The sequence below is a fragment of the Streptomyces sp. NPDC007264 genome, assembly GCF_042869095.1.
Taxonomy (GTDB): domain Bacteria; phylum Actinomycetota; class Actinomycetes; order Streptomycetales; family Streptomycetaceae; genus Streptomyces.
On sequence record NZ_JBIAFD010000017.1, the window covers coordinates 1 to 115,343 of the forward strand.

Below are 115,343 nucleotides of genomic sequence, written 5' to 3' on the forward strand. Positions count from 1 at the left end.
GGTCGGGTCATCGACCCGATGACGTATGTCGGCAAGGCCGCCGGCGCGGGCCTGTCCAAGATCGGCGATGTCACCAAGGCCCTCAAGGGCATCGGAAAGATCGACGTGCCCACCCTCCCCGACGGCTCGGTCCACCTGCCCGACGGCCGCCTGCTGGACACGAACGGCAACCTCATCGGTCACGACGGCACGATCGACACGACGCCCGTACCCCACGAGGTGGCTCCGGGACTCCCGGCGCACTGGACGATCCAGCAGCCGGCGCTGTCCGGGGTCCGCGCGGGCGACGGCGTCACGGACGCGGTGGCGGCAGGGGGCCACTACGACGTCCCACCGGGCGCCCACTACGACCCGCCGGGCCAGCACCTGCCCGGGACGCCGACGACGTACGACCACGCGCCGACGGCCTCGGCTCACGCCCCGACGACGTACGACCACGCGCCGACCACGACACCGCACACCGGCGGCGGCAGCCACCCTCCGGAGGCCACGCCCCACGGAACGGGCCACGACACGGCCCCGGGCGGCCACACCCACGACACCGCCCACAGCCCGGGACACGACGGCGCCGGGCACGACCACCACGGCGGGAGCCACGACGGCACCGGCCACACGGACGACGCCGCCCACGCCGGCGACCACGCGGGCGCCCCGCACGACGGGGTGGACACCACCGTCCACGACGGCACCGACACCCCGGGTGCCACGGGCCACCCGGACACGGACGTGCCGGGGCACGGCGGGGCGGATGAGCCGTTCGAGTACAAGCCGCACATGTCGAATGAGGAATTCGACGCGCTCTCGGTCGAGGACCAGCACGCGGTGGCCACGGCCGAACTGGCGCACGGCACGAACCCCGCGCCCAGCGTCAGCAACGAGGCGGGGCTGGCCTACGGCAACGAGTACTGGAACGACTTCTTGGACAACCTCGAGCCCGAGTCGAGGCGTGCCCTGGTCACCTACACCGGCTCTGCGTACGACAGCATCAACAGCCACTTGCGCTTCGGCGCGGACGCGTCCCCGTACACGCTGCATACGATCGAAGAGATGGACAAAGTCATGGGCGCCCGCCCCGTGCCCGAGGACGTTATGATCGTCCGCGGTACCGGAATCGATCACCTCAACCTGAATTCGCCGATGGATATGCAGGGTGGTGTCTTCGATGACAAGGCGTACACCTCCACGGCACTCGGCAAGACGCCGCCACCACCGTTCGATGGGAAGCCGGTGTGGATGCATCTGAGGGTGCCGGAGGGCACGCCCGCCCTGTGGCTGGATCACCTCTCCGAGTTCCCGGGTGAACGGGAATTGCTCCTCGCCCGCGGCACCCAGTACAAGGTGACGCGCGTGTTCGCGGACGAGGCAGGCAAGTGGCACGTGTACGGGGAGGTTCTGCCGAGGCCGTGACCTCGTTGCGGATCAGGCAGAGGTAATGGAATGTGGACATCATGAGCAACGAACGACCGATCAACCCGCGCTTCGATGACGACATGTGGTTCAACCAGGTGTCGCCGGGGCCGCCGCGTTATCAGACCCAAACCGAGAAGCCCGTGCGGTACTTCGCGGTGGCTGACAAGGACAACGGCGCAGTCCTTGGATACGTGTGGGTATGCGACGAGGACGACGCCGCCGCCTGGGAACCGCGGCAGGCCGCTGGCCCCCGGGCGTTGATGGAGGGCTCCGGCTGGTTCCATCGGCTGGAAAAGGCCAAGGGGCGGGGTGTCCCGCCGTCGCAGGCCCTCGCAGAACTGCTGGCCGAGCCTGCGGTGGGCAAGTTCGGACGTGCCCTGCCGGACTCCCTCAGCGATGCGCCAAACGCCGGTGCGGTCAAGGCGCTCGCCAAGGGTGAGTGAGCACTTCCTCACCCCCGCAGTTCAGACGCCCGCTCCACCCCGAGAACCCACTTCGCCCCACCCACCCAGGAGCCCCCTCCATGACCACGCCGCAGGGCAACCCCTATGCCCAGCAGCCGTACCCCAACCCGTATGCGCAGCAGTCGCAGCCCAACGCCTATGCCCAGCAGGGGGGTCACCCCCAGGCCGGTGGGTACCCGCAGGGGGCGGGGACGTTTCTGGTGTGCCGTTTCTGCGGGGGCGCCCCCGCCGTCGACGTCACCTTCCGGGCGCACCGCGGGCTCCTCGTGCTCATGACCTTCCGGAAGCTGGAGGGACCCATGTGCCGTTCGTGCGGGATGCGCGTCCACAAGCAGTTGACCACCGAGACGCTCTGGCAGGGCTGGTGGAGTCCCCTCTCCCTGGTGCTCTTCACGCCCCTCACTCTCCTCTGGAACGTCATCGCCAGTGCCAAGGTGAAGAAGTTGCAGGCCCCCGGCCCGGCCGGGTACTGACCTGCTCCCGGGCGGGGAGGGGCCGGCTCCGGGCCGGCTCCCGGGGTGTACTCCCCGCTCCTCCATGCCTTATGTTGCAGAGGCAAAGTTAGGGGGAGCCTGTCATGCCGCGCATGCCACAGGAACGGCGGACATCACCACGGATGAGCCTGGTCGAGGTCGAGGCCGTGGCGCGTGCCGCGCATGCCGAGCAGAAGGACAAGGCGGGGCGGCCGTACGCGGAGCATCTGCGGGCCGTCGCCGAGGGCGTGCGGGCACGCGGCGGCGGGGACGAACTCGTCGCCGCAGCCTGGCTGCACGATTCCTTGGAGGACGGCGTCCTCACCGAGGACTGGCTGGAGGCAGCCTCGCTGTCACAGGTGACGAAGGACGTCGTACGGGCCGTCACCAAGCACCCCGGCGAGCACCCGGAGGCGTACGCGCGGCGTGTACTCGCCACTCCCGGCGCCCGGCTCGTCAAGGCGGCCGACCTCGCGCACAACGCCGCCCCGGACCGGCTCGCCGCGCTCGACGCCCCCACCGCCGAGCGGCTCACCCGCAAGTACGCGGCCATGCGGCAGTACCTGGGCCTCGGCGCCGATGACTGACCACGGCCGCGGACCGACAGCGACGACGTACGACCACATCGACACAGGACGGCACGGAACGGCACGGGACGACTGATGGCACGGGACTACGACAGCCAGCTGCTCGAGTCGGTGGCGGTGCGCCGCAGGCGGATGCGCGACGCCCTGCTGTTCGGCGCCCAGCGCGGCCGGCGCACGGTGGACGAGCGCCTCGGCAAGGTGTTCGCGGGCATCGCCATCGCCGCCGTGCTGTGCGCCGGATGCATCGGCTGGTCCTTCCTCCAGGCCACGCTGGCCAAGCAGAAGGCCGAGCAGAAGAAGCAGCAACAGCAGCAGGAGCAGATGTACAACCCGTCGGGGGACAGCGCCTCGCCCACGCCCTCCGGCGGTGCCACGCAGCACGGTGCGGAGAAGAGGTGAACGGCGCGTGCGCGAAGGGCATGAGCACGCCATGGAGGCTTTGTGTGCGTCTACGGCACCGCCGTGCAGACGACCCGTTTCGGACAACATCGCGATGATAGGTTCCCGTAAGTGGTGAGCACAGCAACGACGTCCCGGGCCCAGCTGAGCCGGGTCACCCTCGTCGGCGAGCGACGGCGAGCCGACATCGTCCTGCCGTCGGACACACCGATCGGGCAACTGCTCCCGGACATCCTGCAGTTGCTCGACGACCGGACCGCCACGCGCCCCATGACGCGGCAGTTGATCACCTCCGACGGCTCGGTGCTGCCGCACGACGCCACCCTCGCTTCGGCCGAAGTGGCCGACGGCGCCGTGCTCCGGCTCGTCCGCGCGCACGCCGCGCCGCCCGCGCCGGTCGTGCACGACGTCACGGACCAGGTCGCCGACGACCTCGATCTGCGCGCCTGGCGCTGGCGGCCCGCCGCCCGGAGGATCAGCGCAGGCGTGGCCACCTTCGTCTTCGCGGTGACCGCGGCCGTGCTCGCCCGGCGCGAGTTCGCGCTGGAGTCCCTCACGACCGGTCTCGTGGCCGCCACCGTCGTCTTCCTGGCCGCCGGGGCGGTCGTCGCCAGGATCGGGGACGGCAACCGCGGTCTGGCCACCGCCCTGCTGCTCGCCTCCGGAGGGCTCGGGCTGCTCGCCGCCTGGACCGCCGCCGACGCCTACGACTGGCCGGGGCCGGCCCGGCTGGCCGGAGTGGTGGTCGCGCTGCTGGTCACGCTGCTGCTGCTCGCCTTCTTCTCGCCGCTCGGCCGCGGCGGTCTCATCGGGGCCGGGGCCACCGCCGTCGTCGCGGCGGTGTGGGAGGCCGTGGCCGCCGTACAGGACCAGCCCGCCCGGCTGGGCGCCGTGATGGCCGTCTTCTCCGTGGTGCTCCTCGGGCTGCTGCCGCGGCTCGCGCTGATGGCCTCCGGGCTGACCGGGCTCGACGACCGCAGGTCGTCGGGCGTCTCGGTCAGCCGCCACCAGGTCGGCAACGCGCTGGCGGCCACCCACCGCGGGCTCGCCCTGGCGACCGTCGTCACCGCCGCCTCGGCCGCCGCCGGCGGCTGGCTGCTGACCACCGCGCACCGGCCGACCGCGTGGACCGTGACCCTCGCGTCGCTGGTCGCCGTGGTGCTGCTGTCCCGGGCCCGGGCCTTCCCGCTGGTGGCCGAGGTGGTCGCGCTGTTCGCCGCCGCCGCACTGCTCGTCGTACGCCTGGTCGTGCTGTGGATGGACCACGCCGCCGGGGCCGGGCCGCTCGCCGTGCTGTGCGCGGCCGCGGTGCTGCCGCTGCTCGTCCTCGCCGTGCAGCCGCCGGAGCACGTGCAGGTACGACTGCGGCGCATCGCCGACCTGATCGAGTCCATCGGCGTGATCGGGCTGTTCCCGCTCGCCGTCGGCGTGTTCGGTATCTACGGGCAGCTCCTCAACAAGTTCTGACACACCGTGGGCCGCTCCGGGCGGGGCGCGCAGGAGAGAAGGGCGACATGCCGAACGGCGACAACTGGCAGAGCGACGTGCTGCGCGACCTGAGGGGTGCCTCCGGGCAGCCGGAGCAGCAGCCGCAGGGCAACCCCGCCGCCGGTGCCGGGCAGCCGCACGGCGTTCCGGCGCAGGGCCCGGCGTACGGTCAGGCGTACGGCCATCCGCAGCAGCCCGTGCCGCAGCCGGCCGCCGCCCCCCAGCAGGCGTACCCCGGTCAGCAGGGCGTCCCCGTGCAGCTCCAGCAGCCCGCCGCCGCGGCCCGGCCGCAGCCCCGCACCCCCGACTCCCGCCCGGTCGTGGACAAGCGGCTCGCCGGGGCCGGTCTCAAGCCCCGGCACGGCGAACCCTTCACCGCCCGCGCGCTGCGCGCCGTGCGCCGTACCGTCTCCTCCTCCGCCGCCCGCGAGGTCGCCGGGGCCACCGCGACCGCGGAGGTGCTGCAGCAGGCCGTGACCACCGGCCGGCAGATCGCCGTCACCTCCATCCGGGGCGGTGCCGGCAAGACGACCGTCGCCGCGCTGCTCGGCACCGCCTACGCCCACTACCGCCACGACCCGACCCTCATCATCGAGGCCGACCCCGCCCTCGGCTCGCTGCCGCTGCGGCTCGGCGCGGAGACCCTGCGCTGGACCACGGGCGATGTCGCGGGCATCGTCGAACCGCAGATGTCGCTGCTCGACGTCACCGGCTATCTCGTCCAACTCCCCGACAACGCCTGGCTCTTGCCCGGAAGCCAGGGCCAGATCGGCGCGATGCTGGACACCAAGGGCTACGAGAAGGTCATGGTGTCCCTGCGCCGCTACTTCGGCGTCACCGTCGTCGACTGCGAGACCCTGCCCGCCGAGGTCGCCCGGGTCGCGCTGTCCGCCGCCCAGGCCCGGGTGCTGACGGCGCCCGCCACCCTGGAGGGCGTCGCCAGCACGCACGCCGTCCTGGAGTGGATGCGCGGGCTGCCCCGGCACGTCATCGAGGGAACCGTCGTCGCGCTCACCGAGATGGTGCCGCACACGGGGCTCGACGCCGACCGGGCCGCCGAGACGCTGAAGGCGACCGGGGCCAAGGTCCGGGTCCTGCCCTACGACCGGCATCTGGCCGCGGGCGGCACCATCCGCACCGAACTCCTCGCGCACGCGACCCGGCAGGCCGCCACCAGCCTCGCCGCGGAGGTCTTCCAGCTCTCCCAGAAGCGCCGTTGAACCCGGGGGAGGAACACGGCACATGAGCACCCGACTGATCCACCGCCCGGCCCGCACCACCCGCCCGCCGGCCGCACCCGAGCCCCGCACCATCGAGGCGCCGCCCAACCTGCCCGAGGGCAAGGCGGGTTCCATCGCGACCTCGCTGCTGCCCGTGGCCGGCGTGATGTCGTCCGTCGTGATGATGACCGTCGTGCGCAACAGCCAGTTCGCGGGGCTCGGCGCGATCATCCTGGTCGTCACCATCGCCGGTTCCATGGCCCTGGTCTTCTCCCAGCGCGGCAAGGCCCAGCGCACCCGCCGCACCCAACGCGAGGCGTACCTCGCGTACTTGGAAGACCTGCGGGAGGAACTGTCCAAGGAGGAGCGGGCACGGCGCGAGACGGCCCAGGTGCTCAACCCGCCGCCGGACGCCCTGTACGACATAGTCCGCGACCCGGCCCGGCTGTGGGAGCGGCGCCGCCTCGACGGCGACTTCCTGCGCGTACGGGTCGGCACCGGCGAGATGCCCGTACGGGACCTGAAGGTCGCCCAGCAGGGGTCGTCCGTGCTCACCCCGCCCGACCGGTTCATGCTGAACGAGGCGTCCGCGCTGATGACCCGCTTCAGCACCGGCACCGAACTGCCGCTGACCGTACCGCTGGACCGGGTCGGCAACATCAGCGTCATCGGCTCCCGTGAGGACACCCTGCGCGTGGCCCGCGCCCTGATGGTCGAGACCGCCGCCACGCACGCCCCCGACGACGTCGCCATGGCGCTCGCCGTGCCCGGTGACCGGATGGCGGAGTGGGAATGGGCGAAGTGGCTGCCGCACCTGCTCGACGGCGAGCAGTTCGACGGCCCGGTCGCCGCCCGCCGCATCGCCCCCTCGCTGCCGCAGCTCGCCCGGCAGATCGGCCCGGAACTGCGCCGCCGGGCCTCCTTCGCCGCCGAGGTGCGCCGCGGCCTGTCCGGCAAGGACGCCCTCGCCATGTCCTCCCGGCTGCTGGTGGTCACCGACGGTCACGGCGAGGACGCGGTCGATCTGCCGCGGCCCGACGACGCGGTGGGCCTGCGCGAGATGGGCGTCACCGTGCTGCACCTGCTCGACCAGCGGGTGCAGGAGCCCGGCCACGTCGGCGTCCGCATCACCGTGGACGGGGCACGGATCGTCATCGAGGACCTGCGCGAGGCGGAGCCGATCAGCGCGCACGGCACGGTGGACGAGGTGAGCGTCCCGTTCGCCGAGGGCCTGGCCCGGATGCTCGCGCCGCTCAGACTGTCCGCCGAGTCGATGGTCGACGCGCCGCTGACCGGCCCGGTGGACTTCGCGGAACTGCTCGGCATCGACGACGTGGCCCGACTCGACCTGGACCGCCTGTGGGCGCCGCGCGGCGAACGCGCCTTCCTGCGGGTCCCCATCGGCATCAGCGACAGCCGCGAGCCCGTCCTGCTCGACCTGAAGGAGTCCTCCGAGCTGGGCATGGGCCCGCACGGCCTGTGTGTCGGCGCCACCGGTTCCGGCAAGTCCGAACTGCTGCGCACGCTGGTGCTCGCCCTGGTCGCCACGCACCCCCCGGAGGACCTCGCCCTGGTCCTCGTCGACTACAAGGGCGGCGCCACCTTCGCGCCCTTCGCGGACCTGCCGCACGTGGCCGGCGTCATCACCAACCTGGAGAACCAGGCGGGTCTGGTGGAACGCGTGCACGCCTCGCTGGCGGGCGAGGTCAAGCGCCGCCAGCAGGTCCTCAAGGACGCCGGGAACGTCGCCGACATCGGCCACTACGCAGCCCTGCGCGCCGAGAAGCGCCCCGACCTGGAGCCGCTGCCGCACCTGTTCGTCGTGATCGACGAGTTCGGTGAACTGCTCACCGCCAAACCGGACTTCATCGACCTGTTCCTGTCCATCGGCCGCATCGGCCGCTCCATCGGCGTGCATCTGCTGCTGTCCAGCCAGCGCATCGAGGGCGGCAAGCTCAAGGGCCTGGACACGTATCTGTCCTACCGGCTGGGTCTGCGCACCTTCTCCCCGGACGAGTCCCGCACGGTCCTGGACACCACGGACGCCTTCCACCTGCCTCCGCTGCCCGGCTTCGGCTATCTCAAGGTCGACACCAGCCACTACGAGCGGTTCAAGGCGAGCTACGTCTCCGGCGCCTACCGCGGCCCCGTGCAGCGCGAGGAGGAGGACACCGGCCCGCTCGCGCTCGAGTACGCGGCCTACAACACCCTCGGGCAGGACGAGGGTTCGGGCCCCGAGGAGCCGCAGGTGCGGCGCAGGGAGACCGGCCCGACCGAGATGGGCGTCATGGTCCAGCAGATCGAGCACGCCGGCACCCGGCCCGTGCGGCAGATCTGGCTGCCGCCGCTGCCCGACGCCATCGCCCTCGACAAGGTCGCCGGGCCCGTCGAGGTCGGTGCGCGCGGCATGCAGCTGGCGAAGCGCAGGGGCCCGCTCCAGGTGCCGATGGGCGTCCTCGACGACCCGACGAAGCAGTGGCAGGGCCAGTGGTACCTCGACCTCACGGTCGCGGGCGGCCACGCCGCGGTCATCGGCGGCCCGCAGTCCGGCAAGACGACGCTGCTGCGCACCCTCGCCCTCTCCCTGGCGCTCACCCACACCCCGCAGGAAGTCGGCGTCTACGGCCTCGACCTGGTCGGCGGCGGCCTCCAGGCGCTCGGCGGGCTGCCGCACGTCGGCGGGGTCGCGGGCCGCGCCGACCGTGAGCGCGCCGCCCGCACCATCGACTCCGTGCGCGGCATGCTCGACCAGCGCGAGGAACTGTTCCGCGTCCACAACATCGACTCGCTGGAGCAGTTGCGCGACCTGCGCGCGGCGGGCCGCGTCCCGGAGCTGGCCTCCACGGAGATCGTGCTGGTCATCGACGGCTTCGGCGCCCTGCGCGACGACTTCGAGGAACTGGACGACGCGGTCGTCGACATCCTCAAACGGGGCGGCGGCTACGGCATCCACGTCGTCGCGGGCATGCTCCGCTGGAACGACGTCCGCATCGCCACCCAGTCCCAGTTCGGCACCCGCGTCGAGCTGCGGCTGAACGACGCGAGCGAGTCCAGCATCGACCGCAAGCTCGCCGAGACCCTCGGGCCGGAGGAGAAGGGCCGGGTCCTCACCGACGGCAAGCTCTTCGCGCAGGTCGCGCTGGGGCGCACGGACGGCCTCGCCGACGCCGCGGACCTCGGCTCGGTCCTGGAGCGCACGGCCCGTACGATCCGCGCCACCTGGACCGGCGAGGTCGCCCAGCCGGTCCGTGTGCTGCCGCACGTCCTGGAACCCCAGCTGCTGCCGGGCCCGGTGGCGGAGCCGCGCCGGGTGCCGATCGGACTGGACCAGACCCAGCTGGCGCCCGTCCTGCTCGATCTGTTCCAACACGACCAGCACCTGCTGATCATGGGCGACAGCGAGTGCGGCAAGACCAACCTGCTGAAGGTCGTCGCGGACGGCCTCATCGAGCGCTACAGCGCGGACGAGCTGGTCTTCGGCATCATGGACCCGCGCCGGGGCCTGCGCGGCGCGATCCCCGAGGAGTACCGCGGCGGCTACGCCTACAACTCCAAGCTGGCCGGGGCCCTGGCGGCGGGCATCGCGGGCGAGCTGGAGAAGCGGCTGCCCGACGAGAGCGCGGACAGCGAGGACCTGGAGCCGGGCAGCTGGGGCTCCGGGCCGCGGATCGTGATCCTGGTCGACGACTACGACGTCCTGACCACGGCCGGGCAGCAGCCGCTGGCCCCCTTCGTCCCCTACATCCCCTCGGCCGTCGACATCGGCCTCCACTTCGTCGTCACCCGGCGTGTCGCGGGCGCCTCCCGCGGTCTGTACGAGCCGCTGCTGCAGGGCCTGCGGGAGTCGGGCGCCTCGGCGCTGGTGATGGCGGGCGACCGCAGCGAGGGCCAGCTCTTCCCCGGTGTGTACGCCACCCAGCAGCCGTCGGGGCGCGGGGTGCTGGTGCGCCGGGGCGAGCCCAACCGGCTGATCCAGACCGTGTACGCGGGCGCGCGGTGAACCGCGGGCGGCCCCCGGGGCGTCCGGGACAGCAGCGACGTACCCCACCCGAAGCGAGCAGCACGAAGGACCGGCCGAGCCCATGACCAAGGACGTCATCGCCCTCACGAAGAAGATGCCCGACCCGCTGAGCGTCATCGCGGGACTGCTCTCCGGCGGCCCGGACAAGCTGGTGGGCACGGAGGGCGACGGCGCGGTCGTGCAGCTCTGCGACGACCAGGGGCGCCCGCTCGTCTCCGTCGAGGCACCGCTGCTCGTCCAGGTCAGGGGCGAGGCCGAGCGGCTGCTCGGCGCGAGCGAGCCCGAGGTGCCGTACTGGTGGACGGAGGCCCGCGCCACCACCGGCGTCAAGGAGGCGGAACAGCTGGCCGGTACCTTCGCGGCCCGCCTGGCCACGCTCGTCGGCGGCAGCGCCTGGCCGCCGCAGGCCGCGACCTCCCTCGCCGTGGTGAAGACCGACGGGGTGAGCGTGGTGCCCACGCCCGCCGCGGCTCAGCCCGCGCTGGACGTGGTCACCGACAAGGTCGCCGTCGTCATCCAGGACCGCCCGGTGGTGGCGATGACGGCGTGGCTCTCCGACGCGCTGCGCGCGGCCGCGAACGCCGAACTCGGCCTGCAGATCGTCACGCCCGCGGGCACCCGGCTGTCCCCCGCCGTCCGGGGCAGCCTGCCCGGCTGGCCCTCGCGCTGGGTCGTGCAGGACGAGAAGGACGGGTACTACGACGGGCTGTCCGGGGCCGTGCTGGAGTGGCGCAGCGGCCTGTTCGTGACCGTGGAGTCGCCGGACGCCACACCGCAGGACCCGCACACGCCCGTGGCCGACGCCTTCGGCAAGGACCTCGCCGAGGACGCGGCCTCCGGAGAACGGCAACTCGCGATCTCCTACCGGGCGATCCACCCGGCGGACGACCGGCTGGTGCTCGGCGGCGCCCTGGAATCGGTGTGGCGCGAGATCACCGGTGAGCCGCCGGCCGGCTGGGGCACGGAGGAGCCCGCCAACCTCCCCTGGTCGCTGCGCCAGTTGACGGATGTGGCCTTCGAGCGGGCGCCCGAGCCGACCTGGCTGGTCGTGGTCGGCACCCCGGAGCGCCCCGGGCTCGCGACGGTCCGCATCAGCCGCACGAAGGGCGGTGTCGAGGAGGACATCACACTGGCGTTCGGCTACGGGCCGGGGGAGGAGGTGCCCACGGACGCCGTGCGCGCCGCCGCCGAGGCGCTCGCCACGCGGCACCACCTGCAGTCGATGCTGGTCCAGATCCGCAAGGCCCGCCGTGACCTGTCCGTGCCGCCGCGGTTCGAGGGCCCGGGCGTCCCGTTCGCGTTCGTGCTGGGCGCCGAGGAGGTCCGCGCGATGCCCGGCGACCGGGCGCGCCGCACCCCGCTGGCCGAGGCCCCCGTCCCCCTGGGTCCGAGGACCCGCCCGGCGCTGTACTACCCGCTGCCGGGCGACCCCGCGGACCTTTCGGGGTGGGCGGACTTCGAGAGGCTGATGAGGCACCTCAAGGGCGCCTCGTAGCGGGGCCGGGCCGCCCCGCCGGGGACGGCCCGGCCCCGGACGCGCGACGGTGGCCGCCGTACCGCCGTCAGCCGGCCGTCGCGGCGGCTGCCGTCACCCGGCCGCTGCTGTCACCCGGTCACCCGGCCGGTGCCGTCACCCGGCGGCTGCCGTGCCCCGGTCACCCGGCGGCTGCCGTCACTCGGCGGCTGCCGTCACCCGGCCGTCGCGGCGGACCGTCGGCCCGCCGCTTCCGTCGCGTCCCTCCTGAACGCCCACCGCATCTCCGGCTCCATCACCGGCCGCAGGGCCCTGCGCACCGGGAAGGTGCACAGGGCGGTCACCAGGACCCCCGCACCGACGGTCACCGCCACCGCACCCGGCGGCCCGTGCAGCCACGCCGGTTCGTACCAGCCCCGGTAGTCCGCGCCCTTGATGAAGAACCCGTGCAGCAGATAGCCGTACAGGGTGCCCGCGCCGAGCGAGGTGAACCACATCGGGCGGCGCGGCACCCAGGCGAAGAAGCAGACCGTGAGCAGCAGGGAGCAGCCCAGCAGCGCGAGCACCATCACCGGCCCGCACCACCACGGCACCCCCAGTTCCTGCGCGCTGTCGCGGTGGTAGAACCAGGCCGGGTTCATCCTCGGCACGGCCCACCACGCCACGGCGAGCGCGCCGGCGAACACCGGAACGGACAGGACGCGCACCGCGCGGCGGCGCACCAACGGGAAGTGCTCCGGCTTCAGGGACAGGCCGATGACGAAGAACGGCAGGAACTGCAGCACGCGCTGGAGGTCGAGGTCGTTGCCGATGTCCGGCGACACGGAGGCCAGCATGGCGATGAGGACGGCCAGCGGGACCGGCCGGCGCACCAGTTTCCACAGCGGGGCCGTCAGCCGCCAGACGAAGAGGGCGACGAGGAACCAGGTCAGGTACCACGGGTCGAGCAGGCTGATCGGGAGGCCCGGGTCGCCGCCGACCGTGCGCTTGAAGAGGACGTACGCGGTCTCGAACACGACGTACGGCACGACGACACCCGTCACCAGCCGTTTCAGCCGGTCGGGGCGCATGTCGAAACTGCGGGAGAAGTAGCCGGAGATGAGGATGAACGCCGGCATGTGGAAGGCGTAGACGAACATGTAGAGCGCTTGCAGGACGCGGCTGTCGCCCTTCATGGGATCCCAGGAATGGCCCATGGCCACCAGGACGATCGCCAGGTACTTGGCGTTGTCGAAGAAGGCGTCGCGCTGCGGGGCGCGCGGTTCGGGAGCTCGGGGAGCGGGAGGGGTTCCGGGGGTGTGGGACGGGCCTGTTGCTCTTGCGGAGGACGAGGCGGGGTGGAACATCTGAGGCACCCTAGCGTTGTCTGAGGGCGTGAGTAAAACCCTCGCTGTAAATGCTGGTTATCGGGCGCGCCTACCCCGGATTCATGGAAGCCAGCAATGTTCGTGTGTGGCCTTGCCCACATCGGGAGCGCCCCGCGGGCGGGTCGATTTTCCTATGTCATACGGCCGTTGTGTGGGTGTTGTGTCCCCATTCATCCCGACTGAAGCGGGCATAGCGCCTGCGGGTGACTCTGGCGGAATGTCCGGCCGACAGGGCTTTTTCTGGTGTATTTGAATGTGCTGCGAACGCGATGTGTGGGCATGGAAACGATCAGTGTCGAATTCGGGGACGCCGGCCCTCCGAATTAACCGTACGGAAATGGGTGTGCGCCGTCGCCGCCCCGGGGCGGTGCCCCGGGCGGGACCGGTGTGGCCGACGATGCCTCACCCGCCGCATACGGTGGGCGGGTTGGTGGCACGATGGTTCTGGCGGGGGTGCGCACGGGACGGCGCCCCGGACCGGGAGAGCGGACCGACCGAGGGTGTGATCAGTTGTGGCCATTTCGCTGTCAGTGGTACTGCTGTTGGCGATCATCCTGGTGGTGATGATCCGAGGGGGCTCGGTCAAGGCCGGCCCGGCGATCGTGGCGATCCTCTTCGGCTTCTTCCTCGCCTCGACCGGCATGGCTCCGTCCATCAACCGGTTCCTCAACTCGATAGCGGAGACCATCAACTCGATCCGCTTCTGAACGCCGCGGCCGGCCGCGGCAGAGGCGCATCGGGTTCCAGGGGAAGACGAAACGGGGGCGTACGGGTGTCGCTGCGCGACTCGGACCCGGCGGAGGTGGGCGGTTACCGCATCGAGGACCGCCTCGGCTCCGGTGGTATGGGCGTGGTCTATCTCGCGCGGTCGGCCTCCGGCCGTCGTCTGGCGGTCAAGGTCGTCCACGGCCAGTACGCCGACGACGACGAGTTCCGCATCCGCTTCCGCCGCGAGGTGGCCGCCGCCCGCCGGGTGAGCGGGGCCTTCACCGCGCCCGTCGTGGACGCCGACGCCGATGCGTCGCGCCCGTGGATGGCCACGCTCTACATACCGGGTGAGAACCTCGGCACCCATGTGAGACGCCACGGCCCGCTGCCCCTGCCGAGACTCCGGGAACTCGCCGCCGGCCTCGCCGAGGCCCTCCGCGACATCCACCGCGCCGGAGTCGTCCACCGCGATCTCAAGCCCGCCAACGTGATGCTCGCCGACGACGGGCCCCGCGTCATCGACTTCGGCATCTCCCGCGCCGCCGAGTTCGCGTCCGCGGACGTCCTCACCCAGACCGGCCGGGTGATGGGGACCCCGCCCTTCATGTCCCCCGAGCAGTTCTCGGCGCCGCAAGAGGTGGGCCCGGCCGCCGACATCTTCTCCCTGGGGGCGGTCGTGGCCTACGCGGCCACCGGACGCGGGCCCTTCGACAGCCCCAGCCCCTACGAGACGGCCACCAGGGTCGTCGAGGGCAGTCCTCAACTCGACGGGATCCCGGACGAGTTGCGCACCTTCGTGGAACTCTGCCTGGAGAAGCACCCCAAGGTCCGGCCGACCCCCGACGAACTCCTCGCGTTCCTGCGGGACGGCACCCGGCCCGACCCGCGCCGCGCCGCGGAGCAGCAGGGGATGCCGACGATGCCGGCGCTGCCGGAAGGCGGGGAGCGGCCGGAGGACCCGGACCCGGCCGAGCGCCCCCGGCGCGGACGCCGCCGGATCGTGATCGGCGCAGTGGCAACGGTCCTGGCCCTGGCCGCCACGGCGGTGGTGGCGCTGACGCAGACGTCCGAACACCCCGGCGACCGCACCGGACTGCCCGCGGGCTGGCGGCCCTGGCACGCGACCGCGAAGGGTGCCCAGGGTGCGGACGCCCCGTTCAACCGGTGCGCACTGGTCGGCACCTCGCTGGTGTGCGCGGGCGACGACCTGGAAGCCGTGAGTTTCTCGCAGGCCACCGGTCGCCAGATGTGGTCCCGGCCCGTCGACTCCACCAAGGACGACACGGCCGGCTCCGACGGGTCGATCCTCGGCGTCCGCGGGGGCGCCGTCTACGTGTACGCGAACGACGCCGAGGAGCGGGACACCGGCTCGACACAGCACTACTCGATACGACTGCTGGACGCGACGACGGCCCGGGTGCTGTGGACGACCCGCACCGGCGACGGCGACGCCCCCTCCGCGCCCGACCCCGACCAAGGCGGCTCCGCGGTCGTCCCGGAGGGCGTCCTCACCCTCATGGGTACCGAGGGCAACGAGTACGGCCTCCTGGACGCAGGCAACGGGGCCGTCCGCTGGCGGCACCGCCTTCCCGTGGACCACAGCTGCACCGTGGCGGCGGCCGGCGGCCGGCCCTACCTCCGGTGCGAGAGCTCCGGGGGGACCACCCGGGTCTCCCAGATCGACCCAGCCACGGGGACCACGCGCTGGTCGGTCAAGGCCGGGGGCTCCCTGTCGCTGCTGGGGCAGGCCCACGGCCGCCTCGTGCTGGCCGGACCCGACTCCGACACCGCCTACCGCACGATCACCACCGTGGACACGGTCACCCACCGCCTGATCCGCGTCCCGCTCACCCGCCCGCAGCCCGCGTCCGCCGTCGTCCGCCTCACCGGCGGCACCCTCTACTTCGCGCTCACCAACGGCAGCATCCGCTCGATCGACCCGCGCACCGGCCGCCAGAACTGGGCGGGCGACTCCGGAGTGGAGCTTCCGGGACCGCCCGTGGCCTCCGCCGCCCGCGTCTACGTCGCCTCCCCGACCGGCCGCCTCGCCGCCCTGGACCGCCGCACCGGCAAGGTCGAGGGCAGCCGTGCCGGCCGCAGCGACGGCGGCGACTCCTACACGGCCACGCAGGGCGCGGCGGTGCTGCTGACCGGCAACGCCCTGTACGTCCCCTACGGAGCCCGCTCGGTGTACTCGGTGGACGCCCGCCACCTGTGACCGGACCGCGGGCGGCGTGGACACGGCGGGGCCGGGCCGGTACCCGAGGCGTTCGAGCCGGTCGGCGCCGCACGGGCCCATCAGCACACGAGATCGAATACCGAACGGGCACCCGGCGGGCACGGCGGACCGATCGCAGCCCCGGGAAACACTCAGGGCCAGGCGGAGGAATGCTCCTCCGACCTGGCCCCGAGCCGTGCAGAGCGGGCGACGGGAATCGAACCCGCGTAGCTAGTTTGGAAGACTAGGGCTCTACCATTGAGCTACGCCCGCAACATGACGCGCCGCAGGTCACCGACCGCGGCACAGGAGGCATGGTAGCGGGTCGCCCGCCCCGTAGGCCAACGCGTTGATCCGCACGCACGCCCGTGCGGAAACCGGCCGACGCGCGCTGTCCGGGCATGTACCCTACGTGTCGCACCAGACGGGGTGTGGCGCAGCTTGGTAGCGCGTCCGCTTTGGGAGCGGAAGGCCGTGGGTTCAAATCCCGCCACCCCGACCACCGGCCGGCACCGCCCGGACGCCGACGCACTTGATCGCCTTTTGGGGCCCCGAGTGGCTGCGGTTACTATGCAAGCTGCGCGCCCGTGTGTCTGCACTGCCACGTCTCTCAGGCAGGGGCCGCGAATCCGCCGAAGGCCCGGCCGACCCGGGCGGAGCAGTTCGGCAGAACCCCAAGAAGTCAGCCACAAGGAGACCGAACCGTGAAGAGCGCCGTGGAGACCCTGAACCCGACCCGGGTTCGGCTCACTGTTGAGGTGCCCTTCGAGGAGCTCAAGGACAGCCTCGACGCGGCGTACAAGAAGATCAACCAGCAGGTCACGGTGAAGGGCTTCCGCAAGGGCAAGATCCCCGCCCGGGTCATCGACCAGCGGTTCGGCCGTGGCGCGGTGCTGGAGGAGGCAGTCAACGACGCGCTGCCGAAGTTCTACACCGACGCGGTCAACGAGGCCGAGCTGAACCCGCTGGGCCAGCCCGAGGTGGACATCAAGGAGCTGAAGGACAACGAGGTGCTGTCCTTCACCGCCGAGGTCGACATCCGCCCGACCATCGAGATCCCGGACTACTCCGGCATCGAGGTCGAGGTCGACGCCGTCGAGGTCACGGACGAGGACGTCGCGAAGTCGGTGGAGCAGCTGCGCGAGCGCTTCGCGTCGACGACCCCGGTCGAGCGCGCCGCCGAGGACGGCGACGTCGTGACCGTGGACCTGGAGGCCAAGGTCGACGGCGAGGTCCTGGAGGACGGTGTCGCCAGCGGTGTCTCCTACACCATCGGCTCCGGCGAGCTGCTGGACGGCATCGACGACGCCGTGAAGGGCCTGTCGGCCGGTGAGGAGGCCACCTTCACCTCCGAGCTCAAGGGCGGCTCGGCGGCCGGCAAGGAGGCCGAGGTGACGGTCAAGGTCACCCAGGTCGCCTCCCGTGAACTGCCCGAGCTGGACGACGAGTTCGCGCAGCTCGCCTCCGAGTTCGACACGCTGGAGGAGCTGCGGGCGGACAGCCTCAAGCGTCTCGAGAGCATGAAGCAGTACGACCAGGCCACGCAGGCCCAGGAGCGCGTGCTGGACAAGCTGCTGGAGCTGATCGAGGTCCCGATCCCCGAGAAGCTCCTCGAGGACGAGATCAACACCCGTAAGCACAACCTCGAGCACCACCAGCTCGGGCAGATGGGGCTGACCCTCGAGAAGTACCTGGAGATCCAGGGCAAGACGGCCGAGGAGTTCGACACCGAGACCCGCGAGGCGTCGGTCAAGGGCATCAAGACGCAGTTCGTCCTCGACGAGCTGGTCAACAAGGAGAAGCTCAACGTCAACCAGGAGGAGCTCACCGAGCACCTCATGCGGCGTGCGGCCTCCTCCGGCATGTCCCCGGACCAGTTCGCCCAGGCGGTCGTCGAGGGCGGCCAGGTCCCGATGCTGGTCGGCGAGGTCGCCCGCGGCAAGGCTCTGGCGGTCGTCGTCGAGGCCGTCACGGTCAAGGACACCAACGGCGAGATCGTCGACCTCGGCGACGAGGACGAGACCGAGGCGGCGGCCGAGGCCGAGGACGAGACCGAGGCGGTCGAGGAGACCCCGGAGGCCTGACCTCCGCGCACGATCCGGAAACGACGGGCCCCAGGGACACACCACCCCTGGGGCCCGTCGCCGTATCGGCGGCTCCCGGTCCCGCCGCGGCCGTACGCGGCGAGCCGCGCCCTGGCCCCGGCGGACCCGCGCCCGGCCCCGGCGCCCGCTGCGCCGCGGCACTCCTCTCCGGGGACCGGGAGGGCTCGGCGCGCGACGCCGGCCCCGGCGGCACCCCTGACGAGGGGGCCGGACCCCCCTCCCCGCCGCCCCGACGGCCTACCGCGCCTCACCCCTGCGAGGGGTCCGGGCCCGCCTCCCGTCCCGCCAGCAGGGAGCCCCACGGCACCGCCCGGCCACGGCCCCTGCCACCCCCCGCCCCGCCCCGTGGAGCACATGCGCTGACAGCGAACAGTCGCGGAACCGGGATGGCACCCGCCTGCCTGCGCGTTAGGGTCCATGAATACGAGGGCAGGGGAGTCCCCGAAGCCGCCCCGACGGGGCCGGCGCGGGGTCCCACGCCCCAGCAGAACACGTGAGACGGCCCCGTGCCGTCGTAAGACGAGCAGGTGGATACGTGACGAATCTGATGCCCTCCGCCGCCGGCGAGCCTTCCATCGGTGGCGGCCTCGGTGACCAGGTCTACAGCCGGCTGCTCAACGAGCGGATCATCTTCCTCGGCCAGCCGGTGGACGACGACATCGCCAACCGGATCACCGCACAGCTCCTGCTCCTTGCCGCGGACCCCGACAAGGACATTTACCTGTACATCAACAGCCCCGGCGGTTCCATCACCGCGGGCATGGCGATCTACGACACCATGCAGTACATCAAGAACGACGTGGTGACGATCGCCATGGGCATGGCGGCGTCCATGGGGCAGTTCCTGCTCAGCGCGGGCACCCCGGGCAAGCGTTTCGCCCTGCCCAACGCCGAGATCCTGATCCACCAGCCCTCGGCCGGCCTCGCCGGCTCCGCCTCGGACATCAAGATCCACGCGGAGCGGCTGCTGCACACCAAGAAGCGCATGGCCGAGCTCACCTCCTTCCACACCGGCCAGTCGGTCGAGCAGATCACCCGCGACTCGGACCGCGACCGCTGGTTCGACGCCCAGGAGGCCAAGGAGTACGGCCTCATCGACGAGGTCATCACCACCGCTGTCGGCATGCCGGGCGGCGGAGGCACCGGGGCGGGCTCGTAAGGGCCCGCACCGGCCCGTGAGGCCCGCCGGGCCCGCACCGGCCCGCACAGGGCCGCACGGGCTCGTACGAGCCCCCGGGGCGCCCACGGCCCCGGCACCCCCTCCCGCCCCCAGCCACCGCCCCAGCCCCCTTCAGGAGACATCGTGAACGACTTCCCCGGCAGCGGCCTCCACGACCGTGTGCGCGCCGAGTACTCCGGCCCCAGGGCCGAGTCCCGCTACGTCATCCCGCGCTTCGTGGAGCGCACCTCGCAGGGCATCCGCGAGTACGACCCGTACGCGAAGCTCTTCGAGGAGCGCGTGATCTTCCTGGGCGTCCAGATCGACGACGCCTCCGCCAACGACGTCATGGCGCAGCTGCTGTGCCTGGAGTCGATGGACCCCGACCGTGACATCTCCATCTACATCAACAGCCCGGGCGGCTCCTTCACCGCGCTCACGGCCATCTACGACACGATGCAGTTCGTGAAGCCGGACATCCAGACGGTCTGCATGGGCCAGGCGGCCTCCGCCGCCGCCGTCCTGCTGGCCGCGGGCACCCCGGGCAAGCGCATGGCGCTGCCGAACGCCCGTGTGCTGATCCACCAGCCCTACAGCGAGACGGGCCGGGGCCAGGTCTCCGACCTGGAGATCGCCGCCAACGAAATCCTCCGGATGCGCTCGCAGCTGGAGGAGATGCTGGCCAAGCACTCGAGCACGCCGATCGAGAAGATCCGCGAGGACATCGAGCGCGACAAGATCCTCACGGCCGAGGACGCACTGGCATACGGACTGATCGACCAGATCATCTCCACGCGCAAGATGAACAACGCCTCGGTCCGCTGAGGCGAATCCACCCGATTCGTGATCGGATCTGTATCGTCTGCCGCCCCTTGGCCCGGTGTGACACGTTGCACGTCGAAGTGAACCGTGCCAAGGGGGGCCCGAACGAGGGGCCCGGCAAGGTACCGTCGGACATAAGGCAGCACCAGGAGCCGCTGGACGTAAGGCGTCTCCCAGGCGAAGGGGAAGCACACCGTGGCACGCATCGGTGACGGCGGCGATCTGCTCAAGTGCTCGTTCTGCGGCAAGAGCCAGAAGCAGGTCAAGAAGCTCATCGCAGGCCCCGGTGTGTACATCTGCGACGAATGCATCGATCTCTGCAACGAGATCATCGAGGAAGAGCTCGCGGAGACGAGCGAGGTGCGCTGGGAGGAACTGCCCAAGCCGCGCGAGATCTACGAGTTCCTCGAGGGGTACGTCGTCGGCCAGGAGGCCGCGAAGAAGGCCCTGTCCGTCGCGGTGTACAACCATTACAAACGGGTCCAGGCGGGTGAGAACGGCGGCGCACAAGGCCGTGACGACGCCATCGAGTTGGCGAAGTCGAACATCCTGCTGCTGGGCCCCACCGGCTCCGGCAAGACGCTCCTCGCCCAGACCCTGGCCCGCATGCTGAACGTCCCCTTCGCCATCGCCGACGCGACCGCGCTCACAGAGGCGGGGTATGTGGGTGAGGACGTCGAGAACATCCTGCTGAAGCTGATCCAGGCGGCGGACTACGACGTCAAGAAGGCCGAGACGGGCATCATCTACATCGACGAGATCGACAAGGTGGCCCGCAAGAGCGAGAACCCGTCGATCACGCGGGACGTCTCGGGCGAAGGCGTCCAGCAGGCCCTGCTGAAGATCCTGGAGGGCACAACGGCCTCGGTCCCGCCCCAGGGCGGCCGCAAGCACCCGCACCAGGAGTTCATCCAGATCGACACCACGAACGTGCTGTTCATCGTGGGCGGTGCCTTCGCCGGCCTGGAGAAGATCATCGAGTCCCGGGCCGGTGCCAAGGGCATCGGCTTCGGCGCGACGATCCGCTCGAAGCGCGAGCTGGAGTCCAAGGACCAGTTCGAGGACGTGATGCCCGAGGACCTGGTGAAGTTCGGGATGATCCCGGAGTTCATCGGCCGCCTCCCGGTCATCACCTCGGTCCACAACCTGGACCGCAAGGCGCTCCTGCAGATCCTGGTCGAGCCGCGCAACGCACTGGTGAAGCAGTACCAGCGTCTGTTCGAACTCGACGGCGTGGAGCTCGACTTCGAGCGTGAGGCCCTGGAGGCGATCGCGGACCAGGCGATCCTCCGCCAGACGGGAGCCCGCGGCCTGCGCGCCATCATGGAGGAGGTCCTCCAGGCGGTGATGTACGAGGTGCCGTCCCGCAAGGACGTGGCCCGCGTCGTCATCACCGCGGACGTGGTCCTCTCCAACGTCAACCCGACCCTGATCCCCCGCGACGCACGGGGCCGCGGCCCGGGTGAGCAGAAGTCGGCGTAACCGCCCGCAGCAGACGGGAAGCGCCCGGCACGGTCGACGTGCCGGGCGCTTTCGTCCTTTCCCGCGGGAGTCCGCGCGCGGTCGGCGCGGTCGGCGAGAGGCGCGTACGAAAGGGGCCCGGCCCCGGGCCGAGCCCCTGCTCGTCTGCTCGTCCGCTCCCCGGAAGTCCACCCGATCGGGGGCCCGGTGCCGGTGTCAGGCCTTGACGCGCACGTCGTTGCGCAGCTTGGCGGCCAGGTCGGCGGTCTCGTCGATCGACCCTCCGGTGCCGGCGGCCAGGGCGGCGAAGTTGAACGCCGTCACGTCCGCGACGGTGCTGTGGTCACCCCAGATGCAGATCGGCATCTTCACGGTCTTCGCCGCGCCGGCGGCCGCGCCGGACGTCTTGTCGTTCTCGAACTGTGCCACCTGGCACTTCATGATGCCGTTGGAGAAGCCCGACGGGTGGACCGTCTCCGGGCTGCCGAGGAGCTGGCCCTTGGCGGTCTTGTCCTTCTCGGACTCCGACTTGATCTTGGCGAACATGGCGTCCACCACGGCCTCGGGGTCGTCGATGGTGCCGTAGACGCCGCCGAACGTCAGGTTCTTGGCCGCCAGGCCCGTGCCGTTCTGGTACCCCGCGCTGACGTCCTTGGGGTTCTTCACGCCCCACTTCTGGAAGTCCGCCAGGTCTTTGTCGCTCATGGAGTCCGGGGACTCGCTGCTGTCCGACTTCTTGTACGTGCCGTCGATGACCTTGTCCGGGGCCGTCAGCTTGTGCGGTCCGTCGTCCGCCACCGCACCGCTGCCGCTGCCGCTCCCGCTGGCCAGGAAGTACGCCCCGACGGCGATCGCCGCCACCACCGCCACCGCGCCGATGATCAGTCCCGTCTTCTTCTTGCCGCCCTCCGGCGGCTGCGGCGGGGCGCCGTAGGGCGCCTGGCCGTACGGCTGCTGGCCGTAGGGCTGCTGACCGTAGGGCGGGGTGGGCTGGCCGCCGTACGGGTTCGGCTGCGGAGGGACACCCTGGGGAGCCTGCTGGGGATAGCCGTAGCCGGGGGCCGGCTGACCCTGCTGGGGGTAGCCGTAGCCGGGCTGGGGGGCCTGCGGCGGCTGGCCGTAGGGGCCCGGCTGTCCGTGCGGTCCGGGCTGCTGGGGCTGCCCGCCGTACGGGCCCGGCTGGTTGTAGCTCATTTCTGGGTTCCCCTCCAGATACTCGTGTCGTCACGACATCCTGGCGCAAGCGGACCGGCACCGGGACGCCGGGGGGCTCACCGTTACCAAAGAATCGCGTTTCGGGACGGGGTCGTGACACCTCTAAACTGACCCCGTGACCGAGAACGCTCAGCAGCAGCCAACAGCGCCCCACACCGAACTGCCGACCCAGTACGCGCCGGCCGATGTAGAGGGGCCGCTGTACGAGCGCTGGGTAGAGCGCGGTTACTTCGAGGCCGACGAGAAGAGCGACAAGCCGGCCTACACGATCGTCATCCCCCCGCCGAACGTCACCGGCAGCCTGCACCTCGGGCACGCCTTCGAGCACACCCTCATCGACGCCCTCACCCGCCGCAAGCGCATGCAGGGGTACGAGACGCTGTGGCAGCCCGGCATGGACCACGCCGGCATCGCCACGCAGAACGTCGTCGAGCGGGAGCTCGCCAAGGAGGGCAAGTCCCGGCACGACCTCGGGCGGGAGGCCTTCGTCGAGCGCGTGTGGCGGTGGAAGGCCGAGTCCGGCGGCCAGATCTCCGGGCAGATGCGCCGCCTCGGCGACGGTGTCGCCTGGTCCCGCGAGCGCTTCACCATGGACGAGGGACTCTCCCGGGCCGTCCAGACCATCTTCAAGCGGCTCCACGACGACGAGTTGATCTACCGCGCCGAGCGCATCATCAACTGGTGTCCGCGCTGCCTCACCGCCATCTCGGACATCGAGGTCAATTACCAGGACGACGACGGTGAACTCGTCTCCATGAAGTACGGCGACGGGGACGACGTCATCGTCGTCGCCACCACCCGTGCCGAGACCATGCTCGGCGACACCGCCGTCGCGGTGCACCCCGACGACGAGCGCTACCAGCACCTGGTCGGCAGGACCGTCAAACTGCCGCTCACCGACCGTTCCATCCCGGTCGTCGCCGACACGCACGTCGACCCCGCGTTCGGCACCGGCGCCGTCAAGGTCACCCCGGCCCACGACCCGAACGACTTCGAGATCGGCCAGCGGCACGACCTGCCGTCCGTCACGGTCATGGACGAGCACGCCGTCATCACCGCCCACGGCCCCTTCCAGGGCCTGGACCGTCTTGAGGCCCGTTCCGCCATCGTCGCCGCCCTGCGCGCCGAGGGCCGGATCGTCGCCGAGAAGCGGCCCTACGTCCACTCGGTCGGCCACTGCTCGCGCTGCCGGACCACCATCGAGCCGCGGCTGTCCATGCAGTGGTGGGTCAAGGTCGGCCCGCTCGCCAAGGCCGCCGGTGACGCGGTCCGCGAGGGCAAGGTCACGATCCATCCCCAGGAGATGGAGAAGCGGTACTTCGACTGGGTCGACAACCTCCACGACTGGTGCATCTCGCGCCAGTTGTGGTGGGGCCACCGGATTCCCGTCTGGTACGGCCCGCAGGGCGAGGTCGTCTGCGTCGGCCCGGACGAGGAGCCGCCGAGCGGTGAGGGCTGGCGTCAGGACAGCGACGTCCTCGACACCTGGTTCTCCTCCGGCCTGTGGCCGTTCTCCACGCTGGGCTGGCCCGAGCAGACCGGGAGCCTGGCGAAGTTCTATCCCAACTCCGTCCTCGTCACCGGCTACGACATCCTCTTCTTCTGGGTCGCCCGGATGATGATGTTCGGTCTGTACGCGATGGACGGCACCCCGCCGTTCCACACCATCGCCCTGCACGGCATGGTCCGCGACCAGTTCGGCAAGAAGATGTCGAAGTCCTTCGGGAACGCGGTCAATCCGCTGGACTGGATGGACAAGTACGGCTCCGACGCCCTGCGCTTCACCCTGGCGCGCGGCGCCAACCCGGGCGTCGACGTGCCGATCGGCGAGGACTGGGTCCAGGGCTCCCGCAACTTCGCCAACAAGATCTGGAACGCCACGCGGTTCGCGCTGATGAACGGCGCGACGGTCGAGGGCCCGCTGCCCGCGCCCGAGCGGATGTCGGCCACCGACCGCTGGATCCTGTCCCGCCTCAACGCGGTCGTCACGGAGGTCGACGCCCTCTACGACGACTTCCAGTTCGCCAAGCTGTCCGACGCCCTCTTCCACTTCGCCTGGGACGAGGTCTTCGACTGGTACGTGGAGCTGTCCAAGACGACGTTCCAGGCCGGCGGCGAGGCGGCAGAGGTCTCGCAGCGCGTCCTGGGCGAGGTCCTGGACGTGACCCTGCGGCTGCTCCACCCGGTCGTCCCGTTCGTCACGGAGACGCTGTGGACCACCCTTACGGGTGGTGAGTCGGTCGTCGTCGCGGAGTGGCCCAAGGACAGTGGATTCCGTGACACGGCCGCCGAGAAGGAGATCGGGACCCTCCAGTCGGTGATCACCGAGGTCCGCCGCTTCCGCGCCGACCAGGGACTGCAGCCCGGCCAGCGGGTCCCGGCCCGGCTGACGCTCGACGGCACGGCGCTCGCCCCGCACGAGACGGCCATCCGGCAGCTGCTGCGCCTGCAGCCGGAGGGCGAGGGCTTCACGGCGACGGCGACGCTGCCGGTCGCGGGCGCCACCGTCGCCCTGGACCTGTCCGGCACGATCGACGTGGCCGCGGAGCGCAAGCGCCTGGCGAAGGACCTCGCCGCCGCGGAGAAGGAGAAGTCCCAGGCCACCGCCAAGCTCGGCAACGAGGCGTTCCTGGCGAAGGCCCCGGACCACGTGGTGGACAAGATCCGCACCCGGCTCGCCAAGGCGGACGAGGACATCGCCCGCATCCAGGCCCAGCTGGAGCGCCTGCCGCAGGCGTAGCGTCCGTGCCCGGCCGGGCTCCGGGAGCCGACGCTCCCGGGGCCCGGCGGGGCGGCCCCGTGCCCGCGGCCACGGCTGTCACCCGTGCTCCGTAGACTGGCCCCGTGAGTGACCTGCCCCCGAGCGACCCCAACGAGAGCGATCCCTTCGAAGAGATCGTCGCGGCCGAGACCGACTACGACCCCGATCTCGCGGTGATCGAGGCCGGCAGCCGTACCCTGCGCACGCAGGGCGGGCCGCCGCAGGCCGAGGTGCCCGCCCGGCCCGCCGACCCCGAGGTCGACCGGGCACTGAGAGAGGTCGAGGCCGAGCTCGCCACCCGCTGGGGCGAGACCAAGCTGGAGCCGTCCGTCAGCCGCATCTCGGCGCTGATGGACGTGCTGGGAGAGCCGCAGCGGTCGTATCCGTCCATCCACATCACGGGGACCAACGGCAAGACGTCCACCGCCCGCATGATCGAGTCCCTCCTCGGCGCCTTCGAGCTGCGCACCGGGCGGTACACCAGCCCGCACGTCCAGTCGATCACCGAGCGGATCAGCCTGGACGGCGCCCCGGTCTCCGCCGAGCGCTTCGTCGAGACCTACCAGGACATCAAGCCGTACGTCGAGATGGTCGACGCGAGCCAGGAGTACCGGCTGTCCTTCTTCGAGGTGCTCACGGGCATGGCGTACGCGGCCTTCGCGGACGCGCCCGTCGACGTCGCGGTCGTCGAGGTCGGCATGGGCGGCAGCTGGGACGCCACGAACGTCATCGACGCGGACGTCGCCGTGGTCACCCCGATCGACCTGGACCACACCGACCGGCTGGGCACCACGCCCGGGGAGATCGCCCGGGAGAAGGCCGGCATCATCAAGCAGGACGCCACCGTGATCATGGCCCAGCAGCCCGTGGACGCGGCCCAGGTGCTGCTGAAGAAGGCCGTGGAGGTCGACGCGACGGTGGCCCGGGAGGGCCTGGAGTTCGGGGTGGTCTCCCGGCAGGTGGCGGTCGGCGGCCAGCTCCTCACGCTCCGCGGTCTCGGCGGCGAGTACGCCGAGGTGTACCTGCCGCTGCACGGCCCCTACCAGGCCCACAACGCCGCCGTGGCGCTCGCCGCGGTCGAGGCGTTCTTCGGCGTCGGCTCCCAGCGGCCGGGGCCCCTGGACACCGACACGGTCCGCAGGGCGTTCGCGTCGGTGTCGTCCCCCGGCCGCATGGAGGTCGTGCGGCGCTCCCCGACCGTCGTCCTGGACGCCGCCCACAATCCGGCGGGGGCCCGCGCCACCGCGGACGCGCTGGGCGAGGCGTTCGACTTCAGCCGTCTGATCGGGGTGGTCGGCGTCAGCGGCGACAAGAACGTACGGGGCCTGCTGGAGGCGTTCGAGCCGATCCTCGCCGAGGTCGTGATCACGCAGAACTCCAGCCACCGCGCGATGGACGCCGACGCGCTGGCCGCGATCGCCGTGGACGTCTTCGGCGAGGAGCGCGTCCAGGTGGAGCCGCGGCTGCCCGACGCCCTGGAGGCCGCGATCACCCTGGCCGAGGAGCAGCAGGAGTACGCGGGCGCGGGCGTCCTCGTCACCGGCTCCGTCATCACCGTCGGCGAGGCCCGACTGCTTCTGGGGAAGGGCTGACGTTCCGTGCGTACGCTGTGTGCTTCGACCTTGATCGGCGAGTTCTTCGTCATCGGCTTCGCCGGTCTGGTCGCCATGAAGGACCCGGGGCTGTCCACGGGCACGGTCTGGACGGTCAGCGGCATCGCCATGGTCCTCAGCCTGCTGCTGTGCGGCCTGATCACCCGTCCCGGTGGTGTCCAGTTGGGCTGGGTGCTGCAGATCGCGCTGATCGCGTCCGGGTTCGTCGTGCCGACGATGTTCTTCCTGGGCGTGGTCTTCGCGGCGCTGTGGTGGGCGTCGGTGCACTTCGGGCGGAAGATCGACCAGGCCAAGGCCCGCTTCGCGGCGGAGAGTGAGGGGAGCGGCCCCGCCGAGGCGCACGGAAGCCCCTCCGCCGGCTGAGGCGGGGGCGGCACGGCGGGGCCGGCACGGCCGGGCGGCGTCCCCAGGGGCGGAGCCACGGCGGGCGGCACCCGCCCGAGGGCACCTGACGCTGCGTGACGCCCACCCCGACCGGCCCTGTAACCTCTACGCACCGCACCACCGTGACCCGTAAGGAGCCACCCCCGTGAGCCAGCGCACCCTCGTCCTCCTCAAGCCCGACGCCGTCCGGCGCGGGCTGATCGGCGAGATCATCAGCCGCATCGAGCGCAAGGCCGGCTGGACCATCGGAGCGCTGGAGCTGCGCACCCTGGACCAGGACACGCTGGAGCAGCACTACGGCGAGCACAAGGGCAAGCCCTTCTACGAGCCGCTGGTGGAGTTCATGGCCTCCGGCCCGGTGGTCGCGCTGGTCGTGGAGGGGGAGCGGGTCATCGAGGGGCTCAGGGCGCTGGCCGGTCCGACCGACCCGATCGCCGCCGCCCCCGGCTCCATCCGCGGCGACTACGGCGTGATCGTGCGCGAGAACCTCGTCCATGCCTCCGACTCCGAGGAATCCGCCGAACGCGAGTTGAAGATCTTCTTTCCGGGTCGCTTCTGAGCGTGACCCGAGGGTGAATTCCCGGCCTCGGTGCGCACACGGCCGATTGATGGGGCGTCATGTCACCCGGATGCCTGATCGGGAGGCTGTCGTACCGTCCGCTGAGAAAACCCGGCCATGGTCTGGCATATGCGTGCCGTTCGGGGGAACGGCTACCCCCGAACGCCCGTCTCCAGAAGCGAGGCGGCACGCCATCTGCTGACAATGGCGAAGACCCTCGCGCAGTGTTCGTGCAGGCGAGACTACGATGGAAGCCTTCACGTCACAGCAGCCACTTCGCCACCCCAACAAAAGCCATCAAACGCTCCACTTGGGAAGGCCAGACGAATCCTGATGGGGAACTCAATGTCGTTCATCGGCCGTGACATGGCTGTCGACCTCGGGACCGCCAACACGCTGGTGTACGTCAGGGGTCGCGGGATCGTACTCAACGAGCCGTCCGTCGTCGCGATCAACACCAACACCGGTGGCATCCTCGCGGTCGGTGCGGAAGCGAAGAAGATGATCGGCCGGACGCCGGGCAACATCGTCGCGGTGCGCCCCTTGAAGGACGGCGTGATCGCCGACTTCGAAATCACCGAGCGGATGCTCCGCTACTTCATCCTGAAGATCCACAAGCGGCGGTATCTGGCTCGCCCGCGGGTCGTCGTCTGTGTGCCGTCGGGGATCACGGGTGTCGAGCGCCGTGCCGTCATCGAGGCGTCGTCCCAGGCGGGCGCCCGCCAGGTGCACATCATCGAGGAGCCCATGGCCGCCGCCATCGGCTCCGGCCTGCCGGTCCACGAGGCCACGGGCAACATGGTGGTGGACATCGGCGGCGGCACCACGGAGGTCGCGGTCATCTCGCTCGGCGGCATCGTCACCGCCCAGTCCATCCGTGTCGCGGGCGACGAACTGGACAACGCGATCATCCAGTACGTCAAGAAGGAGTACTCACTCCTCCTCGGCGAGCGGACGGCCGAGCAGATCAAGATCACGATCGGTTCGGCGTACGACCTCGACACCGACGAGCACACCGAGATCCGTGGCCGGGACCTGGTCTCCGGGCTGCCCAAGACCGTGGTCATCTCGGCGGCCGAGGTGCGCAAGGCCATCGAGGAACCGGTCAACGCGATCGTGGACGCGGTCAAGACGACCCTGGACAAGTGCCCTCCGGAGCTGTCCGGCGACGTCATGGACCGCGGGATCGTGCTCACCGGCGGCGGTGCCCTGCTGCGCGGGCTCGACGAGCGGCTGCGGCGGGAGACCGGCATGCCGATCCACATCGCCGAGGACCCGCTGGACAGCGTGGCGCTGGGCTCCGGCAAGTGCGTCGAGGAGTTCGAGGCACTCCAGCAGGTGCTGGACGCCCAGCCCCGCAGATGACGCGACGCGCCGATTCCGCCGTACGAGACGATCGTCTCTCGTGCGGCGGATCGTTGATATAGAGGCATAAGCTCCCCCGAAAACCCCGGGGTTGCGCCCCCCGGTCCGTGCCCGCCAAGTACGACCCGTCGGGTTCGTGCCCACCTCGGCACCGCACACCCGGGTTTCCGCCCGCCCTACACATTCCGACGAGGAAGGCACGGCCGCCGCACGTGAGGGACACACGAGAGAGCCGGCTGCTCCTGGTGCTGCTGATCGCCATCGCGTTCGCTCTGATCACGGTGGACATCCGCGGCGGCCAGGACTCACCGGTCGAAGGTGCCCGCCAGGCCGCTGCCACGGTCTTCGGCCCGATCGAGAACGGGGTGTCGTCCGCTGTCAACCCCGTCGGCAACGCGATCGCGGCCGTACGCGACTCCGGCAGCCGGCATGACCGCATCGCCCAACTGGAGCGCGACAACGCCGCATTGAAGGCGAAGCTGGGCAGCGACGACCGCAACCGCAGCCGGCTCAAGCAGCTCGACAAGATGATCCGGGTGGCGGGCGAGGGCCAGTACGGCATCAAGGGTGCCGAGGTCATCGCCATAGGAGCGGCCCAGGGCTTCTCCTGGACCGTCACCATCGACGTGGGCGCCAACGACGGCATCAGGCGCGACATGACCGTCCTCAACGGCGACGGTCTGGTCGGCCGCGTCACCACCGTCGGCCCCGACACCTCGACCGTGCTGCTGGCCAGCGATCCCGACTTCACCGTCGGCACCCGGATGGAGAACAGCGACGAACTCGGCTTCGCCTCCGGGCAGGGCGACCGTCCGCTGCGTGTCCAGCTCCTCAACGGCAAGGCCGACGTGAAGAAGGGCGACCGCCTGGTCACCTTCGGCTCGCAGGCGGACAGGCCGTTCGTGCCCGGCGTCCCCGTGGGAGTGGTCCTGCGCGTCGACCCGTCCGGCGGCGGTCTGACCCGCACGGTCTATGTGCAGCCGTTCGTGTCCTTCAGCAGGCTCGACATCGTCGGCGTCGTGGTCACGGCGCCGAAGAAGGACCCGCGGGACACCGTCCTGCCCCCGAAGCCCGTCCCCAAGCCCACACCGACCGTGACCGTCACCGTCACGCCGTCGGACTCCGCGACGGATCCCTCGACGGACTCCGCCGACGGCCAGCAGCAGACGCCCTAGGAGCTGAACCAGATGCGCTTCAACCGGATGCTGCTCTCCGCCGCCCTGGTGATCGCCGCCCTGGTGATCCAGGTGAGCGCCCTCGCCCGCCTCCATCTGCCCGGCGCCGTCCCCGACCTGGTGCTGCTGACCGTCGTCGCCTTCGCCCTGGTCTACGGACACGTCGGCGGCTGCCTCATCGGCTTCGGCGCCGGCCTGCTCTCCGACCTCACCCCGCCCGCCGACCACGCCGCCGGCCGCTACGCCCTCGTCCTGTGCGTCATCGGCTATGTCGCCGGGCTCTTCAGACCGGACCACGGCCGCCTGAAGTCCGCGACCGGCACGATGGCCGCGGTGGTCGCCGCCGCGATCGGCTCGACCCTGCTGTACGCGGGTGTGGGCGCGCTCGTCGGCGACACGGCGGCCCGTCATGTCGGCCTGCCGGGGCTGCTGTTCACGGCCGCCGTGTACGACCTGCTGCTCGCGCCGTTCGTCGTGCCCGGGATCATGGCGCTGGCCCGTCGCGCCGAGAACGACCCGCTCGCCGAGACCAACTCCGCCAAGGCCGCGGACGTCTCCTCCGGCTGGCTCTCCGCCGGGACCGGACTGCGCATCGGCGGCCAGCGCGGCGTACTGCGCGTCAGGGCGGCCAAGGCGCGGGTGGCCCGCGCCGGGCGCATCAAGGGGGTCAAGCGGCTGTGAGCGTCCGACAGACGGCCGCCCGCCCACCCGGGCCGGCCGTGTGCGCGTACGACCCGTACGCGCACCCGTCTCCCACCACCACCCTCAGCGGAACGGGCTCCGCCCATGACTAACATTCCGGAGACCGGACGGACCCCACGCGTCCAGATCCGGCTCGTCGTCATCCAGATCCTCGTCCTGTCCCTCCTCGGCACGCTCGGCGGCCGGCTGTGGTACCTCCAGATCCGCAACGGCGCGGAGTACGCCAAGGAGGCGTCCGGCAACCACGTCCAGCAGGTCGTCCAGCCCGCCGTGCGCGGCGAGATCCTGGACGCGCGCGGGGTTCCGCTCGCGGACAACGAGACCCGGCTCGTGGTCTCCGCGTCCCGCACCGACCTGCTCAAGATGGACGACGACGGCAAGGCGGTCCTCACCAAGCTGGCCGGCGTCCTGGGCATGAAACCCAAGGACGTCATGGACAAGGTCCGCCTCTGTGACGCCAAGACGCCGCAGCCCTGCTGGAACGGCTCCCCGTACCAGCCCATCCCCATCACCGACGAGGCCACCCCCAAGCAGGCCCTGCAGATCCGCGAGCGCTCCGAGGACTTCCCCGGCATCACCGCGGAGCCCGAGGCCGTCCGCCGGTACCCGGCGCCCGGCGAGTCCAACACCGCCCAGGTCCTGGGGTACCTCTCGCCCGTCACCGACGACGAGATCCAGCAGGCCAAGGACACCACCTCCCCGTATCTGCGCTCCGACCAGGTGGGCCGTTCCGGCCTGGAGCGCCAGTACGACAAGGCGCTGCGCGGCAAGGCCGGTGTCACCCGCTACGAGGTCGACAACCTCGGCCGCGTCATCGGCAAGGCCGAGAGCGATGCCGCCGAGCCCGGCTCCAACCTCGTCACCAGCATCGACGCCCGCGTGCAGCGGGTCGCCGAGTACGAGTTGGACGCGGCGATGAAGGCCGCCCGCGCCCAGTTCGACGACATCACCGGCGAGAACTACAAGGCGGACTCCGGCGCCGTCGTCGTCATGGAAGCCAAGACGGGCCGTGTCGTCGCCATGGCGTCCGCCCCGACGTACGACCCGAACGTCTGGGTCGGCGGCATCTCCGCCAAGGACTACCAGCAACTCACCGGCAAGAACTCCGACTACCCGCTGCTCAACCGGGCCATCCAGGGGCAGTCGGCGCCCGGCTCCACCTTCAAGGTGGTCTCCACGGCCGCCGCGATCGAGGCCGGCTACGACTTCGACGGCAAGTACCCGTGCACCAGTTCGTACTCGGTGGGCGGCCAGGTCTTCAAGAACTTCGAGGGCGAGAACTTCGGTCCGATCTCACTCGGCCGCGCCCTGGAGGTCTCCTGCGACACCGTGTTCTACGGCCTCGCCCACAAGGAGTGGCTGAGGGACGGCGGGATCAAGCCCAAGAAGAAGCCCGGGGACTACTTCTTCAAGGCCGCCCACCAGTTCGGCCTCGGCAAGCCCACCGGCATCGACCTGCCCAACGAGGTCTCCGGCCGCGTCCCCGACCGCGAGTGGAAGCAGAAGTACTGGGAGGCCAACAAGGACTCCTGGTGCAGGACCGGCAAGAAGGACGGCGACTACGTCCAGAAGATCGCCTACGAGAACTGCCTCGAGGGCAACCGGATGCGTGCCGGTGACGAGATCAACTACTCCATCGGCCAGGGAGACACGCTCCTGACGCCGGTCCAGGAGGCCGTCATCTACTCGGCGATCTCCAACGGCGGCACCATGTGGAACCCGACCCTCGGCAAAGCGATCATCAGCCCGGACGGCAAGAAGATCACCGAGATCGCACCCAAGTCGCACGGCAGGCTCCCGATCAGCAAGAAGACCCGGGACGGCATGAACGCGGCCCTCGAGGGCGTCGTCACCCGCGGTACCGCCGCCTGGAAGTTCGGCGGCTGGCCACAGGACAAGATCACGCTGCACGCCAAGACCGGTACCGCCGAGGTCTACGGCAAGCAGACCACGTCGTGGCTGGCCACCTACAGCAAGGACTACGCGGTCGTCATGACCATCGCCCAGGCCGGTACGGGTTCGGGCGCCTCCGGTGAGGCCGTGCGCCACATCTACAACGCCCTGTACGGCGTCCAGGACGACGGCTCGATCGACGCCAAGAAGGCGCTGCTCCCCACCCCGCAGAAGGCCCTCCCCAAGATCAAGTCGGACGGCTCGATCGCCGCCCCGAAGATCGGGAAGTACGACCCGAACGCGGACCGGGCCACCGAGCAGGACCAGCAGGGCACGCCCACCGACAGCCCGTCGGCCACCGCGCCCTCGCCCACGGACGGCAACCGCACCACCCGCCGCGCGCAGGGTAGGGGACGGAAGAGGCGGAGGACCCTGACGTGACCGGAGCGAACAACTTCTCCGTCTCCGGGTACGGCCCCGAGCGGGCCCGCTGGACGCGGGTCTTCGCCCGCGACGGCCTGGCCCGGCGCCTCGACTGGCCGATACTGCTGTCGGCCGCCGCCCTGTCCCTGATCGGCACGGCGCTCGTCTACTCGGCGACCCGCAACCGCACCGAGATCAACCAGGGCGACCCGTACTACTTCCTGATCCGGCACCTGATGAACACCGGCATCGGGTTCGCCCTGATGATCGGCACGATCTGGCTCGGCCACCGCACCCTGCGCACCGCCGTGCCGATCCTCTACGGCATCTCGGTCTTCCTGGTCCTGCTGGTGCTCACCCCGCTCGGCGCGACCGTCAACGGCGCGCACGCCTGGATCGTGTTCGGCGGCGGTTTCTCCCTCCAGCCCTCCGAGTTCGTCAAGATCACGATCATCCTGGGCATGGCGATGCTGCTCGCCGCCCGCGTCGACGCGGGCGACAAGCCGTTCCCCGACCACCGCACGGTGGCGCAGGCCCTGGGGCTGGCCGCCGTCCCCATACTGATCGTGCTGCTCATGCCCGACCTCGGTTCGGTCATGGTCATGGTGATCATCGTGCTGGGCGTGCTGCTCGCCTCCGGCGCCTCCAACCGCTGGGTGTTCGGCCTGATCGGTGCGGGGGCCCTGGGCGCGGTCGCCGTGTGGCAGCTGCACATCCTGGACGAGTACCAGATCAACCGGTTCGCCGCCTTCGCCAACCCCGACCTGGACCCCGCGGGCGTCGGCTACAACACCAACCAGGCGCGCATCGCGATCGGCTCCGGGGGACTGGCCGGTGCCGGGCTCTTCCACGGTTCGCAGACCACCGGCCAGTTCGTGCCCGAGCAGCAGACCGACTTCGTGTTCACGGTGGCGGGCGAGGAACTGGGCTTCATCGGCGCCGGACTGATAATCGTTCTGCTCGGGATCTTCCTGTGGCGCGCCTGCCGTATCGCCCGGGAGACGACCGAGCTGTACGGCACGATCGTCGCCGCCGGGATCATCGCCTGGTTCGCCTTCCAGTCCTTCGAGAACATCGGGATGACCCTCGGCATCATGCCGGTCGCGGGCCTGCCCCTGCCCTTCGTCAGCTACGGCGGATCGTCGATGTTCGCGGTCTGGGTGGCCGTGGGACTGCTCCAGTCGATCAGGGTGCAGCGTCCGATCTCGGCATGAGCCACGCCCGCGCCCGAAGGCCGGCCCGACGGCCTTCGACGCCCCGGCCGGCCCCGGCCCCACCGGCTGCGCTCTCCCCGGTCGGCCCGGCTGCGCCCTCCCCGGCCGGCCTCCGTCCCGTCCGGCCGGGGAGCGGCCCACCGGCTCCCCGCCACCGCCCCCGGCAAGCGGAGCGCACCGGGGGCGGCCGGGTCCGGGCCCGAGCCGCCGACCTGCCACGGGCCGCGTGACGCACACATCCACGCCGGCCCCTGCCCTCCCCGCCGCCGTGCCACTAGATTCGGTGCATGGTGGACACGAAGCGCGAGATCGAGCGGAAGTACGATGCCGCGGCCGGGGAAGGTCTTCCCGACCTGACCGCCGTCCGCGGGGTCTCGGCCGTCCTCGACAGGGGCGTCGCCGAACTCGACGCCACCTACTACGACACCCCCGACGAGCGGCTGGCCCGCGCCCACCTGACCCTGCGCCGCCGCACCGGCGGCGGCGATGCCGGCTGGCACCTCAAACTGCCCGTGGCCGACGGCGTACGCGACGAGATCCGCGCCCCGCTCTCCGACACCGTCCCCCGGACCCTGTCCGCCCTCGTCCGCTCCCGCGTGCGCGACGCCGAGCTCGTCCCCGTCGTACGCCTGCGCTCCGCACGCGACGTCCGCCACCTCGTCGACGCCGACGGCGCCCTGCTCGCCGAGGTCAGCCTCGACCAGGTCCACGCCGAGCGGCTCAGCGGCGGCACGGGCACCGCCGAGTGGGCCGAGATCGAGGTCGAGCTCGCCGACGACGGCGACCCCGCCTTCCTCGACCGCGTCGACAAGAAGCTCCGCAAGGCGGGCCTGAGCCGCTCCTCGGCCCCCTCCAAGCTGGCCAGGGCCCTCCAGGAGACGGGAGCGCACACCCCGACCGCCCCTGCCGTCACCCGGACCCCGCCCGCCACCGCGGGCGACCACGTCCTCGCCTACGTCCGCGCCCAGCGGGACGCGATCGTCGAACTGGACCCCGCGGTGCGCCGCGACCTCTACGACTCCGTGCACGCCATGCGCGTGGCCACCCGCCGGCTGCGCAGCACCCTGCGCTCCTACGGCAAGGTCCTGGACCGCGGGGTCACCGACCCCGTCGCCGGCGAACTGAAGTGGCTCGCCGGGGAGCTGGGCGTCGACCGCGACCAGGAAGTCCTCACCGAGCGACTGGCCGCCGCCCTGTCCGGCCTGCCTGCCCCGCTGGTCTCCGGCCCCGTGCCCGACCGCCTGCACGGCTGGTCGACGGCACGCCGCGGCGGCTCCCGGCGCGCACTGATCGCCGTCCTGGACAGCAGGCGCCACCTGGAACTGCTCGACGCGCTGGACGCCCTCGTCGCCGACCCGCCCCTGCGGAGGGCAGCCGCAGGCGATCCCGCGAAGGTGATCTCCGAGGCCGTGCGCGACGACTGCCGGAAGGTCGCCGCACTGGTCGGCCGGGCTCTGGACCTGCCGTCCGGCCACGACCGGGACGTCGCGATGCACGAGGCCCGCAAGAAGGCCAAGCGCACCCGGTACGCGGCCGAGGCCGCCGTGCCCGCCCTGGGCGGCCCGGCCGAGACGCTGGTCAGGTCCATGAAGTCCCTGCAGACCCTGCTCGGTGACCACCAGGACAGCGTGATGGCCCGCGCCACACTGTGCGAACTGGCGGCCCAGGCGCATGCGGCGGGCGAGAACGCCTTCACGTACGGCGTCCTGTACGGGCGGGAGGAACGGCGCGCCGCGGCCGCCGAGGCGGCGCTGCCCGGGGTCTGGCAGGCGGTGGAGGCGACCACGCACCTCTGAGCGACCGCCGACCTCGACCTCGACCGTCGACCGCGGCCACCGACCGCGGCCACCGACCACCGACCACCGACCGCCGTCCGCGACCGCTCCCGGCTGCGACCGTTGGCCGCCGGGCCGCGCCTGCCGCCCGCCGCCCGCCGGTCCGCACCCGCCGGGCCGCACCCGCCGGTCCGCCAGTCCGCGCCCGCCGGCCGCCGGCCGCCGGCCGTTCGGGCGTCCGAGCGGCACCCGCGATCGCGTTAGGCTTGATGGTCCTCCCTTTCAGTCCCCCGTCCAGCTCACGAAAGTCGCGAGATGCCTGCCGAAGCCGCCGAGTCGGTGTTCCCGCAGCTCGAAGCCCTGCTGCCGCATGTGCAGAAGCCGATCCAGTACGTCGGCGGAGAGCTCAACTCCACGGCCAAGCCGTGGGACGCCTGTGACGTCCGCTGGGCGCTCATGTATCCCGACGCCTACGAGGTCGGGCTGCCGAACCAGGGCGTCATGATCCTCTACGAGGTCCTCAACGAGCAGGAGGGCGTCCTGGCCGAGCGCACCTACAGCGTGTGGCCGGACCTGGAGGCGCTGATGCGGCGGCACGGCGTCCCGCAGTTCACCGTGGACAGCCACCGCCCGGTGCGGGCCTTCGACGTCTTGGGCCTGAGCTTCTCCACCGAGCTCGGCTACACGAACATGCTGACCGCGCTGGACCTCGCCGGGATCCCCCTGGAGGCCAGGGACCGCGGGCCGGACGACCCGATCGTGATGGCCGGCGGGCACGCGGCCTTCAACCCCGAGCCGATCGCCGACTTCATCGACTGCGCGATCATCGGCGACGGCGAGCAGGCGGTACTGGAGGTCACCGGGATCATCCGCGCGTGGAAGACGGAGGGACGCCCGGGCGGCCGCGACGAACTGCTGTTCCGCCTGGCCCGCACCGGCGGGGTGTACGTCCCGGCGTTCTACGACGTGGAGTACCTCCCGGACGGCCGCATCGGCCGCGTCGTCCCCAACAGGTCGGGCGTGCCCTGGCGCGTGTCCAAGCACACCGTGATGGACCTGGACGAGTGGCCCTACCCCAAGCAGCCGCTGGTCCCCCTGGCCGAGACGGTCCACGAGCGCATGTCCGTCGAGATCTTCCGCGGCTGCACGCGGGGCTGCCGCTTCTGCCAGGCCGGCATGATCACGCGCCCCGTGCGCGAGCGCTCGATCACCGGCATCGGAGAGATGGTGGACAAGGGCCTGCGGGCGACCGGCTTCGAGGAAGTGGGCCTGCTGTCGCTGTCCTCCGCGGACCACTCGGAGATCACCGATGTCGCCAAGGGCCTGGCGGACCGCTACGAGGACGACAAGATCGGCCTATCGCTCCCGTCCACCCGCGTGGACGCCTTCAACATCGACCTGGCCAACGAGCTGACCCGCAACGGCCGGCGCTCGGGTCTCACCTTCGCCCCCGAGGGCGGCTCCGAACGCATCCGCAGGGTCATCAACAAGATGGTCTCGGAGGACGACCTGATCAGGACCGTGGCGACGGCCTACGGCAACGGCTGGCGCCAGGTGAAGCTGTACTTCATGTGCGGCCTGCCGACGGAGACGGACGAGGACGTGCTGCAGATCGCCGACATGGCGACGCGCGTCATCCAGAAGGGCCGCGAGGTGTCCGGCTCCAACGACATCCGCTGCACGGTGTCGATCGGCGGCTTCGTCCCCAAGCCCCACACCCCCTTCCAGTGGGCGCCCCAGCTCTCCGCGGAGGAGACGGACGCCCGCCTGGAGAAGCTCCGTGACAAGATCCGCGGCGACAAGAAGTACGGCCGCTCGATCGGCTTCCGCTACCACGACGGCAAGCCGGGCATCGTCGAGGGCCTGCTGTCGCGCGGCGACCGCCGCATCGGCGCGGTCATCCGCGCGGTCTACGACGACGGCGGCCGCTTCGACGGCTGGCGCGAGCACTTCTCCTACGACCGCTGGATGACCTGCGCGCAGAAGGCGCTGGCCCCGCAGGGCGTGGACGTCGACTGGTACACGACCCGCGAGCGCGCCTACGAGGAGGTCCTCCCCTGGGACCACCTCGACTCCGGTCTCGACAAGGACTGGCTGTGGGAGGACTGGCAGGACGCCCTCGACGAGACGGAGGTCGAGGACTGCCGGTGGACGCCGTGCTTCGATTGTGGCGTGTGCCCGCAGATGGATACTTGGGTACAAGTAGGCCCGACCGGCCAGAAGTTGCTGCCGCTGACGGTCAAGAACGCTGGTCAGGCGCCCGCTGTGAGTGGTCACGAGCACTGACGTGACCGAGCCACTCGATCGGCTGATGGAGGCGCTGGCGGGGGCGAGAGAGGAGGAGGTGGCGGTCGTGCTTTCTGAGATCGCCGCTCCTCGGTCGCGCCCGCCGGCGCCGGCAGCCTTGCCTCGCACGCCGCTGCCGCGCCCGCGGGGCGGCTCGCAGATCATCTCCGAGGTGGAGTGGGTTTGATGGCGTACGCCCGGCTGGGTCCGCTGGGTGACCAGTTGAGCGAGCCTTGAGAAGTGAGCACCCTCACGGCCGGTTCCGCCGCAAAGGCATGCAGCTCTTCACCGCTCCCTGCACCATGAACACCAAGCTCGAGGTCAGGGGGCAGGGTGCGCTTCAACGAAATGATCTACTTTTCTCGTCGACGGCTCGATGCTTTTTTTCCGGAGCAAAGCCCCAGTACATCGCCCTCGTGGAACCTGGAAGTGGATCTACAAGTGGCTGCGGTGGCCATCGGTCCAGGCGCGCCGCTCACCCCGACTGAGTCCGAGTTACGAAGACTACGCAAGGTACAGCAGCACCTGGCAGAGAGGGGACCGGCTCACCTTCGAGGCCCACATCATCAAAACCGGTACCCAGTCCTTCCGCCTCGCCAGCACCACCGCCAAGCGCAAGGCCGCCGCGGCCTAGGAGGGAACTCGGCTCGAACCCAACGGACGGCACGTGGGAGACGATCCTGCGGGCCGTCCAGGCCTATACCGAAGGCCCTGGGCAGCTTAGACCCAGTTTGCCCAGCCGAAGGTGAAGAGATAGGCCCGGCGACCTGCGTCCATCCCTCTGATGCCCCGAAGGAGCATGCCCGCCAGCGCGGCAAGGAACAGAGCGGCGAAGAATCCAGCCACGAGGGCTCCAGCAGTCGCCCCCGCGAACAGGCCCACGACCACACTTGCCACGATGACGATTCCAAGGCCGAAGTGCGCGGCAGGCAGGTCGGCCCTGATCACTTCTCGCAGAGCCCTGCGTGACGCCCGCATAGCAGAGGCATAGCGCTCCCGGGCCGCCTCCGGGTCAGCGGCAGGCCCCTCAGGCCACTGTTCCATCATCCCCCAGTTTCGTTCGAACAGACCCTAACCCGACCATCGCCGGACGGGGGCAACAAGGCGCCCGCCCGTCCGCATTCCTGTCAGGGGAAGCAGTCGGGCGGGCTCCGTAGGCCACACGCTACCCGCCGCCGTGGACCACGGTCCGCACCTGAGGTTCCCCCGGCGTGCGGGAGGCGCTGATCAACTGGTGAGGGTGGGTTGACGGGGTTTCAGGTCCGTTCGTTCGGCCGTTGCCTGGTCTGCGTAGTGCTTCTTCTCGGACTCGATCGGGCTGAGGTAGCCGAGCCGCTTCTGGATGCGCCCGGAGTTGTAGAAGCCGTCGATGTACTCGAACAGGGCGAGATTCGCCTCTGCCCGGGTGGCAAAGGCGCGGCCACGGATGCACTCCGTCTTGATGATCACCCACAGGTTCTCCACGAGGGCGCTGTCGTAACTGTCCCCGACCGAGCCCATGGACGCTTCAACACCCCGGCCACACTCCCGGCGCGGCCCTTACCACAGCCGGAGTCGCCGAAGACCTCGCGGAGTGCCGACGGCTCAGCGCTGATGCCCGGCGGTGGGGAGGCGGAGGCCGAGATCGTGATCGTGGATGAGGGCGGCACGGAAGGACCGTTCGACGCCACTACATCGTTCGAGTGAGACGTGAAGCCGCTTCCCCGTGTGAAGGGAAGGCGGCTTCGTTCTTGTACGGCCTGGGATCAGAAGGCTTGCTCGAAGTCGTCTTCCCGGATCACGAGCCGTTCGCGTACGTCCTTCGGGATCAGCAAGCGAAGGTGCACTTTCGGGGCCCGGACCCTCGGCACCTTCGTGCGGGTGACCTCGCAGCGGATTCCGACCCGGTACAGGTCTGCGGACATGGCCTCCATGCCGCCTTCCTGCCAGTGCTCAAGGAACGTCTTCCCGCCGTGGACGTTGACCCATCGGTCCTTCGCCGTCTCGGGGTCGATCGCTTCCAGCTCACCGATGAGCTTGTCCAGCGTCGTCTCTGCCTGCTCCTTCGTGAACCGCGTCTTCGTGTACCGGCCCCCGGGTTCCAGTTCCTTCATGTAGAGCGCGATGGACTCCTGGAGGCGCTTGATCTCCCTCCGCGCCTCGGCGCCCTCAGCGTACTGGCGAACCTGGACGGGGAAGTCTCCGAGAACCTTGAGAACGTCCTCCACCAGGCGCTCGTAGACCTGCTCGGGGTGGGGCGCCCCAAGTCCGCCGCTCTTGCAGTTGCGGCACCGCAGGTACCGGTAGCTCCCATAGGTGTTGTTCGTGATCTGCACGGTCATGTTCGTCTTGCAGTCGGCGCACAGGAGAACGCCGAGGAATTGGGTCACTCCGCCGACACGGCGCGGGGGCTGGTTCTTCTTGCGTGTGTCGAGAGCGGCGCCGAGGGTTTCGAACTCCTCTTCCGTGAAGATGGCGGGCGCGACCTTGATCGGTCGGCCGTCCTTGCCAAGGACCGGCTTCGAGCGCCGTTGTCCTCCGTTCTTGTCCTCTTCCACGCGGTAGCCGAGGAGCGCGGGGTTGCGGAGCCGGCGGAGCAGCGTCACCACGGTGAGGCCCTGGCTCATGAGGCCGGACCGCTTCAGGCAGCGCACCATGAAACTGGCTGAGAGTCCTCGAAGCGCCATGTCCCGAGCCCAGTACAGTGCCTTGTACGCCTCGGGATCGATGGCGAGAACGACCTTCCCCGTATCGTCCTCGTCCGTGACGTAGCCGTACGTCGGCTTCCCGATGATCCAGTCTTCCTGGGACTTCGCGTAGTCCCACAGACTCGTGACGCGGGTGGAGGTGTTCGCCGCTTCGATCTCGGCGATACCGCCGATGATCGTGACCATGGTCTTCCCGGCGGTCGTCGTGAGGTCAAGACTGTCGTTCTTCGAGATCAGGTTCTTCCCCCGCTTCAGACTCCAGTCGATCATCGTCGAGAGGTCGGAGAGACGACGTACGAAGCGATCGAGCTTCCAGAACAGGAGCTCGTCGAACTCGGGGGAGCGGTTGTTCAGCCAGTCGCCGAGTTCCTTCCGCTTCCACGGCGGAACCTTCGTCGCCGACACGTTCAGGTCGGAAGCGACGCCGATGACTCGGCTGCCTCGTTCCCTGGCCAGGATGCGGAGATCGAGCTCCTGCCGTACCGGCGACGTCGTGTCGTCCGTCAGTACGGATAAGCGGATCGACAGGAGCGCCCGGGGAGCGTCCTCGGGAAGCAGGGCCTCGGCCCGCTTCAGCTCCTCCAGCAGGGCAAGGTCGGTTTCCGTCCACTCGGCTTCCACGTTGTAGGCCGCCCGCTCTGCCGCGGGCCGCCGCTGTCCTCGTTTCCTCATGTCGGCCAGCGTGGCAAAGTTTTGGGCGTTTTTCTGTATGTCTGCGATGGACAGTAACATTCAAGTGAGGCCGACCGGCAAGAAGTTGCTGCCGCTGACGGTCAAGGAGTCGGCTTCGGCCAGTTGAAACGGGTGCCGGCTTGAATAAGGCACTGCTCGGATGATCGATGCCTTGGCGGGGGGCAACGAGGCGGAGGGCAGTTGCGTTGGCCCCTGCCGGGGCCTCCGCATCGGGTCTGGGGTCCACGGCCTCGCACAGGGGAGCCCCCTTCGGAAGGGAAGGGGGCTCACGACCCCGGGCAGCCAACTGCTGCCAGAACTGTCTGGGGAGGGCCACAGGAAGTGGTTCGGCTGAAGTTCGTCTGAGGGGCAGATGCTCCTGGTGCTGCGCCTATCGAGTGCGGACGGCGGCGTCGAGCGCCTTCGACTGGGCGTTGACGAGATCGGAGGGCACCGTTGCGGACGTGCCGGGCTCTGAGTCCCTCTTGAAGAGCGCCACCGTGGAACCGCAGCGGATGATGACGACGCTCATGGGAACCTCGAGAGGGTTCTTGCCGGCCTCCATGACCATCGTGAGCCGGAAGGACATGCTCTCCTCGCCCAGGGAAGGATCACCTGCGACCTCCAGGTTCTTGTACGTGGCCTGCGTCCATCCCGCCCTGAACGCCGTGCAGGCTTTCAGTGCAGTGCGCAGGTCGTCGATGACTCGTGTGGCGTCTGCCGCCTGGTAGGACACCAGGGTGAGGACGGAGCTGCCACCCTTCCTGCCGGCGATGCGTTGCACGCTGCCGACCGGCTCGTAGCGGCTGGCCCCGGCCAGGGCGGCACTGATCGGCGCGCATGCGGCCGGATGCGTGTCGGTGCCGTTCCGGGCGTGGACACCACCCTCACCCATGCTGCCCGCGCCTCCTCCGACTTTTTCGACGCTGAGCCCAGGCAGGTCGTGGGCGTCCACAACAGCCCCGTCCAGTTCGTCCTGTGTAAGCACTCGCGCGGCCTGCTCAACGCCGGGAGCGGCCGGGGCATCGACCTTCTCCGTGCTCTTGTCCTCCCCGCCCCCGCAGGCGGTCAGTCCGATGGTCAGCGCCACAACAGCCGCACCGGCTGCGCATCTTCGCGGTATTTTCTTGCTCAACTTCCCTCCCCTTGAGCGCGTGCAGAAGGGAACGGTACGGCAGAGGCGCTGATCTTGGTCAATGCGAGGCGGTTGGAGGTGATCAACGGCGAGACCGCCGAGTGGCAGGCGACAAGAGGCCGACGATGCGCGAGCGGCCTGCTCAGTCCCTTTGTCTCGTCGACAGGTGTTCGGCCCTGCCGTGGACAGCCGTATCCAGGTGGGACGGACCGGACCGGTGGGAAGTTGCTGCCGGTGCCCTCGGTGGGCGCCGCGGCGGCGCCGGGTGGGGCGGCAGGCGCCGGAGCGTGCCTCCCGAGCGCCACGACGGTCAGGCGGCCGTCAGACGCTCCGCGATCAGCCGGCCGCAGACCGGCACCAGTGACGGATCCGCGAAGCCCCGTTTGGGCAGGGAGCAGACCGGCTCACCCGAGGGATCCCACAGGATGAACTGGCGCTCCGTCTCCACGAACCCGCCGAACGCCTCCCAGTCGTAGGAGCACGCCTTCTTGTCCACGCGCACGGTCAGTCCGTCCCCGGCGACCGTCGCCTTGTGCACCTGGTGCGCCTTCCCCACCTTCTCCGCCGCGCGGCGCATACCCCACTGGGTGGAGAGCAGCACCACGGTTCGGATGTACCTCACCAGCAGTCCCGCGGACAGGACCAGGACCAGGACGGCGACGGGCGCCTTTCCCGGGGCGGCGATCTCGATCGCTCCGAACAGCGCCATGACCAGCAGGCTCGAAACCGCGTTGCGTACGGCCCGGTTCCGTGACCGCCGTAGGTGGGGCGACCTGGCACAGGCTTCCACCAGATCTCCGGGCTCCGGAACGTACGTGAGTGTGAACGCCTGCAACGGTCTCTCCCGGCCGGTCTGGATGTCTGCGCATCATAGGGGCGGACCTGCGCGGCGCGGTCGGCGCGGCGCAGGATCAGACGCCGGCCCGGTCGAGGGCGCTCTGCAGGGACTGCTTGTAGCCCTGGCTGGTGTAGCTGGCGCCGGAGACGGAGTCGATGTTCGCGCTCTGCGCCGCCAGGGTCTCCTGGTTCAGCTTGGGGACCGCCATGGAGGAGATCTCCTGGCTGCGTGCCGGCGACGAGGGGGACTGGACGGCTGTTGCCCCGGTGATCCTGCCGCCGGTGAGGGTGATGCGTACCTGGACCGGCCCGTACTTCGTCTGGACCGTGCTGCCGGTGACGCTGCGGGTCGTGGGCGCGGCCGAGGTGGTCTTCGGGGCGGACGGGGTGCTGCTGGTCCTCGCCGGTGCGGCCGTCGTCGAGTGCGGCGCCGACGGCGTGGGGGAGGACGTCGTGTGCTTCGCGGCCGCCTTCGACGGCGAGGTGGACGGGGACGGAGAAGAGGACAAGGACGAGGACGTCGACGGGGCGGCGGCGACCGTGACCTGGTCCGTGGGCGTGGCGCCGCTCTGTGCGAGCGCCGGATCCGTGTGGGGCTTGAGCGTCAGCAGCAGCACGACGGTGGAGACGGTGATGGCGCCGGCCAGCACCATCTGCCGCAGCGGATGGCTCTTTCTCATGGTTCTCACAGCGTTCTCTCGGCCGCTCGCGTCACAGCGACATCGGTCACGGGGGACTTCCGGGGCTCAGAACTCGAAGGACTCGTGGTGGATGCGGCGGTCCGGGACGCCCGCGTCGCGCAGCGCCGCGTACGACTCGTCGGCCAGGCCGGGCGGCCCGCAGACGTACACGTCGTGCTGGGCGATGTCCGGCAGGATCCTGCGCAGCAGCTTCGCGGTGATGGCGGGGCGCCTGCCGTCCTCCCTGTTGACCGCGTACAGCAGTCGGGCGCCGCGGGCGTCCGCGATCTCTTCCAACTCGGCCCGCAGCGCGAGGTCTTCCGCCGTGCGCGCCCGGTAGAGCAGCGTCAGGTCGCCGGGCCTTCCGGGCAGGGTCTCGAACAGGGCCCGCAGCGGGGTGATGCCCGCGCCGCCGGCCAGCAGCAGCACCTTGCCGCGGCTGCGGCGCGCGGCCGTCATCGCCCCGTAGGGGCCCTCCGCCCACACCCGTGTCCCGGGCCGCAGCCTCGCGAGCGCCCGGCTGTGCCCGCCGGCCGCCTTCACGGTGATGCGCAGCAGGTCCGGGCGGGGCGGCGCCGACAGCGAGTACGGGTTCGCGGTCCAGCGCAGGCCCTTCGTCAGGAACCGCCAGCGGAAGAACTGCCCTGCCTCCGCGCCCATCCGGTGCAGCCGTCTGCCCCGGATCAGTACGGAGACCACGTCCGGCGCCTCCTGCGTCACCGCCTCGACCCGCAGCCGGTGACGCAGGTTGAGCCGTACCGGGACCAGCACCCGGTACCAGAGGGCCAGGGCGCCGACCGTGAGGTACAGGGCGTACCAGGCCGTGCGGGCGGTGGCGTTGTCCACGAAGTCGCCGCCGGTGGCCAGTTGGTGCCAGAAGGCGAGGTAGACCGCGCCGTAGGTGAGCAGGTGCAGGTAGTACCAGGTCTCGTAGCGCATGCGGCGCCGTACGGCGCCGACGGAGACGAAGCCGACGAGCAGGAGGAGCAGGGTGCCGGCCGTCGCCTTGACCATCTCCGGGTAGCCGGTCACGACGGAGACCGTCTGCGGCACGATGCCCGTGTGGCCCTGGAGCGCGTACCCGTACAGCGTCAGTACGACGTGGGCGAGGGTCAGGAGGAGCGCGTAGCGGCCGCTCATCGCGTGCCAGCGGGCCACCCGGTCGGAGCCCACCCGGCGCTCCAGGGCGGGGACGCGTGCCATCTGCGCGACGGTCAGGGCGATGACGTAGCCGGCGAGGAGTCCGGTCATCCGGCCCGCGTGGGTGAGCCGGTCGGCGGTGGTCGCGGCGACGGCAGGGGTGTCACGCCACCACAGCCACAGGACGCCGGCCGCGCCGGCCCAGGCGAGCAGGAGCAGGGGTATCGCGGGGGAACGCCGCGGTCGGATGCGGCGCATGGCCTGCCGTCGTCCTGCCCGGCTGTGCTGGATCGTGGTCAAGGCGGTCTTCCTTCCCCTTGCCTGGTGCGCAGGCACCCTATACGGATCAGCCACCTCCGCATCAGTGGCCGAAAACAGACACCGCGTCGGGAGCAGGGAGCAGGGAGCAGGGAGCAGGGAGCGGGGAGCAGGGAGCGGGGAGCGGGGCGACGGACGCCGTGGCACCGCATCCGTACGGGGCGCTGAGGCGTCTGTGCCGGTATGGAGCCCGAGAAGCCGCCGCCGCGGCACGCCGAGGGGTGTCTCACCGTCGCCGTCCGCCTGCCGGTGCGGATGGTCGTGCTCGTCCTGGTCGTGCCGGTGCGCATGGTGTGGGACGTGCTGGCCGTCGGCGGGCGGTTCCTGCGGGACACCGTGCTGCGGCCGGCGGGCCGCGCCCTGCTGTGGGTGGCGTGGGCGGTGCTCGTGTGGCCGTGGGTGACGCTGTGGCGCCACGCCCTCGTTCCGCTCGGCAGGGGCCTCGCCCGGCTCGGCCGGGTCCTCGTCGTCGTCCCGGGCCGGTGGCTGTACCGCCGTGCGCTGACGCCCCTGGGGCACGGCATCGCCTGGCTGTACGCGCGCGTGCTGACGCCCCTGGGTCATGCCCTGACGTGGCTGCTCACGGGAATCGGTCACGCCCTGGCCGCGGCGGGGGCCGGGGCCCGGGCGGTGGGGGCCTGGCTCGCGCGGTACCTGGCCGTCCTTCCGGCGGTGTGGTTGTACCGCCATGTGCTGACCCCTCTGGGACACGGCATCGGCCGGCTCGCCGGCGCTCTCCTGTGGCTCGGGCGCGCGCTCCTCACCGGCATAGGGACCGGTCTCGGACGGCTGGTGCGCGTCCTGCTCGTGCTGCCCGCGCTCGCCCTCTGGCGGTGGGTCCTCACCCCGGTGGGACGTGTCCTCGCGGTCGTCGGACGCGAGATCGGCGCCGCGCTCGGCCACGCGTGGCGCGTCGCCGGGCACCTCTCGCTCGCCGTGGGCCGTTTCCTCGGCACCCTCTTCCGGTGGATCTTCGTGGAACCGGTGCGGTGGGTGTACCGGACGGTCCTGACGCCTGTCGGGCACGTCGTCCGCGACCTGGTGCTGCGGCCCGCCGCGGAGGCCGCGCGCAGCGCCGGCCGGGCCGCGCGGCAGGCGCTGGCCACCGCGCGCGAGACCGTGCGGCAGGCCCGGGCCGAGACCCGCCGCCTGCTCTTCGGTACCGACCCTGAGCCGCAGCCGGTCTCCCGGCGGGAACCGAAGGCCGCCGGGACACGTACTCTTGGTAGCAGTACGACCGCTCTCACGAAGGACTGAACGACACTGGGCAAGCGACAGCCCGAAGGCCCGCCGCCCGCACCCGCGGTGCAGCGCATCCGACTGCGCTACACCAAGCGCGGCCGCCTCCGGTTCACCAGCCACCGTGACTTCCAGCGCGCCTTCGAACGTGCGCTGCGCCGGGCCGAGGTGCCGATGGCGTACTCGGCCGGGTTCACGCCGCATCCGAAGGTGTCGTACGCCAATGCCGCACCCACCGGCACGGGCAGTGAGGCGGAGTACCTGGAGATCGCGCTCACCGAGGCGCGTGACCCGGACATGCTGCGCGAGCTCCTCGACGAGTCGCTGCCCGCCGGGCTCGACGTCGTCGAGGCGGTCGAGACCCGCACCTCCGGGCTCGCCGACCGGCTCGAGGCGTCGGTGTGGGAGCTGCGCCTGAACGGCGTGGTGCCCGCGGACGCCGAGCGCGCGGTGGCGGCCTTCAACGCGGCCGGGACCGTCGACGTGCAGCGACTGACCAAGAACGGCATGCGCACGTTCGACGCCCGCGCCGCGGTCGTCAGCCTGGTAGCGCACCATGATGGGCCGACCGACCAGCCCTGTGCGATACTGCGGCTGGTTGTTCGGCACGTGACGCCTGCCGTACGACCCGACGACGTCCTGTCCGGTCTCCGCGCCGTGGCCGACCTGGCGCCGCCGGTCCCCGCAGCGGTGACCAGGCTGGCGCAGGGGCTGCTCGATGAAGAGACCGGCACGGTGACCGACCCGCTCGCGCCCGACCGCGAGGCAGCGGCGACCGAGCCACCCGTGGCCGCCGCATCCGCCGCCGCGACGGCGCCGGAGTAAGGCGGTCCCGCGTAGGGACGGACGTCGTAGCGCCGCCCTCGTACTCGGGAGCCACCTGGGTCGGGCAGCGCACCCACCACAAGACTTTCGCCAGGCCGTGCGTACATGGCGTACGGAACCGGCGAGACAGGACACAGAGAGCTCCCGTGCGGCGCCCGCGCCCCGGACGGCGGCACCGCGCGACGCGCGAGCCGCGGACGTCACCGGCGATGCCGGACCGGGCGCGGCGCCCGGGAGCCTGACGGGAGAAACGCCCGCATGCTCGAACCGACCGAACCCATCGAGGGTTCCGAAAACCACACCCCCAGTGACACCCTGCCCCCGCGCCGCCGGCGTCGCGCCGCGTCGCGCCCGGCGGGCCCGCCGTCGGCCGACACCGCGGCGGGCGAGGTGGTGACCCCGGCCGCGCCGGCCATACCGGCCGCGGAGGCCGTCGAGGACGCCGAGATCACCGGGACCGAAGAGATTCAGGAGACGGAGGCGGAGGCCGAGGCCGCCGTTTCCGAGGCTGCCGAGGCGCCTGCCGCTGCTGAGGTGGCTGAGCCGGTTGCCGAGGAGGAGGCGGTTGCGCCTCGTGCGCGTCGTCGTGCGACGCGGCGTGCGTCTGCGCCTGCCGGTGCGCCGGTGGCTGCGGAGGCCGTGGAGGTCGTGGTGCCGGCGGGTGGCGAGGCTGCCGAGGCGCCCGCCGCCGAGGCTGCGGAGACGGCCGAGCCGGTCGCCGAGGAGGAGGCCCCGCGGCGCACACGTCGTCGGACCACGCGCCGTGCCGCCTCGCCCGCCGGAGCCCCGACGACTGCCGAGGCCACCGAGCCCCCCGGGGCCGTCGAGACCCAGCCCGTCGCCGCGGAGGCCGAGGAGGCGCCGGTGAGCGAGGCCGCCGAGTCGGCGCCCGCCGCCGTGGAAGCCCCCGCCGCCGTGGAAGCCCCCGCCGCCGTGGAAGCCGCCGCCGAGGAGGAGGCCCCCCGCCGCACCCGTCGCCGGGCCGCCCGCCGGGTGCCCGCGCCCGCCGCGGAGGAGACCGGGGCCGAGGAGGCCGCCGTCGCCGAGGCTCCTGCCGCCGAGGCCGAGACTCCCGTCACCGAGGCCGTCCCCCCGGCCGGTGCCGAGGCCCCCGCCGCCGAGGCGGAGCCGGCGGCCGAGGAGGCCGCCCCGCGTCGCACCCGCCGTCGCGCCGTCCGCAAGGCCGCCGGCGGCTTCGCGGAGCCCGCGCAGCCCGCCGCCGAGGAGACGGCCGAGGCCGCGCAGCGGCCCGCACGGCCCACCGTCGCCGTGTTCCAGGCGCCGGTGTTCGCCGAGCCCATGTTCCAGACCCCGGAGCGGGCCGCCGCTGCCGCCGCCGCAGAGGCCGCGACGCCCGAGGAGCCCGAGGAGCCGGAGGCGGCCGAGGAGGCCGAGGAGGCCGCCGCCCCGCGCCGCCGTCGTCGCCGCCGGGGCGAGGAGGAGGCCGCGGCGCCCGCGCCCGAGACCACCGAAGAGGTGGAGGAGGCCGAAGAGCCCGAGGAGGCCGCCGAGGGCGAGGAAGGCGAGGAGTCCGGCGCGCGGCGCCGCCGTCGCCGCGGCGGCCGTCGCCGCCGTCGTGGTGAGGCCGCCGAGGGCGCGGAGGGCGAGGAACTCGCCGCCGAACAGGCCGCCCAGGACGCCGAGGACACCGCCGAGCAGGTGGAGGAGGACATCGAGGAGGCCGAGGAGGAGCGCGGCGAGGAGCCGGGTTCCTACGCCACCACGGCCGGCAGCCGTCGCCGCCGGCGGCGCCGCCGCCGGGCCGGTGAGGAGGCCGGCGGCGAGCTGGCCGCCGACGAGCCCGAGCGCACGGTCGTCAAGATCCGCGAGCCCCGCAAGAAGGAGGAGCACCCCAGCGACGAGGTGCAGTCCATCAAGGGTTCGACGCGCCTGGAGGCCAAGAAGCAGCGCCGCCGCGAGGGTCGCGAGCAGGGCCGCCGCCGGGTGCCGATCATCACGGAGGCCGAGTTCCTCGCCCGCCGCGAGGCCGTCGAGCGCGTCATGGTGGTCCGGCAGAACGGCGACCGTACGCAGATCGGCGTGCTCGAGGACGGTGTGCTCGTGGAGCACTACGTCAACAAGGAGCAGTCGACCTCGTACGTCGGCAACGTCTACTTGGGCAAGGTGCAGAACGTCCTGCCGTCGATGGAGGCCGCCTTCATCGACATCGGCAAGGGCCGCAACGCCGTCCTGTACGCGGGTGAGGTCAACTTCGAGGCGCTGGGCTTCGGGGGCGGACCGCGGCGCATCGAGTCCGCGCTGAAGTCCGGGCAGTCGGTCCTCGTCCAGGTCACCAAGGACCCGATCGGACACAAGGGCGCCCGGCTGACCAGCCAGGTCTCCCTGCCCGGCCGCTACCTGGTGTACGTGCCCGAGGGCTCGATGACCGGCATCAGCCGCAAGCTGCCCGACACCGAGCGGGCCCGGCTGAAGACCATCCTCAAGAAGATCGTCCCCGAGGACGCGGGCGTCATCGTGCGCACCGCCGCCGAGGGCGCGAGCGAGGAGGAGCTGCGCCGGGACGTCGAGCGGCTGCAGGCCCAGTGGGAGGAGATCCAGAAGAAGTCGAAGAACGGCGGCGCGCCGACGCTGCTGTACGGCGAGCCGGACATGACCGTCCGGGTCGTGCGCGACATCTTCAACGAGGACTTCTCCAAGGTCATCGTCAGCGGCGACGAGGCGTGGGGAACCATCCACGGCTATGTCTCGCACGTCGCGCCCGATCTCGCCGAACGCCTGCAGAGGTGGACCAGCGAGGTCGACGTCTTCGCCACCCACCGGATCGACGAGCAGCTCGCCAAGGCGCTGGACCGCAAGGTCTGGCTGCCCAGCGGGGGTTCGCTGGTGATCGACCGGACCGAGGCGATGGTCGTCATCGACGTCAACACCGGCAAGTTCACCGGCCAGGGCGGCAACCTCGAGGAGACCGTCACCAGGAACAACCTGGAGGCGGCCGAGGAGATCGTGCGTCAGCTGCGGCTGCGCGACCTCGGCGGCATCATCGTCATCGACTTCATCGACATGGTGCTGGAGTCCAACCGGGACCTGGTGCTGCGGCGCCTGCTGGAGTGCCTGGGCCGGGACCGCACCAAGCACCAGGTCGCCGAGGTGACCTCGCTGGGGCTCGTGCAGATGACGCGCAAGCGCGTCGGACAGGGCCTGCTGGAGTCCTTCTCCGAGACCTGCGTCCACTGCAACGGCCGCGGCCTGATCGTGCACATGGACCAGGCCGCCCCGCCGGCCGCCGGCGGCAAGCGCAAGAAGCGCGGCCGGGGTGGTGCCGAGCAGGAGCCCGAGACGCGTGAGGCGGCGGTCACGGAGGCCGAGGTGCCCGCCGAGGAGGCCGAGGCGGTTCCCGCGGCCGCGGCGGCCGTCGCACTGCCCGAGCCAGCCGCGGCGGAGGCGTTCGCGCCGGACGAGGAGCTGTACAGCAGCGTCGCCGAGGCGGAGGCCGCCGCCTCCCGCGGCCGTGCGCGCCGCCGGACGAGCCGGCGGGCGTCGGCTCCGGCGGGCGCGCCTCGGACCGAGGAGCGGGCCCCGAAGTCCCGTACCGACGAGCGTGCGCCGAAGCCGGCGCCGGCCGCGGAACCGGAGCCGGTGGCGGCCGCAGAGCCGGAGCCGGTGGCGGCCGAGGAGCCGGTCCTCGAGAAGCCCGTCGCCGAGGAGCCGGTCGCCGAGGCGCCCGCTCCGGCCGAGGAGGAAGCCGCTCCCAAGGGCCGTACGCGCCGCCGCGCCACCCGCAAGGTGTCGGCTCCGGCCGGTTCGCCGAGCACGGCCGAGGAGGTCGTGGTGACCGTCACCGAGCCCGAGCCCGAGCCCGAGCCCGAGCCGCGGGCCGAGGCGGAACCCGCCGAGGCCGCGCCGCGGGCCGGTGCCGAGGAGGCCGCCGAACCGGCCGAGGCGCCCGCCGAGAGCGCCGCTCCGGCCCGTCCGCGTCGCCGTGCCGTGCGCAAGGCCACCGCGCCCACCTCGTCCGAGGAGGCGGCCGTCGTGGTCGTCCCGTCGGCGGGAGAGACGGAGGCCCCCGCCGGAGCCGAGGCTGAGGCCGTGACCGAGGCCGCGACCGAGGCCGAGGCCGAGCCGGAGGTGCCGGCGCCCGCCAAGAAGGCGGCGCGCAAGACGGCCAAGAAGGCCACGGCGAAGAAGGCCGCGGCCAAGAAGACCGTCGCCAAGAAGGCCGTCGCCAAGAAGACCGCGGCCAAGAAGACGGCCGCGAAGAAGACGACCGTCAAGAAGGCGGCGAAGGCGGCCTCGAAGAAGACGGCGGCGGCGCAGCAGACGGCGCCGTCCGTCTCGGCCTCCGCCGGCGAGGGCTGACCCGATCGCGGACGCCGAGTGGTCCTGCCCGAAGCGGGCAGGACCACTCGGCGTCCGACGGGATCGCGGCACCGTGCGACGGGCCGCGCCCGACTGACAGCTGTGACGCCGGGGTGCCCTTCCCCGCAGCCTCGGCGGAATGCGGAAGGTAAGGAGAGAACCGCGATGATAGGCCTCGTGTTGGCGGCCGGCGCCGGACGGCGTCTGCGTCCCTACACCGACACCCTGCCCAAGGCGCTGGTGCCGGTGGGCCCGGAGGACGGGCCGGACGCCGTGACCGTGCTCGACCTCACGCTCGGCAACTTCGCCGAGGTGGGTCTGACCGAGGCCGCGGTCATCGTCGGCTACCGCAAGGAGGCCGTGTACGAGCGCAAGGCGGCCCTCGAACGGAAGTACGGCCTCAAGCTCACCCTCATCGACAACGACAAGGCCGAGGAGTGGAACAACGCCTACTCCCTGTGGTGCGGCCGTGACGTGCTCGAGGAGGGCGTGATCCTGGCCAACGGGGACACGGTGCACCCGGTCTCCGTGGAGAAGACGCTGCTGGCCGCCCGCGGCGACGGCAGGAGGATCATCCTCGCCCTCGACACGGTGAAGGATCTCGCCGACGAGGAGATGAAGGTCGTCGTGGACCCCGGCAAGGGTGTCCGGAGGATCACCAAGCTGATGGAGCCGTCCGAGGCGACCGGCGAGTACATCGGCGTCACCCTCATCGAGGGCGACGCCGCCGCCGACCTCGCCGACGCCCTGCGGGCCACCTTCGAGCGGGACCCCCAGCTCTACTACGAGGACGGCTACCAGGAGCTGGTCGACCGCGGCTTCACGATCGACGTGGCGCCGATCGGCGACATTCCGTGGGTCGAGATCGACAACCACGACGACCTGGCCCGGGGTCGGGAGATCGCATGCCGGTACTGACGCGGCTGATCCCCTCGCCGGTCGTCGTCGACATCCGCCCCGGTGCCCTGGAGGACCTGGCCTCCGTGCTCGCCGACCAGCGCATCTCGCACTCCGGCCGGCTCGCCGTCGCGGTCAGCGGCGGCTCCGGGGCCCGGCTGCGCGAGCGGCTCGCCCCCTCGCTGCCCGGCGCCACCTGGTACGAGGTCGGCGGCGGCACCCTCGACGACGCGGTCCGGCTGGCCGACGAGATGAAGTCCGGCCGGTACGACGCGGTGGTGGGCCTGGGCGGCGGCAAGGTCATCGACTGCGCGAAGTACTCCGCGGCGCGCATCGGCCTGCCCATGGTCGCCGTGGCCACCAACCTCTCCCACGACGGTATCTGCTCGCCGGTGTCCATCCTGGACAACGACGCGGGTCGCGGGTCCTACGGTGTGCCGACACCCATCGCGCTGCTCGTCGACCTCGCGGTGATACGGGAGGCGCCGATCCGCTTCGTGCGCTCGGGTGTCGGCGACGCCGTGTCCAACATCTCCGCGGTCGCGGACTGGGAGCTGTCCCACCGCGTCAACGGTGAGAAGGTCGACGGGCTCGCCGCGGCGATGGCCCGCCAGGCGGGCGAGGCCGTGCTGCGGCACCCGGGCGGCTGCGGTGACGACGGATTCCTGACCGTGCTCTCCGAGGGCCTGGTGCTGTCGGGCATCGCCATGTCGATCGCCGGGCACACCCGTCCCTCGTCCGGCGCCTGTCACGAGATCAGCCACGCGCTCGACCTGCTGTATCCCAAGCGGGCGGCCAGCCACGGGGAGCAGGTCGGGCTCGGCGCGGCGTTCGCCATGCACCTGCGTGGTGATCACGACGGTTCCCGGCTGACGGCCGAGACGCTGCACCGGCACGGTCTGCCGGTGGTGGCGCAGGAGATCGGGTTCACCGACGACGAGTTCGTCCGGGCCGTGGAGTTCGCGCCGGAGACCCGGCCCGGCCGTTACACGATCCTGGAGCACCTCGCGCTGTCGCCCACGGGGATCAAGGAGGCGTACACGGACTACGTCGCCGCGGTCGCCCCGGTCACCGGATGAGCAGGGGCCCGGTTTGACCCCTGCGGGGCGGGCCCCGTAATCTTGACCGTCGGCGTGTTCCATGTACGCCAACCCCTGAGCACCTCACCTCCCGCCCCGGTGGCCGTCACGGCCGGTCGGGACGGGGGAGGCCGCTCGTCCTCGTGGATGCATCGGGTCCTGCGGGCCCGTGTGAGCGGCTGGCGTCAGGGGCTTCGTTCCGAGCGAGAGATGGAGAGATCCGCGTGTACGCCATCGTGCGCAGCGGTGGTCGCCAGCACAAGGTTGCTGTCGGCGACATCGTTGAGGTTGACAAGATTTCCACCGCCAAGGTTGGCGACACGGTCGAGCTCTCGACCCTGCTCGTTGTCGACGGCGACGCCGTGACCAGCGACCCGTGGGTGCTGGCCGGTATCAAGGTCCAGGCCGAGGTCGTGGACCACCACAAGGGCCAGAAGATCGACATTCTGCGCTACAAGAACAAGACCGGCTACCGCCGTCGTCAGGGCCACCGCCAGCAGTACACGGCGATCAAGGTCACGGCGATCCCCACGGCTGCGAAGTAAGGGACTGAGAACAGATGGCACACAAGAAGGGCGCATCGTCCACCCGGAACGGCCGCGACTCCAACGCCCAGCGGCTGGGCGTGAAGCGCTTCGGCGGTCAGGTCGTCAACGCGGGTGAGATCCTGGTCCGTCAGCGCGGCACCCACTTCCACCCGGGGGCGGGCGTGGGCCGTGGCGGCGACGACACGCTGTTCGCTCTGCAGGCCGGTGCGGTGGAGTTCGGTACCCACCGCGGCCGCAAGGTCGTGAACGTCGTTCCGGTCGCCTGACCGAATCCTCGCGAGGCGGACCTCACTTCCCGGCTGGGAAGGCGGGTCCGCCTTTCGCGTGTTACGCAGACAAGCGTCCGACGCGGCGGACAGAGCCGCACGGACTTCGAGCGCTGGAGGCACCTCACCATGACCACCTTCGTGGACCGCGTCGAACTGCATGTCGCCGCGGGTAACGGAGGCCACGGCTGTGCCTCCGTGCATCGCGAGAAGTTCAAGCCGCTGGGCGGCCCGGACGGCGGCAACGGCGGGCACGGCGGTGATGTGATCCTCACCGTCGACCAGTCCGTCACCACGCTGCTCGACTACCACCACTCACCGCACCGCAAGGCCACCAACGGCAAGCCCGGAGAGGGCGGCCACCGCTCCGGCAAGGACGGCGAGGACCTGGTCCTGACGGTGCCGGACGGCACCGTCGTTCTGGACAGGGCCGGCCGTGTGCTCGCCGACCTCGTCGGCCACGGCACGTCGTACGTCGCCGCCCAGGGCGGCCGGGGCGGGCTCGGCAACGCGGCGCTGGCCTCCGCACGGCGCAAGGCACCCGGGTTCGCGCTCCTCGGCGAGCCGGGGGACGTGCAGGACATCGTCCTGGAGCTGAAGACCGTCGCCGATGTGGCGCTGGTCGGGTACCCGAGCGCCGGCAAGTCGTCGCTGATCTCCGTACTGAGCGCGGCGAAGCCGAAGATCGCGGACTACCCGTTCACGACCCTCGTACCGAACCTGGGCGTGGTGACGGCCGGCTCGGTGGTGTACACCATCGCCGACGTGCCCGGGCTGATCCCGGGCGCCAGCCAGGGCAAGGGCCTGGGCCTGGAGTTCCTGCGGCACGTGGAGCGGTGCAGCGTCCTCGTGCACGTCCTGGACACCGCCACCCTGGAATCCGACCGGGACCCGGTGTCCGACCTCGACGTCATCGAGGAGGAGCTGCGGCAGTACGGCGGGCTCGACAGCCGTCCGCGGATCGTCGTCCTGAACAAGGTCGACGTGCCGGACGGCAAGGACCTGGCCGAGATGGTCCGGCCCGACCTGGAGGCACGCGGCTACCGCGTCTTCGAGGTGTCCGCGGTGGCCCACATCGGACTCAAGGAACTGTCGTACGCGGTCGCCGAGCTGGTCGCGAAGGCACGCGCCGCCAGGCCGAAGGAGGAGGCCACGCGGATCGTCATCCGGCCCAAGGCCGTCGACGACGCCGGCTTCACGGTGACGCGCGAGGACGACGGGCTGTTCAGGGTACGCGGCGAGAAGCCCGAACGCTGGGTCCGCCAGACGGACTTCAACAACGACGAGGCGGTGGGCTACCTCGCCGACCGCCTCAACCGCCTCGGTGTCGAGGAGGAGTTGATGAAGGCGGGCGCCCATGCGGGTGACGGCGTCGCCATCGGTCCCGAGGAGAACGCGGTCGTCTTCGACTGGGAGCCCTCGATCATGGCGGGCGCCGAGATGCTCGGCCGCCGCGGTGAGGACCACCGCCTCGAAGCACCCCGCCCGGCCGCGCAACGCCGCCGGGACCGGCAGGCGGAACGGGACGAGACCCAGCACGAATCCGACGGGTTCGACTGGGACTAGGGCGTGTTGCGAAAGTCCCGTCTGCCCCGCGACGCCTGGCACGGCGCCTCGCCGCGTTGTCGGGATCGCCCGCGTACGCCCAGTACGCGGACGACCCTCCGCCTTGCGATGCACCGCACCAGACGCCGCGGGCCCCGCCCTTCGGGCGGACGACGCCACTTTCGCAACACGCCCTAGTACCCCGGCAGGGGCATCCGGCTGTTACAGCACTTTGCGGTGACTGTCGCGCGGGCGCAACGGAACGGTCTCACGAGCCGCATAGCATGGTCCCAACAACAAGGTGCGGAGCGACGGGTCGTCGCTCTTCACCTTTCTTGTGAAGGCTGTTCCATGGGGGGAAACACATGGGCCCCGCGCCCTCGGCATGTCCCACGGTCTCGGTGATCATCCCGGTCCACAACGCGGTCTTGTACCTGGAGGAGTGTCTCCGATCCGTCGCCGGCCAGACGCTCGGGTTCGACCGCATCGAGGTCATCGCGGTGGACGACGGCTCCACCGACGGCAGCGCCGCGCTGCTGGACGAGTGGGCGGAGCGTCACCCCGACCGGGTCCGGGTGGTGCACCAGGAGAACTCCGGGGCGCCGGGCGGCCCCCGCAACCTGGCCATCGACCGGGCCGGGGGAGAGTTCCTGTTCTTCGCGGATCCCGATGACCACCTCGGTGCCGAGGCACTGGAACGCATGGTGGCCGCCGCCGAGCGCAACGGCTCGGACGTGGTGCTCGGCAAGATCAAGGGCGTCGGGCGCAAGGCCCCGGTCACGCCCTTCCGGCAGAACGTGGAAGGCGGCGACGTCTTCACCTCCAAGGCCGTCTGGTCGCTCACCGCGCACAAGCTGTTCCGGCGCTCGATGGTCATGGAACACGGGCTGCGGTTCGCGGAAGGCCTCCGGCTGGCGGAGGAGCAGGTCTTCGTCGTGCCCGCCTACCTGCTAGCCCGGTCGATCTCCGTCGTGGCCGACTACGACTGCTACTACCTGGTACGGCGCGACGACTTCCCGCACCTGACCCATCAGGTCCCGGACCCGGCCCCCTTCTACGACAACCTGCGCGAGGTACTGGACGTCGTGGCGGCGCACGTCCCGCCGGGCGGCAAGCGCAACAAACTGCTGTACCGCTGGCTCACCCTGGAGCTCCTCGGCCGCTTCGACGGGCGGTTCGCCGAGCTGCCCGAGGAGGTCCGCGGCCTGCATGTGAAGCTGGCCGGGAGCCTGCTGCGCGAGTACTTCCCGCAGGAACTCGTCGCGCAGCTGCCGCCGCTCTCCCGGCTGCGCTGTCTGCTGATCTCGCAGGCGCTCGTCGAGGAGCTCACCGCCCTGACCACGCTGGTCCCCCGGCCCGACCCGAAACCGAAGGCGCAGTCGGCGACCCGACCGTATACGAGGCGCAGCCGCTACACGCCCTCAAGGGTGCTGGCCGCCGTCGGACGGCGGCTGCGGAGCAGGCGTTAGGGCGCGTTTCGCAACACGCCCTGGACGCCCCGACGGCGCCTCGCACGTTCAGGGTGTCCACCTGGTGTGAGACCGCCCACCCGGACGAAGCCGATTGTTCACGCAGACCCCATCCATGTGTTCAAATCGTGACCATCTGATGAACAACTCTTTGCTGCCCACCGCCGTCTAACGCCCAGGGTCCCTTCCGCGAGCGGCGCACTGCCCGCCGAGCGGGCGGACCACGTCCGAGGACGGCGTCGGCACGCGGCGCCCTGAGTGGGGATTTCACATTGAAGATCGCATTTCTGGTGCGTGACCTCTGCCACATGGGGGGCGTGGTGAGCGCGACCCAGAATCTCGCCGGAGCGCTGGCCGAACGGCACCAGGTGGAGATCGTGGCGCTCCGCAAGGTGCGCGACGAGTCCTACTTCCCGCTCGACCCCAAGGTGTCGGTGAGGGTGCTGACCGATCTGCGCCCGCACTCGCCGGTGTCCGACGTGGACGACCCGCTCGTGGACAAGTTCCCGCTGTTCTACCCGCTCAACGCCGGCGCGAAGAAGCCGGTCGTCAGCCGGCTCGCCGAACTCCGGCTGCTGCAGTACCTCGCCGACACGGACGCCGACGTCGTGGTCAGCTCCAGCCCGCGCAACACCATCATGCTCGCGCAGGCGCCGGGGACCTACCTCAAGGTCACCCAGGAGCACTCGATGCCGTCCATCTACGCCACGGACATCAAGGAGCGGCTCTTCCCGGCCTATCTGGCCCTGGACGCGCTGACGGCACTCACGCCCGAGGAGGTCGAGAGCATCGGCCGGCAGGTGCCCGGGGTGCGGGACCGGCTCGCGGTGATGCCCAACTGCGTGCCCGCCGCACCCATCCGTTCCAAGGGCACCAACAAGGTCGTGATCTCCGCCGGCCACCTCACCGACAACAAGAACCACGCGCTCCTCGTCGACGCGTTCGCCCAGGTCCACGCCCAGGCGCCCGACTGGACCCTGCGCATCTACGGGAACGGCGCCGAGAAGTCCAAGCTGCGCGCTCGCATCGAGGAACTGGGGCTGTCCAACAGCATCCTGCTGATGGGCCTCGCCGCCCCGGTCACGCCCGAGTTCGGCAAGGGCTCGGTCTTCGTGCTGCCCTCCAAGCGGGAGGCGTTCGGCAACGTCGTCGTGGAGGCGATGGCGGCCGGGCTGCCCGTCGTCAGCACGGACGCCGACCACGGCCCGCGCAACATCCTCACCCACGGGGAGGACGGCCTGATCGTCCCGCGCGGCGACGTGGACGAGATGGCCCGGGCGATCCTGCGGCTGGTCCAGGACGACGAACTGCGGCGCACGATGTCCGGGAACGCGGTGCGCAACGCCGAGCGCTTCCAGGAGACGGCCAGCCGCGAACGCTTCGAGGCCGTCCTCGGGCAGGCGTTCGCCCGCAGGGCGCTGCCCCGGCAGGCCACCGCCCGGGTCGACGACAAGGGCAGCGTGCACATCGGTGTCGGCCCGCTGCCCGAGGCGGCCGGGGGCGCCGAGCTGGTGCTGCGCAAGGACGGCAAGGACGTCGAGGAACACCGTTTCGCCCTGTCCGCCGCCGGCGAGGCCCTCATCCCCTGGGACTTCGGCCTCTCCCACGGCACCTGGCACACGCTCCTGGCCGCCCCTTCGGGCGCGGAGGTGCCGCTGAGCACCGACGGCTACGGCTGTGACACCCGTGACCTGCTCACCGTGGACCTGCCCCGGCCGTACCGCCACTCGCTGGCGCTGCTGCTGCCCTACCGGCACGACGACGGCCGGCTGCGGGTGCGCAGCGCGCTGCGCGAGGTGCACGCCGAGGTGGGCCCCGTCCGGGTGGACGAGCGGGCCATCACGCTGCGGGCGGAACTGTGGGGGGCGGTGCTGGGCGCGGGCGCGGTCGTGGAGGCCGTACACCGGCGCGACAAGAAGCGCCTGCTCACCTTCCCCGTGCAGGACGCCGGGGACGGCACGATCGCGGCGGTGATCGACTGCGAGACCCTGGCGCGCGAGCACACCGGCCAGGAGGACAAGGAGGTCATCTGGGACCTCTGGGTCCGCCCTGAGGCCGGGGCGCCCCGGGTGGCCCTGGCGAAGCTGGCCTCCGACGTGCTCAAGCCGATCGATGTGTTCACCTTCCCGCGGCCCGTCCTCACCACCGGCTCCGCCGCCGCGGGCGGTCCTGCCGGCCGGCCGTCCCTGGTGGGCCGGGCCGTGCGCAAGGCCCGCCGGAACCTGGGTGCGACCACGCCGCCGCACGCGCCGAAGGCCCGTGCCGAGCGGACCGAACTGCGGCCCTACTTCACGGCGCTGTGCCAGTTCGCGGTGAAGACCGTGCGGTTGTGACCGCACCGCCGCCCGCGGCGCGCGGCGGTGGCGCCCCACGGAACGGGCCGGGCCCGCAGGACACGTCCTGCGGGCCCGGCCCGTTCCGTCACCGCCGTCGCGTCACAGTTCCCGGCTCTGCTCCAGCATCCGGTCCACGACCCGCGCGGAGGCGTGGCCGTCGTCCAGGTCGCAGAACAGGTGGTGGAAGCGGTCGAAGCGCTCCTGGTACTCGGCCGACACCTGGTCGATGTCGCGGATCGCGTCCACCAGCTCCTTGGAGGTGAAGAGCAGCGGGCCGGGCGAGTCCTTCTCGAAGTCGAAGTAGAAGCCGCGCAGCGTGTCCCGGTAGTGCTCCAGGTCGTAGGTGAAGAACAGCATGGGCCGCCGCAGGTGGGCGTAGTCGAACATGACCGACGAGTAGTCCGTGATCATGATGTCGGCCGCGACGTAGAGGTCGGCGATGTCCGGGTACTCGGACGCGTCCCAGACGAACCCGTTGCCGGCGCCGGGCACCGCGTCCACCACGTTGGAGTGGCGGCGGATGAGCAGCACGTGGTCGTCGCCCAGCCGCTGCTGCGCGTCCTCCAGGTCGATCCGCAGGTCGAACAGGTACTGGCCGGCGCTGTGCGACTGGTCGTCACGCCAGGTCGGCGCGTACAGCACGACCTTCTTCCCGTCGGGCAGACCGAGCCGTCTCCTGACGCGTTCGGCGATCTGGTCCTTCTCCGGCGAGTAGAGGTAGTCGTTGCGCGGGTAGCCCGCCTCCAGGATCTCGCCGTCGTAGGAGAAGGCGCGCTCGAGGATCGGCGTGCTGAAGCGGTTGGAGGACACCAGCAGGCTCCACTGCTTGGCCTCCAGGGCCAGTTTCTCCTGGTAGCGGCGGTCGAAGTGCAGGGTGTCGATGTCGTGGCCGATCTTCTTCAGCATGGTGCCGTGCCAGGTCTGCACGATGACCTGGCCGGTCCGCCGCTCGATCCAGTCCGGCAGGTGGCCGTTGGTGACGATGTAGCGGCTGGAGGCCAGTGCCTCGTACCACTCGCGACCCCACATCCGTATCCGCTCGACATTGTCGGGCAGGATGACCTGTCCGTCGCGCACGGCCCACAGGTGCCTGAGATCCGCTCCACGGCCGACCAGTTCCTCGTACATGGCCCGCGGGCTGTCGGAGAACTGCTTGCCGTTGTAGCTGAGGTAGAAGACCTGCTCCTTCAGCGGCTGCTGCCGCAGCGGCTGGTACAGCTCGCGGCGGAGCTGCTTCTGGCGGTACGGACCGCGCTCCAGGTCGCTCAGCTCGGAGCGGCAGTTCAGCTGGGGGAAGTCGGCCCAGCGGTTCTCCAGCACGTAGAGACGGCCGCCCAGTTCGGCGCGCAGGGGGAACTGGGCGGCGGCAAGCCGGTCGGTGACGAACGGCACGTCGGGCGACGTTCCATCCGCCGGACGCAGGAAGAGGTTCCAGCGGCCCGCGCGCAGGGGTACGTTGCCGTTGCCACCGAGCGTGGAGGGGTCGAAGGCGACCTCGAAGCGGCCGTCCTCGAACCAGCGTGCCTCCACGAAGCGCTCCTCGAAGCGGCTGCGGGGCTTGAGCAGGAACCGGGCCCCGGCGAGCCGGGGGTCGGCGTGCGCCGCAAGGGTGATGCGGCCGTCCTGCACGCGGACCCGGTCGATCACGGCGCGCTGGGTGCGCCCGGCGAACTTGAGGTAGCCGTTGTGGCCGCCGACAACGGCCAGTTCGCACAGGGCGGCCTGCTCGCCCAGCGACGCGGGCAGCGCGAACCGCACGTCGGCCAGGCCCTCCTGGAGCACGGTGCTGAACTCGCGCTCGGTGCCCCGCGGGTCCGTGGCGACCAGCGCGGTGGACCAGGTACGGCTCTCCGGCTGGGCCTTGGCGTCGACGCCCTCGTGGAACACCAGCGCGATGTCGGCCACCGGAACCTCGACCGAGAACCGGTGGGTGCCGCTCTTCTCGCTCACGGTCACCGGGTACTTGTGCACCTCGGCGCCCTTCTGGTTCTTCACGCGCAGCGCCACCTGCTCGTCCGCGGCGAGCGGCACCCGGATCTCACCGGTGACCTTGATCCGGTCGCCCTCCAGCGTCCGGCCGGTGACCACTGCCCGAACCTTCTCCACCCGCAGCTTGAGCGCGCCGCGTTCGATGGACGGCAGCAGCCGGAAGTCGGGGCTCAGCCACCTGTAGGGCGGGAAGTTGCAGGCGCTGCCGCCACTGGAGTGCACGGCGAGGCGGCGCACCAGGCCGGAGGCGTAGAGACCGAGCCCCACGTGCCACAGGCCCTCCTGCCACTCGCCGCCCTTGCGCAGCCGCGCCGGGTCGACGGTGGCCTCCCAGCCCGCCCAGTCGTAGTTGTAGCGGTCCTGGCCGGACTCGGTGGTGCACTCCGGGCGCTCCACGTTCCGGGCGGGCAGCACGAGGCGGCGCCGGGAGCGGTCCTTGCGCAACTGCAGGATCTTCACGGAGGAGCGCTTCGACGACAGGTCGATCTTGTCGATCCAGGCGTTGCCGGACAGCACCAGCTTGCCCTCCGACCAGCTCACCTCCTGCAACGGAGCGTGCATCTCCAGGTCCTGGTCGATGCGCAGCGCCTTGCGGGGGAGGTCGAGACGGGCGTCGGCCAGGGACGGGAAGGAGGCGTACTTGCGCACCAGGCCGCTGACCTCGACGGCCTCTCTGCGCCGTTGCCCGGCCAGCAGGGTGATCAGCTCGTCGAGCTGGTGCTTGCGCACCAGGAGCCACTGCACCCGCAGATCGGCCGGCAGCGCCATGACGACCTTGGGGTCGATGCGGTCCAGGAAGCGGTTGGCCGACCGCAGGAACTCGGCGCGGTACTCCTCGTCTCCGTCGGGCACCACGTTGAGGAACAGCCGCAGGTCGTCCAGGAGCACCCGGGTGTCGTACTCCTGCTTGAGCCGGGCGAAGGTCTCGCCGGGCTGCTCGGCCAGGAAGGCACTGATCTCCAGCACGGAGGTGACGCGGTCGCGCACGCCGGCCGGATCGGTGCGGCGCTGCGTGATGGAGGGCGCGGACTCGCCCTCGCGCAGCCGCCAGTAGTAGCACGGCTCGGAGATGACGTCGACGGTCTCGGCGAGATAGTGGGCCCGCATGGTGACGGGCGTGTCCTCGTACAGGCGGCCCTCGGGGAAGGCGAAGCCGTTCTTCTCCCAGAACGTCCGGCGGAACACCTTGTTGCAGGCGATCCGGTCGGCGACGAGCTTGCCGTAGCGGGAGATGTGGGTGCGCTGGCGGGCCTCGCCCGCGAGCATCCGCATCAGCGGCACCTGCCACGACTTCTCGCCCTTGAGGTGGAAAACGTTGCCGGTGGCGAAGTCGGAGCCGGTGTCGTCCAGGCTGCCTGTCATCAGGCGGTAGGCGTCGGGCGGTATGAGGTCGTCGCTGTCGACGAACGTCAGGAACTCCGACTCGGCGGCCATGTGGGCCATGCCGGTGTTGCGGGCCGCCCCCAGACCTCCGTTCTCCTTGCGTATCAGGCGGAAGCGGGGGTCGCGTGCCGCATACGTCTCGGCGATGGCCGCCGAGCCGTCGGGCGAACCGTCGTCCACCATCAGGACCTCGAAGTCCTGGAAGGTCTGGGCCGCCAGCGAGTCGAGACAGGCCGGCAGATAGCGCTCGACGTCGTAGATGGGAACGATGACACTGAGCCGAGGGGCCATGGCCAGGGGATGTCCTTTCATGGGTCAGGCCCGCTGGGCCAGGTCGAGCGCCTGGGCGGGGGTCGGAGCATGGGAGCGTTCGGAGAACGGGACGACCGGCAGGATCTCCTCGCCGAGGAACACCCGGCGCACCACGCGTTCCGCCGCATGCCCGTCGTCGAATTCGCAGAAGCGGCGGCGGAAGGCGTCGCGGCGCTTCGCCGCGTCATGGCCGGCGTACTCGTTCGACACGAGCAGCCTGATCAGCTCGGCCTGTGAGGTGGCCACCGCGCCGGGCGGCTCCTCCAGCAGGTTGAAGTAGGTGCCGCGGACCGCGGAGTAGATGTCCCAGTCGGGAGCGTAGATGACGACCGGCCGGTCCAGGACGGCGTAGTCGAACATCGCCGAGGAGTAGTCCGTGATCAACGCGTCGGCGGCGAGGTACAGCTCCTCCACCCGGGCGTGCCCCGAGACGTCGACGATCCGGCCGCTGCGACGCAGATCGGTGATGTGCGCGGAGTTGCCGTAGAAGTAGTGGCCCCGCACCAGCAGGGTCACGCCGGGCCCCAGGTCGTCGGCGAGGCGGGCGAGGTCGAGGCTGGGGGTGAACCCGGGCTGGTACTCGCGGTGGGTGGGCATGTACAGGAACGCCTTGGTGCCATTGGCCAGCCCGATCGCGCTGCGCGCCCGGCGCACGTCGTCGGACGTGGCGTTCACGAGGATGTCGTTGCGCGGGTAGCCGCTCTCCAGGGAGACGTACGAACTGGGGTACACCCGCTCCCACACCGCCGTCGAGAACCGGTTGGAGCTGATGCTGAAGTCCCAGCGGTCGCAGCGCTCGAGGAGCTTGTCGAAGTCCATGTTCGTCGAGGCCGGGTACCGGCGCTGGTCGAGCCCCATGGTCTTCAGCGGCGTGCCGTGATGCGTCTGCAGATGGATCTGGCCCTCGCGCTTGACCACGGCGTCGGCGAAGTTGACGTTGTTGACGAGGTACTTGGCCCGCGCGAGGGCCGCCCAGTACTCGCGTGAGCCCACCCGGACGTGCTCCACGCCCTCGGGTACCTGGCCCGCCGCGTCCGGCCGGATGACCCACACACGGCGGATGTGCGGGGCGAGACGGGCGAGTTCGGCGTCGATGGCCGCCGGGTTGCACGAGACGCTACGGCTCCAGTAGGCGGAGAACACCGCCAGGTTCTCGTCCAGCGGCAACCTCAGCTGCGACTGGTAGAAGACGCCCATCGCGCTGCGCTTGGACTTGTTGAGCGCGCTGCGCGTACGGCTCTTGACGGCCTTGCGGAACTTCAGTGCCGCCGTGGCGCCGGCCATGGTGGTGTAGGCGTTCCGCTCCAGCATCGCGTACTTGTGGCCGCGGCCGCCCCCGGGCCGCCGGAAGTCCTGGGGGAGACGGGCACGGTAGTCGGCCGAGGCCCGGTGGAAGAACTCGGCGCGGGCGTTCTGCGGCAGCCGGTCGGGCCGCTCCAGGATGGTCAGGTAGTGGTCGGCCATCTTGCGGAACAACAGCGCGCGCCACCGGCCGAGTTCGGCGTGGGCGTCGACGAAGTCGAAGACGCGGCGGTACTGGTCGAACACGTCGAAGTGCTTGCGGCTGACCGTCTTGAGGATGTTGCCGCCCTCGCGCCGCTGCCGGTACATCACACAGACCCGGTCCAGCACGGCGATGCGCTCCGCGCTGATCATGGAGCAGAACGTCCAGGGCGCGTCCTCGTAGTACCCGGGCGGGAAGGTGAGGCCGAGGCGGGTGATGAAGTCCCGGCGGTATGCCTTGTTCCAGACGATCTGCAGCAGCTCGAGCAGTTGCGGCCGGTCGGAGAGCGGGAAGACGTCCGGTCCGTCGCCCTTGAGCAGGTCCGCCCGCTGGTTGGGGCGGACACGGCCGTCCCAGTAGCTGCGGGCGTAGTCGTAGACGAGTATCTCCGGGTCTCCGGTGGCTTCGAGCCGGTCGGATATCGCTCGGAGCGCCCCCTCGGACAGGGTGTCGTCGCTGTCCAGGAACAGCACGTAGTCGCCCCGGGCCTGCTCCAGCCCGGCGTTGCGCGCGCGCCCGAGGCCCACGTTCTCCGTGAGGTGAATCACATGAATGCGCGCGTCCCGATCCGCGTACTCGTCGAGGATGGCGCCCGACCCGTCCGGTGAGCAATCATCGACCGCGATGACCTCGAAGTCCGTGTAGTCCTGCCCCAGCACCGAGTCAAGGCACTCGGCCAGGTAGCCCTGCACCTTGAAGGCAGGGACGACGAGAGAGAGTCTGGGCATCCTTACAACCTGTTCCGAGAACCGACCACGAGAGCGTGAGCTGGGACCAGAGGGCGCTCCGCCCGCCGACGGCCCCGAAGTGCGCTGCCGCATCAGCGTAAGGGATTCACTTGAAGTTTCCGTGGGCAAGGTAGCGAGACGGTTCAAGGGCTTACCACAGTCCCGGAGCCCTGTTAGGGGGCGCCCGGTGCCGCTCTCCGGAGAGCTGGTGAAATTGTCCGCACCCACCCGTTTTGCGGTATGCCCAAAATGCCGGACTCGATTTTCCGGGTCTTATGGACGAGTCTGCTGTCCAGTGACGAAGACCCGGGAGGCATGAGGATGAGCTGGCTGGTCACGGGAGGCGCCGGATACATCGGTGCACATGTGGTGCGGGCCATGGCCGCAGGCGGGGAGCGGGTGGTCGTGTACGACGACCTCTCGACCGGCAGCGCCGAGCGGGTGCCCGCCGCCGTGCCGCTGGTGGTGGGCAGCGTGCTGGACGGGTCGCTCCTGGAGCGGACGATTCGTGATCATGCTGTGACGGGCGTGGTGCACATCGCGGCCAAGAAGCAGGTCGGGGAGTCGGTCGAGCGGCCGCTCCACTACTACCGGGAGAACGTCACCGGTCTGCAGACCCTCCTGGAGGCGATGACGGTCGGCGGCGTCGACAGCCTCGTCTTCTCCTCCTCCGCCGCCGTCTACGGGATGCTGGACGTGGACCTCGTCACGGAGGACAGCCCCTGCGTGCCGATGAGCCCCTACGGCGAGACCAAGCTGGTCGGCGAGTGGCTGATCAAGGCCGCCGTGCGCGCCCACGGCCTGCGTGCCGCCTCCCTGCGCTACTTCAACGTGGCGGGCGCGGCGGCCCCGGAGCTGGCCGACACGGGTGTCTTCAACCTCGTCCCCATGGTGTTCGAGCGGCTCGAGGCCAGCGGGGCTCCGCGGATCTTCGGCGACGACTACGCCACGCCGGACGGCACCTGCGTGCGCGACTACATTCACGTCCAGGACATCGCCTCCGCCCACGTGGCCGCTGCACTGCGCCTCCGCGATGCCCCGGAGGGCACGTCCCTCACCCTCAACATCGGGCGTGGCGAGGGGAGTTCCGTCCGGGAGATGGTGGACCGCATCCTGAAGGTCACCGGGAACGAGCACCTGACGCCCGAGGTGGCCGACCGTCGTCCCGGCGATCCGGCGCGTGTGGTCGCGGCGGCGGACCGCATCCACGAGGAACTCGGCTGGACGGCCCGCCACGGCCTGGACGACATGATCGAGTCCGCCTGGCAGGGATGGCGCCACCGGCACCCTGAGGCGTGATCCCCGTCCGGGTGCCGTTCCCCTGTCGGACCGTCAGGCGTTCAGCTCCGCCTTGTCTCCCATCACCACGACCGGGTGCTGTCCGGGGTCCAGGGTGCGGAGCAGGTACTCCATCGCGCTCTTGGGCAGGCTGACGCACGCCGACGTCCCGCTGCCGTGGTCCATGTGCAGCCAGATGCTGCCGCCCTTGGACTGGCCCAGCGGCCGGGTCGGGTCGTTGGGCGGAGTGCCTTCGACCCGGTTGTAGTCGATGGCGATGACGTAGTCGAAGTCGTGCCAGTACCGCTTGTTCCAGTAGTGGGGGGCCTGGAACGACACGGACTTGGTGTACGGCAGCTTGGCCGCCGGGGCGTCCAGCACCCCTCCCGCGTCGCTCAGCGTGAAGACGCCCACCGGGCTGCGCTGGTCGCCCTCGTGATGGTCCGTCGTCCAGCCCCTCCGTCCGTTGTGGGCCGCCCAGGACAAGGTCCGCTGCCAGGTGGAGCCGTGTTTGACGAAGAGCACGACGGTCGAGGCGGGGGAGTTGCGGTCCGCGCCGTAGACGGCGACCACCTGGCGGGAGCCGGCCGGTACGCGGTGCCACAACGTGTCGCCGATGCCCGGTATTCGCTTCAGGTTCGTGTTCCGCAGCGGTGCGCGGTCCCCCTGGCCGCCGGCCGCCGCGGCGGACCCGTGGCCCGAACTGCCGCACGCCGCCAGGGACATCGTCAACAAGGCGCCGCAGACCGCCACCACACCCGCCCGTACCCCACCGCCCGTTCGCATGGCCTCATGGTCGCAGACGTCCCGGACGAACGAGCACCGCCCCGACGCGGCGAATGCCGGAAGCCGCGCAGTGCCGGCACCGCGAGAGACCCTGCGGAGCCCTTCCGCAGGGGCACGGGCGCGCGGACGGGCCGGCTCCCGGACGCCTCCCCGTCCCGGACGCTGCCCGATGCCGTCCGCGGAGTGGACCAATGGGTACCTCTCCCGCTTCTTGGCATAGATTGCGAGGGGAACGGTCATCGCCGTGCAGCAGGGGCGAGACACACGTGAAGGGGACGGACCGCAGGTGGCAGGGGCAAGGCAGGCCGTGGCACAGGCCCACAGGATCGTCGTCAAGGTGGGCTCCTCCTCGCTGACCACGGCCGCGGGCGGGCTCGACGCCGACCGTGTCGACGCCCTGGTGGACGTTCTCGCCAAGTACCGCAGCGGCGGGGAGAAGGAGATCGTCCTCGTCTCCTCCGGCGCCATCGCCGCCGGCCTCGCCCCCCTCGGACTGCGCCGCCGCCCCCGGGACCTGGCCCGGCAGCAGGCCGCCGCCAGCGTCGGACAGGGCCTCCTGGTGGCCCGGTACACCGCGTCCTGCGCCCGCCACGGCGTCCGGGTCGGCCAGGTGCTGCTCACCTCCGACGACACCAGCCGCCGCGCCCACCACCGCAACGCCGCGCGGACCCTGGACAAGCTCCTCGCGATGGGCGCGCTGCCCCTCGTCAACGAGAACGACACCGTTGCCACGGACGAGATCCGCTTCGGCGACAACGACCGCCTCGCCGCGCTCGTCGCCCATCTCGTACGGGCCGACCTGCTGGTCCTGCTGTCGGACGTGGACGGCGTGTACGACGGCGACCCCAGCAGGCCCGGCACCTCGCGGATAGCGGAGGTGCGGGGACCGCAGGACCTGGCGCACGTGGAGATCGGCACCGCGGGCAAGGCCGGCGTCGGCACCGGCGGCATGGTCACCAAGGTCGAGGCGGCCCGGATCGCGGCCGCCGCCGGCATCCCCGTGGTGCTCACGTCCACCGTGCACGCCGCCGACGCCCTCGCGGGCCGGGACACCGGCACGTACTTCCACCCCACGGGCAAACGCTCCGCGGACCGGCTGCTGTGGCTGCAGCATGCCTCCACCCCGCAGGGCGCGCTCGTCCTCGACGACGGGGCCGTGCACGCGGTCGTCGAACGCCGCAAGTCGCTGCTGCCCGCCGGCATCGCGGAGGTCGAGGGCGACTTCTCCGCGGGCGACCCGGTGGAACTGCGCGACAGCGGGGGGCGGGCGGTGGCGCGCGGGCTCGTGAACTTCGACGCCAAGGAGATCCCCCGGCTGATCGGCCGCTCGACCAGGGAACTGGCACGAGAACTGGGCCCCGCCTATGAACGCGAGGTCATTCACCGGGACGATCTGGTCGTCCTGCACCCGCTCCACCCGTAAGGATTCGTCCCGTATTCGCAAGGATTCGTCCCGCACCCGCAATGAACCGAAACGTCCGCCCCCTGCGGCGGTCCGGTGGGGGACGTTCCGTAAAACCGCCCCACAGCGCCCTGCGGCCTGCTCAACTTTGTCTCGGGGACACATTTCAGCACGAGCACTGCGTAAGGAGGCCGTCGTGAGACGAGTGCGCCCTGGGGTCGTGTCCCGCGGTGGCGGTGCCTCCGGTGCCGTCCGTGACGGCGGTGCGCCCCGCGCGGCCGGCAAGGAGCGCGCCCTCTCCAGCGTCGCGGCCGACGCGGCGTACGAGGAGCCCGGCGACACTCCCCGTCTGTGGCACGTCACGCTCAGCGTCTCCGGTGGCGAGGCCCCGCTGAAGGAGGTGCGGCGGGCCCTCGAACAGCTGGCCCACGACCACCCCTTCCTGCTGACCAGCCGCTATGCCAACGACCACGCGGAGATCCGCTACTGGGAGGAGGCCCGCGACCTGCACGACGCCGCCGCGGTCGCGCTGCGGCTGTGGGGCGAGCACCGACAGACCGCCGGCCTCCCGCCCTGGGAGATCGTCGGCCTGGAGGTCATCGACCGCGAGACCTATCAGCAGCGCGTCGCCGAGGGGTACGGTCCGGCGCCGGCCACCCCGGTGGGCGTCCATCCTTATTGAGCGTCCCCGAGCGCTCCTGGTGCCCGTCTCGCGGTGTGGGATGAACGAGGGACCGCCCGCCCGGCGCACTACCCTTCCTGCATGACCACGCTCTCGCCGTACGACTCCATGTCCCCGGTCACCCAGGCCGCCTACCGCGCCAAGGGCGCCGCCGCCGACCTCGCGCCGCTGCCGCGGGCCGAGAAGGACGACGCGCTGCTCGCCATCGCGGACGCGCTGGAGGTCCGGACGAGTGAGGTCGTCGAGGCGAACGCCAGGGACATCGCCAAGGCCCGGGAGTCCGGCACCAGTGAGGCGATCATCGACCGGCTCACGCTCACGCCCGAGCGCATCCGGGCCATCGCCTCCGACGTACGGGACGTCGCCGCGCTGCCCGACCCGGTCGGCGAGGTCGTCCGCGGCTCCACCCTCCCCAACGGCATCGACCTGCGCCAGGTCCGCGTCCCGCTCGGCGTCGTGGGGATCGTCTACGAGGCCCGGCCGAACGTGACCGTCGACGCCGCCGCCCTGTGCCTGAAGTCCGGGAACGCCGTGCTGCTGCGCGGCTCGTCCTCCGCGTACGAGTCGAACACCGCCCTGGTCCGGGTGCTGCGCGACGCCGTGGGCGGCGCCGGGCTGCCCGCCGACGCCATCCAGCTCGTGCCCGGCGAGGGCCGCGAGTCGGTGCGCGAGCTGATGCGCGCCCGAGGGCTGGTCGACGTGCTCATCCCGCGCGGCGGGGCCTCCCTGATCCGCACCGTCGTGGAGGAGTCCACGGTCCCGGTGATCGAGACCGGCACGGGCAACTGCCACGTCTACGTCGACGCCCAGGCCGACATCGACATGGCGGTCGAGATCCTGATCAACTCCAAGGCGCAGCGCGTGAGCGTGTGCAACGCGGCCGAGACGCTTCTCGTCCACCAGGACATCGCCCCCCGCTTCCTGCCGCGGGCGCTGGACGCCCTCGCGGATGCCGGGGTCACCGTGCACGCCGACGAGCGGGTGACGGCGTACGCCAAGGACTCCCGGGCGACGGTGGTGGAGGCGACGCCGGAGGACTGGGACACCGAGTACCTGTCCTACGACATCGCCGCCGCCGTCGTGGACTCCCTGGACAAGGCCGTCCAGCACATCCGGCTGTGGAGCTCCGGCCACACCGAGGCGATCGTCACCACCTCCCAGCAGGCCGCCCGCCGCTTCACCCAGCTCGTCGACTCCACGACGGTCACCGTGAACGCGTCGACCCGCTTCACGGACGGCGGCCAGTTCGGCTTCGGCGCGGAGATCGGCATCTCCACGCAGAAGCTGCACGCCCGGGGGCCGATGGGGCTGCCGGAGCTGACGAGCACGAAGTACATCGTGACCGGCGACGGGCACGTACGGCGCTGAGCCGACGGGCCCTGGCCGGGGACGGCACCGAGCCGGTGGCCTGGCCGGGGGCGGCGCGGGCGCCCGCCCGGTGCCGCCCGGAACGCGATGTCCGGGCACCGGCCGTGAACCGTCTCGCCAGGTGGATGAATTTCCTTACCGTCTGCCCAAATTGACCCCCCAGGTCTACTCTGGATCCGTGCCGGAGGACGTGGGGGGCACGCCGTTCGACGACGGCTGGGAGCCCGACGACGACCGCGACCGCGGAGGCAGCGACGAAGAGTTCGCCTCCGTGGTGTTCGACGAGGCCTTCGTACGGGCCGCCGTGGTGCACGAGCCGACGGCCGTGGAGAGACTTCTCGCCGCCGCCCAGGCCCGCGCCGAGGCCCAGGAGAGCGAGGCGCGCCGGGCGCACGCCAGGGGCGCGGGGGGCGACGACGAGCGCTTCGAGGAGGGATTCGGACCCGAGGAGGCGTTCGGATTCGGCCACGCCCGGGATCTGGACGACCTGGACGACGCAGAGATCCTTCAGGGCCGGCACGGCGCCTCGGGCACCTACGGCAGGGCCTACCGCAAGGTGTCCCGCTGGCACCGCCCGGTCGCCTGGATGCTCGCCCTCGTGATGGGCATCGGCATGGTCGCCCTCGCCTTCACCGCGGTGTACCGGGGCGCTTCCTCGGGCCGCCAGGAGCAGGTCCCGCCCCCCAGGACCGGACTGGAGCAGGGCCAGGGGGCCGGCACCGGCACGGGCCCCTCGACCTCCGCGGAATACTCGCCCCCGGCGCTCTCGGCGGTACCGCGGACCCCCTGACACCGCTCATGAGGGCCGCTGCCGCCCCGGGCCCGGGGTCCGCGCGAAATCCTGGTGAGAACCTGTCAGAACTTGTCGTGCACCAGGGCGTTTACCTGAGCTCCAGGAGACCTACCCTGAAGGTATGGGCGGGCCTGGAGACCCACCTGAGGGGACACCCGAGGGCGCTCCCGGTGGTGGCGAGGACGAATACCGATCCGTCGTGTTCGACGAGTCGTTCGTCCGTGCTGCCCGTTTGCAGGAGTACTCCGCGCGGGAGCGGATGTCGGACCACGCCCCGGCCGTGCGCCGCCGCCCGGCGCTGCACGGCGGGCTGCCCCGGCAGGCCCTGATCCTCCTGGTGCTGATCGCGGTCGCCTTCGCCACCGCGATCTACATGGGCGTACGCCATCCGTACCCGACGCCCAAGGCGCAGCCCCTGGAGCCGCTGCGGACCACGGTCATACCCCTGGCCCCGCAGTCCGCCGTCCCCGGCGCCCAGGACCCCGAGACCCTCTACGCCCACAGCCCCGCCGCCCAGTACCGGGTCGGCGCCGAGGGCATCACGCTCCCCGCCGCGCGGCGCACCGCGAACTTCTCCGAGAGCCAGGTCGTCGCCGCGCTGACCACCGCCAAGGACTACCTCGTCCGGTCCTCGCTCGACCCGGCCGTCCTCACCGGCGGCGCCGTGCGGTCCGTGCGGCTCCTGCTGAACCCGCAGCAGCTCGACCAGTTCGACCAGGGCTTCGTGCATCCGGCCGCGGACGGCCGGCACGAGCCCACCGGCTGGCTGGTCCGTTTCGACCCCTCCCGCGCACAGCTGGCCGACCGCAAGGTCCGCGTCCAGGGCAGGCTGGAGGCGGCGGAGACCGACTCCGACACCCTCGAGATCACCGCGGACCACACCCTGGTGTACGCGCTGAAGCCGGTCGGCTCCGGTGCGAAGGCCAAGGCGTCACTGTTCACCGTGCGGCGCGAGCTGACCTTCCGCTTCGACCGCGACGACCTGCGCATGCACCAGGTGCAGCTCATCTCCTCGTACGTCCAGGCCGGCCCGCTGGCCTGCGCAGACGACGCCGCGAACGAGCTGCGCCCGCTGCTGGCGGGCCAGACGGCCAAGGCGGGCGGCCCGGCCGGCACCGATCCCTACGCGACAGGCGACGCCACCGCGACGGCCTTGTGCGGCTCCCTGGCGAAGAGCGCTCAGCCGAGGGTCTGAGGTCCGCGGACGAGCGCCGGGCCGCCGGAGGGACGCGCTCCTCGCCCTCTGGCGGCGGTCAGGCGTCGCCCGGGGTCTCGTCCGCGCCGTCCCCGTCCCCGCCGTCGCCCGGCCGGCCGCCTCCCGCGCGCTCCTCGCGCGACTCACGCGGCGCGTCCTTGGGCGCGCCGCCCGCGAACCCGGCGAAGCCGCGCCGCACCCGCCCGCCGAGGTCGCCGGCACCGCCCGCGAGGTCGCTGACCAGCTTCATCAGGGGATCCTTCGACTGCTTCACGTCGTTGGCGTAGCCGGCCGCCGACTGCCGGAAGGAGTCCGTCACCGAGGTGTCCCCGTCCTCGGTCCGCCGCGCATAGTGACCGTCCATGATCCGCTGGTAGTCACGCGTGGCCGCCCACTTCTTGAGCTCCGCGGCGCGGACCGCGGCGAAGGGGTGGGTGCGCGGCAGCACGTTGAGGATCTTGAGCACGGAGTCGCGCAGATCGCCCCCGGCCTCGTACTCCTCGGCCTGCTCCAGGAACGCGTCCACGTTCATCTCGTGCAGGTGGTTGCCGCCCGCCATCTTCATCAGGCCGCGCATCGAGGACTGCAGGTCCTGCCCGACCAGGAGCCCGGCCCGGTCGGCCGACAGCTCCGACTTGCGGAACCACTCCCGCAGCGCGGTCACGATCGCCATGATCGCGAGGTTTCCCAGCGGAATCCACGCGACCCGGACCGCGAGGCTGGTCAGGAACAGCAGGATTGTCCGGTACACGGCGTGGCCGGACAGCGCGTGCCCCACCTCGTGGCCGACGACGGCCCGCATCTCCTCCTCGTTCAGCAGCTCCACGAGGCCCGTCGTCACGACGACGATCGGCTCGTCGAGGCCGATGCACATCGCGTTCGGCTGCGGGTCCTGCGTGACGTACATCGGTGGCACCTTCTCCAGGTCCAGGATGTGACAGGCGTCCCGCAGCATGTCGTTGAGATGCGTGAACTGCGCTTCCGAGACCCGCACCGAGTCGGAGAGGAAGAGCAGCCGCAGGCTGCGCTCGGGCAGCAGGCCGCTGAGTGCCTTGAAGACCGTGTCGAAGCCGCTGAGCTTGCGCAGGGCCACCAGAGCCGAGCGGTCGGCCGGGTGCTCGTACGCGCGGGAGGAGATCCCCGGAAAACGCCTGCGCCGCCTGCTCGGCACGCTCTCGTGCCCGTTCTGCTCATGGCCGTCGTCGGACATGTGTTCCCCCATGTGTCTGATGGCTCACTGTGCGATTGATCATCGGGCGACCACCCGGTGGAGTGACCGTGCGCGCCGTGCGGCGCCCCGATGTGCCCCCGAAGCGGGATCCAGCCTAGGCGGAGATACGGTGACGGGGCAGCACACGGTTAGGAGCGATCCCATGGAGCACATCCCCGCCGCCTGGCTCACCGAGGCGGCGACGGCCGCGCAACGGCAGGGGCCGGGCAACCTGCTCCGCGTCGTGCTGATCGTGATGGTCCTCGGCTGCGTCATGACCGGGTGGTTCCTGCTGCGGGGCTACCGGCGCAAGGACGAGTGACGGGCGGGCGGCGGCACGCGGCGAACCGCGCGGACCTCCGACGGGCCCTTCCCCGCCAATGGCGGAGTCGGCGTGATCGGCGCGGAGGCGCCCGCTTACGATGAGCCGACGTCTTTGTTCCGCCCACACCGGATAGGTCTGCCGAGATGAGCTTCCACAGCACCGCCGCCCAGTTGGCCACCCTCGCCGAGGGCGAAGGCGGCAACCACGAGAGCCTCAGTCCCTACCTGACGGGCGGCGCCGCCCTCGTCATCCTCCTCGCGCTGCTGTGGGTCACCACCCGCTTCAACCGCGATCGCTGAGTCCGGCACAGGGCCCGGTCCCGGCCGCCCGCCGGGGCCTGTCTGCCGGTGCCCGGCGACCGGGCCGGTAGGGTCTGCACGCATGGGAGAGCAGCACACGCCCACCGGTCCGGCGAAGGGCACGGTTCCCGGTCCCGGAAGCGGGCCGTCGAACCCGGGCAAACGCCGCCTCGGCGTCATGGGCGGAACGTTTGACCCGATCCACCACGGGCACCTCGTCGCGGCGAGCGAGGTCGCCGCGCAGTTCCACCTGGACGAGGTGGTGTTCGTGCCCACCGGCCAGCCGTGGCAGAAGACCGAGCGCAAGGTCAGCCCGGCCGAGGACCGCTATCTGATGACCGTCATCGCGACCGCCGAGAACCCCCAGTTCTCGGTCAGTCGCATCGACATCGACCGCGGTGGCCCCACCTACACCACGGACACCCTGCGCGACCTGAAGGCCCTCAACCCCGACACCGACCTGTTCTTCATCACGGGTGCCGACGCCCTCGGCCAGATCCTGACCTGGCGCTACACGGAGGAGCTGTTCTCCCTCGCGCACTTCATCGGCGTCACCCGCCCCGGTCACACCCTGGCCGATCCCGGTCTTCCCGAGGGCGGGGTCTCGCTCGTGGAAGTTCCCGCGCTGGCCATCTCGTCCACAGACTGCCGTGCGAGGGTCGCCAAGGGCGAACCCGTCTGGTATCTGGTGCCGGACGGCGTGGTGCGCTACATCGACAAGCGGCAGCTGTACCGCGGCGAGTGAGCCGAGAGGGGCCACCGGTGAACGACCGATACGACGGATACGCGGGCGGCGACCAGTACGAACTCGTCGGCTACGACGAGTTCGGGCAGCCTGTGTACCGGCAGGTGCCCGTGCAGCAGACCCCGCAGGGCTACGACCCCTACGGCACGCAGCAGCAGCCCCAGGGCTACGGCTACGACCCGTACGCGACCGGCCCGCACCAGCCGGCGGCGCCGTATCACACCGGTCAGCAGCAACCGGCGTCCTCCCCCGACACGGGCCGGCAGCCGCCCGTCCCGCCGTACGACCCCTACGACCCCTACGGCAACGGCGGCCACGACCCGTACGGGCAGGCCGCGACCGGCGGTCCGCAGCCGCGCATCACCGAGCAGACCGCGTACATCCCGCAGCAGGCGGGACCGGCCGGCAGCCGCCCGGGCCGCGCGGACGGCTTCCCCGGCGGCTTGCCCGACGGCGGCCCGGCCGGACCGGCGGGGACCGCCGCCGACCGGGAGCCGTCCGGCGACCGCGACTACCGCACCGAGCAGTTCGCCTTCGTCGAGGAACCCGACGGCGACTCCGAAGACGTCATCGACTGGCTGAAGTTCACCGAGAACCGCACCGAGCGCCGTGAGGAGGCCAAGCGCCGTGCCCGCAGCCGGATCACCGCCCTCGTCGTGGTCCTCGCGCTGGTGGGCCTCGGCGGAGTCGGCTACCTCTGGTACGCGGGCAAGCTGCCCGGCGCCTCCTCCGGCGGCTCGTCCGGCGGGACGACGACCGCCGCGGGCGCCCAGAACCGCGACGTGATCGTCGTCCACCTGCACAACACCAAGGGCGGCGGCACCTCCACCGCACTGCTCGTCGACAACACCACCACCAAGCAGGGCGCGACGGTCCTGCTGCCCAACTCCCTCGCGCTGACCTCCGACGAGGGCACCACGACCACCCTCGCCAAGTCGGTCGCCGACGACGGGTCCGCCGGCACGGGTGACGCCATCGACGCCGTCCTGGGCACCAGTGTCGAGGGCACCTGGCGCCTCGACACCCCCTACCTGAACAATCTCGTCGAGCTCGTCGGCAACATCGAGGTCACCACCGACACCGACGTCCCCGATCCCGGCGCCAAGAAGAAGGGCGGTGCTCCCCTCGTGCACAAGGGGGAGGACCAGACCCTCAGCGGCAAGATGGCCGTCGCGTACGCCACCTACCGGGCCCCCGGTGAGCCCCAGGACGCCCAGCTGGAGCGGTTCGGCCAGGTCATGCAGGGTGTGCTGCGCAAGTTGTCCTCGGACCCGCAGGCCGCGACGACCACGGTGCAGACGCTCGCCCAGATCCTCGACCCGTCCCTGAGCGACAAGGACCTCGGCACCTTCCTCGCCAAGCTCGCCGACCTCGCCAAGCAGGGCGACTACAAGACGGAGCTGCTGCCGGTCCGGTCCGACGGAACAGTCGGCCAGGAAGCCACCGACACCGTCGTCAGGAACCTGCTCGGCGGCACCGTGAAGAGCCCCCAGGCCAGCGACGCCGTACGGGTCGGCGTCAAGAACGCCGCCGGCTCCAAGTCCTCCGCGGCGCAGGCCCGCGTCGTCCTGGTCAACGGCGGCTACACCGTCATCGACGCCGGCACCGGCACCGCCCAGGCCGAGACCCGGATCACCTACGCCGCCGACGGCGACAAGGAGAACGCGATCGAGGTGGCCAAGACCCTGGGGGTGCCCACCAGCGCCGTCAGGAAGGGCACGGCGGCATCGAACGCCACCGTCTCGGTCGTCCTCGGCCAGGACTACAAGCCGTCGTCGTGACCTGGATCACATCCTGTGCCGCCGGGGCGTGATCCGTTAATCACTTGGGGAGCCGTCGGCGGTCCGTGAGACCCTTGAGGTACCACCGACCGCCGACGGAAAGCCCTGTAGTGACCGCAACGGACCGTTCTCTCGAGCTCATCAACACCGCCGCCCAGGCGGCCGCCGACAAGCTTGCGCACGACATCATCGCCTACGACGTCAGCGACGTGCTGTCGATCACGGACGCCTTCCTGCTGGCCTCGGCGCCCAGCGACCGCCAGGTCAAGGCCATCGTCGACGAGATCGAGGAGCGGCTGAACAAGGAACTCGGCGCCAAGCCGGTGCGCCGCGAGGGCGACCGCGAGGCCCGCTGGGTGCTGCTGGACTACGTCGACATCGTGGTGCACGTCCAGCACAGCGAGGAGCGCGTCTTCTACGCCCTGGAGCGGCTGTGGAAGGACTGCCCCGAGCTGGAGCTGCCCGCCGACGCCAAGGCCACCCGCGGCAAGGCCCAGGAGCACGCCAGGCTTCAGGCCGCCGAGGACGCCGCCGAACTGGGCGGGGAGGTGCGGTGACGGCCGCGGGCACCGAGGACGGGAAGAGGGGCCGCCGCCTCGTCCTGTGGCGCCACGGCCAGACGATGTGGAACGTGGAGCGCCGCTTCCAGGGCTCCACGGACGTGGAGCTCACGGACACCGGCCTCGCCCAGGCCCGCCGCTCCGCCCGTCTGCTCGCCTCCCTGAACCCGGACGCCATCGTCGCCTCCGACCTCAGGCGCGCCGCCGCCACGGCGGCCGAGCTGGCCGCGCTCACGGGTCTCGACGTCGCCCTCGACGAGGGCCTGCGCGAGACGTACGCGGGCGTCTGGCAGGGGCTGACCCACGAGGAGATCATCGCCCGGTACGGCGAGGAGTACGCAGCCTGGAAGCGCGGCGAGCCCGTCCGCCGCGGCGGCGGCGAACTGGAGACCGAGGTCGCCGAGCGCGCCGCCCCCGTGGTGCTGCGGCACGCCGAGAAGCTGCCCGACGGCGGCACCCTCGTGGTGGTCAGTCACGGCGGCACGATCCGCACCACCATCGGCCGCCTGCTCGGCCTGGAGGTCCGCCACTGGGAGAGCCTCGGCGGCCTCTCCAACTGCAGCTGGTCCGTCCTCGGCGAGGGCGTACGCGGGTGGCGCCTCCTGGAGCACAACGCGGGCACCCTCCCGGAGCCGGTCCTCGGCGACGACGACTGACACCGCCTCATCGGGCCGGGCCCGGATTTCACTTTCTGGCAGGTCGCAGGCTAGAGTTCTTCTTGTTCGCCCCGCCGAGCGGGGCGAAACACCATGCGACTCCGTCGCGTGGCGCGAGGGGCTATAGCTCAGTTGGTAGAGCGCCTGCATGGCATGCAGGAGGTCAGGAGTTCAATTCTCCTTAGCTCCACAGATCGACACTCGACAGTCATCACTCTTGAGTTGTCAAAGATCGATACCGGAGGATCCCGTCCCGCAGGGGGCGGGATTTTTCATCGGGCGGGGTGACTCATGTCACGTCGGCCGGCTCCCTGTCCGACGGCGGCCACAGCCGCTGCCTGCGCTCCCGCAGCAACGCCACCTTCTCCCAGGCATCAGCGTCGTCCGGCGTGTACACCACGATCCGGCACTCGGGCATCCCGTTGATCGACAGCGACACCGAGTTCATCCGCAGCTCGCCCACCGCGTCGTGGCGGAAGGTCTTCACCCGCGGTCCGGGCGGGATCACCTCACTGCTCGCCCACAGCTCCGCGAAGTGGGGGCTGGCCGCCGACAGCGAGCGTATGAAGTCCTCCCAGGCCGGCTCGCCCACGTGTCTGCCGTACGCGGAGCGCAGGGTCGCCACCATCACCGGCAGCTCCCTCTCCCGCCACCGCACCGGACAGGCGTCCTCGGACACCGTGAACAGCATCCACAGCGTGTTGGGCGTATCGGTGTCCCCTCTCGGCGGGAGCTGGAACAGGTCGCTGTAGGCGGGGTTGGTGGCGAGCACGTCGTACCGCGCGTTGTAGACGACCGCCGGGTGGGGGTCGAGGGCGTCGATGACCGTCTGGATCTCCGGGCCGACCCGCCGGGGCAGTCCCTCGGGACCGTGCTCGTAGGGCACCTCCGCCAGGTGGTACAGGTGCTCGCGCTCCGGCTGGTCCAGGCGCAGGGTGCGGGCCACCGCGTCCAGGACCTGGCCCGAGGCGTTGATGGGGCGGCCCTGCTCCAGCCACGTGTACCAGGTGACGCCCACGCCGGACAGTTGCGCCACCTCCTCGCGGCGCAGCCCCGGCGTCCGGCGCCGCAGCCCCGGCGGCATGCCCACGTCGGCCGGCGTCACCCGGGCCCGCCTGCTGCGCAGGAAGGCCGCCAGCTCCGGCCTGCGGCGCTGCGTCGACGCCATCGTCCTCACATCCCCCCGTCGTCCATGGTCAGGACCGGAGCCGGCCGCTGCCAGGTGCTGTCGGTACCAGCATCGGCGGGCTCTCGTCACCCGTATCCAGCCGTCGCCAGGCTCTGAGACATGACGACGACAACCCCCGCGGGCGCCGGGTCCACTCCCGCGATCCGTTCTGCGACCAGTAAACCCCCGGCCACTGACAATCGCCCCGGCCGGCTGCTCGCGGTCCTGCTCACCGCGCAGTTCATGGCGCTGCTCGACGTCTTCATCGTGAACGTCGCCGTGCCCACGATCGGCTCCGGGCTCCATGCGAGCGGGGCCGGGCTGCAGTTGGTGGTCGCCGGGTACTCCGTCTCGTACGCGGTCCTGCTGATCACCGGCGCGCGCCTCGGCGACCTGCTCGGCCACCGGCGGGTCCATCTCGCCGGGCTCGCGGTGTTCACGGCCGCCTCGCTGGCCTGCGGACTGGCGGGGAGCACGGGCCAGCTGATCGCCTTCCGGCTGGTGCAGGGCGCTGGATCGGCCGTCATGATCCCGCAGGTGCTCAGCCTGATCCAGCGTCACTTCACCGGCGAGGCGCGCGCGAAGGCGCTCGGCGTGTACTCGGCCGTCCTGGCCACCGGTGCCGCCGCCGGCCAGGTGCTGGGCGGCGTGCTGGTGAGCGCCGACCTGTTCGGCACCGGCTGGCGGCCGGTGTTCCTCGTGAACGTGCCCGTCGGCGCCCTGCTCCTGGCGGTGGGCGGCCGGGTCCTGCCGCGCGACGACGCACGGGCCCTGGAGCGGTCGCGCGGCCTCGACCTGCCCGGTCTGGTGCTGCTCGGCGCCGCCGTCTCGCTCCTGACCGTGCCGCTCGTCCTCGGCCAGGACGAGGACTGGCCGCTGTGGTCCTGGCTGTGCCTGGCCGCGGCCGTGGTGGTGTTCGCGCTGTTCTGCGGGTACGAGTCCCGCTTCGCCCGGCGCGGCGGGGCGCCGCTGATCGCCCCGAGGGTGCTGCGCCACCCGGGCATCGGCCTCGCGGTCTTCCGGCTGCTGGCCGTGATGGCCGTGAACGGGGGCTTCCTGTTCTCCCTCACCCTGCATGTCCAGGGCGGCCTCGGCCACAGCGCGCTGCGGGCCGGCCTCACCTTCGCGCCCACCGCCGTGGTGTTCGGGCTCGTCGGTCTGACCTGGCGGACCTGGCCCGCCTCCGTGCAGCGCGCCCTGATCCCCGGCGGATTCCTCCTCGCCGCCCTCTCGGTGGCCGGTGCGGGCTGGGCCCTGCGCGGCGGAGGCGACGGCGGGCCGTGGCCGTACGCGGCCTTCGTGGGCGTGGGTGCGGGCCTGGCGCTGAGCGTCAGCCCCACACTCACCAGGGCCCTCGCCACGGTGCGGCCCGAGGACGCGGCGGACGCCGGCGGACTGCTCGCGACGGTCACCCAGCTCGGTCAGCTGATCGGTGTCGCGCTCTTCGGCACACTGTTCTTCAACCGGCTTGAGTCACTTGGGGCTCCCGGGGCGTATACCTCTTCGGAAGCGCTCCTCGCATGCATGTACGCGCTGGCCGCGACGGCCGTGCTGGGGGCCGTGTCCGGACTGGTACGAAGGCGTCGCTGACCGTATTGGCCCGGCCGTGGCAGAATCAAACGGCCGGAAGGGGGCGCGGCCCGACGGGAGGGAGTAGCGATGCCTTGGAGCATCCGCGAGGGGACCGGCGACCCCCTCGCAGTGGCGGTGACACGTCAAAATGGCACCCTCCTCGACTGCCCTTCCTGCGGCTCGTCCCATGTCGCCCAGGTCCTCGGCGACAACGGCGGCATTTCCTACGTGTGCACGGCCTGCGGCCACAGCTGGAGCTGATCGATGGGTGCACACAGGCGGAAGTGCGACTGGTGCGGCAGCGGCACACCGATCGTCCGCGACATGGAGCCGGTCAACCCCGACTACCAGTACTGGTGCGAGGAGTGCGCGCGGGCGCTGATCATAAAGGGCGACCCGATCGAGACCTACCGTGAGCTGGAGGGCGAGCCGATCTACGGCCGTCTCCTGGACGAGCACTGCACCCTCAAACGCTTCTACTCGTTCGCCACCGCCTGACCCGGGCGAACGCGGACACCGGGGCGCGCTCCGGCGAAGCGGCTCCCAACCCCCACCCGACGGAAACGATTTGGTGGTGCCCCGGGAGGAGCGTGTAATGTTGGCGTCGCCGCCGGGGAAACCCGGCGGAGCACCGCACGGGGCTATAGCTCAGTTGGTAGAGCGCCTGCATGGCATGCAGGAGGTCAGGAGTTCAATTCTCCTTAGCTCCACAGGACTTGAGGGCGGTCCATCCGATCGGATGGACCGCCTTCGTCGTGTGCGGGCGTGCCGGCCACGACGGCAGGAGAGCCGAGAGCCGGGGCGAAAGAGGGCAGGTGGGGGGAGAGGGCCACCCGCGAGGGGGCGGCCCTCGGCCCGGGTGCTCAGCGGCCGAGCGCGCGACGCCCCCGGCCCTGCGACAGCACGGGCAGGTTGCTGCGGGAGGGCGCGCCCGACCGGGTGTCCTCCTCGACCCGCAGCGCGAGCGCCGGGCAGCGGCGTACGGCCCGCAGCGCCTTCGCCTCCGCGTACCGCGGCACCGGCGCCTGGGCGACCGTCGGGAAGCCGTCGGCGCCCAGTTCGAAGACCTCCGGGAGGATGTCCGCGCACAGGCCGTGGCCGCGGCACAGCGTCCAGTCGACGTAGATCTTCTGCCGGCTGGCACCCGCCTCCGGCTCCGCCTGGCCGCCGCCGGGGATGCCCGTGGGCGCCCTGCCGCCCTCGAAGAGCGGCAGCACGCCCTCCACGGGCCTGCCGCAGCCGTTGCCGAGGACATGGGCGGCCAGGTCGTCCGTGAACGCCTTGACGGTCGATTCCAGGAACATCGCCGAACCGTCCGGATGCGAGCACGCACCGCGCCGTTTGACGTTCTTGGCGACCTGCTTGAGGGCCTCGAGGGCGGCGGGTCCGCCGCCGTTGATGATGTCCTCCATGCCGCGTGCCGCGGCCGGCAGGCCCAGGTAGCAGGGACCGCACTGGCCCGCGCTCTCCTCGGCCAGCCACTTGGCCACCTGGAGGGACTCGCCCAGCGGGCAGGTCTCCTGGCTGATGGGCAGGATGGCGCCGGCGCCCAGCGAGCCGCCGACGGCATCCAGGGAGTTGCGCGAGACGATCGCCTCGTTGACGGTGGCCGCGTCGATCCACTTGCCGTGGTAGCCGCCGGTCAGCACGCCCTGCGGCACCGGCGGGGCGCCGGCCAGCTGGAGCACGTACCGCAGCGGCACACCCGTCGGGACCTCGATCACCATCGGCCGGTTGACCGCGCCGGAGACGGTGAGCATCACGGTCCCGGGCTCGTCGTACAGACCCGTGTTGCAGTAGCGCTCGGCCCCGATGCGTGCGGCGATCGCCAGCTGGGCGAACGTCTCGGCGTTCGACAGCAGCGTGGGCGCGCCGCCGACGCCGGTCTGCGAGGCGCTGACCTTGCGGCCGGGCGGGATCGCCGGACCGCCGTCGATGGAGCGGATCAGCGAGGCGGCCGCGCCGGTGACCATGCGCACCGGGTTGCGCTGCACGCGCGCGCGTATCGGCGCTCCGCGGCGGTTGCTCAGCCCGCGCTCGCTGAGCGCCTGCTCCATGGATCTCTCCGTGGACGCGCGGGTCACGCCGACGACGAGGGTGCGGGCGCCCAGGGCCTCGGCGACCAGCAGGGCGCCGTCCAGGATGAGGTGCGGTGCCCGGTTGATCAGCACCGTGTCCTTGCGGCAGGCGGGCTCGTCCTCGCTTCCGTTGACGACCACCACCGGCCGGATGCCGCGGCGGATCGCCGACTCGGCGACCGACCGCAGCTTCTTGTGGAAGGGGAAGCCCGCGCCGCCGCGGCCCTTCAGGGAGATCTGCTCGGCGAGCTGGGCGAGCTGCTCGCCGGCCATCGGCTCGAGCGGGCCGTGCACCTTGAGGTGCATGGGCAGGTCGAGCCGTTCGACAAGGTCGAAGCCCGACGTGAGCTGCGGAAGCCCGACCACACGGACCTCTGGGACGTCGGGCAGGGCCTCGTTCACTTAAAGCCTCCGGAAGGGGCGTTCCAGGCTTCGCCCGCGCCCGGCGTGTCGTAGGCGCCGGGCCGTGTTTCCGCCGTGGGACCGCTGTTGTACTGGTCGTTCGGGTTGTACGTACCGTAGGGGACGTTCGTCTCACCTGTGTCGTACATGTCACCCGTGCCGTACCCGTTGTAGCCCGCGGTGCCGTAGGCCGGGATGGTGTATCCGGTGTCGTTGAGCGGGTCGTAGGCGGAACGGGGCGCCTCGCCGACGGGGGGCGGCGAGGGAATCGGCCAGCTGCCCGAGGTGCCGGCGGCTCCGTCGACACGGGGCATGGCCTCCGTGGCCTGCATGTCCAGTGGCATGTTCATGCGCTGGGTCGGGTCGGGCCCCATCGGGGTCTGCCCGCGCGGGGTGGGCGAGACCGCCCGGTAGGCGGCGGCGAAGCCGTCGCCGGACTCCGGGGTCATGGTGCGGGCCGCGGGCGCCTCGAAGAGGGGGGCGGAGGGCTGCGGGGGGATCACGCCCCCGCCGGCGGCCGAGCGGCCCGTCGTGGAGCGCGATCCGAAGCCCGCCAGCGCGGCCGCCTCCGCGTTACGGGCGCGGCTCTCCTCCAGGCCGTCGCGGCCCGGCCCCTCCTCGCTCCCGAAGATCGCGAGGAGCCGGTCGGCGATCTTGCGCTTGTACGGGCGGGGCGCGGCGCGCAGCGCGAGGGCCGCCATGACCGCGAGCAGGGACAGCTCGTACAGGTACGTGAAGAGCGGGCTCTTCACGGCACGGCCCGCGTACAGGCCGTGGACGATGGCCGCGCACCAGGCCGGGTAGGCCAGCATGTGCATCGCCCGCCAGCGCGCCGCGACCGGCGCCGGGGAGGCGAACTGGTTGCGCAGCGCGCCGGTGACGCCCACGAAGATCATGAGCAGGCCGGCCAGGGTGCCCAGTCCGATGAGTCCGCCGATGCCGGTGAAGCCGAGCCCGAAGGGGATCACCGCGGCGATCCACACGGTGTGCTTGATCGCGAGCTTGATGCCGATGTGCACCACGAGGAACGCGATGGAGCCGACCGCCGTCACCCGGTGCACGGCCTGGGCCACGATCCGCTGGCGGATGTTGAGGAGGAGCCGGTCCTGGGCGACGAGGCCCCAGATGACCGAACAGCTGAGGAGGACGAGCGCCACGACGCCCGCGCCGAAGTTGAGGAACTCCTGAAGCCAGTTGCCTCCGTACAGCACGACCACGGGTATCAGCAGCAGCACCACAGCCGTCGCCACGCCGTAGGCCGAGCGACCCGGCTTGGGGAGCGAGCTGTTACTACGTTGAGGGTTCATGGGGGTCACTCCGAAAGGTTTCGGGAAGGCGGTCCCGCTGCCGCACTTTAGGTGGCTCCAAACCGAGCAGTACGAGGTTTGAGTTATTGCGTTGTTATCAAAGGGCAACGGGGTGGTGGCGTTGTCCGATTAGCTGCTGTTACGCGAAGTAACGCTTGAACGTTGTTCAGCTCCTCCAGACCTTCACAACCTGACCGTCCGGGTCTCAGTACGGCTCCGCCCCGCGTTGGGTTCACTTCCACCCCCTCCGGCGCGGGCCGGCGTAAGCCCGTCGCGATGCGCTCGGGCGCTGCGGTACTCTGGCGCCATGCGTGCCGTACGCCTTCTGCTTAGCGAGCCGCGCTGATCAGTCCCGACCACCCGGTCCCTCGGATGGCCGGAATCGGCGCGGCGTCCCCTCCTGTGCGAGGGGCTTTTTCATTTCCGCTGGCAGAGACGATCGATGGAGCTTTGAGGATCATGAGCGAGACGAACCCCGCTGCCGCCGCTGCCGTGTCGGCGGAGGCCGCGCCGCACCGCTACACGGCCGCCATGGCGGCCGAGATCGAGGCACGCTGGCAGGACTTCTGGGACGCCGAGGGCACCTACGCGGCGCCGAACCCGAGCGGAGACCTGGCCGGAGACCCGGAGCAGGTCGCCAGGCCCAAGAAGTTCATCATGGACATGTTCCCGTACCCCTCGGGTGCGGGCCTGCACGTCGGCCACCCCCTGGGCTACATCGCCACCGACGTCGTCGCCCGGTTCCAGCGCATGACCGGCCACAACGTCCTGCACACCCTGGGCTTCGACGCCTTCGGCCTGCCCGCCGAGCAGTACGCCGTGCAGACGGGCACCCACCCGCGCGTGTCCACCGAGGCCAACATCGAGAACATGAAGTACCAGCTGCGCCGGCTGGGCCTGGGCCACGACAAGCGGCGGTCGTTCGCCACGATCGACCCCGACTACTACAAGTGGACCCAGTGGATCTTCCTGCAGATCTTCAACTCCTGGTACGACGAGGAGGCGCGCAAGGCCCGCCCGATCTCCGCGCTGATCGCCCAGTTCGAATCCGGTGAGCGAGCGATTCGGGGCACCACGCGCGCGTGGAACCAGCTGAGCGCCGTGGAGCGTGCCGACGTCCTGGGCGAGTACCGCCTGGCGTACGCCTCGGACGCGCCGGTCAACTGGTGCCCCGGCCTGGGCACGGTCCTGGCCAACGAGGAGGTCACCGCCGACGGCCGCTCGGAGCGCGGCAACTTCCCCGTCTTCAAGGCCAAGCTGCGCCAGTGGAACATGCGCATCACGGCCTACGCCGACCGGCTGCTGGACGACCTGGAGGAGCTGGACTGGCCCGAGGCCATCAAGCTGCAGCAGCGCAACTGGATCGGCCGCTCCGAGGGTGCCCGCGTCGACTTCCCCATCGACGGCGAAGCGATCACGATCTTCACCACGCGCCAGGACACCCTGTTCGGCGCCACCTACATGGTGCTGGCGCCGGAGCACCCGCTGGTCGAGAAGTTCACCCCCGACGTCTGGCCCGAGGGCACGCCGGAGGTGTGGACCGGCGGTCACGCCACGCCCGCCGAGGCCGTCGCCGCCTACCGCGCCCAGGCCGCCTCGAAGTCCGACGTCGAACGGCAGGCCGAGGCCAAGGACAAGACGGGCGTCTTCACGGGGGCGTACGCCACCAATCCGGTCAGCGGCGAGCGGATCCCCGTCTTCATCGCCGACTACGTGCTGATGGGCTACGGCACCGGCGCCATCATGGCCGTCCCGGCACACGACAGCCGGGACTTCGCCTTCGCGCGCGCCTTCGAGCTGCCCATGCGCTGCGTCGTCGAGCCGGCCGACGGCCGCGGCACCGACCCGTCCACGTGGGACGACGCCTTCGACTCGTACGACGCGAAGATCCTGAACTCCGCCGGCGAGACCGTGTCCCTGGACGGCCTGGGCGTCGTCGACGCCAAGGCGCGCATCACCGAGTGGCTGGAGCGCAAGGGCATCGGCGAGGGCACCGTCAACTTCCGCCTGCGCGACTGGCTGTTCAGCCGCCAGCGCTACTGGGGCGAGCCCTTCCCGATCGTCTACGACGAGGACGGCGTCGCCCACGGCCTGCCGGAGTCGATGCTGCCGCTGGAGCTGCCGGAGGTCGAGGACTACTCGCCGCGCACCTTCGACCCGGACGACGCGGACACCCGGCCCGAGACCCCGCTGTCCCGCAACGAGGAGTGGGTCCACGTCACCCTGGACCTGGGCGACGGGCCGAAGAAGTACCGCCGCGAAACCAACACCATGCCGAACTGGGCGGGCTCGTGCTGGTACGAACTGCGCTACCTGGACCCGCACAACGACCAGAAGCTGGTCGACCCGCAGATCGAGCGCTACTGGATGGGCCCGCGCGAGGGCATGCCGCACGGCGGTGTCGACCTCTACGTCGGCGGCGCCGAGCACGCCGTGCTGCACCTGCTGTACGCGCGCTTCTGGTCCAAGGTCCTGTACGACCTGGGGTACGTCTCCTCGGCGGAGCCGTTCCACAAGCTGTTCAACCAGGGCATGATCCAGGCGTACGTCTACCGCGACAGCCGCGGCATCGCGGTGCCCGCCGCCGAGGTGGAGGAGCGCGACGGCGCCTACTACCACCAGGGCGAGCAGGTCACCCGTCTGCTGGGCAAGATGGGCAAGTCCCTGAAGAACGCGGTCACTCCGGACGAGATCTGCGCCGAGTACGGGGCGGACACGCTGCGCCTGTACGAGATGGCGATGGGTCCGCTGGACGTGTCACGGCCGTGGGACACGCGCGCGGTGGTCGGCCAGTACCGGCTGCTGCAGCGCCTGTGGCGCAATGTCGTGGACGAGGCGACCGGCGCCGTCACCGTCGTCGACGCCGAGCCCGACGAGGACACCCTGCGCGCCCTGCACAAGGCCATCGACGGTGTGCGCCAGGACCTGGAGGGGCTGCGGTTCAACACGGCCATCGCCAAGATCACCGAGCTGAACAACCACCTGACCAAGGCGGGCCGGCCGGTGCCGCGCCGGGTCGCCGAGGACCTGGTGCTGCTGACGGCGCCGCTGGCGCCGCACATCGCCGAGGAGCTGTGGCACAAGCTGGGCCGCACCGGCTCGGTCGTCCACCAGGACTTCCCGGTCGCCGACCCGGCGTACGTCGTCGACGAGACGGTGACCTGCGTCGTCCAGGTGAAGGGCAAGGTCAAGGCGCGCCTGGAGGTCTCCCCCTCGATCTCCGAGGAGGAACTGGAAAAGGTGGCCCTGGCCGACGAGAAGGTGGTCGCCGCGCTGGGCGGCGCGGGCATCCGCAAGGTGATCGTGCGCGCGCCCAAGCTGGTGAACATCGTCACGGCGTAGCCGGCCGCCGGGCGTCCCGCCGGCCCGCGCGCCGGGAGCGCCGGAGGCCGGGCGGCCCACGTCCGGGTAGTCCCCTACGGGCAGGTTCGGGGTTCTTGCGGAACCCCGGGCCTGCCCGTTGCGTTTACCGTGGAGGAGCGGTGCATCAGCCGCTCCGGCAGGCCCGAGGAGGAGCGTCGTAGTGGAAGCCTTCTTGACCGTCGTCGTGCTCCTGTTCGTGCTGTGCGTCGCGCTCGGGGCGTACGCGACGGTGAAGGTGATCGGCGCCGCGAAACGCGGCGTGGACCGGACGATCGCGCAGGCCCGCCGCACGGTCGAGGACACCACCCTGCGCGCCAGAACCCTCGCCCGGCCCGGCCCGGCCGGTGAGCTCGCCCAGCTCCGGCTGAAGCTGCGCACGTCGATGCGCGCCACGCAGGACGCCTTGAACGCCGGCGCCGCCGAGGACGAGTCCCTGAAGGAGTCGCTCGGCCTCTTCGGGCGGCTCCGCGCCCACGGACACGAGCTCGACGCCGAGCTCAGGCGGATGGAAGCCGAGCCGGACCGCCGCCTCCTGGCCTCCCGCCTGCCCGAACTGCGCGAGCGCGTCGAGCGGATCACACGGTCGGCGGACTCGCTGCGCTGGGCGGCACTCGACCGGGCCCGCCGGTTCGCCGACGACGATCTGGACGTGCTGAGCGCACAGATCGACATGGAGGCGGGCGCGCTGCGCCACTGGACCAAGGAGGAGCCGACGTCCTCGCCCCCGCCGTGGCCGGAGGCACCGGCCCCCGAGGACTCGGCGGTCCCCGGCCGGAGTCGGCCCGGGACACCCGAGTCCCGCGCGCCCCAGGAGCCGGCCCGCCCGGCCATCACCCAGCCGGGACAGCGGGCCGCGTACCCCTGGCAGAAGAAGCCCCGCCCCGAGAGCACCACATGATTGCGTCAAGGTGCGCCCAGGTCGGAGGGGCCGGGCTGCCACCCGAGCGTTGCGGCGGGTAACCTCCAGCTCATGTCCCGCCATGTCGCGATCGTCACTGATTCCACGGCCTACCTGCCGCAGCGGGCGATGGAGCGTCACGGCATCACCGCGGTGCCGCTGACCGTGGTGCTGGGCGACCGGGCGCTCGAAGAGGGCACCGAGATCTCAGCACGTTCGCTGGCCCAGGCATTGCAGAAGCGACGGCCCGTCACGACGTCCCGGCCCAGCCCCGAGCTCTTCGCCGAGACCTACCGCAAGGTCGCCGAGTCGGGCGCGAGCGGCATCGTCTCGCTGCACCTCTCCTCGGAGTTCTCGGGCACGTACGACGCCGCGGTGCTCGCCGGCCGCCGGTCCCCCGTCCCCGTGCGCGTCGTCGACACCGGCATGGTCGCGATGGCCCTCGGCTTCTGCGCCCTCGCCGCCGCGGAGGCCGCGGAGGCGGGCGGCACGCTCGACGAGGCGGTCACCGCCGCCGAGAAACGGGCCGCCGGCACCTCCGCGTACTTCTACGTCGACACCCTCGACTATCTGCGGCGGGGCGGCCGGATCGGCGCCGCTCAGGCGTTGCTGGGCTCGGCGCTCGCCGTGAAGCCCCTGCTGCAGTTGGACGGCGGCCGTATCGAGTTGCTGGAGAAGGTGCGTACGGCGTCCAAGGCGATCGCCCGGCTGGAGGAGATCGTGGTCGAGCGGGCGGGAAGCGCGCAGGTCGACATCGCGGTCCACCATCTCGCGGCCCCGGAACGGGCATCGGCCCTGGCCGACCGCCTGCGCGGAAGGGTGCCCGGGCTGGCCGAGCTGCATGTGAGCGAGGTCGGCGCGGTGATCGGGGCGCACACCGGGCCCGGGCTGCTGGGGGCTGTGGTCTCGCCCCGGTGACGGAGCGGTGATCGCCGGCTCGCGAGGGCGGCCGGGGGCGTGACCATTGCCCGAACGGGTGGCGGAGTTATCCACAACTGGGTGGTGGTCCCCGGGAATCGACCAAGATCATCGCGAGTCCGGCGATGTGCCCGATCGTGGGCGCATGGCACTTCGATCACGTTCGCGTACAGCGACTCCCACGAGCGGCCCGGGACGCGGCCCGGGCTCCGACGGCCGCACACGCCACCTCCCGCACCACGCCCCGGGACACGCCCCGCACCACGCCCCGGGACGCACCCGGCCGCACGCCCGGCCGCACGCCCGGCGGCATCACCGGACGCCTGCCGCCGATGCACTGCGCCTGCGCGCGGAGGCGCTCTTCGCGGAAGGGGCCGGCGAACGGCGGGAGTCCGGCAACGATCCGCCGGGACCCGACCGGCACGGGGCACGGCCCCGGGCGAGCACGGCGACGGGGAGGGGAACCAGCGGCTTCCGGGCGATCGGCTCGGGCGAACCGGGCGGGTCGGGCGGGTCGGGCGGGTCGGGCGACTCCGCCGAGCCCGTGGTGCGTGAGGCGGCCGATCCGGCCTCACCGGCCGCCCCTGCGGCCGGGGGCAGCATCGGTGCAACGGCACGCGGCACGAGGGGCGGCCTGCGCGGGGGGCGGGAGCGGTGGGGGCCGGCGATCCGCGAGCGGATGCCCCTGTGGCTGCAGTCGAGGTGCGGACTGGAGCGCAAGAGCGTCGCCGCGCTGAGCGTGCTGCTCGTCGTGGCCGCGGTCCTCGCCGCACAGCACTTCTGGGCCGGTCGGACACGGCAGGTGCGGGCGCCCGAGGTGGTGCGCGCGGCGGCGCCGTACGGGGCGCCGGGCGCGAACCGGGCCGAGAGTTCGGCGGAACCGGGTGCGCAGGCCGGAGCACAGCCGGGGGACGGGACGGGGACCGGTGGTCAGGGATCCGGGCCGGGTTCCGGACCGGGGACGGGTCCCCAGGTCGTCGTGGACGTCAGCGGCAGGGTGCGCAGGCCCGGGCTGCTCAGGCTTCCCGCCGGGGCACGGGTCGCCGACGCCCTGCGTGCGGCGGGTGGAGTGCGCCCGGGCACGGCCACCGACGGCCTCAACCGAGCCCGCCTGCTGATGGACGGCGAGCAGATCGTGGTCGGTGCTCCCGCACCTGCGGCGGGCGGGAACGGCATGGGCCCGGCGGCCGGCGGAGCCGCCGCCGACGCGGTTCCCGCGGCCCCGGTCTCGCTGAGCACGGCGACGGTGGACCAGCTCGACGCGCTGCCGGGGGTGGGCCCCGTCCTGGCCCGGCACATCGTCGACTACCGCTCCAGGCACGGGGGCTTCCGCTCGGTCGACGAACTCCGTGACATCGACGGCATCGGTGAACGCCGCTTCGCCGATCTGCGCAATCGAGTGCGGCCGTGAGGGCGCCGGACGCACCCGCGACGGACGGGTCGCGGACGCCGGCGGCACGCGTCGACGACAGCGTCGGCGGACCGGCGGGCCAGGGCGTACGGCCGCAGGGGCCGGCGGACCTGCGGCTGGTCGCACCCGCGCTTGCGGCCTGGGCGACCGCCGCCTGGGCCCTGGAAGCGTCGCCCGCGTGGGTGACGGGTGTGGTGGCCGTCTGCCTGTCGGCGGCGGGCGCACTGCTGATCGCGCGGCGAGCGGGGGCGCGAGGCGGTGCCGGGGGCCGTCGCCGGTCGCCGGGCTCCTGGCCGGCGGTGTCCGTCGCCGCCGCGCTGCTCTGTGCCGCCGCCGCCGGGCTGTCGGCCGGGCTGCACGGTGCGGACCTGCGACGGGGTCCCGTCCCCGCCCTGGCACGCGCGTACGCCCAGGTGACCGCAGACCTCGAGGTCTCCTCCGATCCACGGCTCAGCCGGCCCGGGATCAAGGGCGACCATGTGTCGCCCACCGCCGTGCTGTTCGACGCCGAGGTCCGGCGCCTGACGCGGACGGACGGGACAGTGACGGCCACCCGGGCACCGGTGCTGGTGATCGTCGACACGGCGTCCCGGGCGGTGACGACCGGCTCGCCCGCCGTCGGGGACGGACCCCGGCGCTCGCCCTGGCAGGCCCTGCTGCCCTCCACCCGGGTACGGGTCGCCGCACGGCTTGCGCCCCCTCTGACCGCGGGGCATCACGCCGCCGTGCTGCGCGTACGGGCCGGGCAACCACCGGACGTGGTGGGGGAGCCGTCCCCCGTGCAGCGATGGGCGGGACGGTTGCGCGCGGGGCTGCGGGAGGCCACCGACGGGCTGGATCCGGATGCGCGGGCACTGCTGCCGGGGCTGGTCGTGGGGGACACCTCGCGGGTCCCCCCGGATCTGGACGACGCCTTCAGGAAGACGGACCTCGCCCATCTGCTGGCCGTCAGCGGCGGCAACTTCACCCTCCTGCTGGCCCTGTTCATCGGTCCGGTCGGACTGGCCCAGCGCGCGGAGCGGCGGGGGCCGGCGCCCTGGCTCGGCATCCCGCTGAGGGGGACCGCGCTGCTCGGCGGCACGCTCACCCTCGGGTTCGTGATCGTGTGCCGGCCCGATCCGAGCGTGCTGCGGGCCGCGGCCTGCGGAGCGATCGCCCTGCTGGCACTCGCGACCGGACGCCGCAGAACCCTGATCCCCGCCCTGGCCACGGCGGTGCTGCTGCTGGTGCTCTACGATCCCTGGCTCGCCCGCAGCTACGGCTTTCTGCTCTCCGTCCTGGCGACCGGCGCGCTGCTCACCCTTGCTCCCCGCTGGAGCGCGGCGCTGCGACGGCGCGGGGTGCCGTCGCGCGCGGCCGAGGCGCTGGCCGCCGCGGCCTCCGCACAGGCGCTGTGCGCACCGGTCGTCGTGCTGCTGTCGGCGCGGGTGAGCCTGGTCGCGGTGCCGTGCAACCTGCTCGCGGAGTTGGCGGTGGCGCCGGCGACGGTGCTGGGGTTCGCCGCGCTGGCGGCGGCGCCGATGGCCATGCCCGTCGCCGAGGTGTGCGCGTGGGGTGCGGGCCGGCCCGCCGGGTGGATCGCCGGTATCGCGCGCACCGGTGCGGCGCTGCCGGGCGGGGGAGTGGACTGGCCGGGCAGTTGGGCGGGGGCGCTGCTGCTCGCGGCGGTGACGGTGATCGTCGTGCTCGTGGGCCGGCGGCTGCTGAGACGTCCCTGGCAGGCCTGCGTCTGTGCCGCGGTGATGCTGCTCGTGGTGGTGCGGCCACCGCCCCTGACCCGGGTGATCACGGGGTGGCCGCCGCCGGGCTGGCGGTTCGCGATGTGCGACGTGGGGCAGGGGGACGCCACCGTGCTCGCCGCCGGACCCGGCACCGGCGTGGTCGTCGACGCGGGACCGGATCCCGCACTGGTGGACCGGTGTCTGGCGGTGCTCGGCATCACCCGTGTCCCGCTGGTCGTGCTCACCCACTTCCACGCCGACCATGTCATGGGGCTGCCCGGAGTGCTGCGCGGACGCTCGGTGGGGGCGATCGAGACCACCTGGTTCGAGGAGCCACGGGAGGAGGCCGCGTTCGTGCGCGCTCAGGCGGCGGCCCGGCGCATCCCCGTGACGCGCGCCGTGGCCGGGGAGCACCGGCGCACCGGAGCACTCGACTGGCGGGTGGTGTGGCCTCCCCCAGGCCCTCAGCCCCTCCCCGGCTCTCGACTCGGCCCGAGTCGGGTCGGCCCCATGAGCGGTGAGGTGCCCCCATCGGGTCCACCCCTGTTCCCGGACGGTCCGAACGACGCGAGCGTGGCCCTGCTCGCGCGGTCGGCGGGCCTGACCCTGCTGCTGCTCGGTGATCTCGAACCCCCGTCCCAGCAGGCGTTGCTGCGCTCCCCGGCCGGTGCCGCGCTGGGACCGGTGGATGTGCTCAAGGTCGCCCACCACGGGTCGGCGTTCCAGGATCCGGAGCTCCTGCGGAGGGTGGCCCCGCGGCTCGCGCTCATCTCGTGCGGCAGGCACAACCTGTACGGCCACCCCGCGCCGGGCACCGTGGCGCGGTTGCGCAGCGGGGGTGCCCTCGTGCTGCGCACGGACGAGGACGGGGCGGTCGCCGTGGCCGGGGAGGGGCGGGAGCTGCGTGTGGCGAGAGACTAGAAGCATGAATGCCGCCGAGGTCGACGCCTACCTTCGCAGGATCGGGGTCGATCACCCCGCCTGGCCCACCACCGATGTACTGCGCGAGCTGCATCTGCGGCATCTGAGAGCGGTCCCGTTCGAGAACCTGTCGATCCACCTCGGCGAGGAGATCGTGCTGGACGAGAAGCGGCTGGTCGACAAGGTCGTGGGGACGCGCAGGGGCGGCTTCTGCTACGAACTCAACGGCGCCTTCGGCGCGTTGCTGCGGGCGCTCGGCTTCGACGTCACGCTGCTCGCCGCGCGGGTGTACGGGGAGGAGGGCCGGATCGGGGTGCCGTACGACCATCTGGCGCTGCGCGTGCGGAGCGTGGACGGCGGCGACTGGCTGGCCGATGTCGGCTTCGGGGCGCACAGCCACCTTCCGCTGGCGTTCGGGGACCGGGGCGAGCAGCAGGACCCCGGCGGAACGTTCCGGGTGGTCGAGGCCGGGCCGGACGCGGCGGGCGTGCGAGGAGGCGGCGACACAGTGGAGTTCGAGGATCTCGACGTGTTGCGCGACGGCAGCCCGCAGTACCGGCTGGAGGTACGCCCGCGGGTGCTCGGGGACTTCGTGACCGGGGTCTGGTGGAACAGCACGTCCCCGGCATCGCACTTCGTGCGGTCGCTGGTGTGTTCACGGGTGACGGAGGACGGAGGGCGGATCACGCTCAGCGGCCGACGGCTCACGCTGACGGACCCGGACGGGCGGAAGGAGACGTCGGAACTGGGGGGCGACGAGGAGGTGCTGAGGGCGTACCGGGAGCGGTTCGGGATCGAGCTGGACCGGGTGCCGACCGTGCGTGCGGGAGGCCGGTGAGAGGGCCCGTCGGTGAGAGGGCCCGCCGGCGATGAGGAGCGTGCGCGGCCCGGCGCACCCCCTCTTGGCCCGGGGCCCCGGGAGTCCCCGGGGACCGGCGACGGGGCGCGCGGCGGGAAGATGGTCCCGTGAGCGATGTGAGACACGTACTGGTGCTGCCCGGCCGCGACGCCGCGGAAGAGGCGGCGGAGGCGCTCGGGGAGCGGTTCGGGCTGGACGAGGAGCCGCGGATCGCACGGGACGCGCTGGCCGGGGAGGACGACGCGGAGGACGCGCAGTGGCTCGTGGTGCTGCGCGACGAGGAGGAGCGCCTCGACCCGGAGCGCCTCGACACGTTCGCCGGGGAGTGGGACGGCTGGCGGGAGGAGCCGTAGCCGAGGTGGGGGCGGCAGGGGCCGACGGCGGCGTCCGCACGCTGCGCTCCTTCCGCGCGGGCCGGGGCGTCCGGCGCCGGGCGCCGCGTTGTCAGCGGCGCGTGGGATGCTGTCCGTGATGGCCAAGAAGACCGCGAACGACGACGCTCTCGCCCCCGTCACCCTTGCCGTGGGCCAGGAGGATCTCCTGCTGGACCGTGCCGTGCAGGAGGTGGTGGCCGCCGCCCGGGCCGCCGACGCCGACACGGACGTACGCGACCTGACCTCGGACCAGTTGCAGCCCGGCACGCTGGCCGAGCTGACGAGTCCGTCGCTCTTCGCCGAGCGCAAGGTCGTGGTCGTACGCAATGCGCAGGACCTGTCGGCCGACACCGTCAAGGAACTGAAGGGGTACTTCGCCTCGCCCGCCGAGGAGATCACCCTCGTGCTGCTGCACGCGGGCGGCGCCAAGGGCAAGGGCCTGCTCGACGCGGCGCGCAAGGCGGGGGCGCGGGAGGTCGCGTGCCCCAGGATGACGAAGCCGGCGGACCGGCTGGCGTTCGTCCGCGGGGAGTTCCGGACGCGGGGCCGCTCGGCCACCCCGGAGGCGTGCCAGGCGCTGGTCGACGCGCTCGGGAGCGACCTGCGGGAGCTGGCGTCCGCGGTGTCGCAGCTGGTCGCGGACATCGAGGGGACCATCGACGAGGCGCTGGTCGGGCGGTACTACACCGGTCGGGCGGAGGCGTCGAGCTTCACGGTCGCGGACCGGGCGGTCGAGGGACGGGCGGCGGAGGCCCTGGAAGCGCTGCGGTGGTCGCTGGCGACGGGAGTGGCGCCGGTGATGATCACGAGCGCGCTCGCGCAGGGGGTGCGCGCGATCGGGAAGCTGTCGTCGGCCAGGGGCGGACGCCCCGCCGACCTCGCCCGGGAGCTGGGGATGCCGCCCTGGAAGATCGACCGGGTGCGGCAGCAGATGCGGGGGTGGACGCCGGAGGGGGTGTCGGTCGCGCTGCGGGCCGTGGCCGAGGCCGACGCGGGCGTGAAGGGCGGCGGGGACGACCCGGAGTACGCGCTGGAGAAGGCGGTGGTGACGATCGCGCGAGCGGCGCGCTCCCGCGGGCGCGGGTGACGCGGGGGCGCGAGGGCGCGAGGGCGCGGGTGGGGGGATGCCTCCCGCCGACGGCGCGCGGCGGATGTCTCCCGTGCGCGCGCAGCGAGGCCCGTGGCCGGCTCGGCGCGCCGGTGGCGTGGTGTGGGCCGGGCCGGGCCGGTGACGAGGTGGCCCCGGGGGCCGGGCGGAGGAGAATCGGACGTACAGCCGTACATCGCCGAGGCGACGGAGAGGTGGCGATTGCCATGGCTGAACATCCGCAGGCGATGCTGATCCGCAAGGGGTACGACGCCTTCTCGCGCGGTGACCTGGACATCCTGCGTGGGGCGATGGCCGCGGACGCCACGTACCACGTTCCCGGCAGCCACCCGCTCTCGGGCGACTTCAAGGGCCGGGACGCGGTCATCGACATGTACCGGCGGCTCCTGGAGGAGACGAACGGGACGCTGCGTCTGGAGCCGCGTCAGATACTCGCCGACGGCCGGGGGCATGTGGTGGCCCTGCACCACCTCACGGCCGAGCGCCGGGGCAAGCGCCTGGAGGAGGACGGATGCGTCGTCTTCCGGATCGTCGGAGACAAGATCACCGATCTCGACGAGTGCGTCGTGGACATCGATGAGGACAACGACTTCTGGTCGTGACAACGACTTCTGGTCATGAGGTCGGGTCGTGTCCGCGCAGGCCGAAGGCCCCGCCGTTCGTCCTGGGGAAGGACGGGGGACGGGGCCTTCGGTTCAAGCTCGTGGGCTCGTACCCGCGTGGCGAACGCAGGCCGCGTACGAACCCGGGTGCCGGGTGGGAGCGGATGAGAGAGGGCCCGCTCGGTTCCCCCGGCGTCGAATCAAGTGTCAGCCCTTGAGAGCCGTGACCTTGGTGGCCAGCGCCGACTTCTTGTTGGCGGCCTGGTTCTTGTGGATGACGCCCTTCGAGACGGCCTTGTCGAGCTGGCGCGCGGCGGCGCGCTGGAGCTCGGTGGCCTTCTCGACGTCACCCGCGGCGACGGCCTCGCGAGCCTTGCGGACCGCGGTCTTGAGCGAGGACTTGACGGCCTTGTTGCGCAGGCGCGCCTTCTCGTTCGTCTTGTTCCGCTTGATCTGGGACTTGATGTTCGCCACGAATGAGCCTTTACAGGTTCAGGCACGCGAGGCTGACCGCCTCACGCGCCGATGATTTCTCGAAGACGTGCCTCGCGCTGAGAGGGCAGGAGACACAGCCACTCAGGCTACCAGCCGCCTTCCGGCCCACCCAAACCGACGGAAGGCGCCCCGCACCCGCCCCCGTCCCGCACCCGCCCCGCCCCGTCCCGCCCCCGCCCCGCCCCCGTCCCGCACTCGCCCCGCCCCCTTCACGGCCCGAACCGGTCGCAGGCTCCCGCGCGTGGGACCATGGAGGCTACGTATCGATCCGACCCGAGACCGCAGACACTGCGGACGCCTCAAGAATCAGGACCCTGCGTGCCCGCGATTCCTACCCATGTGCCCGAGCCGAGCCGTACCGACCCGGCTCTGATCCGCAACTTCTGCATCATCGCGCACATCGACCACGGCAAGTCCACGCTCGCCGACCGGATGCTCCAGCTGACCGGTGTGGTCGAGCAGCGGCAGATGCGCGCTCAGTACCTCGACCGCATGGACATCGAGCGCGAGCGCGGCATCACGATCAAGTCCCAGGCGGTGCGTCTGCCGTGGGCCCCGACCGCGGGCCCCGGGCAGGGGACGACGCACATCCTCAACATGATCGACACCCCGGGACACGTCGACTTCACGTACGAGGTCTCGCGGTCGCTCGCCGCCTGCGAGGGGACCGTCCTCCTCGTCGACGCCGCCCAGGGCATCGAGGCCCAGACCCTCGCCAACCTCTACCTGGCGATGGAGAACGACCTCACCATCATCCCCGTCCTCAACAAGATCGACCTGCCGGCCGCGCAGCCCGAGAAGTTCGCCGAGGAGCTCGCCAACCTCATCGGGTGCGAGCCCGACGACGTGCTCCGGGTGTCCGCCAAGACCGGGGTCGGCGTCGACGTGCTGCTCGACAGGGCCGTGGAGAAGATCCCGGCGCCGGTCGGTGTCGCCGACGCGCCCGCCCGCGCGATGATCTTCGACTCCGTCTACGACTCCTACCGGGGCGTGGTGACGTACGTCCGTGTCGTCGACGGGCAGCTCAACAAGCGCGAGCGCATCCGGATGATGTCGACCGGTGCCACGCACGAGCTGCTGGAGATCGGCGTCAGCTCGCCCGAGATGAGCGGGGCCGACGGGCTCGGCGTCGGTGAGGTGGGCTACCTCATCACCGGTGTGAAGGACGTCCGCCAGTCCAAGGTCGGTGACACCATCACCAGCCAGGCCAAGGGTGCCGAGGAGCCCCTGGGCGGTTACAAGGACCCGAAGCCCATGGTCTTCTCCGGGCTGTATCCGCTCGACGGTTCCGACTACCCCGACCTGCGCGAGGCCCTCGACAAGCTCCAGCTCAACGACGCCGCGCTCGTCTACGAGCCGGAGACGTCCGCCGCCCTCGGCTTCGGCTTCCGCGTCGGCTTCCTGGGGCTCCTGCACCTGGATGTGATCCGCGAGCGGCTGGAGCGCGAGTTCGGGCTCGACCTGATCGCCACCGCGCCCAACGTCGTCTACCGCGTGATCATGGAGGACGGCACCGAGTACACGGTCACCAACCCGAGCGAGTTCCCCGAGGGGAAGCTCGCCGAGGTGTACGAGCCGGTCGTGCGCGCCACGATCCTCGCGCCCACCGAGTTCATCGGCGCGATCATGGAGCTGTGCCAGACCCGCCGCGGCACGCTTCTCGGCATGGACTACCTGTCGGAGGACCGCGTCGAGATCCGCTACACCCTCCCGCTCGCCGAGATCGTCTTCGACTTCTTCGACCAGCTGAAGTCCAAGACCCGTGGGTACGCGTCGCTGGACTACGAGCCCACCGGCGAGCAGTCCTCCAGCCTGGTCAAGGTGGACATCCTGCTGCACGGCGACAAGGTCGACGCGTTCTCGGCGATCACCCACAAGGACCAGGCGTACGCGTACGGCGTGCGGCTCGTCGCCAAGCTGAAGGCACTCATCCCGCGGCAGAACTTCGAGGTGCCGGTGCAGGCCGCCGTCGGTGCCCGGGTGATCGCCCGTGAGACCATCCGCGCCATCCGCAAGGACGTCCTCGCCAAGTGCTACGGCGGTGACATCTCCCGCAAGCGGAAACTGCTGGAGAAGCAGAAGGAGGGCAAGAAGCGGATGAAGATGGTGGGTTCCGTGGAGGTTCCCCAGGAGGCGTTCATCGCCGTGCTGTCCAGCGACGACAGCGCGGGCTCGGTCAAGGGCAAGAAGTAACCGCGGGCCACCCCGACAAATCGGGCGGAACAGGGGTCCGTCGCGCGAAAGCGCGGCGGGCCCCTGTTCGTGCGCCGGGTCGCTCTCTGTAGGAAGCGACAGGCCGTCGCCCCTTACGAACCGGCCGGTCGGGCTCTACCCTGATCCCTGCTCGATAGTTACTCGCGAGTTAAACAAGGGCTCGCGGGTGGAATACAAGCCGCAATGAGCCAGCCGTACCGAGCCGGCCGCACCGTCGCGGGCCCCGGAGGATGTCGTGAGCGACACACAGACTTTGATCGAGAACCGGCCGCCGTCCGTGGCGGGCCTCTTCCTGGAGCGCGTGGCGGCCACGCCGGACGCCGAGGCGTACCGCTACCCGGTGCCCCCGGCTTCCGGTGAGGGCCCCGACGACTGGAAGTCGCTGAGCTGGGCACAGGCCGCCGAGCGGGTCTACGCCATCGCGGCCGGCCTGATCGAGCTGGGCGTGCAGCCGGAGCAGCGCGTGGCGCTCGCCTCCTCGACCCGGGTCGAGTGGATCCTCGCCGACCTGGGCATCCTGTGCGCGGGCGCGGCCACGACGACGATCTACCCGCAGACCAACGCCGAGGAGTCCGCGTTCATCCTCGCCGACTCCGGCAGCAAGGTGCTGATCGCCGAGAACGCCGCCCAGCTCGCCAAGGCGCGGGAGAAGCGCGCGGAGCTGCCGGAGCTGACCCGCGTCGTGGTGATCGACCCGGAGGGCGTCGAGAGCGGCGACTGGGTGATGACCCTCGCGGAGCTGGAGACCAACGGCGCCGCCTACCTGGAGAAGCACCCCGAGCTGATCAAGGAGCGGGTCGGTGCGATCACCAGGGACCAGCTCGCGACCCTGATCTACACCTCCGGCACCACCGGCCGCCCCAAGGGCGTGCGCCTGCCGCACGACAACTGGGCGTACATGGCGAAGGCGATCGCCGCGACGGGACTGATCAGCGGCGAGGACGTGCAGTACCTGTGGCTGCCGCTCGCGCACGTCTTCGGCAAGGTGCTGACCTCCGGTCAGATCGAGGTCGGGCACGTCACCGCCGTCGACGGCCGCGTCGACAAGATCATCGAGAATCTGCCGGTGGTGCAGCCGACCTACATGGCCGCCGTGCCCCGCATCTTCGAGAAGGTCTACAACGGGGTCGCGGCCAAGGCGCGGGCCGGCGGCGCGGCCAAGTACAAGATCTTCCAGTGGGCGGCGGGGGTGGCGCGCGAGTACGGCAAGGTCACCCAGGACAACTTCCGCCGCACCGGCACCCACTCCGCGCCCCTCGGCCTGGCAGCCAAGCACAAGGTCGCGGACGCGCTGGTGTACGCGAAGATCCGTGAGGCGTTCGGCGGGAGGCTGCGCGCCTGCGTCTCCGGCTCCGCCGCCCTCGCGCCCGAGATCGGCTACTTCTTCGCCGGCGCGGGCATCCACATCCTGGAGGGCTACGGCCTCACCGAGTCCTCCGCGGCCTCCTTCGTGAACCCCGGCGAGGCGTACCGCACGGGCACGGTCGGCAAGCCGCTGCCCGGCACCGAGGTGCGGATCGCGGACGACGGCGAGATCCTGCTGCGCGGCCCGGGCATCATGGAGGGCTACCACGGACTGCCGGAGAAGACCGCCGAGGTGCTCGAGCCGGACGGCTGGTTCCACACCGGGGACATCGGCGAGCTGTCGCCCGACGGCTATCTGCGGATCACCGACCGCAAGAAGGACCTCATCAAGACCTCCGGCGGCAAGTACATCGCACCGGCCGAGGTCGAGGGCCAGTTCAAGGCGGTGTGCCCGTACGTCTCCAACATCCTCGTGCACGGCGCCGACCGGAACTTCTGCACCGCGCTCATCGCCCTGGACGAGCCGTCCATCCTGGAGTGGGCGAAGGAGAACGGCCTGGCCGGCGCGTCGTACGCCGAGGTCGTCGCCGCGCCCGCCACGGTCGAGCTGATCGACGGCTACGTCAAGCAGCTCAACCAGGGCCTCCAGCGCTGGCAGACCATCAAGAAGTTCCGCCTCCTGCCGCGCGACCTCGACGTGGAGCACGGCGAGATCACGCCCAGCCTCAAGCTGAAGCGGCCCGTCGTGGAGCGCGAGTACAGGCACCTCATCGACGAGATGTACGACGGCACCCGCGAGGCCTGACGGCACAGGACACGGAGACGGGCGGCGCGTGGTCGGACGCGCCGCCCGTCTCGCTGTGCCCGTGAGGGAAGGGGGAGGGACCGCGGTGCTCGAATCTGTCGCGGTGCTCGAATCTGTCCGTTGTCGAGCACTTGTGGAGCACTGTTCCCTTTCGAGGCGGGCCACTTCGGTAACTCGGCGCTTATGGACGCGGTCGGTCTGTCACCCTGTCCGCATCGCCAGAGGCGCATTCGTCCGACCACACCGGGGGGTTGTCCATGAGGGCCGTTCCGACGCAGCGCGAGACCGTGTCCCGTGCCCCCGACGCGTCGGCGCACGACGGCGCGGGGCTGTGGGCGTCGGCCCGCACCACGCTGCCCGGAGGCCCGCTCGCGCCCGGCGCCGCCCGCCGGTTCCTGCGCGCCGCCCTCACCGAATGGGAGGGGCTCGCCGAGCCCGGCACCGTCACCGCGCGGCTGGGCGACGAGGCGCTGGTCGTCGTCAGCGAACTCGTCACCAACGCCGTCGTGCACGCGGGCACGGACATCGACCTGGTCTGCCGGCTGGAGGACCCCCGGGACGAGCCGGCCGGACTCGTCGTCGAGGTCTCCGACCGTCACCCCTCGCGCGTCGTGGGGGACGACAGCGCCGGACACCCCTACGGAGTCCCCGAGTACGGGCGCGGCCTGCGGCTCGTCTCCACGCTCGCCACGGCCTGGGGGATCACCTACCGCACCGGTGCCAAGACCGTCTGGGCACGCCTGCCCCTGGACGGCACCCTGGACGCCGAGGAGGAGATCGAGGCGTACGCCGGCGAGGGCGCCCTGGAGTGGGAGCCGGGCACGGCCGACGGCGTCGGGCCCGACCTCCTCGCGTACCCCGACCCGGGGCGCGGCGCCCCCGACCGGGACTGGCGGGGCCGCGGCGCCCTGTCCTTCCTCGCCGAGGCGTCCGACCTGCTCGCCGGGCAGCTCGACGAGGACCTGGTGGCGGCGCTCACCGGGCAGCTGCTCGTGCCGCGGCTGGCCGACTGGTGCGCGGTGTGGCTGGAGGACGAGGCGACCGGCTGGCGCGGACCCGAGGCGGCAGTCGCCCCCGGGTCGCGGCTCGCCCGCGTCTGGCACGGCAGCGAGAACCGGATCGAGGAACTGCGCCGGGCCCTCGAGAAGGATCCGCCCCGGCTGCCCGAAGCGGTGCGCTCCCGCGCGGTGCCGGTGCCCTGGCCCGCCGAGGCGCTGGGCCCGCGGGGCGCGACCGGGGCGGCGCTCGCCTACCGGCTGATCGCCGGCGGCCGGCCGCTCGGCACGCTCGTCATCGGCCGGGCGGGGCTGCCGCGCTTCCCGGACGAGATCACCGGCCTCGTCGAGGACCTCAGCCGCCGGGTGGCGCTGGCCATCGGGGCCGCCCGGCAGTACGCGCGTCAGGCCACCATCAGCCGGGTGCTGCAACGCGGGCTGCTGCCCGGGGCGGTCGCCGAGATCCCCGGCGTGCGCAGCGCGCTCGTCCACGAACCGCGCGACAAGGGCGGTCCCAGCGGCGACTTCTACGACCTGTTCCCGGCGGGGAACGGCCGATGGTGCTTCGCCCTCGGCGACGTCCAGGGCAAGGGCCCCGAGGCGGCCGTCGTGATCGGGCTCGCCCGGCCCTGGCTGCGGCTGCTGGCCCGCGAGGGGTACGACGTCCCGGACGTCCTGGACCGACTCAACCAGCTCCTGCTGGACGACGCGACGGAAGCCTCGGACGCGGCGGCACGGGCGCTGGTGGCGGCGGGCGCCCCCGTGCCGGTCGTCGACGACGGCCCGCACGCCCGCTTCCTCTCGCTCCTCTACGGCGAGCTGGTGCCCTTCGACGGCGGGGTCCGGTGCACGCTGGCCGCGGCCGGGCATCCGCTGCCGCTGCTGCTGGGGCCGGACGGCGGCGTACGGCCCGTGGCGCAGCCGCAGACCCTGCTCGGAGTCGTCGAGGACGTGACGTACACGTGCGAGACCTTCGAGCTGCGCCCCGCCGACACGCTGCTGTGCGTCACGGACGGGGTGACGGAGCGGCGCAGCGGATCGCGCCAGTTCGACGACGGGGACGGGCTCGCCGCGGCGCTCGCCGGCTGCGCCGGACTGACCGCCCAGCTGATCGCGGAGCGGATCAGGAGGCTGGTGCACGAGTTCGGCGGGAATCCGCCGGAGGACGATCTGGCGCTGCTGGTGCTCCAGGCGGAATGAGGACGCCCGGTGGTACGGGACAATGGAGGGCATGCCCTCCGCACTCCCCGACGGCGAACCCGTCCCCGACGACGGCGCACTGCCCGCGCACGCGCTCGCCGGGGCCGCCGGGCGCCCTCTCGGGTTCTACCTCCACGTGCCGTACTGCGCCACGCGCTGCGGCTACTGCGACTTCAACACGTACACGGCGACGGAGCTGCGGGGCACCGGGGGCGTCCTCGCCTCGCGGGACACCTACGCGGCGACCCTGATCGACGAGATCCGCCTGGCCCGCAAGGTGCTGGGCGACGACCCGCGCGAGGTGCGCACGGTGTTCGTCGGGGGCGGCACGCCGACGCTGCTGGCGGCGGACGACCTCGTACGGATGCTGGGGGCGATCCGGGACGAGTTCGGCCTCGCCGCCGATGCGGAGGTGACGACGGAGGCCAACCCGGAGTCGGTCGGTCCGGAGTATCTGGCGGCCCTCCGGGAGGGCGGCTTCACACGGATCTCCCTCGGCATGCAGAGCGCCCGCCCGCACGTCCTGAGGATCCTGGACCGCACCCACACCCCGGGCCGCCCCGAGGCGTGCGTGGCCGAGGCGCGGGCGGCGGGCTTCGAGCATGTGAACCTGGACCTGATCTACGGGACGCCGGGGGAGTCGGACGACGACTGGCGGGCGTCGCTGGAGGCGGCGCTGGGGGCGCGGCCCGACCATGTCTCGGCGTACGCGCTGATCGTGGAGGAGGGCACGCAGCTGGCGCGTCGCATCCGCCGGGGCGAGATCCCCATGACGGACGACGACGTGCACGCGGACCGGTACCTGATCGCGGAGGAGGTGCTGTCGGCGGCGGGCTACGAGTGGTACGAGGTCTCGAACTGGGCCGTGTCGGAGTCCGGCCGCTGCCTGCACAACGAGCTGTACTGGCGCGGCGCCGACTGGTGGGGCGCGGGCCCCGGAGCGCACTCGCACATCGGCGGCGTGCGCTGGTGGAACGTGAAGCATCCGGCGGCGTACGGGGCGGCCCTGGCGGAGGGCCGTTCCCCCGGGGCCGGGCGGGAGGTCCTGAGGGACGAGGACCGCCGGGTGGAGCGCGTCCTGCTGGAACTGCGGCTGCGGGAGGGGGTGCCGCTGACTCTGCTGCGAGAGGAGGGGCTGGCGGCTTCCCGGCGGGCGCTGGCGGAGGGGCTGCTGGAGGAGGGGCCGTACGGGGAGGGGCGGGCCGTTCTGACGCTGCGGGGGCGGCTGCTGGCGGACGCGGTGGTGCGGGACCTGGTGGACTGATCACTCCGGCGGGTGAATCGGTGCGGAACGCCGGTTCGGTCCCTAACCTGATTCGTAGGCTGCTGCCGTAATCGCACGGTGGCGGAAACCGGAGGGCTGCGGAGATGACCGCTGTGGACGACCGACCGATGACCACCGGCATCGTGAAGATCTTCGAGAACCTTGAGGTTCCCGACGGCTTCAAAGTCGAACTCCTCCGGGGGGTAATTGTGATGATGGCGGGGCCAGACGTGGCCCACAACGACATCGTGGAGGCGGTCCAGGACCAGATCCCCCGGCGGCACTGGCGGCGACTCCAGACACAGGACATCGCCATCCTTGAAGAGACCAGTGAGCCGCAGCCTGACCTTGTGGTGGTGGAGCGCGGTGCCGGGCCCGGTCAAGGAAGGTTGATGCCGTCCGAGGTCATCACCTTGCTCGTGGAGGTGGTCTCCAAGACAAGCGTGGACCGAGATTACGGGGTCAAGCGTTCCATCTATGCAGCTGCAAAAATCCCTGCCTACCTCATCATCGACCCCGTCATGGGCCAGTGCGTACTGCTTACCGAGCCGACGGGCCACGGAGAGGACGCGGATTACCGGTGCCAGCGGATCACCAAGTTCGGCGATCTCACGCCATTGGAGCCTCTCGGTATCCAGCTGGATACCAGCGAATTCGCCACGTACGACAACGTCAGGCCCCACCGTTGGCCGTGACGAAGTCGATCAGTTCCTCCACCCGCCCCAGCAACTCCGGCTCCAGATCCTTGAAGGACCGCACCCGCGCAAGGATCCGCTGCCACGCCTCGCCGGTGTTCTCCGGCCAGCCCAGCGCCCGGCACACCCCCTTCTTCCAGTCCTGCCCGCGCGGGACGGCCGGCCACTCACGGATGCCCAGGGACGACGGCTTCACCGCCTGCCAGATGTCGATGTAGGGGTGTCCGACCACCAGGGCGTGCCCGCTCGTCACCGACTCCGCGATGCGCCACTCCTTCGAGCCGGGGACCAGGTGGTCCACCAGGACGCCGAGGCGGGCGTCGGGGCCGGGGGCGAAGGACGCCACGATCGACGGCAGGTCGTCGACGCCCTCCAGGTACTCCACCACGACGCCCTCGATGCGCAGGTCGTCGCCCCACACCTTCTCGACCAGCTCCGCGTCGTGACGGCCCTCGACGTAGATGCGGCCGGCCCGGGCCACCCTCGCCCGTGCCCCCGGCACGGCCACCGAGCCCGACGCCGTACGGGTGGGGCGCCGCACAGGAGCCTTCGGGCGCACCAGCGTCACCACCCTGCCCTCCAGGAGGAACCCCCGCGGCTCCAGGGGGAACACCCGGTGCTTGCCGAAGCGGTCCTCCAACGTCACGGTGCCCGCCTCGCAGCGGATCACCGCGCCGCAGAAGCCGGTGCGCGGCTCCTCCACCACCAGCCCGGGATCCGCCGGGACCTCCGGCACGGGACTCGGCTTCTTCCACGGCGGGGTCAGGTCCGGCGAGTAACTGCGCATTCGGACGACGATAGGAGAAGCCGGGGCCGGACGGTGCGGCGAGCGCCTACGACACGCCGAAACGGGCGGCCAGTTCGGCCCGCTGGGACCGGACGAACTCCGCGTCCACGACCGCGCCGTGCCCCGGCACGTATCGCGCGTCCTCCCCGCCCAGCTCCAGCAGCCGGTCCAGGGCCGCCGGCCAGTGCGAGGGGACCGCGTCCGGGCCGGCCTGCGGCTCACCCGACTCCTCCACCAGGTCCCCGCAGAACACCACCTCCGGGTCGCCGGGGACGAGGACCACCAGGTCGTGGGCGGTGTGGCCGGGGCCCACGTCGGCCAGCAGGACCTGCACCCCGCCCAGGTCCAGCGTCCGCTCGCCCGACACATGGTGGCGCGGACGCACCAGCACGTCCGCGGCCTCGGCCGCCGCCTCCGGGTCCAGGCCGTGGCGCACGGCGTCCGCGACCAGTTCGTCACGGCCGCGCAGAAGCACCGCGTCGACGCCCGCCGCCCCGAACACCTCCGCGCCCGCGAACGCCGCCGCCCCGAGGACATGGTCGAAGTGGGGATGGGTGAGCGCGAGATGCGTCACACGCCGGTCCCCGCCGAGCGGCGCGAGCAGCCGCCGCGTCTGCGCGCGCAACCGCGCGCCCTCGCCGAGGCTCGACCCCGCGTCCACGAGGAGCGCCCCGTGCTCGCCGACCACGAGCCCGGCCGTGCAGTCCCAGACCGGAAGCCGCCGCCGCCCCGAGCTCGGACCGAGCGGCTCCCACCCGGACCCTTCCCACAGCACCGTCATACCGCGACGCTATCGGCAGGCCCCCGGCCTGGCAGGACAGCCCGGGACAGGTCGGTACACGTCGGCACGACAGCCGGGCTCTCCCTTGCCGGGTGCGTACCCGACCGCCGTACACTGGGCCCCGGGATGCTGGCACTCGTATACGCAGAGTGCCAGGGGAAGCGCAGGGAAGATCGCTGGAGGTGCGCGCGATGCTCAGTGAACGCAGGCTCGAAGTGCTGCGCGCCATCGTCCAGGACTACGTGGGCACCGAGGAGCCGGTGGGGTCCAAGGCGCTCACCGAGCGGCACAATCTCGGCGTCTCCCCGGCCACCGTCCGCAACGACATGGCCGCGCTGGAGGAGGAGGGGTACATCGCCCAGCCGCACACCAGCGCCGGACGCATCCCCACGGACAAGGGCTACCGCCTCTTCGTCGACAAGCTCGCGGCCGTCAAGCCGATGAGTCCGCCGGAGCGCCGCGCGATCCAGAACTTCCTGGAGTGCGCGGTCGACCTCGACGACGTGGTGGCGCGCACGGTACGCCTGCTCGCGCAGCTCACCCGGCAGGTCGCCGTCGTGCAGTACCCGTCGCTGACGCGCTCGACCGTGCGGCACGTGGAGCTGCTGTCCATGGCGCCCGCGCGCGTGATGCTGGTTCTGATCACGGACACCGGCCGGGTGGAGCAGCGGATGATCGACTGCCCCGCGCCGTTCGGGGAGACGTCCCTCGCCGACCTGAGGGCGCGGCTCAACAGTCGGGTGGCGGGCCGCCGTTTCGCGGACGTCCCGCAGCTCGTGCAGGACCTGCCCGAGGCGTTCGAGGAGCCGGAGGACCGCGGCGCGGTCTCGACGGTGCTGTCCACCCTCCTGGAGACGCTCGTGGAGGAGACCGAGGAGCGGCTGATGATCGGCGGCACCGCCAATCTCACCCGTTTCGCGCACGACTTCCCGCTCACCATCCGCCCCGTCCTGGAGGCGCTGGAGGAGCAGGTCGTCCTCCTCAAGCTGTTGGGCGAGGCGAAGGATCCGGCCATGATGGTGCGTATCGGCCATGAGAACGCGTACGAGGGACTCAACTCCACGTCCATCGTCTCCGTCGGCTACGGTTCGGGCGGCGAGGCAGTAGCGAAACTCGGCGTGGTCGGACCGACCCGCATGGATTACCCGGGAACGATGGGAGCGGTACGAGCGGTGGCACGGTACGTCGGACAGATCCTGGCGGAGTCGTAAGTGGCCACGGACTACTACGCCGTACTCGGCGTACGCCGCGACGCGTCACAGGATGAGATCAAGAAGGCGTTCCGCCGGCTCGCCCGCGAGCTGCACCCGGACGTCAACCCCGATCCGAAGACGCAGGAGCGGTTCAAGGAGATCAACGCCGCCTACGAGGTGCTCTCGGACCCGCAGAAGAAGCAGGTCTACGACCTCGGCGGCGACCCGCTGTCCCAGGCGGGCGGCGGGGGTGCCGGCGGCTTCGGTGCGGGCGGCTTCGGAAACTTCTCCGACATCATGGACGCGTTCTTCGGCACGGCGTCGCAGCGCGGTCCGCGCTCGCGCACCCGCCGCGGCCAGGACGCGATGATCCGGCTCGAGGTCGATCTCGACGAGGCGGCCTTCGGCACGACCAAGGACATCCAGGTCGACACGGCCGTCGTCTGCAACACCTGCAACGGCGAGGGGGCGGCGCCCGGGACGAGCGCCCAGACCTGCGACATGTGCCGGGGCCGCGGTGAGGTCTCGCAGGTCACCCGGTCCTTCCTCGGCCAGGTCATGACGTCGCGGCCGTGCCCGCAGTGCCAGGGGTTCGGCACCATCGTGCCGAACCCGTGCCCGGAGTGCGCGGGCGACGGCCGGGTGCGCTCCCGCAGGACGCTCACCGTCAAGATCCCCGCCGGTGTCGACAACGGCACGCGGATCCAGCTCGCGGGCGAGGGCGAGGTCGGCCCCGGCGGCGGCCCCGCCGGCGACCTGTACGTCGAGATCCACGAGCTGCCGCACTCGACCTTCCAGCGCCGTGGCGACGACCTGCACTGCACGGTCACCATCCCGATGACCGCCGCGGCGCTCGGCACGAAGGTGCCGCTGGAGACGCTCGACGGCCTGGAAGACGTCGACATCCGCCCCGGCACGCAGTCCGGGCAGTCGATCCCGCTGCACGGACGCGGCGTCACGCACCTGCGCGGCGGCGGCCGGGGCGACCTGGTCGTGCACGTCGAGGTGCAGACCCCGACGAAGATGGACCCGGAGCAGGAGCGGCTGCTGCGCGAGCTGGCCAAGCTGCGGGGCGAGGAGCGGCCGCAGGGGCAGTTCCAGCCGGGGCAGCAGGGGCTGTTCTCGCGGCTGAAGGATGCGTTCAACGGGCGGTGACGTGGTGCCCTGCGTCACCGGGATGTCTGGGGGCTGCCGCCCCCAGGCCCCCGCTCCGGCCTGAACGGCCTTGTCCTCCAACGCCGGACGGGCTGGTGGTGGGCCCGGGTGGTCTTGTGCTCAAGCGCCGGACGGGCTGGTGGTGGCGGGCGGTGAGGGTGGGGCGGCAGGCCGGATTGTGGTGGGTCTCGTCGTGCCTCCAGTGCCCTGACCCGGTGCCCATTCCGCGGGCATATGCCAGAGGAAGGCTGGATTCGGACCTCTTCGGCGGACGTGACACCATGCGGTCATGTCCACCGCGCTGACCGATCTCCTCCGCCATCCGATCGTGCAGGCCCCCATGGCGGGCGGCGTCTCCGTGCCGCAGCTCGCCGCCGCCGTGTCGGAGGCGGGGGGCCTGGGGTTCCTCGCCGCCGGGTACAAGACCGCCGACGGCATGTACCAGGAGATCAAGCAGCTCCGCGGCCTCACCGGCGCCCCCTTCGGCGTGAACCTGTTCATGCCGCAGCCCGACCCCGGCGCAGGCACCGGCTCCGCGGGAGCGGCTGCCGCCGCGCTGCCCTCTGCCGCCGCCGTCGAGGTCTACGCCAACCAGCTCGCCGGCGAGGCGGCCTGGTACGAGACGGAACTGGGCGACCCGGACAGCGGGCGGGACGACGGCTACGACGCCAAGCTCGCCGTCCTGCTCGACAACCCGGTCCCGGTGGTCTCCTTCCACTTCGGCGTCCCCGCCCCGGACGTCCTGGACTCGCTGCGCCGCGCGGGCACCCTCACCCTGGTCACCGCGACCACCGTGGACGAGGCCCTCACCGTGCAACGGGCGGGCGCCGACGCCGTGATCGTGCAGGGCCTCGAGGCCGGCGGCCACCAGGGCACCCACCGCGACCTCCTCGAGAACGACCCCTGCGGCATCGGACTGCTCTCGCTGGTCGCCCAGGTCCGCGAGAGCGTGCGGATCCCGCTCGTGGCGGCCGGCGGGATCATGCGCGGCAGCCAGATCGCCGCGGTGCTCGCGGCGGGTGCCGACGCCGCCCAGCTCGGCACCGCGTTCCTCGCCACGCCCGAGTCCGGCGCTCACCCCCTGCACAAGCGGGCGCTGACCGATCCCCTGTTCGTCCGGACGGAGCTGACGCGCGCGTTCTCCGGGCGCCCGGCGCGCGCACTGGTCAACCGCTTCATGCGCGAGCACGGACCCTACGCGCCCGCCGCCTATCCGGAGGTCCACCATCTGACCTCGCCGCTGCGCAAGGCGGCCGCCAAGAGCGGCGACGCGCAGGGCATGGCGCTGTGGGCCGGCCAGGGCCATCGCCTGGCGCGCGAGTTGCCCGCCGGGCAACTGGTGGAGGTGCTGGTGACGGAGGCAGGAGCGGCGCTGACAGCGTTGTCGACGAGAGGTGCGTCCCGATGACCGCCCCGGTGTTCGTGGTCGAGCGATTCGACGTCACCGGACCGGAGTTCGTGCTCGACGGTCCCGAGGGGCGGCACGCCGTCTCGGTGAAGCGGCTCCAGCCCGGCGAGGAGGTCGTCCTCACCGACGGCGCCGGGCGCTACGCGGTGTGCGACGTGATCGGCACCGAGGGCAAGGACCGGCTGATCGTCCACATGACCTCCGTCGCCGAGGAGCCGGAGGAGTCCCCCCGGATCACCGTCGTCCAGGCCCTGCCCAAGGGCGACCGGGGGGAGTTGGCCGTGGAGACCATGACCGAGGTCGGTGTCGACGCGATCGTCCCGTGGTCGGCCTCCCGGTGCATCACGCAGTGGAAGGGCGAGCGCGGTCTGAAGGCGCTCGGCAAGTGGCGGGCCACCGCCCGCGAGGCGGGCAAGCAGTCCCGCCGGGTGCGCTTCCCGGAGGTCGCGGACGCGGCAACCACCCGCCAGGTTGCGGCACTTCTGGCCACAGCGGATTTCGCCGCCGTCCTGCACGAGAGCGGCGAGGAGCCCCTGGCCACCGCGGACCTTCCCACCGAGGGCCGGGTCGTGCTGGTCGTGGGGCCCGAAGGGGGCGTCTCCCCGGAGGAGCTGGCGCTTTTCGGGGAGGCGGGGGCGAGGGCGTTCCGGCTGGGGCGCACCGTCCTGCGTACGTCGACCGCGGGCACCGCGGCGGCCGCGCTGCTGCTCGGCCGCACCGGCCGCTGGTCCTGATCCGCGGACACCCACGGGTGACGCGGGGAACCAGGGGCTGTTCCCCGCACAGACAGCGCTCGCCCGGTCGGGGCGAGCGGGTGGCCGTATGCGCTCTACCGTCACGGGCGGGAGAGTGGCAGGCTGCCGTCCATGGGGGCATTGAGGCGGATTTGGCGGCCGAAGCAACGGCGGCTCGCGGTCGTGACCGGGCTCGTGGCCGTCGCCGTGGGCGGAGCCGTGGCGTGCCAGCCCGGCGACCTGAGCTCCGCGTCGGTGGCGTACACGACCGACCAGACCGCGACCGGTCAACTGCGGCGGCAGCACGTGGACGTGCGCTGGCTCAGCTGCACGGGCGACTACGGCAACGGCGGCAAGGCCGCCACGTCCGGCGGCACGCCCGCGCCGGGTGAGACCACCGTCGTCCGCGTCGACTGCCAGGGGCAGACGGGCGACGACAAGGACATCACCGTCAAGGGCAGGATCACCCGGGCCGTCGACGGCAGGTGCGTCCGCGGGGACCTCAGGGCCACCGTGGGCGGCAAGGAGGTGTTCCACGTGAGCGGCCTCGGCAACTGCAACGCGCCCAGCACTCCGGGGTACACGCCGCCCGGGGGCCCCGGGCCCACCGTCACCGTGACGAAGACGATCTGGTGCCAGGGCGATCCGACCTGCTGGCCGGTCCAGGGCAAGTGACGGGGGCATGGGACGCAGGCAACAGCGCAAACCCCTGTCAGGGACGACGCTCGCTGCTTAGGGTGATCTGGTGACTCAGTCCGCATCGCCCGCGTATCTCCGGTTCCCGCACCTGCACGGCGAGTTGCTCGCCTTCACCGCCGAGGACGACGTGTGGGTCGCCCCGGTCGACGGCGGCCGCGCCTGGCGCGTCAGCGCCGACAACGTCCCCGTCAACCACCCCCGGATATCCCCGGACGGCACGACCGTCGCCTGGACGTCCACCCGCGACGGCGCCCCCGAGGTGCACATCGCCCCGGTCGACGGTGGCCCCAGCCGGCGGCTGACCCACTGGGGCAGCGTGAAGACCCAGGTGCGCGGCTGGACCCCCGAGGGACGGGTGCTCGCCCTCAGCACGGTCGGCCAGGCGTCGCTGCGCCGCACCTGGGCGCGCGCGGTGCCGCTCGACGGCGGGGCGGCGACCACCCTGCCGTACGGGCCCGTCGGCGGCGTCGCCCACGGGCCGGGCACGGTGCTGCTGTCCGCGACCATGGGCCGCGAGGCGGCGCACTGGAAACGCTACCGGGGCGGCACGGCAGGCAAGCTGTGGATCGACCGGGCCGGCGAGGGGGAGTTCGTGCGGCTGCACGAGGACCTCGACGGCAACATCGAGTACCCGTCCTGGGTCGGGGAGCGCGTCGCCTTCCTCAGCGACCACGAGGGTGTGGGGGCGCTGTACTCGTCCTCGGCCGACGGGTCGGACCTGCGGCGGCACACGCCCCTGGGCGGCTTCTACGCCCGGCACGCCGCCACCGACGGCACCCGGGTCGTGTACGCGTCCGCCGGCGAACTCTGGCTCCTGGACGACCTGGACGGGGCCGAGCCCCGACGGCTCGACGTCCGGCTCGGCGGGCAGCGCGTCGACCTCCAGCCGTACCCCGTCGGCGCGGCCCGCTGGTTCGGCTCCGCCTCGCCCGACCACACCGGGCGCGGCAGCGCCGTCGCGGTGCGGGGCGCCGTCCACTGGGTCACCCACCGCTCGGGACCCGCCCGCGCGCTCGCCGCCGAGCACGGTGTGCGGACCCGTCTGCCGCGCACCTTCCGCACGGACGGTGAGGAGTGGGTGGTGTGGGTCACGGACGCGGAGGGCGACGACGCGCTGGAGTTCGCGCCCGCCACCGGCCTCGCGCCCGGCGCCGTCCCACGGCGGCTCGCGGCCGGGCAGCTCG

Annotated in this window: 88 protein-coding genes, 4 tRNA genes and 1 pseudogene (1 of these 93 running past the window's edge); 74 read left to right on the forward strand and 19 right to left on the reverse strand. The window is 71.5% G+C overall.

Annotated elements, in window-relative coordinates; genetic code table 11:
• The 9 genes from ACFYMU_RS25840 to ACFYMU_RS25880 all read left to right on the forward strand — a co-directional run.
• The coding region (locus ACFYMU_RS25840) for an ADP-ribosyltransferase (RefSeq protein WP_388377632.1) at nucleotides 1–1,407 on the forward strand (1,407 nt) is incomplete at its 5' end.
• A 41-nt stretch (nucleotides 1,408–1,448) separates the two neighbouring features.
• The gene (locus ACFYMU_RS25845; RefSeq protein ID WP_388377635.1) at nucleotides 1,449–1,853 is read left to right on the forward strand and encodes a hypothetical protein; all 405 of its coding nucleotides are present in this window, start codon (nucleotides 1,449–1,451) and stop codon (nucleotides 1,851–1,853) included.
• An 80-nt stretch (nucleotides 1,854–1,933) separates the two neighbouring features.
• Nucleotides 1,934–2,347 carry a hypothetical protein gene (locus tag ACFYMU_RS25850; protein WP_388377638.1) on the forward strand — a complete coding sequence of 138 codons (414 nt, stop codon included), beginning with the start codon at nucleotides 1,934–1,936 and terminating at the stop codon, nucleotides 2,345–2,347.
• A gap of 113 nt (nucleotides 2,348–2,460) precedes the next feature.
• Complete coding sequence (locus tag ACFYMU_RS25855; protein WP_388377997.1) at nucleotides 2,461–2,934, forward strand: HD domain-containing protein; 474 nt, start codon at nucleotides 2,461–2,463, stop codon at nucleotides 2,932–2,934.
• Between the two features lie 75 nt (nucleotides 2,935–3,009).
• Nucleotides 3,010–3,333, forward strand: coding sequence for a hypothetical protein (locus ACFYMU_RS25860; protein ID WP_388377641.1), 324 nt, complete (start codon nucleotides 3,010–3,012; stop codon nucleotides 3,331–3,333).
• A gap of 111 nt (nucleotides 3,334–3,444) precedes the next feature.
• Entirely contained in the window at nucleotides 3,445–4,800 is a 1,356-nt protein-coding gene (gene eccD, locus ACFYMU_RS25865) for a type VII secretion integral membrane protein EccD (RefSeq protein WP_388377643.1), read from the forward strand.
• Between the two features lie 47 nt (nucleotides 4,801–4,847).
• The gene (locus tag ACFYMU_RS25870; RefSeq protein WP_388377646.1) at nucleotides 4,848–6,041 is read left to right on the forward strand and encodes a MinD/ParA family protein; all 1,194 of its coding nucleotides are present in this window, start codon (nucleotides 4,848–4,850) and stop codon (nucleotides 6,039–6,041) included.
• Between the two features lie 22 nt (nucleotides 6,042–6,063).
• Nucleotides 6,064–10,041: a type VII secretion protein EccCa gene (gene eccCa, locus ACFYMU_RS25875; RefSeq protein ID WP_388377649.1), complete on the forward strand. Its 3,978-nt coding sequence runs from the start codon at nucleotides 6,064–6,066 to the stop codon at nucleotides 10,039–10,041.
• An 82-nt stretch (nucleotides 10,042–10,123) separates the two neighbouring features.
• Nucleotides 10,124–11,557, forward strand: a complete 1,434-nt coding sequence (locus ACFYMU_RS25880) for a DUF6177 family protein (protein WP_388377652.1) — start codon at nucleotides 10,124–10,126, stop codon at nucleotides 11,555–11,557.
• Nucleotides 11,558–11,751: 194 nt separating this feature from the next.
• On the opposite strand, the gene ACFYMU_RS25885 is transcribed toward ACFYMU_RS25880, so the two are convergent.
• Entirely contained in the window at nucleotides 11,752–12,882 is a 1,131-nt protein-coding gene (locus tag ACFYMU_RS25885; RefSeq protein WP_388377655.1) for an acyltransferase family protein, read from the reverse strand.
• A gap of 533 nt (nucleotides 12,883–13,415) precedes the next feature.
• On the opposite strand from ACFYMU_RS25885, the gene ACFYMU_RS25890 reads away from it, so the two are divergent.
• Both ACFYMU_RS25890 and ACFYMU_RS25895 read left to right on the forward strand, forming a co-directional pair.
• Entirely contained in the window at nucleotides 13,416–13,610 is a 195-nt protein-coding gene (locus tag ACFYMU_RS25890) for a hypothetical protein (protein ID WP_388377658.1), read from the forward strand.
• Between the two features lie 65 nt (nucleotides 13,611–13,675).
• Complete coding sequence (locus ACFYMU_RS25895) at nucleotides 13,676–15,829, forward strand: PQQ-binding-like beta-propeller repeat protein (RefSeq protein WP_388377661.1); 2,154 nt, start codon at nucleotides 13,676–13,678, stop codon at nucleotides 15,827–15,829.
• A 202-nt stretch (nucleotides 15,830–16,031) separates the two neighbouring features.
• On the opposite strand, the gene ACFYMU_RS25900 is transcribed toward ACFYMU_RS25895, so the two are convergent.
• Nucleotides 16,032–16,102: transfer RNA gene (locus ACFYMU_RS25900), tRNA-Gly, on the reverse strand.
• 152 nt (nucleotides 16,103–16,254) lie between these two features.
• Between ACFYMU_RS25900 and ACFYMU_RS25905 the strand changes: the two genes are divergently transcribed.
• The 5 genes from ACFYMU_RS25905 (at nucleotide 16,255) to clpX (ending at nucleotide 21,397) form a co-directional block, all read left to right on the forward strand.
• A tRNA-Pro gene (locus ACFYMU_RS25905) sits at nucleotides 16,255–16,331 on the forward strand.
• A 202-nt stretch (nucleotides 16,332–16,533) separates the two neighbouring features.
• Nucleotides 16,534–17,913, forward strand: coding sequence for a trigger factor (tig, locus tag ACFYMU_RS25910; protein WP_388377664.1), 1,380 nt, complete (start codon nucleotides 16,534–16,536; stop codon nucleotides 17,911–17,913).
• Nucleotides 17,914–18,481: 568 nt separating this feature from the next.
• Nucleotides 18,482–19,093: an ATP-dependent Clp protease proteolytic subunit gene (locus ACFYMU_RS25915; protein WP_388378000.1), complete on the forward strand. Its 612-nt coding sequence runs from the start codon at nucleotides 18,482–18,484 to the stop codon at nucleotides 19,091–19,093.
• A gap of 144 nt (nucleotides 19,094–19,237) precedes the next feature.
• Nucleotides 19,238–19,918: an ATP-dependent Clp protease proteolytic subunit gene (locus ACFYMU_RS25920; protein ID WP_388377666.1), complete on the forward strand. Its 681-nt coding sequence runs from the start codon at nucleotides 19,238–19,240 to the stop codon at nucleotides 19,916–19,918.
• Nucleotides 19,919–20,110: 192 nt separating this feature from the next.
• Nucleotides 20,111–21,397 (forward strand): ATP-dependent Clp protease ATP-binding subunit ClpX, encoded by a 1,287-nt coding sequence (gene clpX, locus ACFYMU_RS25925; RefSeq protein ID WP_388377669.1) that lies wholly within the window; start codon nucleotides 20,111–20,113, stop codon nucleotides 21,395–21,397.
• A gap of 195 nt (nucleotides 21,398–21,592) precedes the next feature.
• Here clpX and ACFYMU_RS25930 read toward each other — a convergent pair whose 3' ends face one another.
• On the reverse strand, nucleotides 21,593–22,570 hold the full coding sequence (locus ACFYMU_RS25930; protein WP_388377672.1) for a hypothetical protein: 978 nt from the start codon (nucleotides 22,568–22,570) through the stop codon (nucleotides 21,593–21,595).
• Between the two features lie 136 nt (nucleotides 22,571–22,706).
• On the opposite strand from ACFYMU_RS25930, the gene ACFYMU_RS25935 reads away from it, so the two are divergent.
• The 11 genes from ACFYMU_RS25935 (at nucleotide 22,707) to ACFYMU_RS25985 (ending at nucleotide 38,741) form a co-directional block, all read left to right on the forward strand.
• Entirely contained in the window at nucleotides 22,707–25,331 is a 2,625-nt protein-coding gene (locus ACFYMU_RS25935) for a valine--tRNA ligase (protein WP_388377675.1), read from the forward strand.
• A 104-nt stretch (nucleotides 25,332–25,435) separates the two neighbouring features.
• Nucleotides 25,436–26,944, forward strand: coding sequence for a bifunctional folylpolyglutamate synthase/dihydrofolate synthase (locus ACFYMU_RS25940; RefSeq protein ID WP_388377678.1), 1,509 nt, complete (start codon nucleotides 25,436–25,438; stop codon nucleotides 26,942–26,944).
• 6 nt (nucleotides 26,945–26,950) lie between these two features.
• On the forward strand, nucleotides 26,951–27,328 hold the full coding sequence (locus tag ACFYMU_RS25945) for a DUF4233 domain-containing protein (protein ID WP_388377681.1): 378 nt from the start codon (nucleotides 26,951–26,953) through the stop codon (nucleotides 27,326–27,328).
• 166 nt (nucleotides 27,329–27,494) lie between these two features.
• Nucleotides 27,495–27,908, forward strand: coding sequence for a nucleoside-diphosphate kinase (gene ndk, locus ACFYMU_RS25950; RefSeq protein ID WP_388377684.1), 414 nt, complete (start codon nucleotides 27,495–27,497; stop codon nucleotides 27,906–27,908).
• A 345-nt stretch (nucleotides 27,909–28,253) separates the two neighbouring features.
• Nucleotides 28,254–29,273 (forward strand): rod shape-determining protein, encoded by a 1,020-nt coding sequence (locus ACFYMU_RS25955; RefSeq protein WP_103845224.1) that lies wholly within the window; start codon nucleotides 28,254–28,256, stop codon nucleotides 29,271–29,273.
• Nucleotides 29,274–29,485: 212 nt separating this feature from the next.
• Complete coding sequence (mreC, locus tag ACFYMU_RS25960; protein ID WP_388377687.1) at nucleotides 29,486–30,448, forward strand: rod shape-determining protein MreC; 963 nt, start codon at nucleotides 29,486–29,488, stop codon at nucleotides 30,446–30,448.
• Nucleotides 30,449–30,460: 12 nt separating this feature from the next.
• Nucleotides 30,461–31,129, forward strand: coding sequence for a rod shape-determining protein MreD (gene mreD / locus ACFYMU_RS25965; RefSeq protein ID WP_388377690.1), 669 nt, complete (start codon nucleotides 30,461–30,463; stop codon nucleotides 31,127–31,129).
• Between the two features lie 105 nt (nucleotides 31,130–31,234).
• Nucleotides 31,235–33,484, forward strand: a complete 2,250-nt coding sequence (mrdA, locus tag ACFYMU_RS25970) for a penicillin-binding protein 2 (protein ID WP_388377693.1) — start codon at nucleotides 31,235–31,237, stop codon at nucleotides 33,482–33,484.
• Nucleotides 33,481–34,680: a rod shape-determining protein RodA gene (rodA, locus tag ACFYMU_RS25975; protein WP_388377695.1), complete on the forward strand. Its 1,200-nt coding sequence runs from the start codon at nucleotides 33,481–33,483 to the stop codon at nucleotides 34,678–34,680. Before mrdA ends, rodA begins: the two co-directional genes overlap by 4 nt.
• A gap of 287 nt (nucleotides 34,681–34,967) precedes the next feature.
• A complete protein-coding gene (locus tag ACFYMU_RS25980; RefSeq protein WP_388377697.1) occupies nucleotides 34,968–36,476 on the forward strand; it encodes a CHAD domain-containing protein in 1,509 nt (502 codons plus the stop codon).
• A gap of 294 nt (nucleotides 36,477–36,770) precedes the next feature.
• On the forward strand, nucleotides 36,771–38,741 hold the full coding sequence (locus tag ACFYMU_RS25985; protein ID WP_388377699.1) for a TIGR03960 family B12-binding radical SAM protein: 1,971 nt from the start codon (nucleotides 36,771–36,773) through the stop codon (nucleotides 38,739–38,741).
• 1,227 nt (nucleotides 38,742–39,968) lie between these two features.
• On the opposite strand, the pseudogene ACFYMU_RS25990 reads toward ACFYMU_RS25985, so the two are convergent.
• The 6 genes and pseudogenes from ACFYMU_RS25990 to ACFYMU_RS26015 all read right to left on the reverse strand — a co-directional run.
• A pseudogene (locus ACFYMU_RS25990) lies at nucleotides 39,969–40,247 on the reverse strand (IS3 family transposase); the annotation flags it as partial.
• Between the two features lie 239 nt (nucleotides 40,248–40,486).
• Nucleotides 40,487–42,049 carry a recombinase family protein gene (locus ACFYMU_RS25995; RefSeq protein ID WP_388378003.1) on the reverse strand — a complete coding sequence of 521 codons (1,563 nt, stop codon included), beginning with the start codon at nucleotides 42,047–42,049 and terminating at the stop codon, nucleotides 40,487–40,489.
• A 442-nt stretch (nucleotides 42,050–42,491) separates the two neighbouring features.
• Entirely contained in the window at nucleotides 42,492–43,235 is a 744-nt protein-coding gene (locus ACFYMU_RS26000) for a hypothetical protein (protein WP_388377702.1), read from the reverse strand.
• A 310-nt stretch (nucleotides 43,236–43,545) separates the two neighbouring features.
• Entirely contained in the window at nucleotides 43,546–43,944 is a 399-nt protein-coding gene (locus ACFYMU_RS26005) for a hypothetical protein (protein ID WP_388377705.1), read from the reverse strand.
• 202 nt (nucleotides 43,945–44,146) lie between these two features.
• The gene (locus ACFYMU_RS26010) at nucleotides 44,147–44,752 is read right to left on the reverse strand and encodes an FMN-binding protein (protein WP_388377708.1); all 606 of its coding nucleotides are present in this window, start codon (nucleotides 44,750–44,752) and stop codon (nucleotides 44,147–44,149) included.
• 66 nt (nucleotides 44,753–44,818) lie between these two features.
• Complete coding sequence (locus ACFYMU_RS26015) at nucleotides 44,819–46,150, reverse strand: ferric reductase-like transmembrane domain-containing protein (RefSeq protein ID WP_388378006.1); 1,332 nt, start codon at nucleotides 46,148–46,150, stop codon at nucleotides 44,819–44,821.
• A gap of 243 nt (nucleotides 46,151–46,393) precedes the next feature.
• Between ACFYMU_RS26015 and ACFYMU_RS26020 the strand changes: the two genes are divergently transcribed.
• The 10 genes from ACFYMU_RS26020 to ACFYMU_RS26065 all read left to right on the forward strand — a co-directional run bounded on the left by ACFYMU_RS26020 (nucleotide 46,394) and on the right by ACFYMU_RS26065 (nucleotide 60,728).
• Complete coding sequence (locus tag ACFYMU_RS26020; protein WP_388377711.1) at nucleotides 46,394–47,467, forward strand: hypothetical protein; 1,074 nt, start codon at nucleotides 46,394–46,396, stop codon at nucleotides 47,465–47,467.
• A gap of 48 nt (nucleotides 47,468–47,515) precedes the next feature.
• Entirely contained in the window at nucleotides 47,516–48,274 is a 759-nt protein-coding gene (locus tag ACFYMU_RS26025; RefSeq protein WP_388377714.1) for a TIGR03936 family radical SAM-associated protein, read from the forward strand.
• Nucleotides 48,275–48,532: 258 nt separating this feature from the next.
• Complete coding sequence (locus ACFYMU_RS26030) at nucleotides 48,533–52,591, forward strand: ribonuclease E/G (RefSeq protein ID WP_388377717.1); 4,059 nt, start codon at nucleotides 48,533–48,535, stop codon at nucleotides 52,589–52,591.
• 165 nt (nucleotides 52,592–52,756) lie between these two features.
• On the forward strand, nucleotides 52,757–53,509 hold the full coding sequence (locus ACFYMU_RS26035) for a sugar phosphate nucleotidyltransferase (RefSeq protein WP_388377720.1): 753 nt from the start codon (nucleotides 52,757–52,759) through the stop codon (nucleotides 53,507–53,509).
• Nucleotides 53,497–54,567, forward strand: coding sequence for an iron-containing alcohol dehydrogenase family protein (locus ACFYMU_RS26040; RefSeq protein WP_388377723.1), 1,071 nt, complete (start codon nucleotides 53,497–53,499; stop codon nucleotides 54,565–54,567). Before ACFYMU_RS26035 ends, ACFYMU_RS26040 begins: the two co-directional genes overlap by 13 nt.
• 224 nt (nucleotides 54,568–54,791) lie before the next feature.
• A complete protein-coding gene (rplU, locus tag ACFYMU_RS26045; RefSeq protein WP_071367434.1) occupies nucleotides 54,792–55,112 on the forward strand; it encodes a 50S ribosomal protein L21 in 321 nt (106 codons plus the stop codon).
• A gap of 14 nt (nucleotides 55,113–55,126) precedes the next feature.
• Nucleotides 55,127–55,381 carry a 50S ribosomal protein L27 gene (gene rpmA / locus ACFYMU_RS26050; RefSeq protein ID WP_055703572.1) on the forward strand — a complete coding sequence of 85 codons (255 nt, stop codon included), beginning with the start codon at nucleotides 55,127–55,129 and terminating at the stop codon, nucleotides 55,379–55,381.
• Between the two features lie 129 nt (nucleotides 55,382–55,510).
• Entirely contained in the window at nucleotides 55,511–56,947 is a 1,437-nt protein-coding gene (obgE, locus tag ACFYMU_RS26055) for a GTPase ObgE (RefSeq protein ID WP_388377726.1), read from the forward strand.
• Nucleotides 56,948–57,291: 344 nt separating this feature from the next.
• Entirely contained in the window at nucleotides 57,292–58,395 is a 1,104-nt protein-coding gene (locus ACFYMU_RS26060; protein WP_388377729.1) for a glycosyltransferase family 2 protein, read from the forward strand.
• Nucleotides 58,396–58,715: 320 nt separating this feature from the next.
• The gene (locus ACFYMU_RS26065) at nucleotides 58,716–60,728 is read left to right on the forward strand and encodes a glycosyltransferase (protein ID WP_388377732.1); all 2,013 of its coding nucleotides are present in this window, start codon (nucleotides 58,716–58,718) and stop codon (nucleotides 60,726–60,728) included.
• 102 nt (nucleotides 60,729–60,830) lie between these two features.
• On the opposite strand, the gene ACFYMU_RS26070 is transcribed toward ACFYMU_RS26065, so the two are convergent.
• Nucleotides 60,831–64,394, reverse strand: coding sequence for a CDP-glycerol glycerophosphotransferase family protein (locus ACFYMU_RS26070; RefSeq protein ID WP_388377735.1), 3,564 nt, complete (start codon nucleotides 64,392–64,394; stop codon nucleotides 60,831–60,833).
• 24 nt (nucleotides 64,395–64,418) lie between these two features.
• Nucleotides 64,419–66,647, reverse strand: coding sequence for a CDP-glycerol glycerophosphotransferase family protein (locus ACFYMU_RS26075; protein WP_388377738.1), 2,229 nt, complete (start codon nucleotides 66,645–66,647; stop codon nucleotides 64,419–64,421).
• Between the two features lie 321 nt (nucleotides 66,648–66,968).
• Here ACFYMU_RS26075 and galE point away from each other — a divergent pair, with 321 nt between their 5' ends.
• Nucleotides 66,969–67,946 carry a UDP-glucose 4-epimerase GalE gene (gene galE, locus ACFYMU_RS26080; protein WP_388377741.1) on the forward strand — a complete coding sequence of 326 codons (978 nt, stop codon included), beginning with the start codon at nucleotides 66,969–66,971 and terminating at the stop codon, nucleotides 67,944–67,946.
• A 33-nt stretch (nucleotides 67,947–67,979) separates the two neighbouring features.
• On the opposite strand, the gene ACFYMU_RS26085 is transcribed toward galE, so the two are convergent.
• Nucleotides 67,980–68,711 (reverse strand): L,D-transpeptidase family protein, encoded by a 732-nt coding sequence (locus tag ACFYMU_RS26085; protein WP_388377744.1) that lies wholly within the window; start codon nucleotides 68,709–68,711, stop codon nucleotides 67,980–67,982.
• A gap of 307 nt (nucleotides 68,712–69,018) precedes the next feature.
• On the opposite strand from ACFYMU_RS26085, the gene proB reads away from it, so the two are divergent.
• From proB to ACFYMU_RS26110, 5 genes are all read left to right on the forward strand, one after another.
• On the forward strand, nucleotides 69,019–70,134 hold the full coding sequence (gene proB, locus ACFYMU_RS26090; protein WP_388377747.1) for a glutamate 5-kinase: 1,116 nt from the start codon (nucleotides 69,019–69,021) through the stop codon (nucleotides 70,132–70,134).
• 184 nt (nucleotides 70,135–70,318) lie between these two features.
• On the forward strand, nucleotides 70,319–70,795 hold the full coding sequence (locus ACFYMU_RS26095) for a hypothetical protein (RefSeq protein WP_388378008.1): 477 nt from the start codon (nucleotides 70,319–70,321) through the stop codon (nucleotides 70,793–70,795).
• An 81-nt stretch (nucleotides 70,796–70,876) separates the two neighbouring features.
• A complete protein-coding gene (locus tag ACFYMU_RS26100; protein ID WP_388377750.1) occupies nucleotides 70,877–72,163 on the forward strand; it encodes a glutamate-5-semialdehyde dehydrogenase in 1,287 nt (428 codons plus the stop codon).
• A 178-nt stretch (nucleotides 72,164–72,341) separates the two neighbouring features.
• Entirely contained in the window at nucleotides 72,342–72,953 is a 612-nt protein-coding gene (locus tag ACFYMU_RS26105) for a hypothetical protein (protein ID WP_388377752.1), read from the forward strand.
• 124 nt (nucleotides 72,954–73,077) lie between these two features.
• Nucleotides 73,078–74,151 carry a hypothetical protein gene (locus ACFYMU_RS26110; protein ID WP_388377755.1) on the forward strand — a complete coding sequence of 358 codons (1,074 nt, stop codon included), beginning with the start codon at nucleotides 73,078–73,080 and terminating at the stop codon, nucleotides 74,149–74,151.
• A 58-nt stretch (nucleotides 74,152–74,209) separates the two neighbouring features.
• On the opposite strand, the gene ACFYMU_RS26115 is transcribed toward ACFYMU_RS26110, so the two are convergent.
• The gene (locus ACFYMU_RS26115) at nucleotides 74,210–75,361 is read right to left on the reverse strand and encodes a M48 family metallopeptidase (protein ID WP_388377758.1); all 1,152 of its coding nucleotides are present in this window, start codon (nucleotides 75,359–75,361) and stop codon (nucleotides 74,210–74,212) included.
• A gap of 163 nt (nucleotides 75,362–75,524) precedes the next feature.
• Between ACFYMU_RS26115 and ACFYMU_RS26120 the strand changes: the two genes are divergently transcribed.
• From ACFYMU_RS26120 to ACFYMU_RS26150, 7 genes are all read left to right on the forward strand, one after another.
• Entirely contained in the window at nucleotides 75,525–75,683 is a 159-nt protein-coding gene (locus tag ACFYMU_RS26120; RefSeq protein WP_388377761.1) for a hypothetical protein, read from the forward strand.
• A 146-nt stretch (nucleotides 75,684–75,829) separates the two neighbouring features.
• Nucleotides 75,830–75,985, forward strand: a complete 156-nt coding sequence (locus ACFYMU_RS26125) for a hypothetical protein (RefSeq protein WP_388377764.1) — start codon at nucleotides 75,830–75,832, stop codon at nucleotides 75,983–75,985.
• Nucleotides 75,986–76,067: 82 nt separating this feature from the next.
• Complete coding sequence (gene nadD / locus ACFYMU_RS26130; RefSeq protein WP_388377766.1) at nucleotides 76,068–76,730, forward strand: nicotinate-nucleotide adenylyltransferase; 663 nt, start codon at nucleotides 76,068–76,070, stop codon at nucleotides 76,728–76,730.
• A 17-nt stretch (nucleotides 76,731–76,747) separates the two neighbouring features.
• Entirely contained in the window at nucleotides 76,748–78,511 is a 1,764-nt protein-coding gene (locus tag ACFYMU_RS26135; RefSeq protein ID WP_388377769.1) for a LytR C-terminal domain-containing protein, read from the forward strand.
• A gap of 110 nt (nucleotides 78,512–78,621) precedes the next feature.
• Nucleotides 78,622–79,068: a ribosome silencing factor gene (gene rsfS / locus ACFYMU_RS26140; protein WP_388377772.1), complete on the forward strand. Its 447-nt coding sequence runs from the start codon at nucleotides 78,622–78,624 to the stop codon at nucleotides 79,066–79,068.
• On the forward strand, nucleotides 79,065–79,727 hold the full coding sequence (locus tag ACFYMU_RS26145; protein WP_388377775.1) for a histidine phosphatase family protein: 663 nt from the start codon (nucleotides 79,065–79,067) through the stop codon (nucleotides 79,725–79,727). Before rsfS ends, ACFYMU_RS26145 begins: the two co-directional genes overlap by 4 nt.
• A 117-nt stretch (nucleotides 79,728–79,844) precedes the next feature.
• Nucleotides 79,845–79,917: transfer RNA gene (locus ACFYMU_RS26150), tRNA-Ala, on the forward strand.
• A 99-nt stretch (nucleotides 79,918–80,016) separates the two neighbouring features.
• On the opposite strand, the gene ACFYMU_RS26155 is transcribed toward ACFYMU_RS26150, so the two are convergent.
• Complete coding sequence (locus ACFYMU_RS26155) at nucleotides 80,017–80,895, reverse strand: helix-turn-helix transcriptional regulator (RefSeq protein WP_388377778.1); 879 nt, start codon at nucleotides 80,893–80,895, stop codon at nucleotides 80,017–80,019.
• 225 nt (nucleotides 80,896–81,120) lie between these two features.
• On the opposite strand from ACFYMU_RS26155, the gene ACFYMU_RS26160 reads away from it, so the two are divergent.
• The 4 genes from ACFYMU_RS26160 (at nucleotide 81,121) to ACFYMU_RS26175 (ending at nucleotide 83,177) form a co-directional block, all read left to right on the forward strand.
• Nucleotides 81,121–82,485 (forward strand): MFS transporter, encoded by a 1,365-nt coding sequence (locus ACFYMU_RS26160; RefSeq protein ID WP_388378011.1) that lies wholly within the window; start codon nucleotides 81,121–81,123, stop codon nucleotides 82,483–82,485.
• A gap of 69 nt (nucleotides 82,486–82,554) precedes the next feature.
• Nucleotides 82,555–82,728, forward strand: coding sequence for a hypothetical protein (locus tag ACFYMU_RS26165; protein ID WP_388377781.1), 174 nt, complete (start codon nucleotides 82,555–82,557; stop codon nucleotides 82,726–82,728).
• A gap of 3 nt (nucleotides 82,729–82,731) precedes the next feature.
• The gene (locus tag ACFYMU_RS26170; RefSeq protein ID WP_016643127.1) at nucleotides 82,732–82,965 is read left to right on the forward strand and encodes a hypothetical protein; all 234 of its coding nucleotides are present in this window, start codon (nucleotides 82,732–82,734) and stop codon (nucleotides 82,963–82,965) included.
• Nucleotides 82,966–83,104: 139 nt separating this feature from the next.
• A tRNA-Ala gene (locus ACFYMU_RS26175) sits at nucleotides 83,105–83,177 on the forward strand.
• Between the two features lie 153 nt (nucleotides 83,178–83,330).
• On the opposite strand, the gene ACFYMU_RS26180 is transcribed toward ACFYMU_RS26175, so the two are convergent.
• Together ACFYMU_RS26180 and ACFYMU_RS26185 are read right to left on the reverse strand one after the other, a co-directional pair.
• Nucleotides 83,331–84,947 carry an NADH-ubiquinone oxidoreductase-F iron-sulfur binding region domain-containing protein gene (locus ACFYMU_RS26180; protein WP_388377783.1) on the reverse strand — a complete coding sequence of 539 codons (1,617 nt, stop codon included), beginning with the start codon at nucleotides 84,945–84,947 and terminating at the stop codon, nucleotides 83,331–83,333.
• Nucleotides 84,944–86,254 (reverse strand): cytochrome b/b6 domain-containing protein, encoded by a 1,311-nt coding sequence (locus tag ACFYMU_RS26185; RefSeq protein ID WP_388377786.1) that lies wholly within the window; start codon nucleotides 86,252–86,254, stop codon nucleotides 84,944–84,946. Before ACFYMU_RS26185 ends, ACFYMU_RS26180 begins: the two co-directional genes overlap by 4 nt.
• A 459-nt stretch (nucleotides 86,255–86,713) precedes the next feature.
• Between ACFYMU_RS26185 and leuS the strand changes: the two genes are divergently transcribed.
• The 9 genes from leuS (at nucleotide 86,714) to ACFYMU_RS26230 (ending at nucleotide 98,429) form a co-directional block, all read left to right on the forward strand.
• Nucleotides 86,714–89,596, forward strand: coding sequence for a leucine--tRNA ligase (leuS, locus tag ACFYMU_RS26190; protein WP_388377789.1), 2,883 nt, complete (start codon nucleotides 86,714–86,716; stop codon nucleotides 89,594–89,596).
• A gap of 181 nt (nucleotides 89,597–89,777) precedes the next feature.
• Nucleotides 89,778–90,515: a hypothetical protein gene (locus tag ACFYMU_RS26195; RefSeq protein WP_388377792.1), complete on the forward strand. Its 738-nt coding sequence runs from the start codon at nucleotides 89,778–89,780 to the stop codon at nucleotides 90,513–90,515.
• A gap of 72 nt (nucleotides 90,516–90,587) precedes the next feature.
• Complete coding sequence (locus ACFYMU_RS26200) at nucleotides 90,588–91,433, forward strand: DegV family protein (RefSeq protein ID WP_388377795.1); 846 nt, start codon at nucleotides 90,588–90,590, stop codon at nucleotides 91,431–91,433.
• A gap of 145 nt (nucleotides 91,434–91,578) precedes the next feature.
• Entirely contained in the window at nucleotides 91,579–92,844 is a 1,266-nt protein-coding gene (locus ACFYMU_RS26205) for a helix-hairpin-helix domain-containing protein (protein WP_388377798.1), read from the forward strand.
• Nucleotides 92,841–95,486, forward strand: coding sequence for a ComEC/Rec2 family competence protein (locus ACFYMU_RS26210; RefSeq protein ID WP_388377801.1), 2,646 nt, complete (start codon nucleotides 92,841–92,843; stop codon nucleotides 95,484–95,486). The genes ACFYMU_RS26205 and ACFYMU_RS26210 overlap by 4 nt, the downstream gene beginning before the upstream one ends.
• Before the next feature lie 4 nt (nucleotides 95,487–95,490).
• Entirely contained in the window at nucleotides 95,491–96,324 is an 834-nt protein-coding gene (locus tag ACFYMU_RS26215; protein WP_388377804.1) for an arylamine N-acetyltransferase, read from the forward strand.
• A 128-nt stretch (nucleotides 96,325–96,452) separates the two neighbouring features.
• Nucleotides 96,453–96,698 (forward strand): hypothetical protein, encoded by a 246-nt coding sequence (locus ACFYMU_RS26220; RefSeq protein WP_388377807.1) that lies wholly within the window; start codon nucleotides 96,453–96,455, stop codon nucleotides 96,696–96,698.
• A 118-nt stretch (nucleotides 96,699–96,816) separates the two neighbouring features.
• Nucleotides 96,817–97,806 (forward strand): DNA polymerase III subunit delta, encoded by a 990-nt coding sequence (gene holA / locus ACFYMU_RS26225; RefSeq protein ID WP_388377810.1) that lies wholly within the window; start codon nucleotides 96,817–96,819, stop codon nucleotides 97,804–97,806.
• A 227-nt stretch (nucleotides 97,807–98,033) separates the two neighbouring features.
• A complete protein-coding gene (locus tag ACFYMU_RS26230; protein ID WP_388377813.1) occupies nucleotides 98,034–98,429 on the forward strand; it encodes a nuclear transport factor 2 family protein in 396 nt (131 codons plus the stop codon).
• Between the two features lie 207 nt (nucleotides 98,430–98,636).
• Here the strand turns inward: ACFYMU_RS26230 and rpsT are convergent, their stop codons facing one another.
• Nucleotides 98,637–98,903, reverse strand: coding sequence for a 30S ribosomal protein S20 (rpsT, locus tag ACFYMU_RS26235; RefSeq protein WP_388377816.1), 267 nt, complete (start codon nucleotides 98,901–98,903; stop codon nucleotides 98,637–98,639).
• Between the two features lie 339 nt (nucleotides 98,904–99,242).
• Here rpsT and lepA point away from each other — a divergent pair, with 339 nt between their 5' ends.
• The 5 genes from lepA to ACFYMU_RS26260 all read left to right on the forward strand — a co-directional run bounded on the left by lepA (nucleotide 99,243) and on the right by ACFYMU_RS26260 (nucleotide 107,402).
• Nucleotides 99,243–101,117, forward strand: a complete 1,875-nt coding sequence (lepA, locus tag ACFYMU_RS26240) for a translation elongation factor 4 (protein WP_388377819.1) — start codon at nucleotides 99,243–99,245, stop codon at nucleotides 101,115–101,117.
• Between the two features lie 256 nt (nucleotides 101,118–101,373).
• Nucleotides 101,374–103,248: an AMP-dependent synthetase/ligase gene (locus tag ACFYMU_RS26245; protein WP_388377822.1), complete on the forward strand. Its 1,875-nt coding sequence runs from the start codon at nucleotides 101,374–101,376 to the stop codon at nucleotides 103,246–103,248.
• Between the two features lie 257 nt (nucleotides 103,249–103,505).
• Complete coding sequence (locus tag ACFYMU_RS26250; RefSeq protein ID WP_388377824.1) at nucleotides 103,506–105,443, forward strand: SpoIIE family protein phosphatase; 1,938 nt, start codon at nucleotides 103,506–103,508, stop codon at nucleotides 105,441–105,443.
• A gap of 31 nt (nucleotides 105,444–105,474) precedes the next feature.
• The gene (hemW, locus tag ACFYMU_RS26255; protein WP_388377827.1) at nucleotides 105,475–106,707 is read left to right on the forward strand and encodes a radical SAM family heme chaperone HemW; all 1,233 of its coding nucleotides are present in this window, start codon (nucleotides 105,475–105,477) and stop codon (nucleotides 106,705–106,707) included.
• A gap of 104 nt (nucleotides 106,708–106,811) precedes the next feature.
• Nucleotides 106,812–107,402, forward strand: coding sequence for a Uma2 family endonuclease (locus tag ACFYMU_RS26260; RefSeq protein ID WP_388377830.1), 591 nt, complete (start codon nucleotides 106,812–106,814; stop codon nucleotides 107,400–107,402).
• Here the strand turns inward: ACFYMU_RS26260 and ACFYMU_RS26265 are convergent.
• Nucleotides 107,380–108,189 carry a DUF3097 domain-containing protein gene (locus ACFYMU_RS26265; RefSeq protein WP_388377832.1) on the reverse strand — a complete coding sequence of 270 codons (810 nt, stop codon included), beginning with the start codon at nucleotides 108,187–108,189 and terminating at the stop codon, nucleotides 107,380–107,382. The genes ACFYMU_RS26260 and ACFYMU_RS26265 overlap by 23 nt on opposite strands.
• A gap of 46 nt (nucleotides 108,190–108,235) precedes the next feature.
• Nucleotides 108,236–108,970 carry an MBL fold metallo-hydrolase gene (locus ACFYMU_RS26270; protein ID WP_388377834.1) on the reverse strand — a complete coding sequence of 245 codons (735 nt, stop codon included), beginning with the start codon at nucleotides 108,968–108,970 and terminating at the stop codon, nucleotides 108,236–108,238.
• 191 nt (nucleotides 108,971–109,161) lie between these two features.
• Between ACFYMU_RS26270 and hrcA the strand changes: the two genes are divergently transcribed.
• The 6 genes from hrcA to ACFYMU_RS26300 all read left to right on the forward strand — a co-directional run.
• On the forward strand, nucleotides 109,162–110,181 hold the full coding sequence (gene hrcA, locus ACFYMU_RS26275; protein ID WP_388377836.1) for a heat-inducible transcriptional repressor HrcA: 1,020 nt from the start codon (nucleotides 109,162–109,164) through the stop codon (nucleotides 110,179–110,181).
• Entirely contained in the window at nucleotides 110,182–111,318 is a 1,137-nt protein-coding gene (gene dnaJ, locus ACFYMU_RS26280; protein WP_388377838.1) for a molecular chaperone DnaJ, read from the forward strand. It abuts the gene before it with no gap.
• Nucleotides 111,319–111,607: 289 nt separating this feature from the next.
• Nucleotides 111,608–112,726 carry a nitronate monooxygenase gene (locus ACFYMU_RS26285; RefSeq protein ID WP_388377840.1) on the forward strand — a complete coding sequence of 373 codons (1,119 nt, stop codon included), beginning with the start codon at nucleotides 111,608–111,610 and terminating at the stop codon, nucleotides 112,724–112,726.
• Nucleotides 112,723–113,460 carry a 16S rRNA (uracil(1498)-N(3))-methyltransferase gene (locus ACFYMU_RS26290; protein WP_388377842.1) on the forward strand — a complete coding sequence of 246 codons (738 nt, stop codon included), beginning with the start codon at nucleotides 112,723–112,725 and terminating at the stop codon, nucleotides 113,458–113,460. Before ACFYMU_RS26285 ends, ACFYMU_RS26290 begins: the two co-directional genes overlap by 4 nt.
• Before the next feature lie 132 nt (nucleotides 113,461–113,592).
• On the forward strand, nucleotides 113,593–114,135 hold the full coding sequence (locus tag ACFYMU_RS26295) for a hypothetical protein (RefSeq protein ID WP_388377844.1): 543 nt from the start codon (nucleotides 113,593–113,595) through the stop codon (nucleotides 114,133–114,135).
• A 70-nt stretch (nucleotides 114,136–114,205) separates the two neighbouring features.
• Nucleotides 114,206–115,343, forward strand: partial view of a S41 family peptidase gene (locus ACFYMU_RS26300; protein ID WP_388377847.1) — the 5' end (the start) only. 2,069 nt of this gene lie beyond the right edge of the window; 1,138 of the gene's 3,207 nt are visible here — the first part of the coding sequence; it begins with the start codon at nucleotides 114,206–114,208; its stop codon lies off the right edge, out of view.

Bases quoted from the DNA above. Each gene is read 5' to 3' on its own strand.
- ACFYMU_RS26265 (WP_388377832.1), bottom strand. From the start codon at position 108,189: ATGCGCAGTTACTCGCCGGACCTGACCCCGCCGTGGAAGAAGCCGAGT.
- ACFYMU_RS26035 (WP_388377720.1), top strand. From the start codon at position 52,757: ATGATAGGCCTCGTGTTGGCGGCCGGCGCCGGACGGCGTCTGCGTCCC.
- hrcA (WP_388377836.1), top strand. From the start codon at position 109,162: ATGCTCAGTGAACGCAGGCTCGAAGTGCTGCGCGCCATCGTCCAGGAC.
- ACFYMU_RS26200 (WP_388377795.1), top strand. From the start codon at position 90,588: ATGTCCCGCCATGTCGCGATCGTCACTGATTCCACGGCCTACCTGCCG.
- ACFYMU_RS26285 (WP_388377840.1), top strand. From the start codon at position 111,608: ATGTCCACCGCGCTGACCGATCTCCTCCGCCATCCGATCGTGCAGGCC.
- ACFYMU_RS26005 (WP_388377705.1), bottom strand. From the start codon at position 43,944: ATGGCGCTGTTCGGAGCGATCGAGATCGCCGCCCCGGGAAAGGCGCCC.
- leuS (WP_388377789.1), top strand. From the start codon at position 86,714: ATGAGCGAGACGAACCCCGCTGCCGCCGCTGCCGTGTCGGCGGAGGCC.
- ACFYMU_RS26170 (WP_016643127.1), top strand. From the start codon at position 82,732: ATGGGTGCACACAGGCGGAAGTGCGACTGGTGCGGCAGCGGCACACCG.
- ACFYMU_RS26250 (WP_388377824.1), top strand. From the start codon at position 103,506: ATGAGGGCCGTTCCGACGCAGCGCGAGACCGTGTCCCGTGCCCCCGAC.
- eccCa (WP_388377649.1), top strand. From the start codon at position 6,064: ATGAGCACCCGACTGATCCACCGCCCGGCCCGCACCACCCGCCCGCCG.
- ACFYMU_RS26260 (WP_388377830.1), top strand. From the start codon at position 106,812: ATGACCGCTGTGGACGACCGACCGATGACCACCGGCATCGTGAAGATC.
- ACFYMU_RS26100 (WP_388377750.1), top strand. From the start codon at position 70,877: ATGACCACGCTCTCGCCGTACGACTCCATGTCCCCGGTCACCCAGGCC.
- ACFYMU_RS25870 (WP_388377646.1), top strand. From the start codon at position 4,848: ATGCCGAACGGCGACAACTGGCAGAGCGACGTGCTGCGCGACCTGAGG.
- ACFYMU_RS25980 (WP_388377697.1), top strand. From the start codon at position 34,968: ATGGTGGACACGAAGCGCGAGATCGAGCGGAAGTACGATGCCGCGGCC.
- ACFYMU_RS26030 (WP_388377717.1), top strand. From the start codon at position 48,533: ATGCTCGAACCGACCGAACCCATCGAGGGTTCCGAAAACCACACCCCC.
- ACFYMU_RS26295 (WP_388377844.1), top strand. From the start codon at position 113,593: ATGGGGGCATTGAGGCGGATTTGGCGGCCGAAGCAACGGCGGCTCGCG.
- ACFYMU_RS26010 (WP_388377708.1), bottom strand. From the start codon at position 44,752: ATGAGAAAGAGCCATCCGCTGCGGCAGATGGTGCTGGCCGGCGCCATC.
- ACFYMU_RS26085 (WP_388377744.1), bottom strand. From the start codon at position 68,711: ATGCGAACGGGCGGTGGGGTACGGGCGGGTGTGGTGGCGGTCTGCGGC.
- ACFYMU_RS26115 (WP_388377758.1), bottom strand. From the start codon at position 75,361: ATGTCCGACGACGGCCATGAGCAGAACGGGCACGAGAGCGTGCCGAGC.
- ACFYMU_RS25855 (WP_388377997.1), top strand. From the start codon at position 2,461: ATGCCACAGGAACGGCGGACATCACCACGGATGAGCCTGGTCGAGGTC.
- holA (WP_388377810.1), top strand. From the start codon at position 96,817: ATGGCCAAGAAGACCGCGAACGACGACGCTCTCGCCCCCGTCACCCTT.
- hemW (WP_388377827.1), top strand. From the start codon at position 105,475: ATGCCCTCCGCACTCCCCGACGGCGAACCCGTCCCCGACGACGGCGCA.
- ACFYMU_RS26070 (WP_388377735.1), bottom strand. From the start codon at position 64,394: ATGGCCCCTCGGCTCAGTGTCATCGTTCCCATCTACGACGTCGAGCGC.
- ACFYMU_RS26020 (WP_388377711.1), top strand. From the start codon at position 46,394: ATGGAGCCCGAGAAGCCGCCGCCGCGGCACGCCGAGGGGTGTCTCACC.
- ACFYMU_RS25880 (WP_388377652.1), top strand. From the start codon at position 10,124: ATGACCAAGGACGTCATCGCCCTCACGAAGAAGATGCCCGACCCGCTG.
- ACFYMU_RS26040 (WP_388377723.1), top strand. From the start codon at position 53,497: ATGCCGGTACTGACGCGGCTGATCCCCTCGCCGGTCGTCGTCGACATC.
- ACFYMU_RS25860 (WP_388377641.1), top strand. From the start codon at position 3,010: ATGGCACGGGACTACGACAGCCAGCTGCTCGAGTCGGTGGCGGTGCGC.
- ACFYMU_RS26165 (WP_388377781.1), top strand. From the start codon at position 82,555: ATGCCTTGGAGCATCCGCGAGGGGACCGGCGACCCCCTCGCAGTGGCG.
- ACFYMU_RS26185 (WP_388377786.1), bottom strand. From the start codon at position 86,254: ATGAACCCTCAACGTAGTAACAGCTCGCTCCCCAAGCCGGGTCGCTCG.
- ACFYMU_RS26120 (WP_388377761.1), top strand. From the start codon at position 75,525: ATGGAGCACATCCCCGCCGCCTGGCTCACCGAGGCGGCGACGGCCGCG.
- ACFYMU_RS25850 (WP_388377638.1), top strand. From the start codon at position 1,934: ATGACCACGCCGCAGGGCAACCCCTATGCCCAGCAGCCGTACCCCAAC.
- ACFYMU_RS26125 (WP_388377764.1), top strand. From the start codon at position 75,830: ATGAGCTTCCACAGCACCGCCGCCCAGTTGGCCACCCTCGCCGAGGGC.
- ACFYMU_RS26290 (WP_388377842.1), top strand. From the start codon at position 112,723: ATGACCGCCCCGGTGTTCGTGGTCGAGCGATTCGACGTCACCGGACCG.
- ACFYMU_RS25955 (WP_103845224.1), top strand. From the start codon at position 28,254: ATGTCGTTCATCGGCCGTGACATGGCTGTCGACCTCGGGACCGCCAAC.
- nadD (WP_388377766.1), top strand. From the start codon at position 76,068: ATGGGAGAGCAGCACACGCCCACCGGTCCGGCGAAGGGCACGGTTCCC.
- ACFYMU_RS26155 (WP_388377778.1), bottom strand. From the start codon at position 80,895: ATGGCGTCGACGCAGCGCCGCAGGCCGGAGCTGGCGGCCTTCCTGCGC.
- ACFYMU_RS25885 (WP_388377655.1), bottom strand. From the start codon at position 12,882: ATGTTCCACCCCGCCTCGTCCTCCGCAAGAGCAACAGGCCCGTCCCAC.
- ACFYMU_RS26230 (WP_388377813.1), top strand. From the start codon at position 98,034: ATGGCTGAACATCCGCAGGCGATGCTGATCCGCAAGGGGTACGACGCC.
- ACFYMU_RS26110 (WP_388377755.1), top strand. From the start codon at position 73,078: ATGGGCGGGCCTGGAGACCCACCTGAGGGGACACCCGAGGGCGCTCCC.
- ACFYMU_RS25915 (WP_388378000.1), top strand. From the start codon at position 18,482: ATGCCCTCCGCCGCCGGCGAGCCTTCCATCGGTGGCGGCCTCGGTGAC.
- ACFYMU_RS26060 (WP_388377729.1), top strand. From the start codon at position 57,292: ATGGGCCCCGCGCCCTCGGCATGTCCCACGGTCTCGGTGATCATCCCG.
- obgE (WP_388377726.1), top strand. From the start codon at position 55,511: ATGACCACCTTCGTGGACCGCGTCGAACTGCATGTCGCCGCGGGTAAC.
- mrdA (WP_388377693.1), top strand. From the start codon at position 31,235: ATGACTAACATTCCGGAGACCGGACGGACCCCACGCGTCCAGATCCGG.
- ACFYMU_RS26205 (WP_388377798.1), top strand. From the start codon at position 91,579: ATGGCACTTCGATCACGTTCGCGTACAGCGACTCCCACGAGCGGCCCG.
- rpmA (WP_055703572.1), top strand. From the start codon at position 55,127: ATGGCACACAAGAAGGGCGCATCGTCCACCCGGAACGGCCGCGACTCC.
- ACFYMU_RS26215 (WP_388377804.1), top strand. From the start codon at position 95,491: ATGAATGCCGCCGAGGTCGACGCCTACCTTCGCAGGATCGGGGTCGAT.
- galE (WP_388377741.1), top strand. From the start codon at position 66,969: ATGAGCTGGCTGGTCACGGGAGGCGCCGGATACATCGGTGCACATGTG.
- ACFYMU_RS26015 (WP_388378006.1), bottom strand. From the start codon at position 46,150: ATGCGCCGCATCCGACCGCGGCGTTCCCCCGCGATACCCCTGCTCCTG.
- ACFYMU_RS25845 (WP_388377635.1), top strand. From the start codon at position 1,449: ATGAGCAACGAACGACCGATCAACCCGCGCTTCGATGACGACATGTGG.
- ACFYMU_RS26075 (WP_388377738.1), bottom strand. From the start codon at position 66,647: ATGCCCAGACTCTCTCTCGTCGTCCCTGCCTTCAAGGTGCAGGGCTAC.
- ACFYMU_RS25930 (WP_388377672.1), bottom strand. From the start codon at position 22,570: ATGAGCTACAACCAGCCGGGCCCGTACGGCGGGCAGCCCCAGCAGCCC.
- ACFYMU_RS26270 (WP_388377834.1), bottom strand. From the start codon at position 108,970: ATGACGGTGCTGTGGGAAGGGTCCGGGTGGGAGCCGCTCGGTCCGAGC.
- mreD (WP_388377690.1), top strand. From the start codon at position 30,461: ATGCGCTTCAACCGGATGCTGCTCTCCGCCGCCCTGGTGATCGCCGCC.
- ACFYMU_RS25985 (WP_388377699.1), top strand. From the start codon at position 36,771: ATGCCTGCCGAAGCCGCCGAGTCGGTGTTCCCGCAGCTCGAAGCCCTG.